Consider the following 80,792-nt stretch of genomic DNA (forward strand, 5'->3'; position numbering starts at 1 on the left):
GTTGGTTACTGCCTGCACGCGGTCCCTTTTTACCAAGACTGGAATTCAAAAAACCACCTCCACCCTGCTGACATAAAACACATTCGCGATATCAGATATTTGCCTATTATCGACAAGGATGCTATACGGGCCAATCCCGAATTCTACTGCGCAAGCGGATATCTGAATAAGCGGGGTACGTTCCAGTTACATACAAGCGGTACCACTGGGAAGCCCCTGACGATTTTTTGCGACGTAGAGTCCCGTCGCCGCCATTATGCCTACTGGGAAAGGTTTCTCAAATGGTACGGTGTTGGAAGTAACTCACGGCGAGCAACATTCTGTGGCAGGTTGATCGTTCCTCAAATGCGGAACACCGCACCATTTTGGCGTCATGACCCGGTTCAGAATAACCTGCTGTTCTCTTCTTATCACATTTGCGATGCCAATATTCCTTTTTACCTCGAGAAACTGCGTCGTTATGAGCCGGCATACCTTGATGGATATCCCTCGGCGATCTCGGTAATAGCCAGATATATTTTAGAGCACGATCTGCCTCCCTTGCCAAGCCTTCGTGTGGTGTTTACCTCAGCCGAAACACTGTTGCCTGACCAAAGACTTGCAATGGAAGAGGCATTTAAGGTCCCAGTCGCTGATCAGTACGGTTGTACCGAGATGGCGATATTCGTCAGCCAATGTCCTTACGGCTCATATCATTTGAATTCGGACTACAGTCTGCTTGAAGTTTTGGATTCCCATGGTGAGGCTACACCCGCTGGCCAACTTGGTGAAGCCATTTGCACCGTCTTCGTTAATAAAACTATGCCTTTGGTGCGGTATCGACTGGGGGACCTGCTGACGGCTCCCGAACCATCCTCATGTGGGTGCGGCCTCCATTTCCCAATTGTCGCACAAATCATAGGCCGGAAAGATGATGCCATTCGTACTCCCGACGGGCGCATCGTTGGCCGACTGGATCCCCTGTTCAAAGGGCTGAGTAATATCATCGAAACGCAACTTGTCCAAACCCAAAACGACACTCTGCTGGTCCGCCTTGTCCCTGCGAAAAACTTTTGTGAAAAGGATGAGGACAAGCTGCTCATGGCGCTTAAGGGGAGGTTGGGGGGGCAACTCATTATCGAAATCGAGAAAATGGATGCTATTCCAAGAGAACCCAATGGAAAATTCAGAGCCGTCATCTCGCATGTACGAGGCTAAACCAGGCACAACGGTGGGGACTGTAACCCTTATGGCTGCGGGCGACCTTTGCCCTGCTGATCATTACTTCACGCTAGGGCACGGTTTTGCCGATCCGACAAAAGTCGAAGAGGGGTTAGGCGCTCTTGCCCCCTTGTTACGGCGCGCGGATCTTGCGATAGCGAATTTGGAATGCCCTCTTAGTAGGGTTACCGTAGCTAGGGAAAGCTATGAACAAAAAGCTTTTCGTGGTTCGCCAGTCGTTGCTCCTATCATCCGGAAGGGGGGGGTGGCGTTGCTGTGTGTTGCAAACAACCATGTGCTCCAACATGGTAAGGCTGCTTTTGATGAAACGTTGGACAGTTTGGTACAGGCGGGGATACAACCAGTCGGGAACTCGGCTGAAGGACATGCCATAAACCCAATTTTTCGCAACGTGGCGAACCTCAACCTTGGCTTCATCGCTGTATCTCTCGTTCCCGATAAGCGTCACAACACTCGCGAAGTAACCTATGACAAACCCGAAGTAGCCCAACTTGCAGATTGTGTGCGCACAGTTGCTGCGACCGTTGATCATTTGATTGTATCCATTCACTGGGGAACTGAAGGACCAGCCATTCCATCATCTGCAGAAATAAGTCTTGGACGGCATCTGATAGAAAGCGGGGCCAGTGTGATCCTGGGCCATCATTCTCATGTCGTCAGACCGGTAGAACCCTGGGGGAATGGCCTTATTTTTTACAGCTTGGGGAACCTCCTGTTCGACCTCGAATGGTCGCCGCAATATTCACTCGGGGTAGTTGCTGAGATCCGGTTGGGGCCCAAGGGAAGTCGGGTCAGTTGGGATCTGCATTTCTGTAAATGCAGAGGTGGAAAGATACACGTGCTGAACTCCGCAGATAACAAAGCCGCAGTCGAACGCTTGGAGACTTTAAAGCGGTTTATGGATGCTGAGTCTCCAGAGGGTATTGACGCTACTCACGACCGGGCTGAGCGCAGTATTGAAAAGGAGTTGCAGCTCCGGAAAATGTTTTTTTTTCTACGGAATTTTTTTAAGGGGAACGCGATAGGAAAGGCATGTTTTTTATTTCACAAGCTTTTACGCTGAGGTCCTCATGAGGGTCGTTCATACTTTACATTATTGCAATGGTGGCATCTTGAAGTTCGTCGAATCGTTGATTCAAAACTTCAATCCTGGGTTTGAGCATCACGTGTTAATTCTGAACTCATGCGATCGGAACAACGAGATGATTAGATCTGCTACGTCAATCACCAATTTTGATTTTGATATCAACCCACTGTCATCGACTTTTCGATTCAAACGTAAACTGAATAATCTAAAGCCCGAATTACTTCACTCGCACAGTTTTCTTCCCGGCATCCTGAGCCGTCATTTTCTGCCAGATGCCGTTCATGTCGCAACTATTCATAATGAATATCCCCATTTTAAACCAAGAACACTGCGGGAGCAGCTTAAGTTGCGTCTGGAATACCGGTCGTTGACTAAATACAGCAGTTCAGTGGTTTGCGTATCCAGTTCCGTTCGCGGTCTTGTCGATGCAGCCATGCCTGGGCTACCTACCGTGACTATCAACAATGGAGTCCCGATAGGTGTTTTAGATTATCCTTCAAAGAAAAAAACGTCAGTTCCAGTTATTCTTAGTCTTGGACGTCTTGACTATCAAAAGGGGTATGACGTACTGCTCGAAGCTTTCGCATTAGTGCTGGGAAAAGGAGTGAAAGCCAATCTACGCATAGTGGGCGAAGGAAATCTTAGGGGGGGGTTGCTGGATAAGGCTCGCATGCTTGGAATTTCAGATTTTGTGGCTATGCCTGGGTTTTCTTCTTCGCCTGCGGCCGAATACCGAGAAGCGGACATTTTTGTATGTTCTTCGCGTTTTGAAGGTCTGTCATTAGCTACCGCAGAGGCGATGTCATACGCACTACCCTTGGTTACAACAAACGTTGGGGGGATTGTTCCGATGGTTCAGGATGGTCTTGATGCGCTCATAGTTCCTAAGGAGGACCCAAAAGCACTGGCCGCAGCCATCTACAAACTGGTTGAAACCCCGAATCTCAGAACAAGTATCGGCGTCGCGGGGCGAAAAGTTGCCGAGAATTCCTTGAGCATTAAGAATACTGCTGCCGAATATGAGTGTCTCTATAAAAGGCTTTTGAGTGAGGTTCATTAAGGATATGGACCTTCTCCCAACTGTTTCAGTAGTTATCCCTGCCCGTAACGCTTCCAAGTACCTTCGGCAATGCCTCGCCTCTTTGACTAGCGTTGAGTACCCTCGCCACCTGGTGGAAATCATAGTGGCGGATAACGGCTCTACTGACGATACTGCTGAAATCGCCACGCAATACGGTGCTGCTGTCTATGATGCTTCTGGGCTTAAGGTTGGTGGTGTCCGAAACCTTGGAGCTGTACACGCCAAAGGTGATGTCTTAGCTTTTACTGATTCGGACATCGTTGTTGGGACCACATGGATAGCAAGTGCGGTGGAAGCGCTTGAAGTTGGCGGTGTCGGTGCAGTCGGCGGTGTCTGTCGAGCTCCTGAGACAGGGACGTGGGTCGAAAAGGCCTGGACGACCTGTAGTTCTGACTCCGTCAGGTATACGAACTGTCTGGCGGGCAGCAATTTCATCATACGTCGCGAACTATTTGAAAAGCTCGGGGGCTTTGATGAAACTATAGTCGTGGCAGAAGATGATGACCTCTCCAGAAGGATCGTTTCGCAGGAACTCGTTTTGCTGAACGCTCCGGGATGTGCCGTGACCCATCTGGGCTATCCGGCCACGCTCGGGGCTTTAGCGATAAGGCAGGTTTTGTTTGGTGGAACAGTGGTGCCTTGCCCTACAGGGCTTTTGGAGGCTATGAATCTACTTTCAATGATGTTTTGTCTTTCTCTGCTTGTTCTCGTGGCTGGTTTGGTTATGGGGCAATATTTACTATGTCTTATCTCCTTGATGGTATTGTTTTTGGTCCCCCTTGTTGTAGCGGCAAAAAAAGCTGCCGAGGGGAATGAATTTTATAATAAAATTTGGCACTTGGGTATGCTGTGGCCGATCTACTTCTCGTATTTTATAGGTAGAAGTTTAAGATACACAAAATATGCAGTCGCAAAAAGGCAAGACCTTGGGTAATGAATACCGAGGTCTTGCCTTTAAAGCCATTTTATTTCAAGATTGTTGTTGGTTTTAGATTCGACGGAGGTGACACGGAGTCTCCGAAATTCACCAATACTCCGTTTGAAGGAGTTTGGTTTACATCAACAACATAAAGATACCCACTGCCATTGCTGGGGATGCTACCCTGATTTACCGTAAAGGTTATTGAAGTGCTTGACCATGCAACAGGAATCTGAATTGTGCAATTCCCCTTGGTGTCCCATGTGGACCCTGAGCATACTTCTACTCTGGCAGGAGTGTTGTCTATATAATAATCATCGAACCAGAAAAAATAACCGTTAGTGTTGCCATAACTGTCATTGCCATCAAACGGTGACATGACGTAATCGATGGTACTGTTGGGTTCGTTTGCTGTCCTCGTAATTTTGCCAATCAGATCCACGTTCTTTTTGTTGTTTACCCACTGTTCGTAAGCACCATTTGCTGTGCCCGGTGGATTCGAAAGCTTGTAGTGGTATTCAACCCTGTTCCACAACTTGGCGTTCTGTCCTGCTACCACGTTTTGTGCATAAGTAGTCCCTGTATCTGTAACAAATCCCCTGTCAGTGCCAGTTACCGTGCCTGCTGAGTTTGGGCGAACAGTCTCATAGAATTTTGGCACTCCAGAATAAGAAGGGTTGGAACCACCACGCGTCCATTTAAATATGAATGGAGCACTCTCTGTTCCTGTATAGTGGGTCCAGTAGGCTTGGTAAGTGACATAGAGTTCCATTGTTCCAGATGGTAAATTCGTGCCGATCCTAGGAAACATCGAGTTTTTACCAGTGGTGTAATCCATCTTTGCACTTTTGGAACCGTTATTTCCAAAAAAATTATCTGTTTTTATGTAGGCCTTGGATCCATCTCCCCCCAGGTTGTCGTAACCTGCGTTAACCACCATATCTGCGCCATCAGGATATGACTCAAAATTATCCCATTTTATTGGGGCTGCAGGCGACTTCGTCCCAAAGCTACTTCCCGTTATTGTTACATTTTGGCCGTGGCTTAGCACGCTGCTCACACTCGAAATGAAAGGTGGTGCCACCGCCGCAAGTCCAGCGGCAGGAAATATGAGCACAGCGCACAGTGTTATAAAAAGCCTCTCTTTTGCATTCGCTCTTTTGTTTGACATTGTGAGCTCCTTGAACTGAGTTCGTAATTCATGATCTTGTTTCACACGTTCTATGCCGAAAGCCTGGGGCGCTAACTCTTTTGGGGGCTTTCGGCATCCCGGCCGTCTCGGTGAGACCCGTGGCTTTCCGTCCCATCCTTGCGAATGGTTTGGTTTTATCGATTACTTTATTTGGTTGTCAATACTGCGGCAAAACGACTCTCAAAACTGTGACTGCAAGCGCCGGAATCACTTATTCTAACCTACCGTTTCCGGTTTTTGACTGTGACGTACACGTTGGAAGCCTGCTTTGTATTGCCCGCGGCATCATAGGCCTTGGCTGAGAGCGTGTATGAAGTGTTATTAGCTACTGTCGTGGTGTCCCAGACGTAACTGTAGGGAGCTTGAGTGACCGTAGCCACCAACTTCCCGCTGACGAAGAAATCGACTTTAGTGACACCGACGTTGTCAGTGGCGTTGGCCTTGATGGTAACCAACCCGCTTACATAGGTTTTCGTAGCCGGCGACGTTATGGCTATCGTGGGAGCTATGGTATCGGTCGTTGGGTTGGAGACGTTGACCGCGTTGCTTTGCGATATTCCGGCGTTGCCTGCTGCGTCGTAGGCCTTTGCTGTCAGCGTATAGCTGCCGTTGGCAACGGCTGTAGTGTTCCAACTGTAGGCGTACGGGGCGGCGCTACTGGTCGCGACCAGGACGCCGTTTCGGTAGAACTCGACTTTACTGACCCCGATGTTGTCTGACGCGCTGGCGGTTACGGTGACCGTCCCGCTCACGGTGCTGCCACTGGCGGGCGAGGTTACGGCGACGGTTGGAGCCGTGGCGTCGGGGGTTACGTTGGAGACGTTGACTGACGTGCTCTGGGACGCCCCGGCGTTGCCGGCGGCGTCGTACGCTTTGGCCGTCAGCGTGTAGCTGCCGTTGGCAACGGCTGTGGTGTTCCAGCTGTAGGCGTACGGCGCCGCGCTGCTGGTTGCGACCAGTGCGCCGTTTCTGTAGAACTCGACTTTACTGACCCCGACATTGTCGGACGCGCTGGCGGTCACTGTGACCGTCCCGCTCACCGTGCTGCCACTGGTAGGCGAGGTTACAGCAACGGTCGGAGCGGTGGTGTCGTTACTTACCGAGACCACAGAGCTCTGCGATTGGGTGGCGTTTCCTGCGGCATCGAAGGCTTTTGCCACCAGGGTGTAGCTGCCGTTTGCCACGGTCCTGGTATCCCAGCTGTAGCTGTAGGGAGCTGTGGCGACGGTGGCTTGCAGCACGTTGTTGCTGTAAAACTCGACCTTGCTGACACCTACGTTGTCACTGGCGCTGGCGGTAACCGTGACCGTGCCGCTGACCGTGGCCCCCGTAATTGGGGAGGAAAGCGCCACACTCGGGGCGATGAGATCGTTCGATACATTGACTGTCAGTACCTGCGACTGCCCCAGGTTCCCCGCCGCGTCGTACGCCTTGGCCGTCAGGTTGTACACGCCGTTGGCGACTGTCTTGCTGTTCCACGCGTAGGAGTAGGGGGCCATGTTCGTGGCTGATAGCAGGGCGTTGTTCAGGTAGAACTCGACCCTGCTCACGCCGACGTTGTCCGAGGCACTGGCGGCGATGTTCACCGACCCGCTCACGGTCATGTTGTTTCCGGGGGAAGTGAGGGAGACGGTGGGGGCTGTGAGGTCGTTGGCCACGTTTACCGTGACGCTCTGGGACTGCCCGATGTTTCCGGCGGCATCGTAAGCCTTGGTCATCAGGGTGTAGCTCCCCGGGGCGAGGGCTCCGGTGTTCCAGGAGTAGACGTAGGGGGAGGAGGGGATGGTCGCCTGCAGCGCGCCGTTCACGTAGAACTCCACCTTGGTCACCCCGACGTTGTCGGCAGCGTCAGCCGTGACCGACACGGTGCCTGCCACCGTCGCGGAATTTGAGGGGTAGGTGATGGCGGTGGTGGGTGCCTGCATCTCGGCGACGGTTACCACGTTGGAATAAGCGCTCTCCTCGCCGGCCGCGTTGTAGGCGGTGACGGCGAAACTGTAGGAGTGGGCGGGGTCGAGGTTGGCGATGGAGGCCGTGGTGATGTTCTGCACGTCAACCGGGGCCGGCCCCTGGAACGGTTGCACGGTGGAGTCGGGCTGGTAGTGGACCTTGTAGCCGACCACGGCGGTGTCCGGCGAGGGGTCCCATTGCAGGGAAACGGAGGACGCGGAAGCCGCGCTGCTCATCCCCATGGCCATGATGGCGGCAACGACCGCGTTGACGCACATCTTCTGCAGGCGTACCGCGTGGTTGATCTCGCTCCTGCGCACGTACCCCTCAGCGACAAGGATATCGCCGAGTTTTCTTCCGGTCTGGCCCTGTTTGGCGAGGGCCGACTCCAGCTGTTCGCGGGTGACGTGGCCGGTGGAAATGAGCAGCTCGCCCAGCCTGAGGGGCGTACCTGCCGGGATTGCCTGGTTCTGCTGCCAGTCAAGGAGCCCTTTTAGCTGCAGTTCGGTGAGTATCCCAAGGCGCATGAAGACCTCGCCCAGACGCTCCCCGCTCTTTTTCTGCTCGGCGATGGCATGGTCGAGCTGCTGCGCGGTGATCCTCCCCGACTGCACCAGTAGGGCGCCCAGCAGCTGCCGGTCGCCAGCCGCCAGTTTGACAGCGTTCTCCATGTGGCTTAGGTGCTGCTGGATGGACAGCGGGGCCGCGACGTCCTCAGGGTTCAGGACCCCCATTCTGACCAGGACGCCGCCAAGCAGCTCGTGGGTCGTCTTTTGCTCCCTGAGGGCTCGATCGAGGGCGCGCTTCGACACGAATTTGCCATCGAGCAGTATCTGCCCGAGCGCACGCCTGGAAATCCTTTGAAACAGGTTTGGACTCTGCATGATCAGCTCCTTTCTGCAGGCGGATGTACTGTCTCGCTCCGCAGTGGCGTTCGTCAGACATACGCCTAGAGTGCCGCAACATAGCCATGCTCAATCAGTGGGGAAGGTGCCTAGTAGGAGGCGGATAGTCAGGGGCTATCTGACAGTTTAAATCCTTTCCGCACGCGTGGCAATGTCATTATGATTTATATTTTGTCTCGGTTTGTCAATCAATTAGCTTGCAGAAGGTATTTTTTGCACAGGCTGTACTTTTTTGCCTATCTTGCAGAGTATGGTGATTCAGATTGCATAATTTTCATTGTCGTTTTATATTTTCGGCATGATCAAGGTCTGTCACATCATCTCCGGGGATCTCTGGGCTGGCGCCGAGGTTATGGCGTGCCACCTGCTGCGGGAACTTGTCCTCACAGAGGAGCTGAGGCTTTATGTGCTGCTGCTAAACGACGGGCGGCTGGCGGCTGAACTGAGGGAAGCAGGCCTTTCCGTCACCGTATTCGACGAGAGCCGTTGCTCTTTCACAAAACTGGCCGGTGAGGTCCGCAATTTCCTCAAGAAGGACCCCCCAGACCTGATCCATTCGCACAGGTACAAGGAGAACCTCCTTGCCCTTATGGGGAGCGCGGGGAGCCCCCGCACCCGCCTGATCGCCACTCAGCATGGCCTTCCGGAAGAGAATGGGCTCTCCCTGCTACAGGGAGCCAAGGTGAGGGCGAACTTTTTCCTGATGAGCCGGTTTTTCGATAGGACTGTAGCTGTTTCCAGGGATATCCGGGACCACCTGGTACAGAGCCTGGGCTTTCGTGACGACCGCGTTGCCGTGATCCACAACGGCGTTCCGATCCCTTCTGAAAACGTTTCTCCCGCCTCCTGCGTCGCCGGTTTCCGCATCGGCTCCTCGGGGCGGCTTTGCCAGGTGAAAGACTACCCCCTAATGGTCGCAGTTGCCAGCATCGTTTGTGCGAAACGCCAGGCCCGGTTTCTGCTGGCCGGGGAGGGGAGCTGCCGGGGAGAAATTGCCGCGTCTATAACTGCGCGCGGCCTGGATGGACGCTTCGTTCTCGCCGGGCATCTTGATGACATGGACTCCTTCTACCGGGGGCTCGACCTCTACCTCAACACTTCCCGGCACGAGGGGATCCCAATGACCATTCTGGAGGCGATGGCACGGGGGGTACCGGTCGTGGCCCCGGCAGTGGGGGGGGATCGGCGAGATCGTCGAGCACGGCGTGGAGGGGTTCCTGGTCGACGGGCGTGACCCGGAGGCCTTTGCCCGGCGCTGCCTGGAGTTGGCCGACAATTCGGAACTGCACGCAGCGATGTCGCGCGCCGCGCGCCTGAAAGCGGACCGTGAGTTTTCCTCACGGCAGATGGCGCAACACTACTACCGGATCTATCAGGAAGTGCTGGCAGACTGAAACCGGAGCATACCTATGGCCCTTCTCCTGTCCTTGTTTATCTTCCTCGTCTTCTTCGCCTACTTCGGCTACCCTTTATCCCTTTACCTCATCTCAAGGTTCAAGGTAAGGGAAGTGCGCAGGGCGCCCTGCACACCCAGGGTGACCTTCATCATCACCGCCTTCAACGAGGAAAAGCGCATCCGGCAAAAGCTGGAAAATACGCTGGCGCTCACCTATGCCCCAGAACTTATACAGATCATAGTCGCCTCCGACGGTTCCACCGACCGCACTAACGAGATAGTGAGGGAGTTCGCGGCAAATGGGGTGCGACTCCTCGAGGTGAAGGACCGGGGGGGGAAAGAGAACGCCCAGAAGGAGGCAGTCGCCGCGGCGGATGGTGACATTCTGGTGTTCTCTGACGTGGCGACGGTCATTGACCCCGAGAGCCTGCACCACATGATGGCCAACTTCGCCGACCCTTGCATCGGATGCGTTAGCAGCGTCGACCGGGTCGTCGGGCGCGACGGGAAGCCGTGCGGTGAGGGGGCCTACGTGCGCTACGAGATGTGGCTGAGGGACCTGGAGGGGAGGGTGAACTCACTGGTGGGACTGAGTGGTTCCTTTTTCGCGGCCCGAAAGGAGGTCTGCCGGGACTTCTCGCCTGACATGCAGAGCGATTTCCGGACTTTGCTGAACAGCATGCGGTTCGGGTTGCGCGGGATCGGCGATAACCGGGTGATCGGGCATTACCAAGATGTGGCTGACAGCAACCGGGAGTTCGACCGCAAGGTGAGGACCGTACTCAGGGGACTGACTGTCTTCTTTAAGAACCTGGAATTTTTGAATGTATTTCGCTATGGCCTGTTCTCTTACCAGTTTTTCTGCCACAAACTGCTGCGCTGGCTGGTCCCTTTTTTCCTGGCAGCAGCCTTTCTGATCAACGCCGCACTCGCCCCGTCGCACCCCCTGTACCTCTTCCTCTTCCTGCTTCAGTGCGCCTTCTACTTTCTGGGAGTGGCCGGTTGGAAAAGCCCCATGCTGGCCCGTCGCCTCACGGTAAGGATCCCGCTTTACTTCCTTACGGTGAACTTTGCCATTGCCGTCGCCTGGTTGCGTTACCTGCGTGGAAATCGCCTGGTGATGTGGACTCCGTCCGAGAGGTGATGGCCTATGCGGGTTAAAGTTGCGGCAGTGGTTTTCTCCTGTTTCCTGCTTTTCGTGCTGGTTCCCTCCTTCCCCAGGGTACGGGCCATTATTGCCGCTCCACTTCGCGTGACCGATACCGAGGCTAAAGGGGATGCCTGCTACGTACTGGCGGGAGGGGAAACGGTCTGGGAGCGCCTCAATGCCGCCGCAGACCTGGTGCACCTAGGGAGGGTGCCGCGCATCTACCTGATGGATGCCCCCTCCAGGGACCAGTACAACGTTCGTGCTGGACGTTCCTGGAGCAGGGGCAAGTGGTACGTCGATTACCTCATCTGGCGCGGAGTGCCGGCAGAGCGCATTAGCTTCATTCCGAGCAGTCACGGATTTTTCGGGACCCGCGCCGAGGCCAGGACCCTTGCCTTGCATCTCCCTACTGGTGTACGGCAGGTTGTGATCGTGAGTTCAGCCCCGCATATGCGGAGGGCGCTCCTTGCCTTCCGGAGGGCTCTTCCCCCGCTGGTGGGCGTCGTGCCCTACGCGGCTACTGACCTCGCCAGCAGCCAGGAAATATACTACCCCCTGTGGATCGAGTACCTGAAACTTCTGGTCTACACCGTGGTTTCCTGACCGCTGTTTAAAGGGACATGTTGCTGACCGGGGTGGACGACTCTCCGACGTAAGCGCCACAATGAGGGGCATATCGGCCTGCCAGGCCATGTAATTCTATAAACGTGATTTGGATCACAGCGGATGAGCGCCAGTTCAGTTAGAAAGGTATAAAACTTGAGGTACACGACAATACTAAACCATCCGCGAGGGTGGGACGGAAAGCCTATAGGGTCTCTCTGAGACAGCCGGGTCGCCGAAATGCCTGCACTACAGGTCGGTGCCCGGCTTTTTTTTGCCTGAAATACGGGTTCGGCCTCTTGTGGAGGTCACAGTTGAAAGTAAAGCATGTATTGCTGGTTGTGGTGTTCGTCCTTGTTCCTTGCGCCGCTTTCCCATCTACTGTGATCCTGCAGTGGGACCCTTCCACCGATGCTGAGCTCGCTGGCTACCGGGTTTACTACCAAGCCAATTCTTCCGCACAGCCTTTCGTCGGCGGCGGCGCTGTCGAAGGGAGCGCTCCCGTCGATGTTTCCACCAGCACCACCGCCTCAATAAGCGGGCTCGATCCCGGCAACTCCTACTATTTCGCGGTCACCGCCTACAACACCAGCGGCGCCGAGAGCGTGTACTCGAACCTCGTGCAGGTAAAGGAGATGGTTCCCCCCGTGGTCGGTATCACCGCACCTTCGGCGAATGCGGCGGTGACTGGCTCGGTTGCGGTCTGGGTCAATGCCGCTGACAACGTCGGGGTCAGTAACGTCGAGTTGTACGTGAACGGGAACCTCCTCGCCAGCGCCAACTCTGCCCCCTACGCGTTCAACTGGCCTACCGCCTCGCTTGCCCCCGGACAGTACACGCTCACCGCGAAGGCCTACGACGCTGCCGGCAACGTGGGCAGCACCGATGAAGTGGTCTACGTCGCCGGCGACACCGCTGTGCCGACGGTCACCTTCACTGGGCCGGGAAACAACAAGCAGGTCAGCGGCACGGTAGCCGTGACTGCCAACGCCACCGACAACGTCGGCGTGACCGGCTTGGCCCTCTACGACAACTCCACCCTTATCTACGCCGCCAACCAGGGTAGCCTCAACTACAACTGGAACACCGCCGGCGCCGTGAACGGAACCCATACCCTGGTGGCCATAGCCTCCGATGCCGCCGGCAACGCCGGTTCCGCCAGCGTGACCGTGACGGTGGCCAACGATCTCATCCCCCCGAACGTCAATATCATTTCCCCCTCCTCGCCGGTACTTGGCAACGCCAATTTGAAGATCGCCGCTTCCGCGGTCGACAACGTGGCCGTGGTGAGGATGGAAGTCTACCTCGACGGGGCGCTGCTTTTGGGCACCAATTCCGGCTCCATCAGCGCCAGCGCAAAGGTGGGCGCCGGTACTCATACCGTCACCGTCAACGCCTACGACGCGGCAGGAAACAAGGGGAGCAGGGCGGTCTCCGTGTCCAGGTAGCAGAGGGAGGGCGCACAGAGCCAAAGCGTGGAGGAACGGGGACCCTGTATCGTTATTTATTGGAAGAAATAAGTTGCATTCTCTTTATAAATCACATAGTATCCGCACCCGATGGCGGGGACTCCCGCGCATCCAACCGAATACAGGTAGACGATAATACTAAACCATCCGCGAGGGTGGGACGGAAAGCCTATAGGGTCTCTCTGAGACAGCCGGGTCGCCGAAATGCCAAGTACTGGTGCTGCGGTCCCGGCTTTTCTATTTCCTCCCTCTGACAAAAGCCCAAGGCCCACGCCGATCCTTGGGAGTCATAGATGGAAGTGTGCGGAAGGACGGGGGTGAGCCCCGTGTCGGTACTGTTTTTTTTGTTCTTGCTGCTGTTCGTTCCCTATTCCTGTCTTGCCGCTACCGTCACGCTGGCCTGGGACCCCAGTCCCGACACCGACCTGGCGGGATACCGGATCTACTACCAGGCCAACAACAGTGATCTCCCCTTCCAGGGGACCGGAGCCGTCGAGGGGAACGCCCCCGTCGATGGAGGCAACGTCACCGTGGCCAGCATCAGCGGCCTTGATCCCGCCAACGCCTATTACTTCGCGGTGACGGCTTACAACTCAAGCGGGCAGGAGAGCGTCTACTCCAACGTCGTGCAGATCCCAGAAACCCTGCCCCCCCTGGTCAGCATAACCTCGCCCGCGGACAACGCTTCCGTCGCCACCACCCTTGCCATCAGCGCGGCCGCAACCGACAACGTCGGCGTTGCGAAAGTCCAGTTCCTCGTGAATGGCACCCCGGTGTACGAGACCAGCGCTGTTCCCTACACCTACACCTGGAACGCGGCAGCCCTTCCCGCCGGGAGCTACACCATCGCCGCCAGGGCCATCGACCTTTCGGGCAACGCCGCCGTGTCGAAAGCCGTGAACGTCTCCGTTGTCGGCGACGTGATCTCGCCCACCGTTTCCCTGGCGGTCCCTCCCCCCGATGCCAGTGTAGCCGGAACCATCAACGTATCGGCAGCCGCCAGCGATAACCTCGGTATCTCCAAGCTGGAGCTCTCCATCGACGGGACGCTGTTACTGAGCAGCAATCAGAGCCCGGTAAGCTACATCTGGAACACCGCCAACTTCGCCAACGGCAGCCATGTCATCAGCGCCAGGGCCTATGACGCGGCCGGCAACAGCGGCGTCGCATCAGCGACCGTCGTAGTCGACAACGGCACCAGCCAGACCGCCTCAACACCACCTTCCACCACAACCTCGACCTCGACCTCGACTGAAGCCGCTCCGCTTACCTTGGCAGATGCCCAACTCGCACTGCTGATTGCCTCGGGGCAGCAGAGCCCGACCATTGACCAGGTGCAGCGCCTGGACTTGGCGCCTTACCTGAACGGCCAGCCCGCGCCTAACGGCAAGGTCGATACCGGTGATGTCGTGGTTATCCTCGCCAAACTGACTGGCAAGCTATGAAATGAGCAGGCAAAGCTCACGGTTCATGGGAAGAGAGTTATACGGCAAGTTCAGGAGGTGCCATGGGCATTTTACAACGGATAGTGCTGGTGATGATCATGCTAGTGGTTACAGCATGTGGAGGCGGGGGAGGGGCTGAGGTTACGGTGACGGTTCCGATTCGCGCCACCATGGCTACCGTGGTGACCGGCACCACCGCCGTCGGCACCGTGTCGGTGACTGGACTTGCGGTGGCGGCCCCTTACGGTCTCAACTTCGCAGTGACCATGCCACCCGGGGCCACCTTGTCGGCAGTGGCCACCTCGGGGGGGTACGCGGCTAGCGGTTTTGCCAGCATCTCGGGCACCAATGGCCTTATCCTCGTCAGCAGCGATGTAGCCTCCGGCGAGATCATGACCGTCACCTTTGCCAACGTTCCGTCGGGCGCCCAGGCAAGCGACTTCGGCATTGCCGTGACAGCTGTCTATGACCGTAACGGCACGCTGATCCAGTAGGTTTATTAGTTGCGGGTGACGAGGAAGGGGCGCCGGCGTGCGGCAGGAAAGGGGGGACAGCCCAGGCACTGCGAGCAACGCGTAGCGCCGAGTCGGGACGTCTGAGTGGCGAACCGTAGAACTTAAAATGTAGAACGTAGACCCTAAATCCGGTTTTAGTGCCTCTTGCCGTTGCTCCGTGTATCGAAGAAGTTCTTGTTGAGCAGGATCGCCTTGCTGTCCAGGATGCTGATCACGGCCGACCTTTCCAGGCTGCGCAACACGCGACTCATGGTCTCGCGGGTTACCGAGGCGTAGCTCGCCATCTGCTGATGGGTCATCTTCACGTCTATGATGACGCCACGGTCGTCGCGGACCCCGTAGAGTTCGCCCAGCCGGTCCAGCAGTGACAGCACCCGGTCCTGTGCGTTCTCGGCGTTGAAGCTCAGGATCTTGATCATCTCCCACGATTCGCGCAGCCGGCTGCACAAGAGCTCGATGATCTTTCTGCGGATTTCGTCGTTGCGCATCAGGTGCTGCTGGAAATCGTCCTTGTGCAAAAGCCCGATCACCGAGTCCTCGTGGGCAATGATGGTGGCCGGTGAGGTCTTGTTATCCAGAAGCGACATCTCTCCGAAGAAGTCGTTCTTCTTGTGGATGGTGATGATCTGCTCTTTCCCCTCGTCGTTCATCTTCACCACCCGCACCTTTCCGGAATAGATCAGGTACATGTAGCTGGAGGTATCCTCCTCGTACAGCACTATCTGTTCCTTCTCGTAATTCTTCTTTCTGAACAGCTTCTCGACCTGGTCTACCTCGTCAAGTGTCAGGGACGAGAAGAAGGGGATGCTGCTGATGATGTTCGTTTCGTGCTTATGTCTTTGGGACGTAGGACAAGTCATCACAGTGCCTCCGGCTCTGATTTTACCTCAGCCATTCGAAGGTTTAACACAAACAATTAGCACTTGTCAATTTATGCCTTAGGCTGTATAGGTATAGCAGGCACTGGCCTGCTTTTATGGCTGTGCAGCAGGCAGTTGACAGTTGCTGGCAGGTGCTTACTGAGTGCCAAAGACATCGGCACGCTTCGACTTGGTCTTTACCAGGCAGAACAGGTGAGATGGGGAGGGCATCAGGGGCTTTGCTGGTGTCTTGCCCGAGAGGTAACGATGGCGCTTATGCTGATTTCAGTCTTGCTGCTGCTGGTATCCGTGCTGCGCATCGTGCTGCTGGAGAGACGAAGCGGAGCACTAAGCTACCTCGCTGCGCCCTTTTTCGCCATAGCCGTCCTGGAACTGTTCGATTACTTTGCCCTCAACGACATATGGCCGGAAACGGACTGGATGCGGTGCGCCCTGTTCGTGGAGGCGCTTTTGCCGTCTCTGTGGCTCCTTTTGAGCGTCACCTACGCTCGCGACATCCCGGAGCGGGGGCTCCCGCTGAAGAACCGCCTGCTGGTCGGCATCAGTTCACTGCTGGTGCTGGTCCCCGCATTCCTGCCGCGCGGCTCCTTCTACTACGCACCGGATTTCCCCGCCGAGCCGGTGCTGTTTCTGGGTGACGCCGGCTTTTACTTCTATGTCACCATCCTGGTGCTACTCGTGGTGGCCCTGATCAACTTCGAGTCCACCTTGGCGAACGCCTCTTCGGAAGCGCTGTGGCGGGTGAAGCTCGATATCGTCGCGCTCGGCTCCATGCTCGCGGTGCTCGCCTTCTACTATTCCAACGCCTTGTTGTACCGCTCCCTCAACCTGGAGCTCGCGCCGCTGCGTTCCCTGCTTTTTGTGATCGCGTCGGTGATGATGCTCTACACTCGCTCCCACTGGCGCGGTAGCGCCCGCGTCAAGATCTCCCAGGCAGTCCTGCTGAAATCGGTGGTCATGGCCGTGGTCGCCGCCTACCTCATCATGCTCGGCGTTCTGGGCGAGGGTATGAAGTATTTCGGGCCGCTCTTCCCGCGGATGCTCACCTTGTCCTTAGGGTTCATCGCGGGGATCCTGTTGCTGTTGCTGCTGCTCTCCGACCGGGCCAAGCGGGAGATTAAGGTGCTGCTGCACAAGCACTTCTACCAGAGCAAGTATGACTATCGCGCCCAGTGGCTGGGGCTGACCGAACGGCTGTCGACCTTCGAAGACGGAGACGACCTGGTTAAAAGGGTGCTCCTTGCCTATTGCGAGATCTTCGGCGTCCAGGGAGCCGCCCTGTACCAACACCAGCAGGGGTGCGGCTGGTACTGCGTCGCCTCGACGCTGGAACTGGAGCCGCTTCGGGAAACGATCAGCGACGACAACCCGATCCTCAACTCCCTGCGGGAGCGCAGGTGGGTCTTTTGCAGCAGCGACCCCAATCGGGAGCTTGGCGCGCGCGAGTGGGAGTTCCTGCGCCGCTACGGCATCTCCTTCGTGGTCCCCCTGTTCGAGGAAGAGACCCTCTCCGGTTTCGTCGTGCTCGGTGCGCAGGTCGTCCCGGATGAACAGTACCGCTACGAGGATTTCGATCTCATGAAGACCATCGCACGCCAGGTGTCGGTGGCCGTTCAGCATCAGCGCCTCTCCGAACAGCTCACCCAGTCCAAGGCCATGGAGGCCGTGGGGGGGCTCGCCACCTTCGTGGTGCACGACCTGAAAAACCTGGCGGCGACCATATCGCTGGTGCTTGAGAATGCGCGGGAGCATATCGACAACCCGGAGTTCCAGCAGGACATGCTGAACAGCCTGGGCAATACGACCAGGAAGATGCACCACCTGATCGGCCGCCTGCGCAACCTGGGCGAGAGCGAACTATTGCAGAGGCGCCCGGTCGATCTGTTGAGGCTTACTGAGACTTGCGCCGGGATGGTGCAGGGGAGGATGATCTCGGTGCAGGGGAGCCAGCAGGTTGTGCTTGGGGACCGCGAGGAACTGCAGAAAGTGCTGCTGAACCTGTTCCTGAATGCGGTCGAGGCGTCCCCCTCCGATGCCCCCATAGCCGTGGAAGTCGGGTGCAACGGCACCCCTTTCGTCAAGGTGACCGACCGGGGCTGCGGCATGTCGCCGCGTTTTATCAGAAACGACCTGTTTGTGCCGTTTCGCAGTTCCAAACAGACCGGTCTCGGCATCGGTTTGTACCAGTCGCGCCAGATCGTGACGGCCCACGGCGGCAGCATCGAGGTTGCCAGCGTGGAAGGGGAGGGGACCGTCTTCACCGTCCACCTTCCCGTCGCCGAGGACGATCCAGCTTCCGGCGCGATCGCGGCTGCATGAAGGAGGAGTAGGTGAGAAAGCTTTTGATCGTGGACGACAATGAGGATATCAGGCAGCAGTTGAAATGGGGCTTGAACCAGGAGTACCAGGTGCTTTTGGCGGCCGACGCCCGTGAGGCGCTTTCCCTTTTCAAGAACGAACGCCCGGCGGTGGTGGTGCTCGACCTGGGGCTGCCTCCCTACCAGGACAGCTCGGTCGAGGGGTTCCGCTGCTTGGACGAGATGCTGGGGTTAAATCCGGTGACCAAGGTCATTATGCTGACCGGCAACAACGAGCGGGAAAACGCGCTGAAGGCGATGCGCATGGGCGCTTTCGACTTTTACGCCAAGCCCCCCGTCCTGTCCGAGCTCAAGGTGATGATCGGGCGGGCCTTCCATATCGCCAACATCGAGGAGCAAAACAGCGCGCTCTCGTCGCACGGTGAAGCGGAAGAACAGTGGGGCATGGTCGGCAAGTGCGCCGAGATGCAGGCAGTCTACACCACCATCAGGAAGGTGGCGACGTCCAACGCGCCCATCCTGATCATCGGTGAAAGCGGCACCGGCAAGGAGCTGGTGGCGGCAGCGATTCACGAGGCGAGCCAGCGTCGCAAGGGGCCGCTAGTGGCGATCAACTGCGGCGCTATCCCGGAGAACCTCCTGGAAAGCGAGCTTTTCGGGCACGAGAAGGGCGCATTCACCGGCGCCCACACGGCCGTGCGCGGCAAGCTCCAGTATGCCCACAAGGGGACGCTCTTTCTCGACGAGATCGGCGAACTTCCCGTGAACCTGCAGGTGAAGCTGCTGCGCTTTCTGCAGGAGGGCTCCATCCAGCGGGTCGGCGGGCGGGAGGAGATCCCCATCGATGCCCGCACCACCTGCGCCACCAACATCGACATTCACAAGGCGATCGAGGAGGGACGTTTCCGTGAGGACCTCTACTACCGGATCGGCGTTGTCACCATCAAGCTTCCTCCACTGAGGGAGCGCGGCGATGACGTCCTCCTGCTGGGGGAAACCTTCCTAAAGCTGTACTGCAAGGAGAGCAAGAAAAAGGTACGCTTGGCGCCGGCGGCCATCTCCTTCTTGAAAAGGCATGATTGGCCCGGCAACGTGCGCGAGTTGAAGAATCGCATCCAGCGGGCGGTCATCATGTGCGACGGTTCCAGCATCGGGCCGCTGGACCTGGGCTGTGACGTGGAACCACCGCCGATGCCGGTTCCCAGCAGCGACAACCTCTCACTCAGGGAAGCGCGTGAGCGGATGGAGCGGGAGATGATCCTGAACGCCATAGAACGGCAATCGGGGAATATACTGAAGGCTGCGGAAGAATTGGGCGTCAGCCGGCCCACCCTCTACGACCTGATGAAGAAGCTGTCCATTCACCAGTAGCCCCCCTGCGAAAGAGGCAGGAAAGACCCAACTACGTATCCAGCGTATCATCGGTGGGGGGGCGGTTCGCGATGATCTTGTCACCGCACAGGCACAGTCTTCAGTAGAAATTGCAATCGCGGCATAGACCGTTAGTTCCGCGTGCGCTGGCGAGACGGAAGGCGCGGAAGGGCTCGCCATGCCAGATCTCCGCCAACTCCTGTTGCAGAATGTTGCCCACCGCAGCGGTTCGCTGTGAGCCGAACAGGACGTGACACGGGTAGACGTCGCCGTTGGAGCGGATGAAGATGTATTCCCATGGGTCGAGGCAGCGGAGCATTCCCTTCGGAGGCGGAGTGGGGCGGGCGATACAGTAGTGGCAGACGTGTACTCCGAGCTTTCTTCCCATCTCCTTCAAGGTGTCGTCGTCGATGCTCGCCTCCTGCGCCGGGGTGAGGCTCATGGCGGCCGCCTCCTCATCGATGGGGATAAGGTTCATGAGGTCAAGACCGTCGAAGCCAAGCCGTGCGGCGTGGCGCACCAGTTCTTCCACCTCGTCAATGTTCTCCCTGCTGAGCACGGAGATCATGCGGGTTTGCAGGGTGCGGGGACGCCTGGTTTGCCGCTGGGCGTTGAGCGCCAGGACTGACTCCTGCCAGCGTTCGTGGTTCGCCCCACGCCGCAGCGCTTCAAACCGCTCACCACGCGCGCTGTCACAGGATATCAGCAATGATGTGATGCTTTCCCGCGACAGAATGGCTTCCCGGTGCACTGCGGTGAGTAGGGTCCCGTTGCTGATGAATTCGCAGGCCATGCCGCGCTGGGACAGCGTGTCGACAAGCCCGAAGAAGTCCGGGTGCACAAGCGGTTCGCCGATGCCGCTCATGACGACGCGTGGCACCTTGGGGATGCGGTCGAGTATTCTTCCCGGCCAAGGTGCCTCCCCTTGCCGGAATCCCTGGAATTGGAGCAGGAGGGGCACCTGAGGTTGCACGCGTTGGTCACCTCGATTTGCACCCTGGCGGGGAGCCAGCGAGGCTTGTCCGGTTCCACAAACCGTCTAAGCTCTTTCTTGCGCAGGTGATCCCAAGCGAATCCCTTGATGAGGCCGGCTATGCTGAGCGAGAATGTGTTCATTGGGTGCGGGTGCATGTGTTGAGGTGCGTTGACGTTAATTAGGGTAGAACGGGTAGCTTTCTCATAAGCAAGAGTCTACAGACTTTTGGGGATGTTTCAAGGAGTGGTAGGGGGGCGGCAAGGGGGCAGCGGAATGGATTACAGGTCGGAGCGTTGGCCGGTGCAAAGGTCCGAAACGGCGCAGGAACCGCGGTTATGCCGGTCCTGCGCCGTTTCATGTTAGTCGATTCAAAGCGTTGCCGGCACGGAGGGGGGCCAGGCTGCGGGCGGCATGGGGATTTTTGAACCAAGGGGCGCCGCCTCGCAGGCCGGGCAACTGACGGTCCCGCTGCCAAAACAGGTACCGCAATCAGATTCCCAGATGTCCAGCACCGGCACGAAGTACCGGTTTCCCGTACCGCCGCACTCAGGACAGGTGATGATCTTTTTACCTTTACAGTCGTTGCAGATTCCCATTGTGTAACTCCTTCCGTGCTGCGGCACGATCTTTGGTTGGAGTTACGCAGTATAGAATAAGATTTGCGTATGTCAATTAAAGACTGCAAATCTTTTTTTATTGGAGTGCTCTTTTTCTGTACCACGCCGGCAGCAGCATGACCGCGGCAATCAGTGCGGCCCCTACAAAGAGCGACGGGGAGGCCTTCCCTTTGAGTAGTTGCGGCAGTGAGCTTGAGAACACGATGAATGCTGTGCACCCCGGCAGCATGAACAGGAAGCTGGCTATGACATAGTGCCAGAAAGGTATCCTGGTCAGGCCGAAGGCGTAGTTGAGCAGGTTGAACGGGAAGAGGGGGACCAGTCGGGTGACGGCGACGATCTTCCATCCCTGTTCGCCTACCTTCTGATCGAGGTTCTGCCACATCTCCCCACTGAGTTTCCCTACCACCCACTCCCTTGCCAGGTGCCTTGCTACCAGGAAGGAGGCTGAGGCGCCCAAGGTGGCTCCGGTTATGGCATAGACAACTCCCCATACCGGTCCGAACAGTAAACCGGCCGCGATGGCCATCGGCAGGCCGGGCAGAAAGAGTACCGGCGTGATGCCGTATAGCAACACGAAGATCACAGGGGCCAGCACCTCGTGCCCCTGCAGCACCTGCTTCAAGGCTGTCGGGTCGCAGAGCCGGCTTCCGCCCGCCAGCCGGAACAGCACGGCTGCCGTGGCGATCAAAAGCAATGTGGTGGCCGCCTTTATCCCTTTGTTCGTCTCGGCGCTCACCTCTTTCCCTCCTCTTTCCCGCATTACGGCGAAATGTCCACTTTCTGCGCAATCTGCGCTTCAGCGCCAGCCGGTTCAAGTAGGTGAAGGGAGCCCGAGACACCTTGGCCTTGCCCGCCATCGCTGCTTCCGGGCTCAACCAGAGGTCGAGCACGTGCACGGTCTTAGCTTTGCCGCGATAGGTTTCCGCACATGCCGCGCAGTAGGTCACGATCGGTCTTCCTGCCGCTTCAGCGGCGCGTGACGCGGCCGCCTCCGTGAGGGATTCGGGGCGCAGGAAGTTGACGCCGCCGCCGCGTCCGCAGCACTGGGTCCTTTGTCGTGAATGTTTCATCTCCTCCACGTGCAGGCCACGGCGTCGTGCAAGTTCACGGACGGCGTCCTGCATCGATGCCATCTCCCTCGATACGCAGGGATCGTGAATGACGACGTCGGTGGAGCTGGTGGTCGATATTGTTCCGTGGGTGCTAGCGAAAGCCTGGTAAACCGTCTCTACACTGAAGTGCCCGCCATACTCGCTGAAGATACGGTGACAGTTGGGGCACGCGACCAGCACCTTCTTGATGCCTTTTCCCAGGAGGTAGCCGGTGATCTCCTGGAATGAGGCGTCGAAATGTTCTTTCCTGCCCAGGCTGTGCGAGGGTTTGAGGCAGCAATCGAGGACGATGCCGAGATCCGGGACCGTCCGCTTCAACTCCTCGTACACGCCCCACACCGCGTCGGGACGCGAACCGGGGAGGGCGCAGCCGGGGAAAAAGACGGTGTCGCATCGCTCCGGCAGCCCGTAAAAGGTGAAGGCCGGGGAGGTACCTTTCTTTTCATAAGCGATCAACGGTGCGTGGCGCGGGTCGTCATTCCCCCTTTGCTCCCGGATCTGTCGCCGGCGCTCCAAGAAAAACGCCGCCGGGTCGACATCAAACGGACAGACCGCGGTGCACAGGCCGCAAAGGGTGCACTCGAAGGGGTCATAGTCGGCCCCTCCACATGCGAGAGTCTTCGGGTTCCCCGTCCGCTGCAGGAAATCACATTCCTTCACGCAAAGGTTGCACCCAGTGCAATTGCCGATATTGCCGGCCGCTGCGCTGGGTGCCATAAGTGTCTTGTCGGATACTGCCATTGTCTATTTCCCAGGGTGGGGAGGGGACTCCCCACCGCAGTTGAGATGGATGATCAAGGGATGGCCGCTACGGTAGGCGTTGTGCTGCAACCGGAGACGATCGGCAGGGAAGGATCCTTGGACCAGCCGATCCAGGAACTGTCGTAGTTGTGCAGTTTGTCCAGCGACCAGCCGAGCAGGTAGAAGGTGAACAGAGCCTGCGTGGAGCGCACGCCGGACTGGCAGAAGAAGTACTGGTCCTTCTTCGGGTCGGCTCCGAGTTTCTTCAAGGTAGCGGCAGCTTCCTCGGCGGAAACCCACTCCGCCTTGTTCGCCTTCAGTTTAAAGAGTTCCCAGTTGGCGAATTTCCCCCAGGGGATGCGCCCCTTGCGATAGGCACCTTTCTTCAGTTCCTCGCCGCAGAATTCCTTCTGTTCACGTTCATCCCAAAGCTGCCCTTTGGGCGAGTCCTTCAGCGCTACGATCTCCGGTGTATCGACCCTGAGCCGGGGATAGGCGACCTTGGCCACCAAACTGCCGTTGTGACGTTTTTCCGGAGCCAGGAAGTCCGTGTCGTAGCCGCTCTCCTTCCAGGCTTTGATCCCGCCGTCCAATACCCTCACATCGGTTTTGCCGTAGTATAAGAAGGCCCACCAGAGCCGGGTAGCGTCGTACTTGGTGTCGTAAATGACGACCTTTGAGTTCTTGTTGATGCCCAGTTGTTTTGCCAGTTTGGTGAACCCTTCAGCATTGATGAGGTTGCCGGTCACCCCGTTCTGCGTTTCCGCCGGAGCCTCGTACTCGGGACGGTCCACCATGAAAGAGCCGGGGATATGACCGACGCGGTACTCCAGCTCGTTCTCGGCAGCCACGATGATCAGGTTGGGGTCCTTCGAGTCGATGAGGTGTTTCAGCTCAGCAGCCGTGATCAGGGCGTTGCCCCGGGCATAACCTTTGTACCCTTGCTTTGCTGCCGAGGCATAAGCCCCGGTGGCTACTAACAATAACATCGCAATAGTCAAGAAAAGCCTCGCAATAGACCCCTTCATTTCACAACCTCCATGGTAAAGTAACTGCCACGGCATAACTAACCAAAAAACTCGTAAAAATCAAGGACAAAGTAAGAAGTGAAATACTAAAGTAACGGATGCGGGGATCCAGGTGACTAAATGGATGCATCATCATACTCGCACTCTGGCGTGGTCACTCAGCTTGTAGCGGGATTTGGATTGATAACATCCTGAAATCAGTGGACCCTCTCGCCAGGAGTCCCTGTTTCTTGGAAGCAACATCGCAGTTCCTTGAGGCAACCCCATATTTCCTAGGGGGAACTCCGCAGTTCCCTCAACTAACCACGCATTTATGGCCAATAACCGTATAGTTCTCAGCGGCAACTACACAGTTCTTGTCAACAACCACCAAGTTCACCTCAACAACTCTATAGTTGCTGCCATCACTATAGCGTTCTCGCCCTCAAGTCCGCAGTTTTCCTAAACAACTATGCAGTTCCCACCGGCGAGTAGGCAGTTGCGGCCGTGCGGCGTACCGAAATGGAACATTTTAGAGGGATTGTAAGATAGAACTCGCGTTCAGGCTCATGGGGGGAAGAGTTTGGCTGATGGGAATGGGGTTGCAGAAGGCGGAAAGGCGGCCACTACTGAGACCGGAAGGCTCAGTAGTGGCCGCCTGGGAGGAATTATCAAATGGCCATGATATTGACGAAGTTGGACCAAGGTCCTTCCCCATGTGTGGTCAGTGCCCTGATCCTGAAATAGTACATCTTGCCCGGCGTGAGGCCGGTCAAGACAATGCGTTTGGCCCGGGTTGAAGTGGCATGGTGCCTCCAGCTACTCTCCACGAACGGGTCGCCTTCGCAGACCCACACATCGTAGCTCTTGACGCTTTTAACACCATTTGCCCTCGCTACCAATTTATTGTCCTGATATACGACCTTCAAGGTCATCGTCGATGGATAGGGAGAGGAAGTGCGCTTGGGTGTCGATGGCGTTGATGCCATCCCCAATTTCTGCGGAATCGTCGGGTCGTGTTTGCCGGTGAGATTCGCCATGCTGTGAACCATGCTCATCTGTCGAACGACTTCATTACGCGCCGCCTCCAGTTCCCCCTCCTTGTCATGGGCACCGCCGAGCACCTCATGGAAAAGGTTACGGTGCTGATCGTGGGCGGCCTGCATTCTCTCCTGATCTGGTAACAGGTAATAGATGCTTCGCATGATGGATGGATCTTTGCTCAAGCTGGTAAGGAGATCACCGGCTGCGCGGATGATGTCCTCGTCCTTTTCCCCGCCGTTGCGATTTTTCCCCATGTGGTTGGCCTCCATTTTGTTGAATTAGAAAACTCACATACCGTAGCATGGCGAAAGGGCATTGCAAGAGCAAATGTTCGTGGTGCCGGGGGTGTGAGGGGTGGGGGGATGCAAGGTATGGAAACAACGATAATGGTTGGAGCTTAGTGCGTGGGGAAGAATTTCAAGGAATTTGTGAAATAATTTAATAAGTAGGGCAGGGTAGAAAAGAGAGGAGCTGCGGCTCCTCTCTTTGTTTCTTCTGTGCCCTAATGTCAAACCTGACCCCATTCCGCCCTTTATGCGCCGCCGACGCAACTAGCGTAGGGGGTGGGTTCCCCTGGGACGATGGGGCACAGCTTGATCGGCGTAAGCCGCTTGAGACGGTCGGCCCATTTGGCGTCGTCGATCTTGATTGGAGTCGGCGATGCAGCGCTTCTTTCTGCCCATTGAATGGTGTAGTAGTCGCTCTGACCTTTGATGACGATGAGGAGCATGGTCTCGCTATACAAATCGCCCGTAGGGTTCGCGACTCCACAACCGACAACAGCAGCGAACGCATCGTGGTTGTCGATCTTGAATCCGCCTAGTCCTGCTCCGCTGAATGAGGTGGGGCAAGCCTTCTTAAAACCCCCAGCAATGGAATTCGCAAAAACCTGCGGAGTCACGTTAGCGTTCGATGCAAGCCCCTTTGCTCCTGTAATGGTGATCATCTGCGACCACTTCTCTGTGCTTTCCCCGGGGAGCACTGATTCGCGGATGTATTGGCCACCTTTGGTATTCTCATAAACCGGTGTAAAGCTTTTGGGAAAGGAGAACATAACCAGTTGACTGAAAATCGGGGAAATAGTTTTCAACGAATATCCCTGTTCTCTCAGCCCCTCGACCTCATTCTTATTAGGCGCATGGTCATCGGCCGCGGCAAATGGACAGGTAGCAAGCAATGAAAGTAATAGCAGTAAGATTTTAACCATGGCTCCCTCTTTTTAAATTGTTGTTGTTGTGATCAGAAGAGGGCGCGTTCTTGTCATTTTGATTCTTTGCTCCTGCAAGTCTCAAAATCTCAGCAGCGTTCCCACGAAGGCCCTTTTAATCGGTGCCCAGATTTACTGACATGCTATATGCCTGTCCTGTGTCGACCTCTTACCCCTCCGACCGCCATCAGTAGCTCGCGGTGCTGCACGGTGCGGCCGATGCACTTTAAATTGGGAAATACTTTGTATCAAGTTAATTTTCCGGTGCTGGGGGCATGGATGGTACCACCTCTCCCCTTTGTGGAGAGAGAGTATGGCATAGAGATCATACGACTCCTGATCGCTAGGCATCGATTGTGGCACAAGCTTTTTATGGTTTACTTTACGAACTCACGCCGTCGACAAAGAGCGAGGACCGGTGCGCTGGCTCGTGAGCGATGATGGATTCGAGGTTAGCACAAGAAGAGTGCGTAGCCACGCGAGACGGCCGCCGGCGGTCAAAACCTAGCCCCACACGTGTTGCGAGGAAAGAAAGTATGAATACGAAGACTGCAACTGCCTCGGATCTTGTCCTGAAGAATCTCGATCGGCTCACCCCAGACATCGAAGCCTTCTACAAGGACGTGCATGCCCATCCAGAGTTGTCGATGCAAGAGACGCGAACCGCTGCGTTAGCGGCGGACTGGCTTGTCAGGGCAGGTTACGAGGTGACCACCGGCGTCGGCAAGACGGGGGTGGTAGGGCTGCTCCGCAACGGGGAAGGGCCGACGGTCATGCTGCGCGCCGATATGGATGCGCTCCCCATTGAAGAGGCAACCAATCTTTCCTACGCAAGCCAAGAGACCACGACGGACGCGGAAGGGAAAACCGTGCCGGTTGGGCATATGTGTGGCCATGACATGCATGTGGCTTGGCTTGCCGGCGCCGCCGCCTTGTTCGCTCAGGCACCGAATGCCTGGCGAGGGACGTTGATGGTGGTCTTCCAGCCCGGCGAGGAGACGGCGCAGGGCGCCCAGGCCATGATCGACGACGGCCTCCTCGCCCGTTTCCCCCGGCCGGTTGTCGTGCTTGGGCAACACGTCATGGTAGGAGTGGCCGGCGACATCGCCGGAAGTGCCGGCCCCATCACCTCGGCGGCCGACAGCCTTCAAATCAAGCTGTTCGGTCGTGGTGCACACGGATCGATGCCGCAAGCCAGCGTTGATCCCGTGGTCATGGCCGCCACCATCGTTTTGCGGCTTCAGACTATCGTTTCCCGCGAGGTGGCCGCGACCGAGGCCGCAGTCGTCACGGTTGGAGTCTTGCAAGCCGGCACGAAGGAGAACGTCATACCGGACGAGGCGATCATAAAGCTGAACGTTCGGACTTTCGATGCCGGTGTCCGCCAGCGCGTATTGGCTGCGATCGAGCGGATCGTCAACGCCGAGGCGGTAGCTTCAGGTGCTCCCCGGAGCCCGGAGATCACGCCCTTGGACCAGTATCCGCTCAATGTAAACGACGAGGCGGCAAGCCAACGGATCGCGGAAGCCTTCCGCTCTCATTTCTCCCCAGCGCGAGTGCACCACACCGGACCCGCGCCGGCGAGCGAAGACTTTGGCTGTTTCGGCACAGCTTGGCGCGTGCCATCTGTCTTCTGGTTTGTCGGCGGCACCGACATGGAAACCTATTCAAAGGCCAAAGAGGCCGGAACCGTCAATAAGCTGCCGGTTAACCATAGCCCCCTGTTCGCCCCTGTGCTCCATCCAACGTTGGAAACCGGTGTCGAGACCTTAGTCGTCGCGGCGCTCACATGGCTGGCGCCGTAGGGGTAGCAAGCCGGTGAACGGTGCGGCGAGGTATCGCGGAGTTTGAGATGAGAGAGGACGGGATGGGGACGCTTCTCCTAGTGCTTGATCTCACGGGCACGTTTGTTTTTGCGTTGAGCGGTGCAACGGCCGGAATGAAGCGCCGCCTCGACCTGTTCGGCGTCTTGGTCCTGTCCTTTGCGGCCGGGAATGCCGGAGGCATAGTCCGCGACTTGTTGATCGACGCTACGCCACCGGCAGCGATCAGCAACTGGTACTACCTGGCGGCTTCACTGCTCGCTGGCCTTGTAACCTTTTGGCGCCCCTCCATCATCGATCGTTTGCGCAACCCAGTGCTCCTGTTCGACGCCGCTGGACTAGGGCTCTTCGCTGTTGCCGGCACGCAAAAGGCCTTGGTATTCGGTCTCAACCCGGCCATGGCAGCGGTGCTCGGCATGCTGACCGGCATCGGAGGCGGCATGAGCCGCGATGTGCTCCTGACCGAGGTTCCCACCGTGTTGCGCTCCGATATATATGCCATGGCGGCCTTGGCTGGCGCCGCCGTAGTTGTGATCGGCTCTGCGTTGCGGTTGCCTGCGACGGCGGTGACGATTACCGGTGCGGTCCTTTGTTTCGGGCTGCGGCTCATGGCTATCCGCTGGGGCTGGCATCTACCGATAGCCAGCGGCCCCGAGCAACCGGCCATGCCTGCGTCAAAGAGGAAGGATGACGGCGAAACCAAGCACTGAGGTGGGCAAGGTATGATAATCTCAAAATCAGCAACGTCCCCGCCCGGTCGAAACTTATTCTTGATGTGCGTCCCTTTGGCTCCCTGGACAAAAAAGCCGGGATCACCTGCATATCCTGGGAAGATATTTCGGCGATCCGGCTGTCTCGGTGAGACCCAGTAGGCTTTCCGTCCCATCCTCGCGGATGGTTTAGTATTGTCGTTTATCCGTTACCTTTTACGAACTTCCGAGTGCTACTGCAACATCATCTGCCGCTTTTGAGGAGATCCCTGATTTCGCCCAGCAGCATCTCTTCCCTTGTTGGTGCGGGGGGAACCTCCGGTGCTGCTGCTTCTTTTTTCTTCAGGGCATTGATCCCTTTCACTGCAGCAAACACGGCAGCGGCGACGATGGTGAAGTCTATGATGGTTTGAATAAATTTGCCGTAGCTGATCAGTACCGGCGGTTTGTTGCCAGATCCTTCCTTGACGGTGATCGCGAGTTGGGAAAAATCCACTCCACCCACGAGGACTCCGATGGGCGGCATGACAACGTCACCGACGAAGGAAGACACTATCTTGGCGAACGCCGCGCCGATGATGATGCCGACCGCCATGTCAACGACATTGCCTTTAACCGCAAATTCCTTGAACTCCTTGACGATGCTCATGGTCATACCTCCGTAGGGGATAATGAACCTTGCCTTGACAATGGCAAGCAGTCGGACATTCACCCAAGGTTATGCAATGCTCGCGCTTTTTGTCTAGCAGATGAAGGGATCCTCACAGGACTTGTCGATCCCAGGGAATCGCCATAGCGATTACTTTCTTGATTTGTTCAGAGTTGGATTCTTCATTGTTGTATTGATCTTAACAAGGCTATGCTGTTGTAGGTAGTTGAATGCGAACACCCGGATCAAAGCCGGCAGAACACCCTTATAGTAAAGGGTGTTCTGCCGGTCAACATCTCAGTATCGATTGTTATTTATCGTTGCAGGTGAAATTGGATTCGATCCTGCGGTTCTGCGCTTTCCCTGCTTTGGTTTTGTTGCTGGCGACGGGCCTGGTGGGACCGTAGCCGACAGCCTTGATTCTGTCGGGAGCGATGCCGAACTCCTTGACGAGATAATCGCGGATCGTGTCGGCACGCCGCTGGGACAGTTTCATGTTGAGCGCTTTGGGGCCGACGTTATCGGTGTGCCCCTCGATGACGCCCTTGGCATTGGGGAACTCTTTCAAGAAATCAGCCAGCGCTTTGAGTTCGTTGCGAAACTGGGGCTTGAGATCGGCCTTGTTGGTGTCGAACTGGATGTTTATCACCGCGGGGCTGCAAAGTTTCGGAGCAGGAGCGGGAACCGGAGCCGCAGGCGCTGCCACAACCGGCGCAGGAGCAGCTACCGCAACCCTTGCCGCGCTCTCGGCGCTGCCGCCGGCACCATTGCAGGTCAACGTGTAGGCAGCATTGTCGGCGGGGGTGATGGTCACGGAGCCCTGGGGCTGGACGGCGCCGACTTCGGGCTGGATCGTGCAGTTGGTGGCGTTCTTAGAGCTCCACGCCAGGGTGGCGGTTTCACCCCTGGTGATCGAATTCGGGGTGATGGAAAGGGCGGCCGACGGTGCCGGCGGCACTGGGGCAGGTGCCGGAGCGACCACAGGAGCCGGTTTCGGCACGGGAGCCGGGGCAGGGGGAGGGGCGACAACCTTTGCTGGCGCAGGTGCCGGAGCCGCCACTGGCGCAGGAGCTGCCTGCCCGCCGAAAAGGAAGGTCAAGCCGGCGGTGTATTCCCAGTTGTACTTGGGGCTGTCCGGGCTTTCCAGCAAAAAGAGCTGCCGGGCGTCGGCGCGCAGGGCGACAGAATCGGTCAGAAAGTACTTGATGCCCCCGCCCGCATTGATGGTGGCGTCGGTGGTCCTGTCGCTGATTTTAAGACCGTCATGGCCGTGCCCATAGGTGATGCCGCCGCCGCCCACTGCAAGGTACGGCACCAGCGGCCCGTCCGGCAAAAAGTTGTAGAGGATGTCCAGGCGATAGGACAAGGCGTTGACGCTGCGGTCATTGCGTGTTCCTTCGGTCGCCAGAAAATCGGCAACGGCTTCCACACCCCAGTTCTTGGTCAGGTCGTAGCCCAGGCGCAAACCGAACACCGGGGCCGTCTCCAGGTGCTGCTCCCCGTCAAAGGTGTACCCGCCGACAAAGGGCGACACCGAAAAAGCCCCCTGTCGTTCACCGGCGACAGCGCCATTGGCCATCGTAACCACCGCCGCGCAAGCAAGCATCGATGCAACAATTCTCCGCATACTTCCTCCTTTTCATAAGATATTTATGCTTAGAATGCCGAGTTGGCAAACGCATCGAACGTAGCACTCCGCGATGTGTTGATCAAGACCTTTTGATATTGTTCATGTTTTTCAGTCTTTTAGGTTGGGGAAGGTGCGATATGCGAAGTAAACTCAGCGAATTGCTGATATTCTGGTGAGGTTTTTCCTTATGCTTTCGGCGCTGGTTGAGTGTTTCCCGGGGGCACCAGGCACCAGGGGGACGCACATAAGTTCATAAGATTCCCGTGGAGGAAGTTATTATCTTTAGTGATAAGCCTAACTAAGCTATCGGCGTAAGATGTCGGTATGACGCCTGGTCGTGGAGGGATTTTGTGCCAAATGGGAGGATGAGCAGAAAACTGTTCATCCTCTTCAGCCACCACTTGGCCGGCTGAGGCACTTTAAATTAAGATATCCTTTGCATCAAGCTAATTTTGCTGGCGGAGCCGAGTGCTGGGGGCAAGTGCGGGGGCGCTGTGGGGAAGGAAGGCGTCGATCGTACCAGATTGTAGCGGGGTGCGGATTACGACTACTTCGGATAAGGTTGGATCTTGGTCGTTGCAGACCTTGTAGACTGAAATTGCTGATTTTGGAGCGGGGTGATGGGGCGGAGATAGAGGGGGGCGGGGGGAGGCGGAGAGTACTAAAATGTAATATGAACTACGACGAAAAGAAAAAGGGCTTACAGTGTGTCACTGTAAGCCCTTTCTATTTGGAGGCGGCAATCGGATTTGAACCGATGAGTGAAGGATTTGCAGTCCTTTGCCTTACCACTTGGCCATGCCGCCTTGTACATCGAAGGAGCCCGTTTATAACCTGATTCCCTCGCCGGTGTCAATACGAAATTTTTATTTGGCTATCACTCTCACAAATTTGTTCAGGTAGTCCACACCGCTCCAGATGGTTATGATGGTCGCGATCCAGAGATAGAACATGCCGACGTTATGCATGTTCACAATCACCAGCGGATGGTGGACGCCGAAGAACCAATGGTAGTCGTAGTGCAGCAACAGCCCGATGATGGCCACCAACTGGAAGATGGTCTTGAACTTGCCCAGGTTGCTGGCAGGGATGACGATACCTTCGGTGGAGGCGATGCCACGCAGACCGGTGATGATCATCTCGCGCCCAAGGATCACCAGCACCATCCAGGCGGGCACCCGGTTGAAGGGGAGGATCATGATCAGCGCGGCCATGACGATCAGCTTGTCGGCGATCGGGTCCAGGAACTTGCCGAAGACGGTGACGATCCCCATTTTCCTGGCGAGATACCCGTCCAGCCAGTCGGTGACCGATGCGGCGGCGAATAACGCCGCGGCCCAGAAGCCGGGCTCGCGATCGGGCGACAGCAAAAGGACGCACAAAAGCGGGATGGCCGCTATGCGCAGCATGGTCAGGATATTCGGGAGGTTCATGATCTGGGCTCGGGTGGAGGGCATGCTTGGCCTTTGCGCTATCTGTAGCTGTTACGGTAACTGAGTACCTTGGACACGTAAGTCTGGGTTTCGGGATAGGGGGGGATGCCGCCGTGCTTCGCGACCGCATTCAGCCCGCAGTTGTAAGCGGCCACGGCCAGCGATTCGTTGCCCTTGAAGGTGTCCAAGAGAAACCTCAGGTAACGCACGCCGCCCCGGATGTTGTCGGAGGGGTTGAAGGAGTCGGCGACCTTGAGCCCCTGGGCGGTCTTGGGCATGAGCTGCATCAGCCCCTGGGCGCCCTTGGGCGACACCGCGCTCGGGTTGTAGCCGCTCTCGGCATGGATCACCGCTTTCACCAGCGAGCTGTCCACGCCGAACTCGCGCGAGCAGGAAGTGATGATGGGTTCGAACTCGGCGGGGTTGCGGGCATAGCCGGAGAGCTTGAAGGCGGTCCTCAGGCGCTTGTCCTTCTTTATGTCGCGCATGAAGATTTTGAAACGGTTGTCGGTGGGTGCGTCGGTGAAATGGACGGTGCCATCGGGATCTTCGTATTTATATATGTCGGCGCGAGCGGGTGCAGGAATACACCACGACAACGCGGCCAGGGTCAGGAGGGCTGCCAGAAAAACTCGGTGTGACGTCAAGCGCATGAGCTTCCTTTTTTAATGGGACAGAGAATTCCGCCATCGAAATATATAGACCAATAAGCATGATAATTCAAGGTCTAATGTGAGGTTGGCGGGCTATAACATGTCAAAAGTCTTGACAAAAATCTTGGGCGGATCAATAATTTGCGGGTTTTCCCGAGCCGGTTACGCGAAGGACGCAAGGTACCCGCGACGCACACCAAGAAAACTCCCTTTGAGGGCACAGGCCCAACGTTGCCGCCATGACCCCCTAAGCCTTTCCTGAAGTACTCGCGACTGCTGCACGGCTTCGTCTCATTTTTCGGTCTCAAGAAACGCCTAATCCAGCTTATCGGGGGGTAGTTTGATGAAGGAGAAAACTGATTTTCTGGTGATCGGCAGCGGTATCGCGGGGCTTTCCTTCGCGCTGCAGGCTGCGGCCCACGGCAAGGTCGCGGTGGTTACCAAAAGGGACATCTCGGAGTCGGCCACGAACTACGCGCAGGGGGGGATCGCCACGGTCTCCTCGGAAGACGATACGTTCGACGCGCACGTGCAGGACACCCTGGTCGCCGGCGCCGGCATCTGCCACGAGGACGTGGTGCGCATGGTGGTCGAGGAAGGGCCCCAGGTGATCCGCAACCTGATCGACTGGGGGGTGCAGTTCACCAAGAGCGGCGACGACTACGATCTCACCCGCGAGGGGGGGCACAGCGCGCGGCGCATCCTGCATGCCGAGGACATCACCGGCCGCGAGATCGAGCGCGCCCTGGTGGCGGCTGCCAAGAAGCACGAGAACATCACCATCTACGAGAACCACATCGCCATCGACCTGGTAACCGAGTCTAAGGTGATGAAGCAGAAGCTGGAGCACAACCGCTGCCTGGGCGCCCACGTGCTGGACAAGGAGTCCGGGGTGGTGCGGACCTTTGCGGCGCGCATCACGCTCTTGGCTTCGGGCGGCGCCGGCAAGGTATATCTTTATACCTGCAACCCGGACGTCGCCACCGGTGACGGCGTCGCCATGGCCTACCGCGCCGGCGCGACCATTGCCAACATGGAATTCATGCAGTTCCACCCGACCACGCTGTACCACCCCAACGCCCGTTCCTTCCTCATCTCCGAGGCGGTGCGTGGTGAGGGGGCCATCCTAAAGCGGCGCGACGGCACCGCCTTCATGGAGAAGTACCATCACCTGAAGGACCTGGCGCCGCGCGACATCGTGGCCCGCGCCATCGACAACGAGATGAAGACCTACGGCGACGACTGCGTCTACCTGGACATCAGGCACCGCGGCGCCGAGTACATCACCTCCCGCTTCCCCAATATCTACCAGACCTGCCTGGAGTACGGCATCGACATGACCACCGAGATGCTCCCGGTCGTCCCCGCGGCGCATTACCTCTGCGGCGGCGTGCAGGTGGATTTCAACGCCGAGACCGACATCAAGCACCTCTACGCCATCGGCGAGGTCGCCTTCACTGGCCTGCACGGCGGCAACCGTCTTGCCAGTAACTCGCTCCTGGAAGCGGCCGTCTACGCGGGGCGCGCCTATGAGCACGCGGTGCAGATCCTGAAAGACGAGCAGTTCTCCTTCCCGCAGATCCCTGAGTGGGACGCCGGCACCGCGACCAACTCGGACGAGATGGTGGTGGTGTCCCAGAACTGGGACGAAATCCGCCGCTTCATGTGGAACTACGTCGGCATCGTGAGAAGCGACAAGCGCCTCGCGCGCGCTATGCGCCGCATCGAGCTGATCCAGGACGAGATCGAGGAGTACTACTGGAACTTCATCGTCACCTCGGACCTGATCGAGTTGAGAAACATCGCCACGGTGGCCCAGTTGATCGTCGCCTGCGCCCAGATGCGCAAGGAATCGCGCGGGCTCAACTACAACATCGATTACCCGGGCGTCGACGACGTGAACTGGAAGCGCGACACCCACATCAAGAAGAAGTTCTGAGGATCGCCATGCGCATTGACGAGATCAGGGATGAGATCGACCGGCTGGACAGCGAACTGCTGCGTATCTTCAACGAGCGCGCCTCCCTCGCCCTCAGGATAGGCGAGATCAAGAAGGGGCTCGACCTGCCGGTCTACGACCCCGCCCGGGAGAAGCGGATCTTCGCCCGGATGACGTCGGAGAACGAGGGGCCCCTGGACGACCAGGCCATCGTGCGTCTTTTCGAGAGGGTGATCGACGAATCGCGCCGCCTGGAGCGCATCATGACCCGAGGCGAACACTAAAGGGAGGTTGGCAGGTGCTGATCGTTATGCGTAAGACGGCCGACGAAAAGGCCCAGGAAGAGATCAAGTCGTACCTCATCGAGCGTGGTTTCGATATCCACCAGTCCACGGGCGCGAACCGTGTCATCATCGGCGTCATCGGCGACACCGAAACTCTCCCGGAGTCGGACATCAAGGCGTTTCCCGGGGTGCTGCAGGTAGTGCGTATCGCCAAGGAAGAGTGATGCGCCTCAACATAAACGCATACCTCTCGGAGGCGATGAAGGGGGACGGCAAGAGCTTCGAGGAGAAGCGCGGCGCCTACCTCGCGGCCGCGCGCGAGTTCCTGGAGCATTTCCGCGAGGAGTCCAAGCGCTCGCACCGGGAAGGGGAAGACGGCATCGCGGTGGTGCAGTCGATCACCGCCATGACCGACGCGCTGGTGACACGGCTTTTCACCGCACTTTCCGACGATTTGCAGATGCACAAGTCCGGGCAGCTCGCCCTGATCGCGGTCGGCGGCTACGGGCGGCGCGAGCTGAACCCTTATTCCGACCTGGACCTGCTCTTTTTGTACAGCGGCAAGGACTTGAAAGTCGTGGAAGAGGCGGCCAACCGCCTGCTCTACTTCCTGTGGGACCTGCGCCTCGACGTCGGCTACTCGGTGCGCACCATCGCAGACTGCGTCGAGATGGCGGGCAACGACGTCACGGTGAAGACGGCACTTCTGGACGCGCGCCTGCTCATCGGCAGCGAGCACCTCTTCTCGGAACTGAAGAAGATGATGGTGACCCAGGTGCTCGCCAAGAGAAGTGACTCCTTCATCAACGAGAAGCTCGAGGAATTGAGGAAAAGGCGCGAGAAGTACGGCTCCAGCGTCTACATCCTGGAACCCAACATCAAGGAAGGGGAAGGGTGCCTCCGGGACCTGCACACCGCGATGTGGGTCGCGAAGATCAAGTACAAGGTGGATGAGCCGCGCGAGCTGGTCATGAAGGGGGTCCTCTCGGAAGAGGAGCTCGGCATGTACTACAGCTCGCTTTCCTATCTCTGGCGCATCCGCAACGAGCTGCATTATCTGGCCGGCAGGAAGAACGACCAGCTCACCTTCGAGGCGCAGACCACCATCGCCCGCTTCTTCGGCTATGACGACAAAGGGAAGACCCTCGCCGTCGAACAGTTCATGCAGGACTTCTACCTGCACGCCAACCGCGTCGAACATTTCAGTTCCCTCCTCATCACCAAGTGCAGCCAGCGCGAGGACTCCGCCCGCAAGATCCTGGGCTACTTCACCCGCCGGCCGGTGGGGGACGGCTTCTACGTCATGAAGGGGGAGTTGGTGATCCCGGACGAGACCGTGATCGCCAAGGACCCGGTGCGGCTCATCAAGATCTTCGAGCACGCCCAGAAACAGGGGGTGGCGCTCTCGCTGGCGACCAAGACCCTGATCCGCAACAACCTGGACCTGGTGAACGACAAGTTCCGCCGCTCCAAGGAGGCCAACGCCTCCTTCATCAACATCCTGCAGTCCGAGAAGAAGCTCTACGACACCCTGCAGCAGATGCACCACCTGGGCTTTCTGATCCGCTTCATCCCGGAATTCGAACGGATCTACTGCAAGGTGCAGCACGACGTCTACCACATCTACACGGTCGACACCCACACCCTGTTCGCGGTCGAGGAGATCGCGAAGCTGTGGCGCGGCGAGCACAAGGAGACCCTGCCGCTTCTGACCCAGCTCGCCATGGAGATCGACAAGCGCTGGCTGCTGCTCCTGGCCGTCTTGTTCCACGACATCGGCAAGGGGGGCGGGGGCGGCCACGCCGAGGTGGGCGCCGAGTTGACCAAGACCATCGCCCGCCGCATGGGGCTCATCAAGGAAGATTCGGAGCGCCTGCAATTCCTTGTGCGCCAGCACCTCCTGTTGGCCCACATCGCCCAGCGCCGCGACCTGCACGACGAACGGATGATCATCCAGTTCGCGCGCCAGATGGAGAAGAGTGAGAACCTGAAGATGCTCTATCTTCTGACCTACGCCGACATCAAGGCGGTGGGGCCGGAGGTGTGGACCGAGTGGAAGGCGCTCCTGCTGCAGGAACTCTACGAGAAGGCCTTCACCGTTTTGGAACGCGGCGACTTCAAGCTGGAGGCGTCCGGGGACCGGGTGCGCCGTGTCAAGAGGACCGTCTTCGACCTGCTGGCGGACGACTACCCGGGTCAGTTGGTCAAGGACGAGTTGCAGGCCCTCACCACCCGGCACCTGCTTTCCTATTCTCCCGAGATCCTCTCGGGGCACGTGCGCACCCTGCTCGAGCTGCCCACGAAGCTTTTGGTACTGCAGTTGTCCCACGAGGTAGACCGGGGCTATACCAACTGCACCATCTGCACCTATGACATACCGGGGCTCTTCTCCATGATCACCGGGGTGATGGCGGCCAACGGCATGAACATCCTCGGCGCGCAGATCCATACCAACACCAACGAGAAGGTGCTGGACATCCTGCAGGTGAACTCGCCGCAGGGCTTCGTGATCACCGAGGAAAGCCGCTGGACCCGTTTCGAGTCGGATCTCAGACAGGTACTGGAAGGAAAGGTCCGGGTGGGGCAACTGGTGGCCAAGCGCAACCGCCCCAGCATTCTTACCGAGAAGGCGAAGCCGACCGTACCCGCGCGGGTGGAAATCGACAACGAGGTCTCTTCCGACTACACGGTCATCGACATCTACGCGCACGACAAGATCGGACTTTTGTACAGCATCACCAGCACGCTCACCAGGCTCGGGCTCTACATCGGCGTGTCCAAGATCTCCACCAAGGTGGACCAGGTCGCCGACGTGTTCTACGTGAAGGACATCTTCGGGCAGAAGATCTCCGAGCCGGGCAAGCTCGAGGAGATCCGCAAGGAACTTCTCGCCGCCGTGGACGGCTAGTGGACCGCTACCTCGACCTCTTTCTGAATTACCTGGTGGTCGAGAAGGGAGCCGCCGCCAACACCGTGGCCGCTTACAGCCGTGATCTGACCCGTTACCTGGCTTTTCTCGGGGAGCGCGAGCCTGCGCAGGTGAGGGCAAGCGACGTCACCGGGTATCTGGCCAAGCTCAAAGGGGAGGGGATCTCGCCCCGCAGTCGCGCGAGGGCGCTTTCCGCGCTCAGGATGTTGCACCGCTTCCTGGTCCGCGAAGGGTACTGCGAGGTGAACCCGACCGCTATCGTGGAGGCGCCCAAGGGGCTCCAGAAGCTGCCGAGCGTGCTCAGTTCGCGCGAGGTGGAGGCGCTGCTGGCCTCGCCGCTTGACACCGGCGCCATAGAGTTGCGTGACAAGGCGATGCTGGAGCTTCTCTACGCGACGGGGCTCAGGGTTTCCGAGTTGGTGGGGCTGAAGATCGGCGACGTCAACATCGACGCCGGGTATCTGATGACCATCGGCAAGGGGGACAAGGAGCGGTTGATCCCCATGGGGGGCAGCGCCTGTCACGCGGTGGGAGAGTACCTGGAGCAGGCGCGCCAGGAACTGTTGAAGCAGAAGAGTTCGGCGCTGCTCTTTTTGAGCCGGCTGGGCGAAGGGATGACGCGGCAGGCCTTCTGGAACATCATCAAGAAGAGGGCGCTGCAGGCGGGCGTCAGGAGCGGCATCTCGCCGCACACGTTGCGCCACTCCTTCGCGACGCATCTGTTGGAGAACGGCGCGGACTTGAGGAGCGTGCAGATCATGCTCGGGCACGCCGACCTCTCGACCACCCAGATCTACACCCACGTGACGCGCGAGCGGCTGAAGCGGCTGCACGAGAAGGCGCACCCGAGGGGATAAAAACAAAAGGCAAAAGCAGTTACGCAAAGAACGGAAAGTATTCGCGAAGTACGCAGAGAAAGCTTGGATTGGTTAACCCAAAAAGCCTTCTTCGTTTCTTTGCGTGGTTTCCCTTCGAGTTCTTTGCGTAACCGCTTTTGACTTGCTTTTGAAGATAAAAAGAGGAAAAAAGCAGTTACGCGAAGAACGGAATGTTTCCGCGAAGTACGCCGAGTAAGCTTGGATTGATTAACCCAAAAAGCTTTCTTCGTTTCTTTGCGGGGGGTCCCTTCGTGTTCTTTGCGTAACTGCTTTTGACTTTTGACTTTCGATTTTTGATCGCTTTTGAAGTTTTGCCTAACTCTATCAAGTGAAAAGGATACTGCTATGAAGTATGTTGTGTTGCTCGGGGACGGGATGTCGGACCAGCCGGTCGGGGCTTTGGACGGTAAAACGCCGCTGCAGGCGGCTAAGACGCCTAATATGGATTTCATGGCCCGCCGCGGTACGCTCGGCCTCGCCCACACGGTGCCGGGAGGGTACGCCCCGGGCTCGGACGTCGCCAACCTCTCCATGTTCGGGTACAACCCCGTCGACTGCTACACCGGTCGCTCGCCGCTGGAAGCGGCCAGCATGGGCGTGTCTCTCGGCCCCGACGACGTCGCCTTCCGCCTCAACCTGGTGCACCTGGAGGCACGCGGCGGCAAGCTGATCATGGAGGATTACTCCGCGGGCCACATCTCCAGCGCCGACGGACGCGAACTGGTCGAGGAACTGCAGCGCCAACTGGGCAACGAGGAGTTCTCCTTCCACCCCGGCGTCAGCTATCGCCACCTCATGGTCTGGCACGGCGGCAGGACCCAGATCAAGATGACACCGCCCCACGATATCTCCGGGCAGTCCATAACCGAACACATGCCCACCGGCGAGGGGGCCGACAAGCTCATCTACCTGATGAACTCCTCGCAGATGATCTTCCACAACCACCCGCAGTACAAGCGCCGGGCGGCCAACGGAGAGGTCCCGGCCAACTCGATCTGGCTCTGGGGACATGGCAAGGCTCCGGCCATGGACAGCTTTGACGCCCGCTTCGGCCTCACCGGCGCCGTCATCTCGGCAGTTGATCTCATCAAAGGGATCGGTGTCTACGCCGGCCTCGACATCATCAACGTCCCCGGCGCCACCGGCTACCTTGACACCAACTTTGACGGCAAGGCCCAGGCCGCCATCGACGCACTCAAGGAGCACGATTTCGTATTCGTGCACGTCGAGGCACCGGACGAGGCATCGCACTCCGGCAAGCTCGCCGACAAGATCAAGGCTATCGAGCTCTTCGACGAGAAGGTGGTGGGCCCGGTACTGCAGGGGGTGAAACAGTTCGGCGAATACCGCATCCTCTGCGCACCGGACCATCCGACACCGATCATGCTGATGACACATACCTCCGATCCGGTTCCTTTCGTGATCTATGCAGGCGAGGAAAAGGAGAAGGCGGGGGTGGCAGGGTACGACGAGGCTGCCGCGGCGGCGACCGGACTCAAGGTGGAGCCGGGATATAAGCTCATGGAGATGCTGCTTAACCGCTAGTGGTAGCTGTTTCCTTACCTCCGATCTCATCCCCTCCCCCTGGAGGGGGGAGGTCGGGAGGGGGGAGGTCGGGAGGTCGGGAGGGGGGAGGTCGGGAGGTCGGGAGGTCGGGAGGGGGGGAGTTCAGTTGAGTCCACCGAAAGCCCCCTCCCTGACCCTCCCCCTCCGGGGGAGGGGATCAAAATGAACATCATCCCACACCGCCTCACATTAAGCGTTGACAACTGCCTGGCCTCGGGTTTTAATGGCCAGTCTATTACTTCCTAATCTCATCGGTCCTGCCCCCGGGCATATCACATTAAGCTTCAGGAGGAATTTGATGAATCCATTAGCCGCGGAATTAAACGAGTCCCTAGCCCAGCACAGCCCCCACGCCCTGGAGATGCTGTCGGATCTCGGCAAGAACCTCTTCTTCCCCAAGGGAATCCTTACCCAGTCGGCTGAAGCCAAGGAAAAAGCTACCAAGTTCAACGCCACCATCGGCATCGCCACCGAGAACGGCGGCCCGATGTACCTCTCCTGCATCCAGGACAAGCTGACCGGTTTCGATCCGAAGGACATCTACCCGTATGCACCGCCGGCAGGCAAGCCGGAGCTGCGCGCCCTGTGGCGCGAGAAGATGCTGCGCGAGAACCCGAGCCAGGTCGGCAAGCATTTCAGCAGCCCCATCGTCACCAACGCACTCACCCACGGCCTCTCCATCGTCGCTGATATGTTCGTCGACAAGGGGGATCACCTGATCCTGCCGGACATGCTCTGGGGCAACTACAACCTGACCTTCGGCACCTGCAGCGGCGCCATCGTGAAGAAGTACCCGACCTTCACCGCAACCGGCGGCTTCGATGTGGACGCCTTCAAAGCGACCTTGCAGAACTCCGCAGAGGAGAAGGGGAAGGTCATTGTGCTGCTGAACTTCCCGAACAACCCGAGCGGCTACACCCCGACCGTCGCCGAAGGTGACGCACTGGTCGCCGCCATCAAGGAAGTCGCGGAAGGTGGCTGCAACGTGGTCGCCATCACCGACGACGCTTACTTCGGACTCTTCTACGAGGACAGCCTGAAGGAGTCGCTCTTCGGCAAGCTGGCCAACCTGCATCCGCGCATCCTCACCATCAAACTGGACGGCGCCACCAAGGAGGAGTTCGTCTGGGGCTTCCGCACCGGCTTCATCACCTTCGCCGACGGCAACGATTACGAGAACGCGCCGGTAATGAACGCCCTGGAGAAAAAGGCAATGGGCATCATCCGTGCCCGCATCTCCAACTGCCCGCACCCCTCCCAGACCTTCGTCATCGAGGCGCTGCGTTCCCCGGACTTCCTCAAGCAGAAGGAGGAGAAGTTCCAGATCATGAGGGGGCGCGCGCTGAAGACCAAAGAAGTGTTGGATAGCGGCAAGTACGAGAAGGCCTGGGATTACTACCCGTTCAACTCCGGCTACTTCATGTGCCTGAAGCTGAAGACTGTGGACTCCGAGAAACTGCGCGTGCACCTGCTCGAGAAGTACGGTGTCGGCGCCATCTCCACCACCAAGACCGACCTCCGCATCGCCTTCTCCTGCATCGCAGAGCAGGACATCCCGGAACTGTTCGACATCATCTACAAGGGTGTGCAGGATCTGGCGTAAGAACGGCAGAAACTGTTCAACGTTCAACGTTCGACGTTAGAACCTGAAGAATCAAAAGCCCCTGACCGCATTCGCGGCAGGGGCTTTTTTCTGTTTGATGCCTCACGCGAAGCCGCAAAGGCGCTAAGAAAGGGATAGATTCATACAAACAGGGATGAGAGGGATGAAAGGGATAAACCCAAAAAACATCTTGGTCTTAATCCCTTGTATCCCTTTTATCCCTGTTAAAACGTTTGTGGGGTTGCAAAAGAAAAGGGCTCTCCGATACAGAGAGCCCTTCGCGTACAAGAGGTTTTAACGTAGAACTTAGAACGTAGAACCTAGAACCTGTTTTATGCTTGTTTTAGTTGATCAGCTTGCCGATGGCGCCGAAGCGGGGGCGCATCTTCTCTTTGTCCCAAGACCAGTACTTGATGAAGGCGAGACCCTTGATCTTGTCGTTCGTCACGAAGCCCCAGAAACGGCTGTCGTAGGAGCGGTCGCGGTTGTCGCCCATGACGAAGTAGGAGTTGGCGGGGACGGTGACCGGGTCCTTGAAGTCCCTCGGGTTGTACTCCTTGGGCACGGTGTCCGGCTCCTTGTGCACTTCGTGCGGGTTGGCGTAGAGCTTCCCGTTCACGTAGACGCGCTTGTTCTTCACCTCGACTACGTCGCCGGGAGTGCCGATGACGCGCTTGATGAAGTCCTTGGTCGGGTCCTCGGGGTACTCGAAGACGATGACGTCGCCCTGCTTCGGATCGCGGATCTTCAGGAAACGCCCCTCGAACCCGGGGATCTTGGTGCCGTAGATGAACTTGTTGACCAGCAGGTGGTCCCCGATGGCCAGGGTGTCTTCCATGGAGCCAGAGGGAATCTTGAACGCCTGCACCACGAAGGTGCGGATGACCATGGCCAGGAGTACCGCGATGATGATTGATTCGAGGTACTCCCGGACGATGTGCTTGGCTTTGGCCGGCTTCAGTTCTTTTGCCGGCTCGGCGGATTTATCTTCGCAAACGTTTTTGTAATCTTCCATTCGCTGTTGTTTCCTTTTGGGGGGATGGGAGGGCGCGAGCCGACCTTGGATGCTAACCTTCGACTTTGAGGATGGCCAAAAACGCCTCCTGCGGCAGTTCCACGTTGCCCACGTTCTTCATGCGCTTCTTACCTTCTTTCTGCTTCTCCAGAAGTTTGCGCTTTCTGGTGATGTCGCCGCCGTAGCACTTGGCGAGAACGTCCTTCCTCATCGCCTTCACGGTCTCGCGGGCGATCACCTTGGTGCCGACCGCAGCCTGGATGGCGATCTCGAACATCTGGCGCGGGATCAGTTCCTTCATCTTGGAGACCAGCTCCCGGCCGCGATAGTAGGCCTTGTCCTTGTGGATGATGAGGGAAAGGGCGTCGACTACCTCACCGTTGATCATGATGTTGAGGCGCACCAGCTCGCTCTGGCGGTAGTCGAGCAGCTCATAATCGAGCGAGGCGTACCCCTTGGTAATCGACTTCAGGCGGTCGTAGAAATCAAGCACCACCTCGTTCAGCGGCAGTTCGTACACCACCATGACGCGGGTCGGGGTCAGGTACTTGATCTCGCGCTGCATGCCACGTTTCTCCTCGCAAAGCGCGAGGATGCCACCGACGAAATCGTTGGGGACGTGGATCGAGGCGAGGATGAACGGTTCCTCGACGTAGGCGATCTCCTGGGTCGGCGGGAGCTGGTTCGCGCTCTGGATCGTGATCAGGCTGCCGTCGGTGCCGTGCACCCGGTAGACGACGGTGGGGGCGGTGGTGATCAATTCCAGGTTGAACTCGCGCTCCAGGCGCTCCTGGATGATCTCCATGTGCAACAGGCCGAGGAAGCCGCAGCGGAAGCCGAAGCCGAGCGCCAGCGAGGTCTCGGGATCGTAGGAGAAGGAGGAATCGTTCAGCTTGAGTTTGGCCAGCGCGTCGCGCAACTGCTCGTACTGCGCGGTGTCGATCGGGTAGAGACCGGAGAACACCATGGGCTTCACTTCCTTGTAGCCCGGCAGCGCCTCATCGCACGGGTTGTGCAGAAGCGTCACCGTGTCGCCGACCTTGGCGTCGGAGACATCCCTGATGCCCGCGATGATGAAACCGACCTCGCCCGCGGTGAGCGCCGCGACCTCGCGCATTTCCGGGGAGAATACGCCGGCCTTCAGCACTTCGTGGGTCTTGCGGTTGGACATGAGCTGGATCTTGTCGCCCTTTTTCAAGGTGCCGTCCACGATGCGCACCAGGATGATGACCCCCTGGTACTGGTCGTACCACGAATCGAACAGGAGCGCCTTGAGCGGCTTGTTCGGGTCCCCCTGTGGCGGCGGGATCTTCTTGACGATCTCTTCCAGGATGTCCTTGGTGCCGATCCCTTCTTTGGCGCTGGCGAGGACTGCGTCATGGGTGTCGAGGCCGATGATCTCCTCGATCTCCGCCTTGACACGCTCCGGTTCGGCGGCGGGAAGGTCGATCTTGTTCAGCACTACGAACACTTCGAGATTGGCGTCCAGGGCCAGGTAAACGTTGGCGAGCGTCTGCGCCTCGACCCCCTGGGAGGCATCGACCACCAGGAGGCCACCCTCGCAGGCGGTCAGCGAGCGGGAGACCTCGTAGGTGAAGTCGACGTGTCCGGGAGTGTCGATCAGGTTCAGGATGTAGTCCTTGCCGTCGTCGGCGCGGTAGTTGAGCCTGACCGTCTGGGCCTTGATGGTGATGCCGCGTTCGCGTTCCAGGTCCATCTTGTCCAGGAACTGGTCCTGCTTCTCGCGGGCGGAAACGGTCCCCGTGAATTCGAGCAGGCGGTCGGCGAGGGTGGATTTGCCGTGGTCGATGTGGGCGATGATGGAAAAGTTGCGGATATGCTCGAGTACCATATTGTCCTTTATCGGGCGGAGATTAACTCGCGAAGGATATAGAAACAAGCGGTAATTGTAAAGGAATTTCTAGGTGTAAACGGGGGTTAGCGGTAGGGGCGGGGCAGGGTTCCCGGGGAGCGGGAAGGGGCGGGAGAGGGGGGGCTTTTCCCTCTCCCGCGTCGGCATCAGGCCAGCCGGAACTGGCCGACCAGGCGCTGCAGGTCCTGCGAAAGCGAGGCGAGGTTGCTCGCCGCATTGGCGCAGGTGTGTGCGCCGCGCGAGGTGTCCTGCACCACTTCGGTGATCTGCATGATGTTGTTGGTGATCTCGCCCGTGGTCGCGGTCTGTTCCTCGGCCGCGGTGGCGATCTGGTTCACCTGCTCGGTCACCTCGCTGATTTGCCTCAGGATCTCCTGCAGCGACTCGCCCGATTTGGCGGCCTCCCTGGTGCCGTGCTCGACCTGGCGCACCCCTTCTTCCATGGCTCCCACGGCTTCGCGGGTCTCGTTCTGGATCGATTTGATCATCTCGCCGATCTCGCGGGTGGCGCGGGTGGTGCGTTCCGCCAGTGCCCGGACCTCGTCGGCGACTACGGCGAAACCGCGTCCCTGCTCGCCGGCGCGCGCCGCCTCGATGGCGGCGTTCAGGGCCAAGAGGTTGGTCTGGTCGGCGATGTCCTCGATGGTGCCGATGATGGCTCCGATCTGGTCGCTGCGCTCGCCAAGCCCCGCCACCGTCGCCGCCGAAGTCTGCACCTGGGCCGCGATCCGGTTCATGACCTGCACGGTCTGCTCGACCACGGCCGTGCCGGCCTGGGCGCGTCCGGTCGCCTGCTCGCCCCCGGCGGCGGCCCTGTGGCAGCTCTGCGCGATGTCGGCGGAGGTGGCAGCCATCTCCTCGCTGGCGGTGGCCACGGTCCCGGTCTGGGACGCGACCTCCTCGGCGCCGGTGGCAATCTGTTCAGAGGTGCTGTGCAGGTCGTTGGCGGCCGAGGCGACCTGGAGGCTGTTGGCCACCACCTGGTTCATGGTGTCGTTCAGCTTCTGCGCCATCTCGTTCACTTCCGCCGCCAGCAGCCCCATTTCGTCGCGGGTGGCGATGCTCGAGCGGGCGGTGAGGTCGCCACTCGCCACCTCGGCCAGGGTGTCGAAAACCATCTTGAGCGGCCTGCTGATGGAGTTCGCGATGAGCAGGCCGATGACGGCCAGGAGCACGGCGGACAGCGCAGTGAGACCGATCATGAAGATCTGCGCGGAGTTGTACGCGGCGAGGTCCTGCTGGTAGAGGTCCTTGGCACTCTTCTCGTTTTCGGCGACGAGGTCGCTGATCGCGTCCGCAGGCTTCTTGTAAAGGGGCGCCACCGAACTGGTTGCGAAGTTGACCGTGTCCTTGCGGGCCTCAGGGTTGCCCGCACTTTGCTGGGTCAGTTGCTGCAGCTTGGCTCCCTGCACCAGGTACTCTTCGTACCCCTGCTTGAACATCGCGATCAGGCCCTTCTCCTTGGCGTCGAGGTCATACTTCAGGAACTTCGCCTGGGTCTCCTCTATGCGCTGCTTCCTTTTTTGCAGGTCATCGACCCGCTCCTTGATCTTGATCGGGTCTTCCAGCAGCATCATGTAGACCAGGTCCAGCCTGATGGCCAGCAGATCGTTCTTCATGTCGTTGAGCATCCCTACGTGGATGACGGAGGTGTTCATCTCGGCCTGATCCCCGGACATGACCCGCATCTTGTGCAGGCTGGCACCGGCGATGACTATGAGTGTGATTACGGCTATCGCCACGAGACATAGACTCTTCGTTTTAACTTTCAGGTTCATCCAGAAATTCATAACAGCCCCCTTTATGTCTACCCGAGGTCGGGTTTCCCAGATGGATATAGGGGCGTTATCGGTATTATGACTGTAAACTTGAGGGCCAATTGCTAAACTTGTAGAGCAGGGTGGATCCGGTTCGCCTCGGATGTTGTAAGCCGATGCGCGCATGCTAAAGTTTCCAGTCGTCACCGAAGGCCCCGGCCATCCATCCTCTACAGCAAAAGGAGCGTGTTATGCCGCTGCATACCGACGTGATTCCTTCCTACACCCCTCCCGACTTCCGCCGCCCCAAGCTCGCGGCCGCGCCCGCGGCAAAGTTCGCGCCCGCTCCCGCCGACGGCGTACTGCCTGAGAATTTCCATGCCACCTCCAATCACCCCGAGTACGTGCACCTGGGGGGAGGGGAGTGGCTCCTCGCGCCGCAGAGCAGAATGGACTGCGTCATGGTGTTGCGCGGCAAGGAGTTGGACGTGGTCGAGCCGCGCCGGGTGTGCCGGGGCGACATGGTGGCCATCGGGCGCACCGAGAACGGCGAGGAGGGGATCTATCTCCATATCGGAGGGTTTTTGAACCTCGCCGAGCCGTTCGCTGACAAGTTCTCCTTCAGAAGCCGCGGCACCAGGGAGACCCCCTTTTCCCGCTCCTACGACGAGCTGTACCAGGTGCTGCGGCACGACCGCGACCACGGTTACATCGTCTGGGTGCTGGGGCCGGCGGTCGCCTTCGACATGGACTGCAGAAACGCCATGCAGGGGCTGATCGAGGCGGGGTACTGCCACGCGCTTCTGGCCGGCAACGCCCTGGCCACCCACGACCTGGAGGCGGCCCACTTCCGCACCGGCCTGGGGCAGAACATCTACACCCAGGCCATCATGCCCATGGGGCACTACAACCACCTGGACATCATCAACGAGGCGCGCCAGGCGGGGGGGATCCCGCACACCATCGAGAAACTCGGGCTCGATGACGGCATCATGTATGCCTGCAGCAGGAAGAAGATTCCCATTGTCTTGGCCGGCTCGATCCGCGACGATGGGCCGCTGCCCGAGGTGATCCCGGACGCCTACCAGGCCCAGGATGCCATGCGGGTCCATGCCCGGAAGGCGACCACGGTCCTGGCAATAGCCACCCAACTGCACTCCATCGCCTTCGGCAACATGGTGCCCAGTTATCGGGTCGAGCCTGATGGCGGGGTACGGCCGGTGTACTTCTATGTAGTGGACATGGCCGAGTTCTCGGTGGACAAACTCGCCAACCGCGGCTCCGCCCAGGCGGTGGGGCTTTTGACCAACGCCCAGGACTTCGTGGTCAACCTCTGGAACCATCTCAAGAATCTTGGTTAGACAGGAAAGGTACGGTCATGGAAAACGGCATCAGGATGATAGGAGTACCGCTCGATCTCGGGCAGGAACAGCGCGGCGTGGATCTGGGGCCGGGGGCGCTGCGCTACGCGGGGCTTTCGGCGCGGTTGTCGGGTCTCGGATACATCGTGGAAGATATCGGCAACCTCGCGGTGCCGGTGCGGGACGTGCTGGGTGCCGAGCGGGAGGCGCGCTACCTTCCCTCCATCCGGCAGGTCTGCGAAACGGTATACCAGGCCGGGCGCAGCGCCGTCACCCAGGGCTTCATGCCCATCTTCATGGGGGGGGACCATTCTATGGCGATCGGTTCCATCGGCGGGGTGACCGACGAGCAGCCCGCTGCGGTGATCTGGGTGGACGCGCATGGCGATTTCAATACCCCGCACAGCAGCCCCAGCGGTAACATCCACGGCATGGCGCTGGCGGCGCTTTTGGGGGAGGGGTTTCCGGAACTGGTCAACGTGGGGCGTCCCGGGGCGAAGCTGCATGTCTCCGACATCATCCTGATCGGGCTGCGCGAGCTCGACCCGGAGGAGAAGCAGCGCCTGCGCGCCTCCGGCATCAAGGGGTACACCATGCGCGATATCGACGAGCGGGGCATGGCGGCCATCGCGCACGAGGCGCTGGGGCGGCTCGCCCACCGCACCCGGCTGCACGTGAGTCTCGATCTGGACGGGCTGGACCCGCTCGAGGTGCCGGGGGTGGGGACCACCGCGCCCGGGGGCATCACTTACCGTGAGGCGCAGCTGCTCATGGAGATCATTGCCGACTCCGGCCTTTTGCGGTCGATGGACATCGTCGAGATCAACCCGATCCTCGACAACAGCAACCGCACCGCCAAGATTGCGGTCGAGCTGACCGCGTCCGCCTTCGGGGCCTCGATTCTCTAGGGGGACCGGCCGTCGCGCGGTGACAAAAAAAGCCTGCCCGGGATACCGGACAGGCTTTTTCATTTCAAGTAGGGGGATGGCTAGCTGCCGACCTTGGCGTGCTTCACCACCTTGAGCTTCTCGGCGATGAACATGTAGCCTTGGCTGTACTTGGCGAACTTGCCGGTCGCGTCGATCTCGTCGCCAACCTTGGGGGGGGCGGCAGGGTACTTCACCGGTATGTAGATCTTTTCGCACCCGTTTTTGCACTGGGATTCTTTGGTGTCCATGAGGCCGATTACGCCTTTGTCATAGGGAGATATGCCCGCCATGACGCCGGTCAGGGTGATGGTCCCGGTGAAGAACTGAGGGTTAGTGCCAACCTCGGCCACGGTGACCGTTTTTACCTGTCCGACTTTTCCCACCGTGACGGCAAGCGCCACGCCGAGCACGATGGCTACCGCGATGATAATCGTCTTTTGCACGCTGATTCTCCTGAAATGTATTGTGGGCCGCGAGGGAAGGTTACCTCCATCCCCGCAGCCGGATCCGTATGAAACGACGGAGGAGTTACGCCGCCTCGGGCGGATAGTCTATGCTGCGCACGAAGGCGCTCAAGGGGTATCCCTTGGGAGGATGCTGGGGCAACGTTTCCTTGGCGAGGATCGCGCGCTCCACCGTCACCGGGGCGTGGAGGATCATGGTGATGCAGGCGAAACAAGGACAATCCGGGGAGGAACTGTGGCCCGCGCCGGTGGCCGGGTGCTCGCCGCCGGTATCGCAGCAGATGACATGAACGGGATCCTGCGCCAAGGTGGCGGCCGTCGCGGCCACACCGCTCAGGGTCAACAGGGAGACAACCAGTAACAGTGCTCCGAATATGCGCAGAAATTGCCTTTTCACGCCGATCACTTTATGAAGTTTCCCTCTTCATTGTCAAGTTGAAAAAAACTCGGTTCAGTCGGAGAAAAGACCACTTGCTCGCGGGGGGCTGGGGGGCACAAACAAGGCCCGTGCTCCTTCGGGGAGTCACGGGCCTTTGACAGAAATTCGGAAGGCTATGAGAGAAGATGCCGCGGGCTTAGTACCCAGGCACCACGACGTCGAGGTGACCGTCGTTGGGGCAGAAGATGAGCCCGTGCACCGGCACGTCCTTGGGGATCAGCGGGCTGTTGCGGATGATGCTGGTGACCCGCTCCACGTTCTCCTCCGGGCAGCTGAAGGCGCCCACCCACTGGCCCAGATCCGGGTCCAGATCGTCGATGGCGGCCGGATCGACGCCGCGCTCCACCATCTTCGCCTTGAGCTGCTCCACGTCCACCGATCCCATGCCGCAATCCTTGTGGCCGATCACGAAGATCTCCTCCACGCCCAGCAGGAATACGGCCGCCACCAGGCTGCGGATGACGCCGCCGTTGGGGTCGACCAGGGTATTGCCGGCGTTCTTGATCACCTTGGCGTCGCCGCGCTTGATGCCCATGGCGGGTTCGAGGAAATCGACCAGCCTGGTGTCCATGCAGGTGAAGATGGCAAGCTGCTTCTTGGGGTCTTTGGGCAGGGGAGGGAACGCTCCGGGGCGGACGAATTTCTTGTTGTGGGTCAGGACTTTATCGAGAAGAGTCATTGTTCTCCGTTTCCTTCGGGTTGATGTGCAAAACGGTTTTTTAAGCCGAAACTCCGCTCAAGTCAAGCAAAAGGGGCCCCCGCCCGGTATACGGGCGGGGGGCCCTTTTCGTTTTACGCGTTCTGAACGTCTACGACGGCGATGGCTGCCATGTTGACCACGTCATTCACGTCGTCGCCCCGCTGCAGCACGTGCACCGGCTTGTTCATCCCCATGAGGATGGGGCCGATGGCCTCGGCGCCCCCGAGGCGGCGCAGGAGCTTGTAGCAGATGTTGCCCGAGTTCAGGTCCGGGAAGATGAGCACGTTGGCCGGGGTCTTAAGCTTCGAGAAGGTGAAGCCGTCCAGAAGCTCCGGGACCACCGCGGTGTCCGCCTGCATCTCGCCCTCGACGATCAGGCTGGGCGCGCGCTCCTTGACCAGTTCCACGGCGCGCTTCACCTTCCTGGTCTGCGGGTGGTCCACCGAGCCGAAGTTGGAGAAGGAGAGCATGGCGATTCTCGGCTCCACCCCCAGCATGGCGACCTTCTCGGCGGCGAGGATGGCGGTCTCGGCCAACTCCTCCGCAGTCGGGTCGATGGTCACGGTGGTGTCGGCCAGGAAGTAGACGTCCTTCTTGAACACCATCATGTAGAGGCCGTGCACGCTGGAGAGTCCCGCCTGCTTGCCGAGCACCTGGAGCGCCGGGCGGATGGTCTCGGGATAGTGGGTGTCGATGCCGCCCAAGAGGGTGTCAGCGTGCCCCTGGGCCACCATCATGGTGGAGAACTGCACGCGGGACTTGCGGCGCATGATGCGCTGGCACTCGGAGAGGGTGAGCCCCTTTCTCTGGCGCCGGTGGTAGAGTTCCTGCGCGTAATCGTCGGTGTGCTCGCTCTCGGTCGGATCGACGATGGGGACCTCGAGGTCGAGGTTCAGGTCATCCATCTTCTGCTGGATCTTCTTGCGGTCACCCACGAGGATCGGCTGGGCGATCCCTTCTTCTACGAGGATCTGGGCCGCGCGCAGGATCTTCTCGTTGTCACCTTCGGGGAAGACGATCTTTTTGGGGTCGCTCTTCGCCTTGTTGATGATGCTGCGCATGATCTCTTTGGAGCGACCCTGGGTCGATTCCAGCTGCTCGATGTACTTAGACATGTCCTCGATGGGCATGCGTGCGACGCCGCTGTTCATGGCGGCCTGGGCGATGGCGGGTGCCACGTGCAAAAGGACGCGCGGGTCGAACGGCTTGGGGATGATGTAGTTGGGGCCGAAGGAGAACTTCTCGTTGCCGTAGGCCTTGGAGACCGAGTCGGGCACCTCCTCCTGGGCAAGTCGCGCCAGGGCGTGTACCGCGGCGAGCTTCATCTCCTCGTTGATGGCGGTGGCGCGTACGTCGAGTGCCCCGCGGAAGATGAAGGGGAAGCCGAGTACGTTGTTCACCTGGTTGGGATAGTCGCTCCTGCCGGTGGCGATGATCACGTCTCCGCGCACCCCGTGCGCCTCCTCCGGGGTGATCTCCGGGTCGGGGTTGGCCATGGCGAAGATGATCGGGTTGGGCGCCATGCTCCGGATCATTTCCGCTGTGAAGGCTCCCTTGGCGGAAAGGCCGAAGAGGACGTCGGCGCCTTTGGCCGCCTCCTCAAGCGTCCGGAAATGGGTGTCGGCGGCGAAGAGTTCCTTGTACTTATTCATCCCCTCCACTCTGCCCTTGTAGATGACCCCCTTGGTGTCGCACATGATCATGTTGTTGGGCTTCACGCCCAGCGCGATGGCGAGCTTGGCGCAGGAGTTGGCCGAGGCGCCGGCGCCGTTGACGACGATCCTGATGTCCTCGATCTTCTTGCCCACGAGCTGCAGCGCGTTCAAAAGGGCGGCCGACGAGATGATGGCGGTACCGTGCTGGTCATCGTGGAAGACCGGGATCTTCATGGTCTTTTTGAGCTCTTCCTCGATGTAGAAGCACTCGGGCGCCTTGATGTCCTCCAGGTTGATGCCGCCGAAGGTCGGCTCCAGGAGCTGGCAGGCCTTGATGATTTCGTCCGGGTTCTCGGTATCGAGCTCGATGTCGAAGACGTCGATGTCGGCGAAACGCTTGAAGAGGACCCCTTTACCCTCCATGACCGGCTTGCCGGCGAGCGCGCCCAGGTTGCCAAGCCCAAGGACCGCGGTGCCGTTGGAAACGACGGCGACCAGGTTCCCCTTGGCGGTGTACTTGTAGGCGTCATCGGGGTTTTCCTGGATGGCGAGGCAGGGTTCGGCGACACCCGGGGAGTAGGCAAGCGACAGGTCTGCCGCGGTCTGGCACGGTTTGGTGGCGATGACTTCGATCTTTCCTTTTCTACCGCCGGAGTGGTAGTCGAGTGCCCCTAATTTCTTGCTCATTTCATTCTCCTTTGACCCATAGGATGAGCGGCTGCCCGCCATTGAATCCATCTGCTCTTGGTTTTACTTCGTCACGACCACGAGGACCCTGACCTCCTTGCCGTCATGGCTCAGGAGGCGGTGCCCGATGCTCGACTCGAAATAGAGGGAATCCCCTTCGTGCAGGGTGATTTTCTTGTCGTCCAACAGGAAATCGGCGTTTCCCTTCATGACGTAGATGAACTCCTCGCCGTCATGGCTGTAGGTGTTGGCCTCGGGCGCTTTCTCGGTGAGGGTGACCATGAAGGCGTCCATCTTCTTGTTCTGCTTGTAAAAGGAAAGGGATTCGTAGAAGTAGCCCTGTTTGGTCCCCTCCTTGGAGATAACCCGGGGCACGATACGCCGTTCGTGCGCGCGCACGACCTCGTACTTGCGGTCGTCCTCGTCTTCGCTGAAAAGCTGGGCAAGCTTGATGTCGAAGAACTTGGCGATCTTGGAGAGGGTGGCTATCGGAGGGGAAACGTTGTCGTTTTCGATCTGCGAGATCAGGGCCGGGGAGAAACCGGTCTCGTTGGCCACTGCCTGCAGGGTCAGTTTTCGGGCCTGTCGCAATTTCTTCAGTCTCGACCCGATGTTGTACTCTGACATGCGGCTGCTCCTGTGGTGAATAATCCACCGTTTTACTTCGGCTAAAATTATTCAGTTTTGGTAAAAAGTCAATTTAAATAGTAAAAAACTAGAAAAAATTAATCCACCGGTAAGGTGGCGGGGCGACTGAGAGTAACACGTTGGGTGGCCTTCAGGCAAGGGTGCGCGGAGGTGTGGGCCGATCCTTTTACTGTGTTTTAAAATCGCGTTTACTGATATCGAACCGCCAGCCCTTCGCGATGCCTTTTTCGATGCCGCCAAGGTGTCCGTGCGCCCGTAGCTGCCGCCTGCCGCGGATAGGTGAGTGATGACGAAAGGAGAGCAGAGATCCCCTCTCCCTCCGGGATAGGGTTAGGGTGAGGGTGTTTGCCAGGGGCAACAGAATGAATAGGGCGCGGCAGGGCCCTCACCAGCCCTGCGGGCACCATCTCCGACCGGGAGAGGGGATGTGCAGGGCGTCGCTCTCCCGGTGCAGCAGCCAGGTGGCGACGGGTGGGCACCCTCAGGAGATGATTTTATTCAACTCTGCGAGGAGGAGGGGGAGGTCGACCTTGTGCACGGTCGCGCCGTGTTCCAGTTGCTCGAAGTCGGCGATCTGGCAGTCGAAACAGTCGAGTCCGTGCCGTTCGAAGACGGGGAGGGTCTGGGGGTAACGCCTGAGGATTTCGTTTATGGTCATGTCCTTGCTGATCATACGGCCTCCTGTGACTGTCTTTTCGGAAATAAAAAAGGCGCTGCTGTCCGCAAGCGCCTTTCGTGCTATCAAAGGTGGTCTGTCTGGCAACCGTTCATGTCAGCGTCCCGGCCTGAACTTGGCGTCGAGGGCGCTCTTCACCAGCGGCGGCACCAGCTTGTCTACCGGACCGTTCAGGTGGCTCACCTCTTTGACGATGGAGGAGGAGAGGTAGCTGTAGGGAACCGAGGTCATCATGAACAGCGTCTCCACCTCGCGGGTGATGTTGCGGTTCATCTGCGCCAACTGGAACTCGAACTCGAAGTCGGACACTGCCCGTAAGCCGCGGATGACCACGGTGGCGCCGGCGCGGCGCACATAGTCGACCAGGAGCCCCTCGAAGGTCTCGACCTTGGCCTGCGGGCGGTCCTTGAGGATCTCCGAGAGCATGTCGATGCGCTCCTGAACGGTGAACAGGGCGTTCTTCTCCGAGTTTCTGGCCACTGCCACGATCACGCCGTCAAAAATCTTCAGGGCGCGGTCGATGATGTCCAGATGGCCGTAGGTTACGGGGTCGAAAGAGCCTGGATAGACAGCCACTCTCAGGGGCACGGTTCACCTCTGTCTGAAAGGGTCAGGAAGGAGAGGGCGGTGTCGCCGTAGACGCGGCGCTCGCTTTCAACCAGCCTGCCGAAACGCGTTGGTACATCCTCTTTGGCGGAGAACTCGGCGACCACGGTAGTGCCGCCGTCAATGAGCGGTGAGGTCGAGAGAAGCTCCAGTAGCCGTTGCGTGTGCCCCTCGGCATAGGGAGGGTCGAGGAACACCAGGTGGAACGGGGACTCGCCGCGGGAGAGCCACCGGACTGCGGCGGCGGCTTCCTGCACCACGACCCTGGCGTGCTCGGCAAGCCTGGTTGCCTCCAGGTTCTTGCGGATCAGTTCGGCGGAGTCCCGGTGTGAATCGATGAAGAGGGCGCTTTCCGCGCCGCGGCTCAGCGCCTCGATGCCGAGGTTTCCTGTCCCGGCGAAGATATCCAGCACCCGCATCCCGGAGAATTCCCCCAGGCGGCTCACCAGGATGCTGAAAAGCGCTTCCTTGACGCGGTCCGCGGTCGGGCGTACCCGCTGGTTTTTCGGGGCCAAAAGCTGCCGGCCACGGGCGCTTCCCGCGATCACCCGCATGAAGAGCACCTCCGGTGTCGATACGTCATCAAAAGAACAACTCCCCGGCCTGCGCGAGACTCTTGCCCGCGGCAGCGTATCAGCGGCGGGCCAATGTATGACAGTGCGTAGCCAGCTGCTCTATTAGCACGATGTATGGATAAGGTCAATCAAGTTTGCTGTTGACAGCCTTGGCGACGAGTATATAAATTACCTACTTTTAACTGGCTTAGGCAGGGGGGCGGATGAAAGAGGGCAATGCCTTGGAGCGCAACGATCTGGCCGGCTATGCGGCCACCAGCGCCACATCCCGCGGACGCAGGTACCACGAGGATTTCAGGGACAACCGTCCCGCCTTTGAAAGGGATCGCGACCGCATCATTCACTGTGCCGCATTCAGGCGTCTGGAGTACAAGACCCAGGTCTTTGTAAATCACGAGGGGGATTACTACCGTACCCGTCTCACCCATTCGCTTGAAGTGGCGCAGATCGGGAAGGGTATCGCGCGCCGGCTCGGCCTGAACGAAGAACTCACCGAGGCGCTGGCCCTCGCCCACGACCTCGGGCACACCCCCTTCGGGCACACCGGCGAGGAGGTGCTGAACCGCCTCATGGAAGGGTGCGGCGGCTTCGAGCACAACCTGCAGTCGCTGCGCGTGGTGGACGAGCTGGAAGAGCGCTATCCCGGCTTCAACGGCTTGAACCTTTCCTGGGAGGTGCGGGAGGGGATCGCCAAGCATTCCTCCCCCTACGATTCCCCGGCCCCCATCTTCGGCGAGTTCCTCCCCGGAATTGTCCCCACTATCGAGGCGCAGCTGATCAACTTCGCCGATGAAATCGCCTACAACAACCACGACATCGACGACGGCCTGAAATCCGGGTACATTAACCTGGGCCAGCTCAAGAAGGCCGAACTGTGGAACGAGGTCCACGAGGGAATCATGTCGCGCTACCCCGACCTGGACGTCGACCGCGGCGTGTGTCAGACCGTGAGCGCGCTGATCGGCGTACTGATCAACGACCTGGTGCAGACCACGGCGGACAATATCGCCAAGCTGAAGATCAAGACCCAGGAGGACCTGAGAAGGGTGAACGTGCCGGTGGTCTCTTTCAGCCCGGCCATGACCGAGCGCAACGCGCAGCTCAAGCGCTTTTTGTTTCAGAACCTGTACCGCCACTACAAGGTAGAGCGGATGCGGGTTAAGGCCGAGCGCTACCTGGCCGAGCTGTTCGAGGTCTACCTGAAGCACCCGACCCTGCTGCCCATGAAGCACCAGGCGAAGATGGAACGCGAAGGGCGTGAGCGCGTGATCTGCGACTACATAGCCGGCATGACCGACCGCTTCGCGCTGGACGAGTTCAAAAAGCTTTTCGAGCCGTACGAGAGGGTCTGAGCTGGTCCTCGCTGCGGAGCTGGCTGTACCCTTTCTGTAAACAAAAAGAATCAACTCTGCGACTTGAACCTGAGCCGAAAGCTGTGATAATAAGGCGCTCGGGAGAACAATATCTGTAGAGGTGATTGGGATGGCTTATCTTGAATGGAGTGACGCGCTGAGCGTCAAGGTGAAGGAGATCGACGAGCAGCACAAGAACCTGGTGGACATGCTGAATGCGCTGCATGACGCGCACATGGCGCGGGCCGGGAAAGAAGCGCAGAAGGAGATCATCGCCTCGATGGTGACCTACGTGGCCAACCACTTCCGAATGGAGGAGGCGTACATGCAGAAGTTCCAGTACCCTGAATTCCTGGCGCACAAAAGGGAGCATGACGAGTTCGCCGCCAAGGCCCTGGATCTGCAGGACCGCGCCGATAACGCCGGGCTCATCTTCACCGCCGAGATCCTGGAATTCCTCAAACGCTGGCTACAGGACCATATCCTGGGGACCGACATGAAGTACTCGGCCCTGTTCAACGCTTCCGGGCTGCGCTAGTTGGGCCAACCCGCACCCTGACCCTCTCCCAGGAGGAGAGGGGAGGTGGACCTAAAATGAAAAAGCCTCTCCCGGTCGATCCGGGGAGGCTTTTTGTTTCTTGCCGTTGCGGCTGCGCTTATTTTACCTTGGGCAGCTCCAGTTTCGGCTCCTTGGCCTGCTTGTAAAGCAGCAGGGTCCGTCCCAGCACCTGCGCCAGTTCCGCCTCGCAGGCGGTGCAGAGTTCTTCCGCGACGCTGTGGCGGTCCATGAGGCAACTCTCCAGCACTTTCACCTTGATCAGTTCATGGCTTGCCAGCGCCTCGATGGTTTCTTTGATCAGGGCCGCGCTGACGTCGCTCTTGCCCACCTGGATCACCGGTTTCAGGCCATGCCCGAGTGCCCGGAGAAATCTCTTCTGCTTTCCTGTCAACATCACATCTTCCTTTTGTACCCATGCAGGCTTTCGGGGCGGGCCCGATACCATGCAAAAAGTCTTCATTATTCCGAGAACGGTGCGAGCTTTATAACATTTTGCCCTTGCTATGGCAAGGACAGTGAAAATGATGTCGTTGAATGTCTTTCAGAGGGGCCGACGCAAGACGGAGTTGCTGCCCGAAAGGGCGTGGGGGCAGGGTGAAAGCATCGGCTGGTTGTGAGTGAAACTTAATCGGATTCCGCCTGATTCAGCCCTCGTTTTTCTTGACTCTGCTGAGCCTCGATGCTAGTTTGTCTCAAATTTATCTGATGCCTTTTAAATTAGCCCCGTGAGGTTAGCAAAGGTGAAGCATAAAGCACTCTTTTACTATCTAACGAAAGAGCCTTTTCGCCCATCTGCGCGGAAAGGCTCTTTTTTAATTACGCGCCCCGGCGCGACCACGTTCAACGACAGGCGCTACGCCGATGACAGGGGGTTATTATGGCTGAAAACACTGTGATACTGGACGGCACCGGCGTTAAAAGGGCCCTGACCAGGATAGCCCACGAAGTACTGGAGAAGAACAAAGGAGTCGAGGGACTCGTACTGGTCGGCATCAGGACCGGTGGGGTGCACCTGGCCCAGGAACTGGGCGCCCGCCTGAGCGAGATCGAAGGGGTCGAGGTGCCGGTCGGCGCGGTGGACATCACCATGTACCGTGACGACATCAAGGGACACCACGAGCACCTGCCGGTCGGCAAGACCGAGCTTCCTTTCTCCGTGGAAGGCAAGAAAGTGGTGCTGGTGGACGACGTCCTCTTCACCGGCCGCACCATCAGGGCGGCCATGGACGCCATCTTTGACCAGGGGCGTCCCGCCTGCATTCAGCTCGCCGTGCTGGTGGACCGCGGGCACCGCGACCTCCCCATCCGTGCCGACTTCGTCGGGCGCAACGTGCCGACCAGCCGCAGCGAGAACATCATGGTCGCCTTCGACGCCGACAACAAGCCGACCGAGGTCATCCTGCAAAAGTAGGGGCGAATAATCATTCGCCCTTGACGGTGCTTCAACTCTTTTAATGTTTTTTACGCGCCACGTACGGTGCGTGGCGCAAAACTAGTTTCTGGGGGGGGACCATGGGTTTCAGGCACAAAGACATCATCGCCCTGAAGGATCTGACCAAAGAGGAGATCGAACTGCTCCTCGACACGGCGGACAACCTAAGCGAGATCAACCAGCGTGACATCAAGAAGGTGCCGACTCTGCGCGGCAAGACGGTGATCAACCTCTTCTACGAGGCCTCCACCAGGACCCGCACCTCCTTCGAGATCGCCGCTAAACGCCTATCCGCCGATGCGGTCAACATCACCGCGTCGACCAGTTCCGTGGTTAAGGGCGAAACCCTCTCCGACACCGCCGCCAACATCCTCGCGATGAAGCCGGACATCATCGTCATGCGCCATTCGGTCTCCGGCGCCCACGAGTACCTCGCCAAGCGCGTTTCCTGCTCGGTGATCAACGCCGGTGACGGCGCGCACGAGCATCCCTCCCAGGGGCTTTTGGACATGCTGACCATGCGCCAGAAGTTCGGCAAATTGGCCGGTCTCAAGGTCGCCATCGTTGGCGACATCACCCACAGCCGCGTGGCCCGCTCCAATATCTACGGCCTCACCACTATGGGCGCACACGTCTTTTTGGCGGGTCCCCCGACCATGATGCCCCCCGGTATCGAGCGTCTGGGCAATGTGACCGTCTGCAAGGACATGCGCGAGGCGGTGGACCAGGCCGACGTGGTCATGATGCTCAGGATCCAGCTGGAGCGCCAGGGCAAGACCCTGGTTCCCAGCATGCGTGAATACTCCCGCTACTTCGGCCTCAACCCCGCCGTGCTCGCCCTGGCCAAGAAGGACGCCATCGTCATGCACCCCGGCCCGATCAACCGCGGCGTGGAGCTTGCCTCCTCGGTTGCCGATTGCGACCAGTCCGCGGTCCTCAAGCAGGTGGAGAACGGCGTCGCCGTCAGGATGGCCATGCTGTACCACGTCTGCGGCGGCGAACCGGTGGAATAAGGGAGAGGCCGTTCTAGGTTCTATGTTCTACGTTCTACGTTGGACATAGACGACGAACCTTTTACGAAATATCGAGAGGCTGTTCTTCGTACTACCCTGCGCCGGGGCCAAGGCCTTTAACGTAGAACCTAGAACGTAGAACATAGAACTTGTTTTTGGAGGTTTGCATGAATCTTCTGATAAAAGGTGGGCGTGTTATCGATCCTTCGCAGGGGATCGACGAAACGATGGATGTGCTTATTGCCGACGGCGTGGTGCTCGAGTTGGGGCAGGGGATTGCTGCACCGGAAGGTACCCAGACCATCGATGCCTCCGGGCTTCTGGTCACCCCGGGCCTGATCGACATGCACGTGCACCTGCGCGATCCGGGCCTCGAATACAAAGAGGACATCGCCACCGGCAGCCGCGCCGCTGCCGCCGGCGGCTTCACCTCGGTCGCCTGCATGCCCAACACTTCTCCCGTGATCGACAACAAGGCTGTCGCCTGCTACGTGGTGAACAAGGCCCAGAGCGAGGCGCTGGTCAATGTCTTCCCGATCGGTTCCATCACCAAGGGGAGCAAGGGAGACAGCCTGGCCGAGATGGGCGATCTTAAAGAGGCGGGCTGCGTGGCAGTATCGGACGACGGCAAACCGGTGTGCAACTCCGAGTTGATGCGCCGCGCCCTCGAGTACGCCAAAGGGGTCGGCATCACCGTGATCTCCCACTCCGAGGATCTCGCCCTGGTGGGTGAGGGGGTGATGAACGAAGGGTTCGTCTCCACCGAACTCGGGCTCAAGGGGATCCCCTGGGCAGCCGAAGATATCGCGGTGGCCCGCGAGGTCTACCTGGCCGAGTTTGCCTGTGCACCGGTGCACATCGCCCACATCTCCACCGCCGGGTCCGCGCGCATCATCCGCAACGCGAAAGCCCGCGGCGTGAAGGTGACCTGTGAGACCGCACCGCACTACTTCAGCCTGACCGACGACGCGGTGCGCGGCTACAACACCAACGCCAAGATGAACCCGCCGCTGAGAGGCGAGTCCGACGTGGCGGCCATGAAGGCGGCGCTTGCCGACGGCACCATCGACGCCATCGCCACCGACCATGCTCCGCACCACCCGGACGAGAAGGACGTCGAGTTTAACGTGGCGCTGAACGGCATCGTCGGCCTGGAAACGTCCCTGCCGCTGTCGCTGAAGCTGGTCGAGGACGGGGTGCTGGATCTTAAAGCGCTGGTTTCGGTGATGTCCTGCAACCCCGCAAAAATCCTCGGGCTGGATCGTGGCACCCTGAGGGTTGGGGCGGTCGGCGACGTCACCGTCATCGATCCGGGCAAGGAGTGGCAGGTGGAAGCGGCCAAGCTTGAATCGAAGTCGAAGAACTCGCCGTTCCTTGGGTGGAAGATGAAGGGGAAAGCGGTCTACACCGTGGTCAAGGGACAGGTGGTGTACCAGGCATAAGGATGTTCTCCTCCCCCTCCCTTGACGGGAGGGGGCAGGGGGGTGGGTGAAGCCGCAAGCAGAGCAAGTTGTGGCACCTACCCCCACCCCCTAACCCCCTCCCGCGAGGGGAGGGGGACAGATTTAAAACTCGCGTCTTTTGGCGCGGCAGAAATATAACGGATTCGGGAGAAGATACATGAAAGCAGTGCTAGCTCTGGCGGACGGCCGGATTTTCAAAGGGAAGGCCTTCGGCGCAACGGGCGAAACCAGCGGCGAGGTGGTGTTCAACACCGCCATGTCGGGCTACCAGGAAGTGCTCACCGACCCCTCGTACAAGGGGCAGATGGTCACCATGACCTACACCCAGATCGGGAACACCGGGATCAACCCCGAGGACATCGAGAGCAACCAGCTCTACCTCTCCGGCTTCATCGTGCGCGAGTACCTCGATTGCTACTCCAACTACCGCGCCACCATGAGCCTGGACGCCTACTTGAAGGAGAACGGCGTCGTGGGCATCCAGGGGATCGACACCCGCGCCCTGACCCGGCACCTGCGCGACAAGGGTGCCCAGAACGGCATCATCTCCACCATCGACTTCGATCCGGAGAGCCTGGTGAAAAAGGCCCGCGCCATCCCGTCCATGAGCGGCCTCGACCTCGCCACCGGCGTTACCTGCTCCGCCCCCTACCACTGGACCCAGGGGCTGTGGGACCTGCAGACCGGCTACCCGGAAGTCGACAAGAGGGACCTGAAGTACAAGGTGGTCGCCTACGACTTCGGCATCAAGCTGAACATCCTGCGCTGCCTAGTCTCCGCAGGCTGCGACGTGACCGTGGTGCCGGCTACTTTCCCGGCCGAGTCGGCGCTCGCCATGAACCCTGACGGCATCTTCCTCTCCAACGGCCCGGGCGACCCCGAGCCAATGAAGGAAGTCATCGAGAACATCAAGAAGTTCGTGGGCAAGAAGCCGATCTTCGGCATTTGCCTCGGCCATCAGCTCCTGGGGCTCGCTCTCGGCGGCCGTACCGTCAAGCTGAAGTTCGGCAACCACGGCTCCAACCTTCCGGTCATGGACATCGCCACCAAGAAGGTCGAGATCACCGCCCAGAACCACGGTTTCTCGGTCGACATCCTCTCGCTCGCCAACGTCGCCGGTCTCGCCCACGAGAACCTGAACGACCAGACCGTCGAGGGAATGGCGCACAAGAGCCTGCCGATCTTCTCGGTGCAGCACCACCCCGAGGCGTCCCCGGGGCCGCACGACTCGCACTACCTGTTCGACAGGTTCGTGGAGATGATGGAGAAGCATAAAGGGTAATAAACCTTCCCCCCTCCCAGCCTCCCCCCTCCGGGGGGAGGGGCGAAGAGTCCCCGCCCCCGGAGGGGTAGGGGTAGGGAGGGGGAAGCTGTTCAGTGAGAAGTTGAAGGAAGCGGCTGTAGGTTGATGAAATTTTTAGAGCTTTATGAAAATGGCGAGCTGTCCCGGCGCATCAAGATGGCCTACGCCCGTCTGGCCGCTTGCGACCTCTGCCCCCATGCCTGTGGTGTGAACCGGATGGCGGGGGAGACGGGGCTGTGTGAAAGCGGTAAGGAAGTCCGGATCGCCTCCGCCAACGTACACCGCGGCGAGGAACCGCCCATCTCCGGCACCAAGGGCTCCGGCACCATCTTCCTTTCGGGATGCACCCTAAACTGCAAGTTCTGCCAGAACTTCCCGATCAGCCAGCTTCGAAACGGCACCGACCTTACGGCGGGGCAGTTGGCGGACAAGATGGTGGGGCTGCAGAAGAAGGGCGTGCACAACATAAACTTCGTCACGCCGACCCACTTCACGCCGCAGATCCTGGCTGCGCTCTATCTCGCCATCCGCAAGGGATTCCGGATTCCCATCGTGTGGAACACGAGCGGTTACGAGAGGCTCGATACGCTGGCCCTGCTGGACGGCGTGGTAGATGTCTACCTGCCCGACATGAAGTACTGCTGCAACGATGTCGCCATAAAGCTCTCTGGCGCAAAGGGATATACCGAGGCGAACCGGCTGGCCCTGCCCGAGATGCTGCGGCAGGTGGGGCATCTGGAATGCGACGAGGACGGCATTGCCGTGCGCGGGTTGATCGTGCGGCACCTGGTGCTGCCGCTCCGGCAGGCGGGGAGTCCCGAGACGCTGGCCTGGATCGCCGAGCACCTCGGCACGGAAACGCACATCGCTCTGATGAGCCAGTATTTCCCGGCCCACGCCGCCGCGCAGACGCCGGGGATAGAGAGAAGGATCACCAGCGAAGAGTACGCCGAAGCGGTCGAAGCGCTGGAAGAACTGGAACTGGAAAACGGGTGGGTGCAGGACGAACCCCTGGGCGAATGATTATTCGCCCCTACAACGGCACAACCTGCAGACAATTTGTGATCCTTCGCCAAGGAGCTCGCACCTGTAGGGGCGAATAATCATTCGCCCGCCTTTAAAGATTCGCTTTCGACGGAACGTGTTTAATAAAGAGTAAATGGAGTGATTTACAATGCCTAAACGCACAGACATCAAGAAGATCCTCATCATCGGCGCGGGCCCGATCGTCATCGGCCAGGCGTGCGAGTTCGACTACTCCGGCACCCAGGCCTGTAAGGCCCTCAAGGAGGAGGGATACGAGGTAGTCCTCCTCAACTCGAACCCGGCAACCATCATGACCGACCCGGACTTCGCCGACGCCACCTACATCGAACCGGTGACCCCGGAGGTGCTGGCCAGGATCATCGAGAAGGAGCGCCCGGACGCGGTGCTCCCGACCCTGGGCGGCCAGACCGCGCTCAACACCGCCGTTGCAGTGGCCGAGAACGGCACCCTGGAGAAATTCGGGGTGGAACTGATCGGCGCTAAGCTCCCGGCCATCAAGATGGCGGAGGACCGCACCCTGTTCAAGGAGGCGATGGTGCGTATCGACCTCGCCGTGCCGAGGTCCGGTCTGGCGCACAACTACCAGGAGTCGATGGACGTCATCAAGTACGTCGGCTTCCCGGCCATCATCCGTCCTTCCTTCACCCTGGGCGGCACCGGCGGCGGCATCGCCTACAACATGGAAGAGTACGAGCGCATGTCCATGGCCGGCATCGAGGCTTCCCCGACAGACGAGATCCTGGTCGAAGAATCCCTGATCGGCTGGAAGGAGTACGAGCTCGAGGTGATGCGCGACACGGCCGACAACGTCGTGATCATCTGCTCCATCGAGAACTTCGACGCCATGGGCGTCCACACCGGCGACTCCATCACCGTGGCCCCGGCACAGACGCTGACCGACAAGGAATACCAGATCCTGCGCGACGCTTCGCTCAAGATCATCCGCGAGATCGGCGTCGACACCGGCGGGTCGAACATCCAGTTCGGCATCAACCCGAAAAACGGCCGCCTCATCGTCATCGAGATGAACCCGCGCGTTTCCCGCTCCTCGGCGCTCGCCTCCAAGGCAACCGGCTTCCCGATCGCCAAGATCGCCGCCAAGCTCGCTGTCGGTTACACCCTGGACGAGATCACCAACGACATCACCAAGGAGACCCCGGCCTGCTTCGAGCCGACCATCGACTACGTGGTGACCAAGATCCCGCGCTTCACCTTCGAGAAGTTCCCGGCAGCCGACGCGACCCTCACGACCCAGATGAAGTCGGTGGGCGAGGTGATGTCCATCGGCCGCACCTTCAAGGAGAGCTTCCAGAAGGCTCTACGCTCCCTGGAGATCGGCTCCTGCGGCTTCGAGTCCCGCTTCTTCGGCGTGGGCGGCGACACCCGCCGCGCCCTCACCGAAAAAGAGCGCAACCTGCTCCTGGACAAGCTCAGGACCCCCAACTGCGACCGCCTCTGGTACGTCGGCGACGCCTTCCGCTGCGGCATGACCGTGGAGGAGATCTACGCCCTCACCGCCATCGATCCCTGGTTCCTGCACAACATCCGCCAGATCATCGAGATGGAGGAGTGCCTGAAAGAGGCCGACCTCAAGGCGGGCGGTGACGTCCTGCGCGACACCCTTTGGGACGCCAAGCGCTACGGCTTCTCCGACAAGTACCTCGCACAGCTCTGGAAGATCACCGAGGGTGAGGTTCGCCAACTGCGCCTCTCCGTCGGCGTGAAGCCCGTCTTCAAGCGGGTTGACACCTGCGCCGCCGAGTTCGTGGCCCACACCCCGTACCTCTACTCGACCTATGAGGAGGAGTGCGAGGCGGAGCCGACCGACCGCAAAAAGATCATCATCCTGGGCGGCGGACCGAACCGCATCGGGCAGGGGATCGAATTTGACTACTGCTGCGTGCACGGTGTCTTCGCCCTCTCCGAGGACGGCTACGAGACCATCATGGTCAACTGCAACCCGGAGACTGTCTCCACCGACTACGACACCTCGGATCGCCTCTACTTCGAGCCGCTCACCTTCGAGGACGTGCTCAATATCGTGGACGTCGAAAAGCCGACCGGCGTCATCGTGCAGTTCGGCGGCCAGACCCCGCTGAAACTCGCCGTCGCCCTTGAGAAAGCCGGCGTACCCATCATCGGCACCTCGCCGGACGCAATCGACCGCGCCGAGGACCGCGAGCGTTTCCAGGAGATGTTGCAGAAGCTGAACCTGCGCCAGCCGGAGAACGGCACCGCCCGCTCCTTCGAGGAGGCCGAGGCCGTCGCCGACCGCATCGGCTACCCCGTCGTGGTTCGTCCTTCTTACGTGCTGGGCGGCCGCGCCATGGAGATCGTCTACGACGTCGATAACCTGCGCCGTTACATGCACACCGCGGTGCAGGCTTCCCCGGAGCACCCGATCCTGATCGACAAGTTCCTGGACGAGGCGATCGAGATCGACGTGGACGCCCTGTGCGACGGCAAGGTCGCCGTCATCGGCGGCATCATGGAGCACATCGAGGAGGCCGGCATCCATTCCGGCGACTCGGCCTGCTCGCTGCCGCCGTACTCCATCTCCCCGGAGATCGTCGAGGAGATCAGGCGCCAGACCAAGGTGATGGCGCTCGAGCTGAACGTGAAGGGCTTGATGAACGTCCAGTACGCCGTCAAGGACAACGACATCTACATCATCGAAGTCAACCCGCGCGCCTCGCGCACCTCGCCCTTCGTCTCCAAGGCGACCGGCAGGCCGCTGGCGAAGATCGCGGCGCGCGTCATGGCCGGCAAGTCCCTGGCCGAACTCGGCGTCACCGAAGAAATCATCCCGACGCACATCTCCGTGAAAGAGTCCGTCTTCCCGTTCGCCAAGTTCCCCGGCGTCGACACCATCCTCGGACCGGAGATGAAGTCCACCGGCGAGGTCATGGGCATCGGCGACACCTTCGCCAAGGCCTACGCCAAGGCCCAGATGGGCGCCAACGTGAAACTGCCGACCACCGGTAAAGTCTTCATATCAGTGAAAGACTTGGACAAAAAACATATTGTCAGCGCGGCAAAAAGACTGTATGATCAGGGCTTCGAATTGGTCGCCACGCGCGGCACCGCGAGCTACCTGCAGGAAAAGGGTATTCCGGTCCAGGTGGTCAATAAGGTACTCGAAGGCCGTCCCCACATCGTGGATGCGATCAAGAACAACGAGATCTGCATGGTGATCAACACCACCCACGGGGCCCAGGCGGTAGCGGATTCCTACTCGATCCGCAGGAACACCCTGATCAACAACGTCGCCTACTACACGACGGCATCGGGGGCACGGGCCGCGGTTGACGGCATCATTGCCACGGCGCAGTCCAAGCTGGAAGTGAAGTCCATCCAGGAATATCTGAAGTAACCGACTGGGGAGCGCCGCACAAGGCGCTCCCTTTCCAAATCCAGCACATGCAGCGCAGCGGGGGGCCTCCAGGCCCCCCTATAAGTTCATCAAGGAGCAAAACACGATGTCTCAGACAGTTCCATTGACCAAGGAGAGTTACGAGGCCCTGCAAGAGGACCTCAAACGCCTGATTAAGGAAGAGCGCCCCAAGGTAATCCAGGATATCGCAGAGGCCAGGGCACACGGCGATCTCTCTGAAAATGCGGAGTACGATGCGGCCAAGAACCGTCAGGGTTTCATCGAGGGGCGCATATTGGAGCTGCAGGACAAACTGGCGAGGGCCTACGTGGTAGACCTGTCCAACCTGAAGCCGGACAAGGTGGTCTTCGGCGCCACGGTCACCGTGTACGATACCGCGACCGAGGAAGAGATCACCTACAAGATCGTCGGTGAAGACGAGGCCGACATCAAGCTGGGCAAGATCTCCTGCACCTCGCCGGTGGGCAAGGCGCTGATCGGGCACAAGTTGGACGACTCCGTCCGTGTCAGCGTCCCTTCCGGGATGAAGGAATACGAGATCATCGAGATTCGCTACGAATAGCAGCAGCACTCACTCGTTTCGCACCACAACCAACATGCGCGCCAGCGCGTGACCAGGAGGATTTACATGGCTCAGGTAACCAAGGACATGACTTTTGCCGCAGTAATGAGGATGCACCCGGACGTCGTCAAGGTGCTTGCTAAATACAACCTCGGCTGCATCGGCTGCATGGGCGCTCAGAACGAGTCCCTCGAGCAGGGCTGCGCCGCCCACGGCATCAGCGTCGACGCCATCGTCGCCGACCTCAACAAGATCTTCGAATAACAAGACCGGCGCCCGGGGCACACTCCGGGCGCCTTTCTTTTACCTCCCATGCCGATCATAACGCTCGCACCAGACGGGTCGCTCAAGCTTCCGGAACAGCTCAGGGATTCCCTGAAGCTCAATCCAGGCGATCAAGTCAGCGTCGAGATCGTCGACGGCGCTCTCCGCGTTGCCAGGCACGTCCCGGCCCCCAAGCCCGCCAAACCCGTTAAGCCCGCACCAACCGCTCTAGTTTCCGTCCCCGAAGAACTGAAAAACCCGATGACCGTGATCAAGGGGGTAGGGCCCAAGCTCGCCGATATTCTGGCTAAAAAGGGGATCGCGACCGTCGAGGACGCCCTGTTCCTCCTTCCCAACCGCTATGAGGACCGGCGCCAGCTAAAGCGGATCGCTGAATTGCGCCCGGGAAACTCCGAGGCCTTCTTCGCCACCGTAGTCTCCGCCGAGGCGCAGGTCACCAAGGGGGGGCGACGCTACTTTGAGGCGATCGTCAGGGACGAGACCGGCAGCCTGCCACTCAAGTGGTTCCACTTCCATCCCCAGTTTCTTAAGAAGCAGTTTGTCGCCGGCCGGCGCGGCATCTTCATCGGAGACGTTGCCCAGTTCGGTTTTCAGCGCGAGATGCATCACCCCGAGGTTGAGTGGGCCGGCGAAGGGGAGGATATCGAGCAGGTCATGGCGCGGGACCCTGAGAACTTCGGCCGGATCCTCCCCGTGTACCCGCTTACCGAGGGGGTGAGCCAGAAGGTCATGCGCCGCATCATGCGCGACGCCGTGCCGCGCTACAGCCGTTACGTGAAAGAGGCGTTACCGGAAGACCTCCTGCGCCGGCATCGCCTCCTGAGCCTCCCGGTGGCGCTCAGGGAGGCGCACCAGCCTGACCCGTCCAGTTCGCTTGCCGATCTAAACAGCGGGCGCTCGGCGGCACATCGTTCGCTCGCCTTCGACGAACTGTTCTTCCTGCAACTTGGCCTCGCCATGAAGAAGCGGGGCGTCGCGCTCGAAGACGGCATCAGCTTCCAGGTCAGCCACCGCTACACCAAAGAACTGCTGAAACTGCTCCCCTTCAGCCTGACCGGTGCGCAGAAGCGGGTCCTCTCCGAGATCAAGGAGGACATGATCGCGCCGCACCCGATGCACCGCCTGGTGCAAGGGGACGTCGGCTGCGGCAAGACCCTGGTGGCTCTCATGGCTGCCCTCATCTGCGTCGAGAACGACTACCAGGTCGCCATCATGGCCCCGACGGAACTTCTGGCCGAGCAGCACTACCTGAACATCCACGGCTACTGCGAGAAGCTCGGCATCTCCGTTGCCCTTTTGACCGCCAGCATCAAGGGGAAGAACGACACCCTGGAGAAAATTGCCTCAGGTGAGACCCGCATCGTCGTGGGGACCCATGCCGTGATCCAGGACAAGGTCGAGTTCCACCGGCTGGGGCTGGGCATCATCGACGAACAGCACCGCTTCGGCGTCGTGCAGCGCGCGCTCTTGAAGAAGAAGGGGGCGAACCCGGACATTCTGGTGATGACGGCCACGCCGATCCCGCGCACATTATCCATGACCGTTTTCGGCGACCTTTCCCTCTCGGTGATCGACGAATTGCCACCGGGCCGGACCCCGATCGAGACCCGCATGGTGCGCGAGTCGCGCCGCCGCGAGATCTACTCCCTGGTGCGCGAGGAAGTGGGGAAGGGGAGGCAGACCTACGTCATCTACCCGCTGGTCGAGGAATCGGAAAAGATCGACCTGAAGGCCGCCGTGCAGATGGCCGAGCACCTGGCCCAGGAGGTGTTCCCGGACCTGCGCGTGGCCGTGCTGCACGGCAGGATGAGCGCCGCGGAGAAGGAAGCTGTGATGAAGGGATTCAAGGCGGGCGAAACCGATATCCTGGTTTCCACCACCGTCATCGAGGTGGGCATCGACGTCCCCAACGCGACGGTGATGGTGATCGAGCACGCCGAGCGCTTCGGGCTCTCGCAGTTGCATCAGTTGCGCGGCAGGGTAGGGCGCGGCAGCGAGCGCTCGCGCTGCATTTTGTTAGCAGGCGACAAGCTTTCCGAGGACGGCCAGAAGCGGTTGGAAGTGATGGTGCAGAGTTCTGACGGCTTCGTCATCGCCGAAGCGGACCTGCAGATCCGCGGCCCCGGCGACTTCCTGGGGACCCGGCAGGCGGGCCTGCCGGAGTTGCGCGTTGCGGACATCCTGCGCGACGGCGGCGTGCTGGAACAGGCGCGCAAGGAGGCTTTCGCCCTTGTCGACAAGGATCCTGAGCTGGAGCAGTCAGGGCATGAACGGCTGCGCGGAGAGCTGATGCTTCGTTGGGGTGGGCGACTGGAGTTGGCGTCAATCGGATGAGGTTCTACTTCCAGTTCTCGTGGTAGGGGTACCTCAGTAGTGATAGCGAAGTTGTGCAATCATCACGGCGTCGTCTTCAACTTTGTAGATAATGCGGTGTTCCTCGTTTATTCTGCGGGACCAGTAGCCTGAAAGTGCATGTTTAAGCGGCTCTGGTTTTCCGATCCCCTCATGCGGTGTTCTTTGGATCTCTCTGATAAGAGTGTTGATTCGCTTGGCAACTTTCTTGTCGACGCCTTGCCAATAGAGATAATCCTCCCAAGCAATTTCAGAGAAGATCAGCTTCACTCGATCAACTCTCTTTCGGTACCCTTGCCCGTTTCAAGCTGCGCGATAGACTCCAGCAGGCGTCGAGCGTTCTTCGGGCTTCTAAGGAGATAAGCAGTTTCTTCAAGGGCTTCGTAGTCATCCAGAGACATCATCACCACGGGCTTCGCCGCCTTTCGGGTGATGATTATGGGAGCATGGTCATCGCAAACCTTTTCCATCGTCTCTGCGAGATTGCTGCGGGCCGAGCTGTAAGTAATCGTATTCATAGCCTTCCTCTTTTGTTGGCTGTACCACTAACGGTACAATACGATATGTCGCGCCTCAAGTCAAATGCTGGCATTAAAAAGGCTGAGAACATGCAGGCAGTAGTGGGGGCAGCCGGGGGCGGCGAGGCCGGAACGCCTTGGGCTTCTTTCGAGCAGATAGAGAGACATTTGTGGAGGAACTGATACAGACATGGTCACGGTTGATGGAGTCACCTTTTTAGGCCGCAACGCCGATGGCGGCAGCGTGAAGTTGCTGGATGGCATCTCCTTCTCCGCCAAGGCGGGGGAGATAACCGCCATCATCGGGCCGTCAGGGGGCGGGAAGAGTACGCTGATCCGGCTGATCAACCGGCTCACGGAGCCGAGCGGCGGACGCATCTCGGTCGCCGGGGTCGACATCGGCACCATGGACCCGCTTCAGTTGCGGCGGTTGGTGGCGCTGGTGCCGCAGAAGCCGTTCATGTTCGAGGGGACGGTCCTCGACAACCTTCAGATGCCCTTTCGTTACCGGCACGAGGCTGGACCTGCCGCACAAAGCGCCGAGGTCGCCGAGGTGCTCACCCTGGCGCGGCTGGATCGGGAACTGCTGGAACGCGACGCGCGCTCGCTGTCGCTGGGACAACAGCAGCGGGTGGGCGTGGCCCGGGCCCTGATCACCAAGCCCCAGGTGCTCCTGCTGGACGAGCCGACCAGCGCGCTGGACCGCAGAACCTCGGACGAACTCGCCGCTACCCTACGTGAGATCTGCCACGGCAGGAACCTCACCATGATCATGGTGACTCACGATCTGCGCCTGACCGAAAAGGTGGCCGACTACTGCTTCTACCTGGAAGCGGGACGAATCCTCGAGCAGGGGAGGGCTGCCGAGTTGCTGGCGCACCCGGTCACAGCAGAACTGAAGAGGTTTCTGTCGGAACCTTCGGGCCAGGAGGGGTGATGGATAATCAAGGATTGGTGAACCTCGGCATCCTGGATCTCGTTGTCGCCTACAGCCTGGTGCTGCTCGCCATCGGGCTCGGCAAACTGAAGCGGATCGGCCAGGAAGGGCAGATGCTCTGGGCTTCCCTCCGTATGGTGTTCCAGTTGCTGGCCGTGGGTTATCTGCTCCATTTCATCTTCGCCGTGCAGCACCCGCTGCCGGTACTGGCGATCCTGCTGGTCATGGGCGGGTTTTCGCTGCAGGTGATCGGCTCGCGCATCAAGCGCAAGATGCCACGTTTCTACCAGGTGGTGGGGACGGCACTCTTGATCGGCTGCGGGGGCGTCACCTTCGTCTTCTGCTCTCTCGTCGTCCACTATTCCCCCTGGTACGATCCCCGCTACCTGATCCCACTGGCCGGAATGATCATCGGCAACTCGATGAACGGCGCGAGCCTCGCCGCCGAGCGCCTGGGCGCGGAGATGCGCGAGCGGCACGAGGAGATAGAGACCGCGCTCTGCCTAGGGGCAAGTGCTCGGCAGGCGGCGACACCGTCGCTGCGAAACGCTTTTCGCGCCGCCATCATGCCGACGACCAATACAATGGCCGCCATGGGGATCGTATCCCTTCCCGGGATGATGACGGGCCAGATTCTTTCGGGGACCGAGCCGATGGTTGCGGTACGCTACCAGATAGCTATCATGTGCGCCATAACTGGCGCCGTCGCCATCACAGCCTACCTCATTGTCATGCAGGGGTACCGGAGTTACTTCACTAAGGCGCAGCAATTGGATATGGGGTGGGAATAAAGGGCGGCGGTTCTAGAACCTCCATGTTGCAGGTACGAACGTTCGTGTTGCGTGTTTAACGTCCATGTTGCGGGTTCGAACGTCCATGTTGCATGCCCGAATTACAATATTGCGGGTCCGAACGTTCGTGTTGCGGGTTCGAACGTCCATGTTGCAGGCCCGAACTACCATGTTGCGGCTTAGAACCTCCATGTTGCGGCTGAGAACCTCCATGTTGCAGGCTGGAAGTTGCACGTTGGAGCACTGATGTTGCAGGTGCAGGGCGTGGGAGCCTGTTGGCAAGGACGATCGTGAGGGGCGATGTTCAGGCCAAGCAGCCGAGGTGGCTGGATGATGAAAAAGGGGGCGCTGCATATAGCCAGCGCCCCCTTCTCGCGTCACGTCGATTGAAATTAATGGATTGAAGTTATACGCAGGCCTTGATGTCAGCCACCAGGTTGGCGACCTCATCGACCTTGGTGTCCCAGGAGCACATGAAGCGGGCGCCGCCCGAACCGATGAAGGTGTAGAAGTGCCAGCCGCGGGCTCTGAGCCTTTCCAGCGCCTCCGGCTCCATTTCCAGGAAGACGGAGTTGGCCTGGCTTTCGAACATGATGCTGACCTGCGGTATCTTCTTGATCTCGTTGGCTAAAAGTCGTGCGCAGCTGTTGGCGTGGGTCGCGTTTCTGAGCCAGGCGCCACTTTCCAACATCCCGATCCAGGGAGCGGTGAGAAAACGCATCTTGGACGCCAACTGTCCGGCCTGCTTGCAGCGGTAGTCAAATTCGTGGGCCAGTGCCTTGTTGAAGAAGACCACCGCCTCTCCAACGGCGAAGCCGTTCTTGGTCCCGCCGAAGGTGAGGACGTCAACCCCCGCCTGCCAGCTGATCTCCTTGGGTGCGACGTTCAGGGATGCCACGGCGTTGGCGAATCGGGCGCCGTCCATGTGCACCCGCAGGTCGAACCTTTTCGCTAGTTCTCCAATCGCCTGTAACTCCTCCACGGAGTAGAGCGTGCCCAACTCAGTGGCCTGGGTGATGCTCAAGGCGCGCGCCTTGGGGTAATGGATGTCGCTGCGCTTGGTTATGGTGTGCTCGACCGCATCGAGGTTGATCTTGCCGTTGTCGCCGGGCACCAAAAGCACCTTGGTGCCGTTGGAAAAGAACTCGGACGCGCCGCACTCGTCGGTCTCGATGTGCGCCATCTCGTGGCAGACGATGGAGTGGTAGGACTGGCACAGCGATGCCAGCGCAAGGGAGTTAGCGGCTGTGCCGTTGAAGACGAAGAAAACCTCGCAGTCGGTTTCGAAAACCTCCCGGATCTTCTCGCACGCCTGTGCGGTCCAGCGGTCGTCGCCGTAGGAGCTGGCCAGTCCGCTGTTGGCCTCCGCCATCGCCTGCCACGCCTCGGCGCAGATCCCTGCGTAGTTGTCGCTGGCAAAGTGGTGCTTGAGCTCGCTGTGATCCCCTGTGTTTATCATTGCTTCCCCTTTTGGCGCCGCAGGTGCGCGTTGTGCGTGTTGTCTCGGTATGGCTAGGCCAAAAAAATTATTACAAGGCGAAACCGGTGTCAACCGATAACTTACCGGTCACCCTTCGGCAGCGACGCTTACGCCGGCTGCGCTCACGGCGCCGTCGGGGATCAGTTCGGAAACGATCATCCCCGCGAGGATCAGGACTGCACCGAGGAACCCGAGGAACCCGAGCCTTTCCCCCGCCGCATAGTAGGCGTAGGCGGCGGCGAATACGGGCTCGGTGCAGAAGATAAGGGCAGTGTGAGCGGGGCTGATCCACTTCTGCATGGTGGTCTGCACCAGGAAGGCGAAGATGGTCGCTATCAGCACGCAGACCACCAGGGTCCAGAACAGTTCCGGGTGCCAGATGAAGACTTCTTGGCCGCGCAACCCGGCGGAGGCAAGGCTCAAGATGCCTACCACCGACAGCTGCAAGGTGGTGAGCAGGTAGACGTCGCTGTCGGCGTGGCGGGCGAAATGGCTTGTGTAGAGAAGATGCAGCGCGACGCATGCTCCGCAGATCGCTCCTAGAATGTCGCCGATGTTGAAGCTTAGGCTGCCGTCGGTGCAGAGCAGGAACAGCCCGGGTGTGGCGAGACCGACTCCCCACCGGATGCCAGGGCCGACGGTGTGTCGGAAGATGGCCGCTCCGAACAGCGGCACGAGGAGGACGCTGAGGCCGGTCAAAAAGCCCGTGTTCGAGGCACTGGTGTACTTCAAGGCGACGGTCTGGAAGGCGTAAGATGCAAATAAAAGAATTCCAAGAATGATTCCGTGTGTGAATAATCTAATTGTTATTCTATTAGTGCGCGTTAAAGCAAAGGGAAGCATGATTGCAGCGGCTATTAAAAATCTCTGAGACAGAAAAACGAAGACGTCAACCTTACTGATCGCGTCCTTCACCACGGTGAAAGTTACGCCCCAGAAGAACGTCGTTATCAAAAGAAGTATACCCGCACGAAATTTTTTCATAGATGACAAAGTAATTTTGACCTCATAAAACCTTGAATTCACTAAATTGTGGTATGACAAGTTAACATGAGCTTAAAACGAGCGCAACGCCAAATTAATAAGTGGTTGACAAGAGGGTGGAATAGCTTTAAAAGTATGCGGCGAAAAGCTAAATGGTGTATGCCGTTTAATATTAAAGAGAATTTAGGGAGGAAGCATGAAAGCACTTCGTACTCTGACTGCAGTTTTGGCTTTGGGACTCTGTTTTGTCTCCGCGGCTTTCGCCGCACCGAAGGCGATCACCGTCGCGTCTGACGCAACCTGGCCGCCGATGGAGTTCGTTGACGCCAACAAGAAGATCGTCGGTTTCGACATCGATTTCATGACCGCTGTCGCCAAAGAGGCCGGCCTGCAGGTTACCTTCAAGAACACCGCTTGGGACGGCATCTTCGCCGGCGTGGAAGCGGGCCAGTACGACGCCATCATCTCCTCGGTCACCATCACCCCGGAGCGTCAGGCCAAGTACGACTTCACCAACCCGTATGTCCAGATCGGCCAGATCCTCGTCGTGCCCAAGGCTGAGAAGGGTGCCAAGATTGCGGACCTGAAGGGCAAGAAGGTCGGCGCACAGATCGGCACCACCGGCGCCATGGAAGTCAAAAAGGTTGCGGGCGTCGAGCTGAAGACCTATGACGAAGTCGGCCTGGCCTTCGAGGACATGGCTGCCGGCCGCATTGCCGGCGTCGTCTGCGACGAGCCGACCGCCATCACCTACGCTCTCCAGAAGAAGGAGTACAGCTCCAAGTTCAAGATCGTGGGCAAGTCCTTCACCAAGGAGGCTTACGGCATCGTGGTCAAGAAGGGGAACAAGGACCTGGTGGCCCAGTTGAACAAGGGGATCGCGGCGGTTCAGAAGAAGAAGATCGACACCCAGCTCAAGAAGAAGTGGCAGCTTAAGTAACACCTCAAAAGCTCCTGCAGAACGGACCACTACTCGAACGTAGTAACCGATTCTGCGGGAGCTTTCTATAACAGCCAGCAGCATAGCAGTGCATCAACAAGCGCCGGCAGTAGCCGGTACGGGATGGTAACAGGACAGCATGAGTACTGAAGCAAAAAAACAGATTATTGATGTAGGTGACGGCGCCGCCATTCCGCGCAAAAGCGACCGCGGCCTGTTCACCGCCTGGCGCATAGCGTTCTTCGGCGCCATTGGCACCATTTTCTACCTGGCTTACACCAAGCCGGACCCGTACCTCAACATTCTCAAGTTCGTTCCCGACGGCATCGCTGTTACCTTCCAGGTGACCCTCGGGGCGATCGTGCTCGCCATCGTCATCGGCCTGGTGACCGGTCTGGGCCGGATCTCCAAGAACCGCCTCTTCAACGGCGCCGCCTCCCTTTATGTGGAAGTAATCCGCGGCATCCCGCTACTGGTGCAGATCTTCTACATCTACTACGCACTGGGCACCATCGTGAAGGTCCCCGCCGTCCTTTCCGCCATCATCGCCATGGCCGTCTGCTATGGCGCCTATATGGGGGAGGTGGTACGCGCCGGGATCGAGTCCATCGCCAAGGGACAGCGCGAGGCGGCCCTGTCGCTCGGGATGAACGGTCGTCAGACCATGATTCACGTCATCCTACCCCAGGCGGTCAAGGTCATCCTCCCGCCGGTGGGCAACGAATTCATCGCCCTCTTGAAGGACTCCTCGCTGGTCTCCATCATCGCCGTCGCCGACCTTTTGCGTCGCGGCCGCGAGTACGCCTCCGAGTCCTTCACCTATTTTGAGACCTACACGATCATCGCGCTGATCTACCTGATCATCACCTTGTTCTTCTCGAAGATCATCGGCGTAATGGAGGAGCGTGTCAGTGTCAATAAATAGCCGCAGGAAAATGGTAGAGGCGAAAGAGATCATCAAGGTCTACGGTTCTTTCCGTGCCCTGGACCGGGTCTCCCTGGATGTATTCGACGGCGAAAAGGTTGTCATCATCGGACCTTCCGGTTCGGGCAAATCGACCCTGCTGCGCTCCATCAACAGGCTCGAGGAGATCGACCGCGGCACCATCGTCGTGGACGGCATGGACCTTTACGATCCCAAGACCGACATCAGCAAGGTGCGCGAGGAAGTGGGCATGGTGTTCCAATCCTTCAACCTCTTTCCGCACAAGACCGTGCTGGAGAACCTAACCCTCGCCCAGATCGTGGTGCGCAAACGCTCGAAGCATGAGGCCGAGGAGAAGGCCATGGCGCTTCTGGAGCGCGTAGGGCTTGCCGCCAAGGCGAAGTCGTACCCGGGCAAGCTCTCCGGCGGGCAGCAGCAGCGCGTCGCCATCGCGCGTTCGCTCGCCATGGACCCGAAGCTCATGCTGTTCGATGAGCCGACTTCCGCGCTCGACCCCGAGATGATCGGGGAGGTGCTCGACGTCATGAAGGATCTCGCCAAGGACGGTATGACCATGGCCGTGGTTACGCACGAGATGGGTTTCGCCCGCGAGGTCGCCGACCGTGTCATTTTCATGGACGCGGGTCGCATCGTGGAGGAGGGGACGCCAGAGCACTTCTTCACCGCGCCCACGCACGAGCGCGCCAAATTGTTTTTGAGCCAGATATTATGATTTATCGCTGGCCCCTGCGTCAGCAGGGGCCAGTTCTGTATCCGCGTTTTTTCATTCCGTAAAAGGAAAGGGGGGATCAGTTTCTTCTCTGTACCGGGCAACACAGTTTAAAAATGCTGTAATGCAATTACTACACAACGAGGAGGCAGTATGAAAAAAAGCAACAAGAAGCTGTTAGTAGTAGCCATCGCAACCGCTCTCACCGCAGCATCCGCAAGCTCCGCTCTCGCTCTCGAGAACCAGTTCAGCGGCGCATTCACCACGTTCTTCGATGTCGGCAACTTTGCAGGCAGCGGGACCCTCGAGAAGAATGCACCGACCGCCAACTACTTCGTACAGCGTTTCCGTCTCGGCTACACTGCCAAGGCTGACGACCATGTCAAACTCGTAACCAAGTTCGAGTTCGACTACAACTACTGGGGCAACAGCTCCTACGTCGACAAACGTGGTGGCGGCGGCGCCCTCGGTGCTGACTCCGTCAACATGGAGACCAAGCACATCTACCTCGACCTGAACTACCCGCAGATCAACGCAAAGATCGGTATGCAGCCGTACAACGACTCCTTCAAAGGGATCCTGTTCGACGCCGACATGGCCGGTGTGCTCCTCTCCCACGACTACTCCAACGCCAGCATCGCCGCCGGTTACTTCCGTTTCCACGACTCCGCTGATGGCGGCAAAGACGGCGTGACCCTCGGCAAGAACACCTTCGACATGTACTCCCTCGACGGCAAGTACAACATCAGCAAGGATCTCTCCGTCGGCGCAGCCTACTACTTCATCCGCGACCAGCACACCCCGGGTCTGTACACCGTGTTCCCGGACGCCAAGGTTCACACCTTCGGCCTGAACGCTGCCGGCAACTTCGGCCCGGTGGCCCTGACCGCGTTCGCAGCCAAGCAGGCAGGCGAGATTACCACCAATGTTGACGCCAAAGGCTACGCTTTGAACGTTGGCGTCAAGATCCCGCTGGCAGGCGGCACCGCCCGCTCCGAGTTCCTCTACGTTTCCGGCGGCAAGAACGCCTTCTACGTACCGGCTTCCGACAACGGCTTCACCGAGGGTGGCCAGTTCTACGACTCCGAGATGATCATGCTGGGCCGCGACAAGTACGCGACCACCATTGACAACGCCATCATCTATGACGTGAACAACAACGACGAAGGCGTCATCATGGGCACCCTCGGCTATGACTACACCTTCAACGACAAGGTATCCGCCAGCGCCAACGCCGGCTTCGCTGCCGTTGCCAAGGATCTCAACAACACCGAAAGCAAGTACCTCGGTACCGAGATCAATGCTGAAGCCTACTACAAGCTCACCGCAAACGTAACCCTCGGCGCACGTGCCGGTTATCTGTTCCTTGGCGACCACTTCAAGACTCTTGATGCTGACAACCCGTGGGATGCAAAACTCATCGTCAAGTACAACTTCTAAGACAGATACTTTCTCCTCTCCGGCTTGAACTGAGCCGGAGAGGGAGAATTCAGTGCCACTGTCTTGACAATCGAGTAGTGACAATTAGAATCTGTTGACGTACTGAAGCTGGACCTAACAATGAGATCAATCAACCTAAGGAGGTAGTCTGCATGAATTTTAAGAAGATCAGTGCGTTGCTGCTCGTGGCAATGCTCGCAGTCGGCGCATTCGGCTGCAAGAAGAAGGAAGAGGCCAAAGAGGGCGCTGCTCCGGCCGCCGCTCCGGCTGGCAACACCATCAAAATCGGCTTCCTCGGCGCTCTCACCGGCGACGTGGCGATGTTCGGCAAGCCGACCCTCGAAGGCATGAAGATGGCTGCCGACGAGATCAACGCTGCCGGCGGCATTCAGGGCAAGAAGATCGAGATCGTTGAAGCCGACAACCGCGGCGACAAGCAGGAAGGCGCTTCTGTCACCCAGAAGTTCATCTCCCGCGACAACGTCACCGCCATCGTTGGCGACCCGACCACCGGCATCACCAAGGTTGCCGCTCCGATCGCGCAGAAAGCAGGCGTTGTGCTTCTCTCCGCAGGCGCAACCGGCCCGGGCGTCGTCGAAGTGGGCGACTTCATCTTCCGCGACACCCTGCTCGACTCCATCGCCATCCCGGCCTGCATCGAGTACTTCGCGAAAGACCTCGGCTTCAAGAAAGTTGCCATCGTGACCTCCGACAACAATGACTACTCCGTCGGTCTGTCTCAGACCTTCCGCGATGCGGCTGCCAAGGTTTCGTCCATCAAGATCGTTGCTGACGAGAAAGTGAAAGACGGCGACAAGGACTTCTCCGCTCAGATCACCAACATCAAGAGCAAGAAGCCGGATGTCATCCTGTTCTCCGGTTACTACACCGAAGGCGCTCTCATCATGAAAGAGGCCCGCAAACAGGGTCTGAAGGCTCCGATGTTCGGCGGCGACGGCCTGTTCTCCCCGAAATTCATCGAGCTGGGCGGCCCGGCCGTCGAGGGCTCCATGTCCGCTCTGGGCTTCTCCACCGAGCAGGCAGCTCCTGCTACCGCCAAGTTCATCGAGGCGTTCAAAGCCAAGCACAACGGCGAGCTCCCGGGCCTGTTCGACGCCCAGGGCTACGACGCTGTGATGCTGCTGGTTGATGCCATGAAGCGTGGCAACAGCGTTGACCCGAAAGTCTTCAAAACCGCTCTGGCACAGACCAAGAAGTTCGAAGGCGTTTCCGGCACCATCAGCATGCAGGCTAACCGCGAGCCGATCAAGAGCCCGCTGAGCCTCCTCGCAGTCAAGGACGGCAAGTTCGTCCTCAAGGCAAAAGTACCCGTCAAAATGGACTAATGCTGAAATCGCAGTACCGACGGCCCCTGTTTCGGCAGGGGCCGTTTTTTTTACCTGAAAAGCTTCAACGCAAATGCGCAAGGGTAAACCTTCAAATCGTTTAACAGGGATAAAAGGGATAAAAGGGATAAGACTTGAATCTAAAATCTCATTGGCTTCAAGACTTAAAGTCTGAGCTATCTTCACTTTTGAGGACACACCATATATCCTAACGGACCAGGAGGGTGTGTCATGAGATCGAATCGCA

At 59.0% G+C, this 80,792-nt stretch carries 70 protein-coding genes, 1 tRNA gene, 1 pseudogene and 4 riboswitches (1 of these 76 only partly in view); of the genes and pseudogenes, 42 read left to right on the forward strand and 30 right to left on the reverse strand.

The genetic code is table 11. The features are described from left to right. The 4 genes in view from JFN90_RS14950 to JFN90_RS14965 are tightly spaced (at most 49 nt apart) and all read left to right on the forward strand, a layout consistent with a single transcriptional unit that may run on beyond the window. Positions 1-1,197, forward strand: the 3' portion of a protein-coding gene (locus JFN90_RS14950; protein WP_199395924.1) for a phenylacetate--CoA ligase family protein. 189 nt of this gene lie to the left of the window's left edge; 1,197 of the gene's 1,386 nt are visible here — the last part of the coding sequence; its start codon lies beyond the left edge, outside the window; the stop codon is at positions 1,195-1,197. Continuing rightward, positions 1,157-2,284, forward strand: coding sequence for a CapA family protein (locus tag JFN90_RS14955; protein WP_199395925.1), 1,128 nt, complete (start codon positions 1,157-1,159; stop codon positions 2,282-2,284). The genes JFN90_RS14950 and JFN90_RS14955 overlap by 41 nt, the downstream gene beginning before the upstream one ends. 49 nt (positions 2,285-2,333) lie before the next feature. Further along, entirely contained in the window at positions 2,334-3,368 is a 1,035-nt protein-coding gene (locus JFN90_RS14960; RefSeq protein ID WP_199395926.1) for a glycosyltransferase, read from the forward strand. A 4-nt stretch (positions 3,369-3,372) separates the two neighbouring features. Continuing rightward, positions 3,373-4,323: a glycosyltransferase gene (locus JFN90_RS14965; protein ID WP_236019024.1), complete on the forward strand. Its 951-nt coding sequence runs from the start codon at positions 3,373-3,375 to the stop codon at positions 4,321-4,323. A 31-nt stretch (positions 4,324-4,354) separates the two neighbouring features. On the opposite strand, the gene JFN90_RS14970 is transcribed toward JFN90_RS14965, so the two are convergent. Both JFN90_RS14970 and JFN90_RS14975 read right to left on the reverse strand, forming a co-directional pair. Continuing rightward, positions 4,355-5,479: an IPT/TIG domain-containing protein gene (locus JFN90_RS14970; protein WP_199395928.1), complete on the reverse strand. Its 1,125-nt coding sequence runs from the start codon at positions 5,477-5,479 to the stop codon at positions 4,355-4,357. 89 nt (positions 5,480-5,568) lie between these two features. Continuing rightward, positions 5,569-5,643: riboswitch (cyclic di-GMP riboswitch) on the reverse strand. A gap of 78 nt (positions 5,644-5,721) precedes the next feature. Then, on the reverse strand, positions 5,722-8,334 hold the full coding sequence (locus JFN90_RS14975) for an Ig-like domain-containing protein (protein WP_199395929.1): 2,613 nt from the start codon (positions 8,332-8,334) through the stop codon (positions 5,722-5,724). A gap of 298 nt (positions 8,335-8,632) precedes the next feature. Here JFN90_RS14975 and JFN90_RS14980 point away from each other — a divergent pair, with 298 nt between their 5' ends. From JFN90_RS14980 to JFN90_RS15005, 7 genes are all read left to right on the forward strand, one after another. Further along, the gene (locus JFN90_RS14980) at positions 8,633-9,589 is read left to right on the forward strand and encodes a glycosyltransferase (RefSeq protein WP_268898662.1); all 957 of its coding nucleotides are present in this window, start codon (positions 8,633-8,635) and stop codon (positions 9,587-9,589) included. Continuing rightward, entirely contained in the window at positions 9,561-9,749 is a 189-nt protein-coding gene (locus JFN90_RS22425) for a glycosyltransferase (RefSeq protein WP_328755742.1), read from the forward strand. Before JFN90_RS14980 ends, JFN90_RS22425 begins: the two co-directional genes overlap by 29 nt. A 15-nt stretch (positions 9,750-9,764) precedes the next feature. Next, positions 9,765-10,895, forward strand: coding sequence for a glycosyltransferase family 2 protein (locus tag JFN90_RS14985; RefSeq protein ID WP_199395930.1), 1,131 nt, complete (start codon positions 9,765-9,767; stop codon positions 10,893-10,895). Between the two features lie 6 nt (positions 10,896-10,901). Beyond that, on the forward strand, positions 10,902-11,504 hold the full coding sequence (locus JFN90_RS14990) for a YdcF family protein (RefSeq protein ID WP_199395931.1): 603 nt from the start codon (positions 10,902-10,904) through the stop codon (positions 11,502-11,504). A gap of 163 nt (positions 11,505-11,667) precedes the next feature. Next, positions 11,668-11,744: riboswitch (cyclic di-GMP riboswitch) on the forward strand. A 74-nt stretch (positions 11,745-11,818) separates the two neighbouring features. Beyond that, positions 11,819-12,952: an Ig-like domain-containing protein gene (locus JFN90_RS14995; RefSeq protein ID WP_199395932.1), complete on the forward strand. Its 1,134-nt coding sequence runs from the start codon at positions 11,819-11,821 to the stop codon at positions 12,950-12,952. 148 nt (positions 12,953-13,100) lie between these two features. Beyond that, a riboswitch (cyclic di-GMP riboswitch) is annotated at positions 13,101-13,177 on the forward strand. Positions 13,178-13,299: 122 nt separating this feature from the next. Next, the gene (locus JFN90_RS15000) at positions 13,300-14,418 is read left to right on the forward strand and encodes an Ig-like domain-containing protein (RefSeq protein WP_199395933.1); all 1,119 of its coding nucleotides are present in this window, start codon (positions 13,300-13,302) and stop codon (positions 14,416-14,418) included. Positions 14,419-14,480: 62 nt separating this feature from the next. Further along, positions 14,481-14,912, forward strand: a complete 432-nt coding sequence (locus JFN90_RS15005) for a hypothetical protein (RefSeq protein WP_199395934.1) — start codon at positions 14,481-14,483, stop codon at positions 14,910-14,912. Between the two features lie 155 nt (positions 14,913-15,067). On the opposite strand, the gene JFN90_RS15010 is transcribed toward JFN90_RS15005, so the two are convergent. Further along, positions 15,068-15,793, reverse strand: coding sequence for a Crp/Fnr family transcriptional regulator (locus JFN90_RS15010; RefSeq protein ID WP_199395935.1), 726 nt, complete (start codon positions 15,791-15,793; stop codon positions 15,068-15,070). A 276-nt stretch (positions 15,794-16,069) separates the two neighbouring features. Between JFN90_RS15010 and prsK the strand changes: the two genes are divergently transcribed. Both prsK and prsR read left to right on the forward strand, forming a co-directional pair. Beyond that, positions 16,070-18,133 carry an XrtA/PEP-CTERM system histidine kinase PrsK gene (prsK, locus tag JFN90_RS15015; RefSeq protein WP_236019019.1) on the forward strand — a complete coding sequence of 688 codons (2,064 nt, stop codon included), beginning with the start codon at positions 16,070-16,072 and terminating at the stop codon, positions 18,131-18,133. Between the two features lie 11 nt (positions 18,134-18,144). Then, complete coding sequence (prsR, locus tag JFN90_RS15020; RefSeq protein WP_199395937.1) at positions 18,145-19,503, forward strand: PEP-CTERM-box response regulator transcription factor; 1,359 nt, start codon at positions 18,145-18,147, stop codon at positions 19,501-19,503. A 100-nt stretch (positions 19,504-19,603) separates the two neighbouring features. On the opposite strand, the gene JFN90_RS15025 is transcribed toward prsR, so the two are convergent. The 6 genes and pseudogenes from JFN90_RS15025 to JFN90_RS15050 all read right to left on the reverse strand — a co-directional run bounded on the left by JFN90_RS15025 (position 19,604) and on the right by JFN90_RS15050 (position 26,210). Next, positions 19,604-20,476: a radical SAM/SPASM domain-containing protein gene (locus tag JFN90_RS15025; protein ID WP_199395938.1), complete on the reverse strand. Its 873-nt coding sequence runs from the start codon at positions 20,474-20,476 to the stop codon at positions 19,604-19,606. A 696-nt stretch (positions 20,477-21,172) separates the two neighbouring features. Continuing rightward, entirely contained in the window at positions 21,173-21,835 is a 663-nt protein-coding gene (locus tag JFN90_RS15030) for a TVP38/TMEM64 family protein (RefSeq protein ID WP_199395939.1), read from the reverse strand. Positions 21,836-22,034: 199 nt separating this feature from the next. Then, positions 22,035-22,952 (reverse strand): annotated as a pseudogene (locus JFN90_RS22645) (heterodisulfide reductase-related iron-sulfur binding cluster); the annotation flags it as partial. A gap of 53 nt (positions 22,953-23,005) precedes the next feature. Further along, the gene (locus JFN90_RS15040) at positions 23,006-23,953 is read right to left on the reverse strand and encodes a sulfurtransferase (protein ID WP_236019020.1); all 948 of its coding nucleotides are present in this window, start codon (positions 23,951-23,953) and stop codon (positions 23,006-23,008) included. Between the two features lie 677 nt (positions 23,954-24,630). Then, positions 24,631-25,257 (reverse strand): fibronectin type III domain-containing protein, encoded by a 627-nt coding sequence (locus JFN90_RS15045; RefSeq protein ID WP_199395941.1) that lies wholly within the window; start codon positions 25,255-25,257, stop codon positions 24,631-24,633. Between the two features lie 278 nt (positions 25,258-25,535). Further along, entirely contained in the window at positions 25,536-26,210 is a 675-nt protein-coding gene (locus JFN90_RS15050) for a hypothetical protein (RefSeq protein WP_199395942.1), read from the reverse strand. A 536-nt stretch (positions 26,211-26,746) separates the two neighbouring features. Between JFN90_RS15050 and JFN90_RS15055 the strand changes: the two genes are divergently transcribed. Next, a complete protein-coding gene (locus JFN90_RS15055; protein ID WP_199395943.1) occupies positions 26,747-28,015 on the forward strand; it encodes an amidohydrolase in 1,269 nt (422 codons plus the stop codon). A gap of 62 nt (positions 28,016-28,077) precedes the next feature. Then, entirely contained in the window at positions 28,078-28,743 is a 666-nt protein-coding gene (locus tag JFN90_RS15060) for a trimeric intracellular cation channel family protein (protein ID WP_199395944.1), read from the forward strand. Between the two features lie 127 nt (positions 28,744-28,870). Next, positions 28,871-28,947, reverse strand: a riboswitch (cyclic di-GMP riboswitch). Between the two features lie 40 nt (positions 28,948-28,987). On the opposite strand, the gene mscL is transcribed toward JFN90_RS15060, so the two are convergent. The 5 genes from mscL to JFN90_RS15085 all read right to left on the reverse strand — a co-directional run bounded on the left by mscL (position 28,988) and on the right by JFN90_RS15085 (position 33,108). Beyond that, positions 28,988-29,392 carry a large-conductance mechanosensitive channel protein MscL gene (gene mscL / locus JFN90_RS15065; RefSeq protein WP_199395945.1) on the reverse strand — a complete coding sequence of 135 codons (405 nt, stop codon included), beginning with the start codon at positions 29,390-29,392 and terminating at the stop codon, positions 28,988-28,990. A 310-nt stretch (positions 29,393-29,702) separates the two neighbouring features. Next, positions 29,703-31,019, reverse strand: coding sequence for an OmpA family protein (locus JFN90_RS15070; RefSeq protein ID WP_199395946.1), 1,317 nt, complete (start codon positions 31,017-31,019; stop codon positions 29,703-29,705). Positions 31,020-31,753: 734 nt separating this feature from the next. Then, positions 31,754-31,828, reverse strand: a tRNA-Cys gene (locus tag JFN90_RS15075). Positions 31,829-31,888: 60 nt separating this feature from the next. Then, a complete protein-coding gene (gene pgsA, locus JFN90_RS15080) occupies positions 31,889-32,479 on the reverse strand; it encodes a CDP-diacylglycerol--glycerol-3-phosphate 3-phosphatidyltransferase (RefSeq protein WP_199395947.1) in 591 nt (196 codons plus the stop codon). 14 nt (positions 32,480-32,493) lie between these two features. Beyond that, the gene (locus JFN90_RS15085; protein WP_199395948.1) at positions 32,494-33,108 is read right to left on the reverse strand and encodes a lytic transglycosylase domain-containing protein; all 615 of its coding nucleotides are present in this window, start codon (positions 33,106-33,108) and stop codon (positions 32,494-32,496) included. Between the two features lie 343 nt (positions 33,109-33,451). On the opposite strand from JFN90_RS15085, the gene nadB reads away from it, so the two are divergent. The 7 genes from nadB (at position 33,452) to JFN90_RS15120 (ending at position 42,307) form a co-directional block, all read left to right on the forward strand. Beyond that, positions 33,452-35,047, forward strand: a complete 1,596-nt coding sequence (gene nadB / locus JFN90_RS15090) for an L-aspartate oxidase (RefSeq protein WP_199395949.1) — start codon at positions 33,452-33,454, stop codon at positions 35,045-35,047. An 8-nt stretch (positions 35,048-35,055) separates the two neighbouring features. Further along, positions 35,056-35,331, forward strand: a complete 276-nt coding sequence (locus JFN90_RS15095) for a chorismate mutase (protein WP_199395950.1) — start codon at positions 35,056-35,058, stop codon at positions 35,329-35,331. 14 nt (positions 35,332-35,345) lie between these two features. Then, a complete protein-coding gene (locus JFN90_RS15100) occupies positions 35,346-35,555 on the forward strand; it encodes a hypothetical protein (RefSeq protein WP_199395951.1) in 210 nt (69 codons plus the stop codon). Beyond that, a complete protein-coding gene (gene glnD / locus JFN90_RS15105; protein ID WP_199395952.1) occupies positions 35,555-38,239 on the forward strand; it encodes a [protein-PII] uridylyltransferase in 2,685 nt (894 codons plus the stop codon). The genes JFN90_RS15100 and glnD overlap by 1 nt, the downstream gene beginning before the upstream one ends. Then, a complete protein-coding gene (gene xerD, locus JFN90_RS15110) occupies positions 38,239-39,117 on the forward strand; it encodes a site-specific tyrosine recombinase XerD (RefSeq protein WP_199395953.1) in 879 nt (292 codons plus the stop codon). Before glnD ends, xerD begins: the two co-directional genes overlap by 1 nt. A 366-nt stretch (positions 39,118-39,483) precedes the next feature. Further along, positions 39,484-40,683 carry a cofactor-independent phosphoglycerate mutase gene (locus tag JFN90_RS15115; RefSeq protein ID WP_199395954.1) on the forward strand — a complete coding sequence of 400 codons (1,200 nt, stop codon included), beginning with the start codon at positions 39,484-39,486 and terminating at the stop codon, positions 40,681-40,683. 319 nt (positions 40,684-41,002) lie between these two features. Then, on the forward strand, positions 41,003-42,307 hold the full coding sequence (locus tag JFN90_RS15120; RefSeq protein WP_199395955.1) for an aminotransferase class I/II-fold pyridoxal phosphate-dependent enzyme: 1,305 nt from the start codon (positions 41,003-41,005) through the stop codon (positions 42,305-42,307). A gap of 343 nt (positions 42,308-42,650) precedes the next feature. Here JFN90_RS15120 and lepB read toward each other — a convergent pair whose 3' ends face one another. From lepB to JFN90_RS15135, 3 genes are all read right to left on the reverse strand, one after another. Further along, positions 42,651-43,322, reverse strand: a complete 672-nt coding sequence (gene lepB, locus JFN90_RS15125) for a signal peptidase I (RefSeq protein ID WP_199395956.1) — start codon at positions 43,320-43,322, stop codon at positions 42,651-42,653. 52 nt (positions 43,323-43,374) lie between these two features. Further along, positions 43,375-45,174: a translation elongation factor 4 gene (gene lepA / locus JFN90_RS15130; RefSeq protein ID WP_199395957.1), complete on the reverse strand. Its 1,800-nt coding sequence runs from the start codon at positions 45,172-45,174 to the stop codon at positions 43,375-43,377. A gap of 167 nt (positions 45,175-45,341) precedes the next feature. Continuing rightward, on the reverse strand, positions 45,342-46,985 hold the full coding sequence (locus JFN90_RS15135) for a methyl-accepting chemotaxis protein (RefSeq protein WP_199395958.1): 1,644 nt from the start codon (positions 46,983-46,985) through the stop codon (positions 45,342-45,344). Positions 46,986-47,203: 218 nt separating this feature from the next. Between JFN90_RS15135 and JFN90_RS15140 the strand changes: the two genes are divergently transcribed. Continuing rightward, a complete protein-coding gene (locus JFN90_RS15140; RefSeq protein WP_199395959.1) occupies positions 47,204-48,313 on the forward strand; it encodes a putative NPN-dependent ornithine cyclodeaminase in 1,110 nt (369 codons plus the stop codon). Positions 48,314-48,330: 17 nt separating this feature from the next. Next, a complete protein-coding gene (gene rocF, locus JFN90_RS15145) occupies positions 48,331-49,221 on the forward strand; it encodes an arginase (RefSeq protein ID WP_199395960.1) in 891 nt (296 codons plus the stop codon). 80 nt (positions 49,222-49,301) lie between these two features. On the opposite strand, the gene JFN90_RS15150 is transcribed toward rocF, so the two are convergent. The 8 genes from JFN90_RS15150 to rsmD form a co-directional block, all read right to left on the reverse strand. Continuing rightward, entirely contained in the window at positions 49,302-49,685 is a 384-nt protein-coding gene (locus tag JFN90_RS15150) for a hypothetical protein (protein WP_199395961.1), read from the reverse strand. A gap of 85 nt (positions 49,686-49,770) precedes the next feature. After that, the gene (locus JFN90_RS15155) at positions 49,771-50,103 is read right to left on the reverse strand and encodes a hypothetical protein (RefSeq protein ID WP_199395962.1); all 333 of its coding nucleotides are present in this window, start codon (positions 50,101-50,103) and stop codon (positions 49,771-49,773) included. Between the two features lie 178 nt (positions 50,104-50,281). Beyond that, entirely contained in the window at positions 50,282-50,824 is a 543-nt protein-coding gene (locus JFN90_RS15160; RefSeq protein WP_199395963.1) for a beta-class carbonic anhydrase, read from the reverse strand. A gap of 113 nt (positions 50,825-50,937) precedes the next feature. Further along, entirely contained in the window at positions 50,938-53,187 is a 2,250-nt protein-coding gene (locus JFN90_RS15165; RefSeq protein ID WP_199395964.1) for an NADP-dependent malic enzyme, read from the reverse strand. A 63-nt stretch (positions 53,188-53,250) separates the two neighbouring features. Beyond that, the gene (locus JFN90_RS15170; protein WP_199395965.1) at positions 53,251-53,814 is read right to left on the reverse strand and encodes a helix-turn-helix domain-containing protein; all 564 of its coding nucleotides are present in this window, start codon (positions 53,812-53,814) and stop codon (positions 53,251-53,253) included. A 502-nt stretch (positions 53,815-54,316) separates the two neighbouring features. Then, positions 54,317-54,508: a DUF1858 domain-containing protein gene (locus JFN90_RS15175; RefSeq protein WP_199395966.1), complete on the reverse strand. Its 192-nt coding sequence runs from the start codon at positions 54,506-54,508 to the stop codon at positions 54,317-54,319. A gap of 99 nt (positions 54,509-54,607) precedes the next feature. After that, positions 54,608-55,099: a pantetheine-phosphate adenylyltransferase gene (gene coaD / locus JFN90_RS15180; protein WP_199395967.1), complete on the reverse strand. Its 492-nt coding sequence runs from the start codon at positions 55,097-55,099 to the stop codon at positions 54,608-54,610. Next, entirely contained in the window at positions 55,090-55,671 is a 582-nt protein-coding gene (gene rsmD, locus JFN90_RS15185; protein WP_199395968.1) for a 16S rRNA (guanine(966)-N(2))-methyltransferase RsmD, read from the reverse strand. Before rsmD ends, coaD begins: the two co-directional genes overlap by 10 nt. A gap of 224 nt (positions 55,672-55,895) precedes the next feature. On the opposite strand from rsmD, the gene JFN90_RS15190 reads away from it, so the two are divergent. Both JFN90_RS15190 and JFN90_RS15195 read left to right on the forward strand, forming a co-directional pair. After that, entirely contained in the window at positions 55,896-57,044 is a 1,149-nt protein-coding gene (locus JFN90_RS15190; protein WP_199395969.1) for a deoxyguanosinetriphosphate triphosphohydrolase, read from the forward strand. A 130-nt stretch (positions 57,045-57,174) separates the two neighbouring features. Further along, entirely contained in the window at positions 57,175-57,582 is a 408-nt protein-coding gene (locus tag JFN90_RS15195; protein ID WP_199395970.1) for a bacteriohemerythrin, read from the forward strand. A 118-nt stretch (positions 57,583-57,700) separates the two neighbouring features. Here JFN90_RS15195 and yhbY read toward each other — a convergent pair whose 3' ends face one another. Beyond that, positions 57,701-57,997: a ribosome assembly RNA-binding protein YhbY gene (yhbY, locus tag JFN90_RS15200; RefSeq protein ID WP_199395971.1), complete on the reverse strand. Its 297-nt coding sequence runs from the start codon at positions 57,995-57,997 to the stop codon at positions 57,701-57,703. Between the two features lie 483 nt (positions 57,998-58,480). Between yhbY and pyrR the strand changes: the two genes are divergently transcribed. From pyrR to recG, 9 genes are all read left to right on the forward strand, one after another. Continuing rightward, the gene (pyrR, locus tag JFN90_RS15205; protein ID WP_199395972.1) at positions 58,481-59,014 is read left to right on the forward strand and encodes a bifunctional pyr operon transcriptional regulator/uracil phosphoribosyltransferase PyrR; all 534 of its coding nucleotides are present in this window, start codon (positions 58,481-58,483) and stop codon (positions 59,012-59,014) included. A 101-nt stretch (positions 59,015-59,115) separates the two neighbouring features. Then, positions 59,116-60,048 (forward strand): aspartate carbamoyltransferase catalytic subunit, encoded by a 933-nt coding sequence (locus JFN90_RS15210; RefSeq protein WP_199395973.1) that lies wholly within the window; start codon positions 59,116-59,118, stop codon positions 60,046-60,048. Between the two features lie 167 nt (positions 60,049-60,215). Beyond that, complete coding sequence (locus tag JFN90_RS15215; protein ID WP_199395974.1) at positions 60,216-61,490, forward strand: dihydroorotase; 1,275 nt, start codon at positions 60,216-60,218, stop codon at positions 61,488-61,490. A gap of 178 nt (positions 61,491-61,668) precedes the next feature. Then, positions 61,669-62,793: a glutamine-hydrolyzing carbamoyl-phosphate synthase small subunit gene (carA, locus tag JFN90_RS15220; protein ID WP_199395975.1), complete on the forward strand. Its 1,125-nt coding sequence runs from the start codon at positions 61,669-61,671 to the stop codon at positions 62,791-62,793. Positions 62,794-62,919: 126 nt separating this feature from the next. Then, a complete protein-coding gene (locus JFN90_RS15225; RefSeq protein ID WP_199395976.1) occupies positions 62,920-63,837 on the forward strand; it encodes a radical SAM protein in 918 nt (305 codons plus the stop codon). 151 nt (positions 63,838-63,988) lie between these two features. Beyond that, positions 63,989-67,234, forward strand: coding sequence for a carbamoyl-phosphate synthase large subunit (carB, locus tag JFN90_RS15230; protein ID WP_199395977.1), 3,246 nt, complete (start codon positions 63,989-63,991; stop codon positions 67,232-67,234). Positions 67,235-67,340: 106 nt separating this feature from the next. After that, positions 67,341-67,817: a transcription elongation factor GreA gene (gene greA, locus JFN90_RS15235; protein ID WP_199395978.1), complete on the forward strand. Its 477-nt coding sequence runs from the start codon at positions 67,341-67,343 to the stop codon at positions 67,815-67,817. Between the two features lie 66 nt (positions 67,818-67,883). Further along, entirely contained in the window at positions 67,884-68,081 is a 198-nt protein-coding gene (locus tag JFN90_RS15240) for a DUF1858 domain-containing protein (protein ID WP_199395979.1), read from the forward strand. A gap of 48 nt (positions 68,082-68,129) precedes the next feature. Then, positions 68,130-70,436 carry an ATP-dependent DNA helicase RecG gene (gene recG, locus JFN90_RS15245; RefSeq protein WP_199395980.1) on the forward strand — a complete coding sequence of 769 codons (2,307 nt, stop codon included), beginning with the start codon at positions 68,130-68,132 and terminating at the stop codon, positions 70,434-70,436. A 33-nt stretch (positions 70,437-70,469) separates the two neighbouring features. On the opposite strand, the gene JFN90_RS15250 is transcribed toward recG, so the two are convergent. Together JFN90_RS15250 and yefM are read right to left on the reverse strand one after the other, a co-directional pair. Beyond that, entirely contained in the window at positions 70,470-70,724 is a 255-nt protein-coding gene (locus JFN90_RS15250; protein ID WP_199395981.1) for a Txe/YoeB family addiction module toxin, read from the reverse strand. Next, on the reverse strand, positions 70,721-70,972 hold the full coding sequence (gene yefM, locus JFN90_RS15255; RefSeq protein ID WP_199395982.1) for a YoeB-YefM toxin-antitoxin system antitoxin YefM: 252 nt from the start codon (positions 70,970-70,972) through the stop codon (positions 70,721-70,723). Before yefM ends, JFN90_RS15250 begins: the two co-directional genes overlap by 4 nt. Positions 70,973-71,162: 190 nt before the next feature. Here yefM and JFN90_RS15260 point away from each other — a divergent pair, with 190 nt between their 5' ends. Then, positions 71,163-71,909 (forward strand): ABC transporter ATP-binding protein, encoded by a 747-nt coding sequence (locus JFN90_RS15260; RefSeq protein ID WP_199395983.1) that lies wholly within the window; start codon positions 71,163-71,165, stop codon positions 71,907-71,909. After that, entirely contained in the window at positions 71,909-72,700 is a 792-nt protein-coding gene (locus JFN90_RS15265) for an ABC transporter permease (protein ID WP_199395984.1), read from the forward strand. Before JFN90_RS15260 ends, JFN90_RS15265 begins: the two co-directional genes overlap by 1 nt. 406 nt (positions 72,701-73,106) lie before the next feature. Here the strand turns inward: JFN90_RS15265 and JFN90_RS15270 are convergent, their stop codons facing one another. Next, complete coding sequence (locus JFN90_RS15270) at positions 73,107-74,159, reverse strand: threonine aldolase family protein (RefSeq protein WP_199395985.1); 1,053 nt, start codon at positions 74,157-74,159, stop codon at positions 73,107-73,109. 108 nt (positions 74,160-74,267) lie between these two features. Further along, positions 74,268-75,164, reverse strand: a complete 897-nt coding sequence (locus JFN90_RS15275; RefSeq protein ID WP_199395996.1) for a DMT family transporter — start codon at positions 75,162-75,164, stop codon at positions 74,268-74,270. 196 nt (positions 75,165-75,360) lie between these two features. Here JFN90_RS15275 and JFN90_RS15280 point away from each other — a divergent pair, with 196 nt between their 5' ends. The 5 genes from JFN90_RS15280 to JFN90_RS15300 all read left to right on the forward strand — a co-directional run bounded on the left by JFN90_RS15280 (position 75,361) and on the right by JFN90_RS15300 (position 80,545). After that, the gene (locus JFN90_RS15280; protein ID WP_199395986.1) at positions 75,361-76,104 is read left to right on the forward strand and encodes a basic amino acid ABC transporter substrate-binding protein; all 744 of its coding nucleotides are present in this window, start codon (positions 75,361-75,363) and stop codon (positions 76,102-76,104) included. Positions 76,105-76,243: 139 nt separating this feature from the next. Beyond that, positions 76,244-77,029, forward strand: a complete 786-nt coding sequence (locus JFN90_RS15285) for an amino acid ABC transporter permease (protein ID WP_199395987.1) — start codon at positions 76,244-76,246, stop codon at positions 77,027-77,029. After that, positions 77,016-77,762 carry an amino acid ABC transporter ATP-binding protein gene (locus JFN90_RS15290; RefSeq protein ID WP_328755748.1) on the forward strand — a complete coding sequence of 249 codons (747 nt, stop codon included), beginning with the start codon at positions 77,016-77,018 and terminating at the stop codon, positions 77,760-77,762. The genes JFN90_RS15285 and JFN90_RS15290 overlap by 14 nt, the downstream gene beginning before the upstream one ends. A 150-nt stretch (positions 77,763-77,912) precedes the next feature. After that, positions 77,913-79,199: a porin gene (locus tag JFN90_RS15295; protein WP_199395988.1), complete on the forward strand. Its 1,287-nt coding sequence runs from the start codon at positions 77,913-77,915 to the stop codon at positions 79,197-79,199. A 152-nt stretch (positions 79,200-79,351) separates the two neighbouring features. Next, positions 79,352-80,545: an ABC transporter substrate-binding protein gene (locus JFN90_RS15300; protein ID WP_199395989.1), complete on the forward strand. Its 1,194-nt coding sequence runs from the start codon at positions 79,352-79,354 to the stop codon at positions 80,543-80,545. The last annotated feature ends 247 nt before the right edge of the window (positions 80,546-80,792 follow it).

Origin of the sequence: Geomonas propionica, from assembly GCF_016458235.1 — a bacterium.
In the GTDB taxonomy this organism is placed as follows: Bacteria; Desulfobacterota; Desulfuromonadia; order Geobacterales; family Geobacteraceae; genus Geomonas; species Geomonas propionica.

Bases quoted from the DNA above. Each gene is read 5' to 3' on its own strand.
- JFN90_RS15225 (WP_199395976.1), top strand. From the start codon at position 62,920: ATGAAATTTTTAGAGCTTTATGAAAATGGCGAGCTGTCCCGGCGCATC.
- yefM (WP_199395982.1), bottom strand. From the start codon at position 70,972: ATGAATACGATTACTTACAGCTCGGCCCGCAGCAATCTCGCAGAGACG.
- JFN90_RS15265 (WP_199395984.1), top strand. From the start codon at position 71,909: ATGGATAATCAAGGATTGGTGAACCTCGGCATCCTGGATCTCGTTGTC.
- JFN90_RS14955 (WP_199395925.1), top strand. From the start codon at position 1,157: ATGGAAAATTCAGAGCCGTCATCTCGCATGTACGAGGCTAAACCAGGC.
- JFN90_RS15175 (WP_199395966.1), bottom strand. From the start codon at position 54,508: ATGATCAGCAAGGACATGACCATAAACGAAATCCTCAGGCGTTACCCC.
- JFN90_RS14970 (WP_199395928.1), bottom strand. From the start codon at position 5,479: ATGTCAAACAAAAGAGCGAATGCAAAAGAGAGGCTTTTTATAACACTG.
- JFN90_RS14975 (WP_199395929.1), bottom strand. From the start codon at position 8,334: ATGCAGAGTCCAAACCTGTTTCAAAGGATTTCCAGGCGTGCGCTCGGG.
- carB (WP_199395977.1), top strand. From the start codon at position 63,989: ATGCCTAAACGCACAGACATCAAGAAGATCCTCATCATCGGCGCGGGC.
- JFN90_RS15120 (WP_199395955.1), top strand. From the start codon at position 41,003: ATGAATCCATTAGCCGCGGAATTAAACGAGTCCCTAGCCCAGCACAGC.
- rocF (WP_199395960.1), top strand. From the start codon at position 48,331: ATGGAAAACGGCATCAGGATGATAGGAGTACCGCTCGATCTCGGGCAG.
- JFN90_RS15300 (WP_199395989.1), top strand. From the start codon at position 79,352: ATGAATTTTAAGAAGATCAGTGCGTTGCTGCTCGTGGCAATGCTCGCA.
- lepB (WP_199395956.1), bottom strand. From the start codon at position 43,322: ATGGAAGATTACAAAAACGTTTGCGAAGATAAATCCGCCGAGCCGGCA.
- greA (WP_199395978.1), top strand. From the start codon at position 67,341: ATGTCTCAGACAGTTCCATTGACCAAGGAGAGTTACGAGGCCCTGCAA.
- JFN90_RS15060 (WP_199395944.1), top strand. From the start codon at position 28,078: ATGGGGACGCTTCTCCTAGTGCTTGATCTCACGGGCACGTTTGTTTTT.
- JFN90_RS15190 (WP_199395969.1), top strand. From the start codon at position 55,896: ATGAAAGAGGGCAATGCCTTGGAGCGCAACGATCTGGCCGGCTATGCG.
- JFN90_RS15165 (WP_199395964.1), bottom strand. From the start codon at position 53,187: ATGAGCAAGAAATTAGGGGCACTCGACTACCACTCCGGCGGTAGAAAA.
- JFN90_RS15240 (WP_199395979.1), top strand. From the start codon at position 67,884: ATGGCTCAGGTAACCAAGGACATGACTTTTGCCGCAGTAATGAGGATG.
- JFN90_RS15140 (WP_199395959.1), top strand. From the start codon at position 47,204: ATGCCGCTGCATACCGACGTGATTCCTTCCTACACCCCTCCCGACTTC.
- JFN90_RS14985 (WP_199395930.1), top strand. From the start codon at position 9,765: ATGGCCCTTCTCCTGTCCTTGTTTATCTTCCTCGTCTTCTTCGCCTAC.
- carA (WP_199395975.1), top strand. From the start codon at position 61,669: ATGAAAGCAGTGCTAGCTCTGGCGGACGGCCGGATTTTCAAAGGGAAG.
- JFN90_RS15260 (WP_199395983.1), top strand. From the start codon at position 71,163: ATGGTCACGGTTGATGGAGTCACCTTTTTAGGCCGCAACGCCGATGGC.
- JFN90_RS15115 (WP_199395954.1), top strand. From the start codon at position 39,484: ATGAAGTATGTTGTGTTGCTCGGGGACGGGATGTCGGACCAGCCGGTC.
- JFN90_RS15095 (WP_199395950.1), top strand. From the start codon at position 35,056: ATGCGCATTGACGAGATCAGGGATGAGATCGACCGGCTGGACAGCGAA.
- JFN90_RS15010 (WP_199395935.1), bottom strand. From the start codon at position 15,793: ATGACTTGTCCTACGTCCCAAAGACATAAGCACGAAACGAACATCATC.
- JFN90_RS15275 (WP_199395996.1), bottom strand. From the start codon at position 75,164: ATGAAAAAATTTCGTGCGGGTATACTTCTTTTGATAACGACGTTCTTC.
- JFN90_RS15055 (WP_199395943.1), top strand. From the start codon at position 26,747: ATGAATACGAAGACTGCAACTGCCTCGGATCTTGTCCTGAAGAATCTC.
- JFN90_RS15285 (WP_199395987.1), top strand. From the start codon at position 76,244: ATGAGTACTGAAGCAAAAAAACAGATTATTGATGTAGGTGACGGCGCC.
- yhbY (WP_199395971.1), bottom strand. From the start codon at position 57,997: ATGTTGACAGGAAAGCAGAAGAGATTTCTCCGGGCACTCGGGCATGGC.
- JFN90_RS15210 (WP_199395973.1), top strand. From the start codon at position 59,116: ATGGGTTTCAGGCACAAAGACATCATCGCCCTGAAGGATCTGACCAAA.
- JFN90_RS15160 (WP_199395963.1), bottom strand. From the start codon at position 50,824: ATGACTCTTCTCGATAAAGTCCTGACCCACAACAAGAAATTCGTCCGC.
- JFN90_RS15195 (WP_199395970.1), top strand. From the start codon at position 57,175: ATGGCTTATCTTGAATGGAGTGACGCGCTGAGCGTCAAGGTGAAGGAG.
- JFN90_RS15070 (WP_199395946.1), bottom strand. From the start codon at position 31,019: ATGCGGAGAATTGTTGCATCGATGCTTGCTTGCGCGGCGGTGGTTACG.
- mscL (WP_199395945.1), bottom strand. From the start codon at position 29,392: ATGAGCATCGTCAAGGAGTTCAAGGAATTTGCGGTTAAAGGCAATGTC.
- pgsA (WP_199395947.1), bottom strand. From the start codon at position 32,479: ATGCCCTCCACCCGAGCCCAGATCATGAACCTCCCGAATATCCTGACC.
- JFN90_RS15005 (WP_199395934.1), top strand. From the start codon at position 14,481: ATGGGCATTTTACAACGGATAGTGCTGGTGATGATCATGCTAGTGGTT.
- rsmD (WP_199395968.1), bottom strand. From the start codon at position 55,671: ATGCGGGTGATCGCGGGAAGCGCCCGTGGCCGGCAGCTTTTGGCCCCG.
- JFN90_RS15295 (WP_199395988.1), top strand. From the start codon at position 77,913: ATGAAAAAAAGCAACAAGAAGCTGTTAGTAGTAGCCATCGCAACCGCT.
- JFN90_RS15280 (WP_199395986.1), top strand. From the start codon at position 75,361: ATGAAAGCACTTCGTACTCTGACTGCAGTTTTGGCTTTGGGACTCTGT.
- JFN90_RS15050 (WP_199395942.1), bottom strand. From the start codon at position 26,210: ATGGTTAAAATCTTACTGCTATTACTTTCATTGCTTGCTACCTGTCCA.
- JFN90_RS15170 (WP_199395965.1), bottom strand. From the start codon at position 53,814: ATGTCAGAGTACAACATCGGGTCGAGACTGAAGAAATTGCGACAGGCC.
- JFN90_RS14990 (WP_199395931.1), top strand. From the start codon at position 10,902: ATGCGGGTTAAAGTTGCGGCAGTGGTTTTCTCCTGTTTCCTGCTTTTC.
- JFN90_RS15135 (WP_199395958.1), bottom strand. From the start codon at position 46,985: ATGAATTTCTGGATGAACCTGAAAGTTAAAACGAAGAGTCTATGTCTC.
- prsK (WP_236019019.1), top strand. From the start codon at position 16,070: ATGCTGATTTCAGTCTTGCTGCTGCTGGTATCCGTGCTGCGCATCGTG.
- nadB (WP_199395949.1), top strand. From the start codon at position 33,452: ATGAAGGAGAAAACTGATTTTCTGGTGATCGGCAGCGGTATCGCGGGG.
- JFN90_RS15085 (WP_199395948.1), bottom strand. From the start codon at position 33,108: ATGCGCTTGACGTCACACCGAGTTTTTCTGGCAGCCCTCCTGACCCTG.
- recG (WP_199395980.1), top strand. From the start codon at position 68,130: ATGCCGATCATAACGCTCGCACCAGACGGGTCGCTCAAGCTTCCGGAA.
- JFN90_RS15045 (WP_199395941.1), bottom strand. From the start codon at position 25,257: ATGGGGAAAAATCGCAACGGCGGGGAAAAGGACGAGGACATCATCCGC.
- JFN90_RS15270 (WP_199395985.1), bottom strand. From the start codon at position 74,159: ATGATAAACACAGGGGATCACAGCGAGCTCAAGCACCACTTTGCCAGC.
- glnD (WP_199395952.1), top strand. From the start codon at position 35,555: ATGCGCCTCAACATAAACGCATACCTCTCGGAGGCGATGAAGGGGGAC.
- pyrR (WP_199395972.1), top strand. From the start codon at position 58,481: ATGGCTGAAAACACTGTGATACTGGACGGCACCGGCGTTAAAAGGGCC.
- JFN90_RS15215 (WP_199395974.1), top strand. From the start codon at position 60,216: ATGAATCTTCTGATAAAAGGTGGGCGTGTTATCGATCCTTCGCAGGGG.
- lepA (WP_199395957.1), bottom strand. From the start codon at position 45,174: ATGGTACTCGAGCATATCCGCAACTTTTCCATCATCGCCCACATCGAC.
- JFN90_RS14965 (WP_236019024.1), top strand. From the start codon at position 3,373: ATGGACCTTCTCCCAACTGTTTCAGTAGTTATCCCTGCCCGTAACGCT.